At 71.7% G+C, this 115,343-nt stretch carries 85 protein-coding genes, 1 tRNA gene and 2 pseudogenes (2 of these 88 only partly in view); 38 read left to right on the top strand and 50 right to left on the bottom strand.

All coding sequences use genetic code 11. The features are described from left to right. Nucleotides 1-516 carry the 5' portion of a peptidyl-prolyl cis-trans isomerase gene (locus WME95_RS03200; protein ID WP_437906947.1) on the bottom strand. 84 nt of this gene lie to the left of the window's left edge, so only the first 516 of its 600 coding nucleotides appear in the window; its start codon is at nucleotides 514-516; the stop codon falls past the left edge of the window. A gap of 342 nt (nucleotides 517-858) precedes the next feature. Between WME95_RS03200 and WME95_RS03195 the strand changes: the two genes are divergently transcribed. Then, nucleotides 859-5,160, top strand: a complete 4,302-nt coding sequence (locus WME95_RS03195) for a tetratricopeptide repeat protein (protein ID WP_437906946.1) — start codon at nucleotides 859-861, stop codon at nucleotides 5,158-5,160. Nucleotides 5,161-5,197: 37 nt separating this feature from the next. Next, nucleotides 5,198-5,689 (top strand): N-acetyltransferase family protein, encoded by a 492-nt coding sequence (locus WME95_RS03190; RefSeq protein ID WP_437906945.1) that lies wholly within the window; start codon nucleotides 5,198-5,200, stop codon nucleotides 5,687-5,689. 97 nt (nucleotides 5,690-5,786) lie between these two features. Here the strand turns inward: WME95_RS03190 and WME95_RS03185 are convergent, their stop codons facing one another. Then, nucleotides 5,787-6,377, bottom strand: a complete 591-nt coding sequence (locus WME95_RS03185; RefSeq protein ID WP_437906944.1) for a GNAT family N-acetyltransferase — start codon at nucleotides 6,375-6,377, stop codon at nucleotides 5,787-5,789. Between the two features lie 778 nt (nucleotides 6,378-7,155). Between WME95_RS03185 and WME95_RS03180 the strand changes: the two genes are divergently transcribed. Together WME95_RS03180 and WME95_RS03175 are read left to right on the top strand one after the other, a co-directional pair. After that, nucleotides 7,156-7,545, top strand: coding sequence for a glutathione S-transferase C-terminal domain-containing protein (locus tag WME95_RS03180; protein ID WP_437906943.1), 390 nt, complete (start codon nucleotides 7,156-7,158; stop codon nucleotides 7,543-7,545). A gap of 25 nt (nucleotides 7,546-7,570) precedes the next feature. Next, nucleotides 7,571-8,191, top strand: a complete 621-nt coding sequence (locus WME95_RS03175; protein WP_437906942.1) for a glutathione S-transferase family protein — start codon at nucleotides 7,571-7,573, stop codon at nucleotides 8,189-8,191. Nucleotides 8,192-8,312: 121 nt separating this feature from the next. Here the strand turns inward: WME95_RS03175 and WME95_RS03170 are convergent, their stop codons facing one another. Continuing rightward, complete coding sequence (locus WME95_RS03170; protein WP_437906941.1) at nucleotides 8,313-9,479, bottom strand: acyl-CoA dehydrogenase family protein; 1,167 nt, start codon at nucleotides 9,477-9,479, stop codon at nucleotides 8,313-8,315. Between the two features lie 19 nt (nucleotides 9,480-9,498). Next, a complete protein-coding gene (locus WME95_RS03165) occupies nucleotides 9,499-10,368 on the bottom strand; it encodes an isocitrate lyase/PEP mutase family protein (RefSeq protein WP_437906940.1) in 870 nt (289 codons plus the stop codon). 200 nt (nucleotides 10,369-10,568) lie between these two features. Between WME95_RS03165 and WME95_RS03160 the strand changes: the two genes are divergently transcribed. Beyond that, entirely contained in the window at nucleotides 10,569-11,417 is an 849-nt protein-coding gene (locus WME95_RS03160) for an alpha/beta fold hydrolase (protein ID WP_437906939.1), read from the top strand. A 28-nt stretch (nucleotides 11,418-11,445) separates the two neighbouring features. Here WME95_RS03160 and WME95_RS03155 read toward each other — a convergent pair whose 3' ends face one another. After that, nucleotides 11,446-11,685 carry a DUF378 domain-containing protein gene (locus WME95_RS03155; protein WP_437906938.1) on the bottom strand — a complete coding sequence of 80 codons (240 nt, stop codon included), beginning with the start codon at nucleotides 11,683-11,685 and terminating at the stop codon, nucleotides 11,446-11,448. A 142-nt stretch (nucleotides 11,686-11,827) separates the two neighbouring features. Continuing rightward, nucleotides 11,828-12,637, bottom strand: coding sequence for an SIR2 family NAD-dependent protein deacylase (locus WME95_RS03150; RefSeq protein WP_437906937.1), 810 nt, complete (start codon nucleotides 12,635-12,637; stop codon nucleotides 11,828-11,830). A 362-nt stretch (nucleotides 12,638-12,999) separates the two neighbouring features. Between WME95_RS03150 and WME95_RS03145 the strand changes: the two genes are divergently transcribed. The 5 genes from WME95_RS03145 (at nucleotide 13,000) to WME95_RS03125 (ending at nucleotide 19,858) form a co-directional block, all read left to right on the top strand. Beyond that, nucleotides 13,000-14,859, top strand: a complete 1,860-nt coding sequence (locus tag WME95_RS03145) for a vWA domain-containing protein (protein ID WP_437906936.1) — start codon at nucleotides 13,000-13,002, stop codon at nucleotides 14,857-14,859. Nucleotides 14,860-14,894: 35 nt separating this feature from the next. After that, the gene (locus WME95_RS03140; RefSeq protein WP_437906935.1) at nucleotides 14,895-15,740 is read left to right on the top strand and encodes a ribokinase; all 846 of its coding nucleotides are present in this window, start codon (nucleotides 14,895-14,897) and stop codon (nucleotides 15,738-15,740) included. 76 nt (nucleotides 15,741-15,816) lie between these two features. Beyond that, nucleotides 15,817-17,067, top strand: a complete 1,251-nt coding sequence (locus WME95_RS03135) for a hypothetical protein (protein WP_437906934.1) — start codon at nucleotides 15,817-15,819, stop codon at nucleotides 17,065-17,067. A 3-nt stretch (nucleotides 17,068-17,070) separates the two neighbouring features. Continuing rightward, on the top strand, nucleotides 17,071-18,129 hold the full coding sequence (locus WME95_RS03130) for a retropepsin-like aspartic protease (protein WP_437906933.1): 1,059 nt from the start codon (nucleotides 17,071-17,073) through the stop codon (nucleotides 18,127-18,129). Nucleotides 18,130-18,400: 271 nt separating this feature from the next. Beyond that, a complete protein-coding gene (locus WME95_RS03125) occupies nucleotides 18,401-19,858 on the top strand; it encodes a cyclic nucleotide-binding domain-containing protein (RefSeq protein ID WP_437906932.1) in 1,458 nt (485 codons plus the stop codon). On the opposite strand, the gene WME95_RS03120 is transcribed toward WME95_RS03125, so the two are convergent. The 5 genes from WME95_RS03120 to WME95_RS03100 form a co-directional block, all read right to left on the bottom strand. Beyond that, nucleotides 19,859-20,428 (bottom strand): hypothetical protein, encoded by a 570-nt coding sequence (locus tag WME95_RS03120; RefSeq protein WP_193790775.1) that lies wholly within the window; start codon nucleotides 20,426-20,428, stop codon nucleotides 19,859-19,861. It lies immediately after the preceding gene. Between the two features lie 145 nt (nucleotides 20,429-20,573). Further along, nucleotides 20,574-22,709, bottom strand: coding sequence for an ATP-binding protein (locus WME95_RS03115; protein ID WP_437906931.1), 2,136 nt, complete (start codon nucleotides 22,707-22,709; stop codon nucleotides 20,574-20,576). Nucleotides 22,710-22,865: 156 nt separating this feature from the next. After that, entirely contained in the window at nucleotides 22,866-23,954 is a 1,089-nt protein-coding gene (locus WME95_RS03110) for a MaoC family dehydratase (RefSeq protein WP_437906930.1), read from the bottom strand. A 278-nt stretch (nucleotides 23,955-24,232) separates the two neighbouring features. Next, nucleotides 24,233-25,999, bottom strand: a complete 1,767-nt coding sequence (locus WME95_RS03105) for an acyl-CoA dehydrogenase family protein (RefSeq protein WP_437906929.1) — start codon at nucleotides 25,997-25,999, stop codon at nucleotides 24,233-24,235. Between the two features lie 392 nt (nucleotides 26,000-26,391). Beyond that, nucleotides 26,392-27,303, bottom strand: coding sequence for a polyprenyl synthetase family protein (locus tag WME95_RS03100; protein WP_437906928.1), 912 nt, complete (start codon nucleotides 27,301-27,303; stop codon nucleotides 26,392-26,394). 98 nt (nucleotides 27,304-27,401) lie between these two features. Here WME95_RS03100 and crtD point away from each other — a divergent pair, with 98 nt between their 5' ends. From crtD to WME95_RS03085, 3 genes are read left to right on the top strand one after another with little or no spacing between them, the layout of a single operon-like run. Continuing rightward, entirely contained in the window at nucleotides 27,402-28,973 is a 1,572-nt protein-coding gene (gene crtD / locus WME95_RS03095) for a 1-hydroxycarotenoid 3,4-desaturase CrtD (protein WP_437906927.1), read from the top strand. Further along, nucleotides 28,970-29,854, top strand: a complete 885-nt coding sequence (locus tag WME95_RS03090) for a carotenoid 1,2-hydratase (protein WP_437906926.1) — start codon at nucleotides 28,970-28,972, stop codon at nucleotides 29,852-29,854. The genes crtD and WME95_RS03090 overlap by 4 nt, the downstream gene beginning before the upstream one ends. Continuing rightward, nucleotides 29,851-30,342: a beta-carotene hydroxylase gene (locus tag WME95_RS03085; RefSeq protein WP_437906925.1), complete on the top strand. Its 492-nt coding sequence runs from the start codon at nucleotides 29,851-29,853 to the stop codon at nucleotides 30,340-30,342. Before WME95_RS03090 ends, WME95_RS03085 begins: the two co-directional genes overlap by 4 nt. A 168-nt stretch (nucleotides 30,343-30,510) precedes the next feature. Here WME95_RS03085 and WME95_RS03080 read toward each other — a convergent pair whose 3' ends face one another. The 3 genes from WME95_RS03080 to crtI form a co-directional block, all read right to left on the bottom strand. After that, a complete protein-coding gene (locus tag WME95_RS03080) occupies nucleotides 30,511-31,998 on the bottom strand; it encodes a lycopene cyclase (RefSeq protein WP_437906924.1) in 1,488 nt (495 codons plus the stop codon). 66 nt (nucleotides 31,999-32,064) lie between these two features. Then, on the bottom strand, nucleotides 32,065-33,021 hold the full coding sequence (locus WME95_RS03075) for a phytoene/squalene synthase family protein (RefSeq protein ID WP_437906923.1): 957 nt from the start codon (nucleotides 33,019-33,021) through the stop codon (nucleotides 32,065-32,067). Next, nucleotides 33,002-34,609, bottom strand: coding sequence for a phytoene desaturase family protein (gene crtI, locus WME95_RS03070; protein WP_437906922.1), 1,608 nt, complete (start codon nucleotides 34,607-34,609; stop codon nucleotides 33,002-33,004). Before crtI ends, WME95_RS03075 begins: the two co-directional genes overlap by 20 nt. Nucleotides 34,610-34,782: 173 nt before the next feature. Between crtI and WME95_RS03065 the strand changes: the two genes are divergently transcribed. Beyond that, nucleotides 34,783-35,697, top strand: coding sequence for a MerR family transcriptional regulator (locus WME95_RS03065; RefSeq protein ID WP_437549353.1), 915 nt, complete (start codon nucleotides 34,783-34,785; stop codon nucleotides 35,695-35,697). A gap of 34 nt (nucleotides 35,698-35,731) precedes the next feature. On the opposite strand, the gene WME95_RS03060 is transcribed toward WME95_RS03065, so the two are convergent. After that, nucleotides 35,732-36,313: a YtfJ family protein gene (locus WME95_RS03060; RefSeq protein ID WP_437549351.1), complete on the bottom strand. Its 582-nt coding sequence runs from the start codon at nucleotides 36,311-36,313 to the stop codon at nucleotides 35,732-35,734. Between the two features lie 437 nt (nucleotides 36,314-36,750). Between WME95_RS03060 and WME95_RS03055 the strand changes: the two genes are divergently transcribed. Together WME95_RS03055 and WME95_RS03050 are read left to right on the top strand one after the other, a co-directional pair. After that, nucleotides 36,751-37,215, top strand: a complete 465-nt coding sequence (locus WME95_RS03055) for an Hsp20/alpha crystallin family protein (protein ID WP_012233212.1) — start codon at nucleotides 36,751-36,753, stop codon at nucleotides 37,213-37,215. A 92-nt stretch (nucleotides 37,216-37,307) separates the two neighbouring features. Next, complete coding sequence (locus WME95_RS03050) at nucleotides 37,308-37,688, top strand: Hsp20/alpha crystallin family protein (protein ID WP_437906921.1); 381 nt, start codon at nucleotides 37,308-37,310, stop codon at nucleotides 37,686-37,688. Nucleotides 37,689-37,829: 141 nt separating this feature from the next. On the opposite strand, the gene WME95_RS03045 is transcribed toward WME95_RS03050, so the two are convergent. Further along, nucleotides 37,830-38,549: a hypothetical protein gene (locus tag WME95_RS03045; protein WP_437906920.1), complete on the bottom strand. Its 720-nt coding sequence runs from the start codon at nucleotides 38,547-38,549 to the stop codon at nucleotides 37,830-37,832. A 437-nt stretch (nucleotides 38,550-38,986) separates the two neighbouring features. Between WME95_RS03045 and WME95_RS03040 the strand changes: the two genes are divergently transcribed. From WME95_RS03040 to WME95_RS03030, 3 genes are all read left to right on the top strand, one after another. Next, the gene (locus tag WME95_RS03040) at nucleotides 38,987-40,741 is read left to right on the top strand and encodes an adenylate/guanylate cyclase domain-containing protein (protein ID WP_437906919.1); all 1,755 of its coding nucleotides are present in this window, start codon (nucleotides 38,987-38,989) and stop codon (nucleotides 40,739-40,741) included. A 139-nt stretch (nucleotides 40,742-40,880) separates the two neighbouring features. Continuing rightward, nucleotides 40,881-42,677, top strand: a complete 1,797-nt coding sequence (locus tag WME95_RS03035) for a glutamate--tRNA ligase (protein WP_437906918.1) — start codon at nucleotides 40,881-40,883, stop codon at nucleotides 42,675-42,677. Between the two features lie 67 nt (nucleotides 42,678-42,744). Then, nucleotides 42,745-43,671 carry a glutamate--tRNA ligase family protein gene (locus tag WME95_RS03030; RefSeq protein ID WP_437906917.1) on the top strand — a complete coding sequence of 309 codons (927 nt, stop codon included), beginning with the start codon at nucleotides 42,745-42,747 and terminating at the stop codon, nucleotides 43,669-43,671. 12 nt (nucleotides 43,672-43,683) lie between these two features. On the opposite strand, the gene WME95_RS03025 is transcribed toward WME95_RS03030, so the two are convergent. Then, nucleotides 43,684-43,890, bottom strand: a complete 207-nt coding sequence (locus WME95_RS03025) for a hypothetical protein (RefSeq protein ID WP_437327412.1) — start codon at nucleotides 43,888-43,890, stop codon at nucleotides 43,684-43,686. 265 nt (nucleotides 43,891-44,155) lie between these two features. Between WME95_RS03025 and WME95_RS03020 the strand changes: the two genes are divergently transcribed. Next, a complete protein-coding gene (locus WME95_RS03020) occupies nucleotides 44,156-45,439 on the top strand; it encodes an MFS transporter (protein ID WP_437906916.1) in 1,284 nt (427 codons plus the stop codon). A gap of 470 nt (nucleotides 45,440-45,909) precedes the next feature. After that, entirely contained in the window at nucleotides 45,910-46,548 is a 639-nt protein-coding gene (locus tag WME95_RS03015) for a hypothetical protein (protein ID WP_437549335.1), read from the top strand. A gap of 99 nt (nucleotides 46,549-46,647) precedes the next feature. On the opposite strand, the gene WME95_RS03010 is transcribed toward WME95_RS03015, so the two are convergent. The 4 genes from WME95_RS03010 to WME95_RS02995 form a co-directional block, all read right to left on the bottom strand. Beyond that, the gene (locus WME95_RS03010) at nucleotides 46,648-48,528 is read right to left on the bottom strand and encodes a protein kinase domain-containing protein (RefSeq protein WP_437906915.1); all 1,881 of its coding nucleotides are present in this window, start codon (nucleotides 48,526-48,528) and stop codon (nucleotides 46,648-46,650) included. A 97-nt stretch (nucleotides 48,529-48,625) separates the two neighbouring features. After that, complete coding sequence (locus WME95_RS03005; RefSeq protein ID WP_437906914.1) at nucleotides 48,626-50,602, bottom strand: globin family protein; 1,977 nt, start codon at nucleotides 50,600-50,602, stop codon at nucleotides 48,626-48,628. 754 nt (nucleotides 50,603-51,356) lie between these two features. Next, a tRNA-Met gene (locus tag WME95_RS03000) sits at nucleotides 51,357-51,433 on the bottom strand. A 161-nt stretch (nucleotides 51,434-51,594) separates the two neighbouring features. After that, complete coding sequence (locus tag WME95_RS02995; protein ID WP_437906913.1) at nucleotides 51,595-53,928, bottom strand: ATP-binding domain-containing protein; 2,334 nt, start codon at nucleotides 53,926-53,928, stop codon at nucleotides 51,595-51,597. A gap of 349 nt (nucleotides 53,929-54,277) precedes the next feature. On the opposite strand from WME95_RS02995, the gene WME95_RS02990 reads away from it, so the two are divergent. Together WME95_RS02990 and WME95_RS02985 are read left to right on the top strand one after the other, a co-directional pair. After that, complete coding sequence (locus WME95_RS02990; RefSeq protein ID WP_437906912.1) at nucleotides 54,278-54,781, top strand: hypothetical protein; 504 nt, start codon at nucleotides 54,278-54,280, stop codon at nucleotides 54,779-54,781. Nucleotides 54,782-54,941: 160 nt separating this feature from the next. Then, entirely contained in the window at nucleotides 54,942-56,027 is a 1,086-nt protein-coding gene (locus WME95_RS02985; protein WP_437906911.1) for a GHMP family kinase ATP-binding protein, read from the top strand. Nucleotides 56,028-56,036: 9 nt separating this feature from the next. Here the strand turns inward: WME95_RS02985 and WME95_RS02980 are convergent, their stop codons facing one another. After that, nucleotides 56,037-57,179 (bottom strand): D-alanine--D-alanine ligase family protein, encoded by a 1,143-nt coding sequence (locus tag WME95_RS02980; RefSeq protein WP_437906910.1) that lies wholly within the window; start codon nucleotides 57,177-57,179, stop codon nucleotides 56,037-56,039. 57 nt (nucleotides 57,180-57,236) lie between these two features. After that, nucleotides 57,237-57,569: a hypothetical protein gene (locus WME95_RS02975; RefSeq protein WP_437906909.1), complete on the bottom strand. Its 333-nt coding sequence runs from the start codon at nucleotides 57,567-57,569 to the stop codon at nucleotides 57,237-57,239. Between the two features lie 268 nt (nucleotides 57,570-57,837). Here WME95_RS02975 and WME95_RS02970 point away from each other — a divergent pair, with 268 nt between their 5' ends. Further along, complete coding sequence (locus WME95_RS02970) at nucleotides 57,838-58,101, top strand: hypothetical protein (protein ID WP_437906908.1); 264 nt, start codon at nucleotides 57,838-57,840, stop codon at nucleotides 58,099-58,101. 102 nt (nucleotides 58,102-58,203) lie between these two features. Here WME95_RS02970 and WME95_RS02965 read toward each other — a convergent pair whose 3' ends face one another. The 3 genes from WME95_RS02965 to WME95_RS02955 form a co-directional block, all read right to left on the bottom strand. Then, nucleotides 58,204-58,635: a DUF6968 family protein gene (locus WME95_RS02965; RefSeq protein WP_437906907.1), complete on the bottom strand. Its 432-nt coding sequence runs from the start codon at nucleotides 58,633-58,635 to the stop codon at nucleotides 58,204-58,206. A 257-nt stretch (nucleotides 58,636-58,892) separates the two neighbouring features. After that, nucleotides 58,893-59,840, bottom strand: coding sequence for a hypothetical protein (locus WME95_RS02960; RefSeq protein WP_437906906.1), 948 nt, complete (start codon nucleotides 59,838-59,840; stop codon nucleotides 58,893-58,895). Between the two features lie 486 nt (nucleotides 59,841-60,326). After that, on the bottom strand, nucleotides 60,327-60,578 hold the full coding sequence (locus WME95_RS02955) for a hypothetical protein (protein ID WP_437906905.1): 252 nt from the start codon (nucleotides 60,576-60,578) through the stop codon (nucleotides 60,327-60,329). Between the two features lie 471 nt (nucleotides 60,579-61,049). On the opposite strand from WME95_RS02955, the gene WME95_RS02950 reads away from it, so the two are divergent. The 3 genes and pseudogenes from WME95_RS02950 (at nucleotide 61,050) to WME95_RS02940 (ending at nucleotide 66,568) form a co-directional block, all read left to right on the top strand. Beyond that, the gene (locus WME95_RS02950) at nucleotides 61,050-62,504 is read left to right on the top strand and encodes a TIR domain-containing protein (RefSeq protein ID WP_437906904.1); all 1,455 of its coding nucleotides are present in this window, start codon (nucleotides 61,050-61,052) and stop codon (nucleotides 62,502-62,504) included. Continuing rightward, nucleotides 62,501-63,508: pseudogene (locus WME95_RS02945) on the top strand (ligand-binding sensor domain-containing protein); the annotation flags it as partial. The gene WME95_RS02950 and the pseudogene WME95_RS02945, both read left to right, overlap by 4 nt. A 720-nt stretch (nucleotides 63,509-64,228) precedes the next feature. Continuing rightward, entirely contained in the window at nucleotides 64,229-66,568 is a 2,340-nt protein-coding gene (locus tag WME95_RS02940; RefSeq protein ID WP_437910943.1) for an AAA family ATPase, read from the top strand. A gap of 311 nt (nucleotides 66,569-66,879) precedes the next feature. On the opposite strand, the gene WME95_RS02935 is transcribed toward WME95_RS02940, so the two are convergent. From WME95_RS02935 to WME95_RS02925, 3 genes are all read right to left on the bottom strand, one after another. After that, nucleotides 66,880-67,416, bottom strand: coding sequence for a hypothetical protein (locus WME95_RS02935; RefSeq protein ID WP_437906903.1), 537 nt, complete (start codon nucleotides 67,414-67,416; stop codon nucleotides 66,880-66,882). Between the two features lie 66 nt (nucleotides 67,417-67,482). Next, nucleotides 67,483-68,820: a retroviral-like aspartic protease family protein gene (locus WME95_RS02930; protein ID WP_437906902.1), complete on the bottom strand. Its 1,338-nt coding sequence runs from the start codon at nucleotides 68,818-68,820 to the stop codon at nucleotides 67,483-67,485. A 60-nt stretch (nucleotides 68,821-68,880) separates the two neighbouring features. After that, on the bottom strand, nucleotides 68,881-69,864 hold the full coding sequence (locus tag WME95_RS02925; protein WP_437906901.1) for a hypothetical protein: 984 nt from the start codon (nucleotides 69,862-69,864) through the stop codon (nucleotides 68,881-68,883). 376 nt (nucleotides 69,865-70,240) lie between these two features. Here WME95_RS02925 and WME95_RS02920 point away from each other — a divergent pair, with 376 nt between their 5' ends. The 6 genes from WME95_RS02920 (at nucleotide 70,241) to WME95_RS02895 (ending at nucleotide 77,406) form a co-directional block, all read left to right on the top strand. Next, entirely contained in the window at nucleotides 70,241-70,786 is a 546-nt protein-coding gene (locus WME95_RS02920) for an RNA polymerase sigma factor (protein WP_437549309.1), read from the top strand. Continuing rightward, complete coding sequence (locus WME95_RS02915) at nucleotides 70,786-71,532, top strand: tetratricopeptide repeat protein (RefSeq protein WP_437906900.1); 747 nt, start codon at nucleotides 70,786-70,788, stop codon at nucleotides 71,530-71,532. The genes WME95_RS02920 and WME95_RS02915 overlap by 1 nt, the downstream gene beginning before the upstream one ends. Then, nucleotides 71,529-72,236, top strand: a complete 708-nt coding sequence (locus WME95_RS02910; protein WP_437906899.1) for a hypothetical protein — start codon at nucleotides 71,529-71,531, stop codon at nucleotides 72,234-72,236. The genes WME95_RS02915 and WME95_RS02910 overlap by 4 nt, the downstream gene beginning before the upstream one ends. A gap of 161 nt (nucleotides 72,237-72,397) precedes the next feature. Beyond that, nucleotides 72,398-74,143 carry a DUF1592 domain-containing protein gene (locus tag WME95_RS02905; protein WP_437906898.1) on the top strand — a complete coding sequence of 582 codons (1,746 nt, stop codon included), beginning with the start codon at nucleotides 72,398-72,400 and terminating at the stop codon, nucleotides 74,141-74,143. Next, a complete protein-coding gene (locus tag WME95_RS02900) occupies nucleotides 74,140-75,531 on the top strand; it encodes a DUF1552 domain-containing protein (RefSeq protein ID WP_437906897.1) in 1,392 nt (463 codons plus the stop codon). Before WME95_RS02905 ends, WME95_RS02900 begins: the two co-directional genes overlap by 4 nt. Before the next feature lie 522 nt (nucleotides 75,532-76,053). Continuing rightward, on the top strand, nucleotides 76,054-77,406 hold the full coding sequence (locus tag WME95_RS02895) for a glycosyltransferase (RefSeq protein WP_437906896.1): 1,353 nt from the start codon (nucleotides 76,054-76,056) through the stop codon (nucleotides 77,404-77,406). Nucleotides 77,407-77,485: 79 nt separating this feature from the next. On the opposite strand, the gene WME95_RS02890 is transcribed toward WME95_RS02895, so the two are convergent. From WME95_RS02890 to WME95_RS02875, 4 genes are all read right to left on the bottom strand, one after another. Then, the gene (locus tag WME95_RS02890) at nucleotides 77,486-78,055 is read right to left on the bottom strand and encodes a manganese efflux pump MntP (RefSeq protein ID WP_437906895.1); all 570 of its coding nucleotides are present in this window, start codon (nucleotides 78,053-78,055) and stop codon (nucleotides 77,486-77,488) included. Then, nucleotides 78,052-79,071, bottom strand: a complete 1,020-nt coding sequence (gene dmeF, locus WME95_RS02885; protein ID WP_437906894.1) for a CDF family Co(II)/Ni(II) efflux transporter DmeF — start codon at nucleotides 79,069-79,071, stop codon at nucleotides 78,052-78,054. Before dmeF ends, WME95_RS02890 begins: the two co-directional genes overlap by 4 nt. An 11-nt stretch (nucleotides 79,072-79,082) precedes the next feature. Then, nucleotides 79,083-79,355 (bottom strand): metal/formaldehyde-sensitive transcriptional repressor, encoded by a 273-nt coding sequence (locus tag WME95_RS02880; protein ID WP_437297622.1) that lies wholly within the window; start codon nucleotides 79,353-79,355, stop codon nucleotides 79,083-79,085. Nucleotides 79,356-79,565: 210 nt separating this feature from the next. Then, entirely contained in the window at nucleotides 79,566-80,549 is a 984-nt protein-coding gene (locus WME95_RS02875) for a TetR/AcrR family transcriptional regulator (protein WP_437906893.1), read from the bottom strand. 95 nt (nucleotides 80,550-80,644) lie between these two features. On the opposite strand from WME95_RS02875, the gene WME95_RS02870 reads away from it, so the two are divergent. The 5 genes and pseudogenes from WME95_RS02870 (at nucleotide 80,645) to WME95_RS02850 (ending at nucleotide 87,931) form a co-directional block, all read left to right on the top strand. Next, entirely contained in the window at nucleotides 80,645-81,985 is a 1,341-nt protein-coding gene (locus WME95_RS02870; protein WP_437906892.1) for a hypothetical protein, read from the top strand. A gap of 324 nt (nucleotides 81,986-82,309) precedes the next feature. Continuing rightward, the gene (locus tag WME95_RS02865) at nucleotides 82,310-83,479 is read left to right on the top strand and encodes a hypothetical protein (RefSeq protein WP_437906891.1); all 1,170 of its coding nucleotides are present in this window, start codon (nucleotides 82,310-82,312) and stop codon (nucleotides 83,477-83,479) included. A 114-nt stretch (nucleotides 83,480-83,593) separates the two neighbouring features. Further along, a complete protein-coding gene (locus tag WME95_RS02860) occupies nucleotides 83,594-85,957 on the top strand; it encodes a DEAD/DEAH box helicase (RefSeq protein WP_437906890.1) in 2,364 nt (787 codons plus the stop codon). Next, nucleotides 85,954-87,048: a hypothetical protein gene (locus WME95_RS02855; RefSeq protein WP_437906889.1), complete on the top strand. Its 1,095-nt coding sequence runs from the start codon at nucleotides 85,954-85,956 to the stop codon at nucleotides 87,046-87,048. Before WME95_RS02860 ends, WME95_RS02855 begins: the two co-directional genes overlap by 4 nt. Nucleotides 87,049-87,203: 155 nt before the next feature. Further along, a pseudogene (locus tag WME95_RS02850) lies at nucleotides 87,204-87,931 on the top strand (DUF5131 family protein). A 433-nt stretch (nucleotides 87,932-88,364) separates the two neighbouring features. Here the strand turns inward: WME95_RS02850 and WME95_RS02845 are convergent. The 17 genes from WME95_RS02845 to WME95_RS02765 all read right to left on the bottom strand — a co-directional run. Next, entirely contained in the window at nucleotides 88,365-91,766 is a 3,402-nt protein-coding gene (locus WME95_RS02845) for a GAF domain-containing protein (protein ID WP_437906888.1), read from the bottom strand. Between the two features lie 105 nt (nucleotides 91,767-91,871). Then, nucleotides 91,872-92,717, bottom strand: coding sequence for a lysophospholipid acyltransferase family protein (locus tag WME95_RS02840; RefSeq protein WP_437906887.1), 846 nt, complete (start codon nucleotides 92,715-92,717; stop codon nucleotides 91,872-91,874). A 141-nt stretch (nucleotides 92,718-92,858) separates the two neighbouring features. Further along, the gene (gene gatB / locus WME95_RS02835; RefSeq protein WP_437906886.1) at nucleotides 92,859-94,316 is read right to left on the bottom strand and encodes an Asp-tRNA(Asn)/Glu-tRNA(Gln) amidotransferase subunit GatB; all 1,458 of its coding nucleotides are present in this window, start codon (nucleotides 94,314-94,316) and stop codon (nucleotides 92,859-92,861) included. Nucleotides 94,317-94,425: 109 nt separating this feature from the next. After that, the gene (locus WME95_RS02830) at nucleotides 94,426-95,100 is read right to left on the bottom strand and encodes a NuoI/complex I 23 kDa subunit family protein (RefSeq protein ID WP_437549280.1); all 675 of its coding nucleotides are present in this window, start codon (nucleotides 95,098-95,100) and stop codon (nucleotides 94,426-94,428) included. Between the two features lie 11 nt (nucleotides 95,101-95,111). Then, entirely contained in the window at nucleotides 95,112-96,878 is a 1,767-nt protein-coding gene (locus WME95_RS02825) for a complex I subunit 1/NuoH family protein (protein ID WP_437906885.1), read from the bottom strand. Next, the gene (locus WME95_RS02820; RefSeq protein ID WP_437549276.1) at nucleotides 96,875-98,548 is read right to left on the bottom strand and encodes a 2Fe-2S iron-sulfur cluster-binding protein; all 1,674 of its coding nucleotides are present in this window, start codon (nucleotides 98,546-98,548) and stop codon (nucleotides 96,875-96,877) included. The genes WME95_RS02825 and WME95_RS02820 overlap by 4 nt, the downstream gene beginning before the upstream one ends. Before the next feature lie 79 nt (nucleotides 98,549-98,627). Next, nucleotides 98,628-99,842 carry an NADH-quinone oxidoreductase subunit D gene (locus WME95_RS02815; protein ID WP_437549275.1) on the bottom strand — a complete coding sequence of 405 codons (1,215 nt, stop codon included), beginning with the start codon at nucleotides 99,840-99,842 and terminating at the stop codon, nucleotides 98,628-98,630. Between the two features lie 3 nt (nucleotides 99,843-99,845). Further along, nucleotides 99,846-100,499 (bottom strand): NADH-quinone oxidoreductase subunit C, encoded by a 654-nt coding sequence (locus WME95_RS02810; RefSeq protein WP_437549273.1) that lies wholly within the window; start codon nucleotides 100,497-100,499, stop codon nucleotides 99,846-99,848. After that, a complete protein-coding gene (locus tag WME95_RS02805) occupies nucleotides 100,496-101,041 on the bottom strand; it encodes an NADH-quinone oxidoreductase subunit B (protein ID WP_437301525.1) in 546 nt (181 codons plus the stop codon). Before WME95_RS02805 ends, WME95_RS02810 begins: the two co-directional genes overlap by 4 nt. Nucleotides 101,042-101,067: 26 nt before the next feature. Continuing rightward, nucleotides 101,068-101,424, bottom strand: coding sequence for an NADH-quinone oxidoreductase subunit A (locus WME95_RS02800; RefSeq protein ID WP_437297602.1), 357 nt, complete (start codon nucleotides 101,422-101,424; stop codon nucleotides 101,068-101,070). A 245-nt stretch (nucleotides 101,425-101,669) separates the two neighbouring features. Next, nucleotides 101,670-102,776 (bottom strand): hypothetical protein, encoded by a 1,107-nt coding sequence (locus WME95_RS02795; RefSeq protein ID WP_157907453.1) that lies wholly within the window; start codon nucleotides 102,774-102,776, stop codon nucleotides 101,670-101,672. Between the two features lie 366 nt (nucleotides 102,777-103,142). Then, complete coding sequence (locus tag WME95_RS02790) at nucleotides 103,143-105,686, bottom strand: MXAN_6577-like cysteine-rich protein (RefSeq protein WP_437906884.1); 2,544 nt, start codon at nucleotides 105,684-105,686, stop codon at nucleotides 103,143-103,145. 233 nt (nucleotides 105,687-105,919) lie between these two features. Next, entirely contained in the window at nucleotides 105,920-108,697 is a 2,778-nt protein-coding gene (locus WME95_RS02785) for an MXAN_6577-like cysteine-rich protein (RefSeq protein WP_437906883.1), read from the bottom strand. Nucleotides 108,698-108,831: 134 nt separating this feature from the next. Further along, nucleotides 108,832-110,031, bottom strand: coding sequence for an alpha/beta fold hydrolase (locus WME95_RS02780; RefSeq protein ID WP_437906882.1), 1,200 nt, complete (start codon nucleotides 110,029-110,031; stop codon nucleotides 108,832-108,834). Nucleotides 110,032-110,850: 819 nt separating this feature from the next. Then, entirely contained in the window at nucleotides 110,851-111,813 is a 963-nt protein-coding gene (locus WME95_RS02775; RefSeq protein WP_437906881.1) for a TIGR02757 family protein, read from the bottom strand. Then, on the bottom strand, nucleotides 111,810-113,501 hold the full coding sequence (locus WME95_RS02770; RefSeq protein ID WP_437906880.1) for a sensor histidine kinase: 1,692 nt from the start codon (nucleotides 113,499-113,501) through the stop codon (nucleotides 111,810-111,812). Before WME95_RS02770 ends, WME95_RS02775 begins: the two co-directional genes overlap by 4 nt. Before the next feature lie 12 nt (nucleotides 113,502-113,513). Further along, nucleotides 113,514-115,343, bottom strand: the 3' portion of a protein-coding gene (locus WME95_RS02765; protein ID WP_437906879.1) for a GAF domain-containing protein. Its footprint extends 15 nt past the window's final position; 1,830 of the gene's 1,845 nt are visible here — the last part of the coding sequence; the start codon falls outside the window, past its right edge; the stop codon is at nucleotides 113,514-113,516.

Genomic DNA, 115,343 nt, shown 5'->3' with positions numbered 1-115,343 from the left:
GTACTCCGGCGCGGGCTCGAGCACGCCGCGCGGGATGTAGCCGAGGTCGTCGGTCGACCCCTTGTCGCCCTTCTCGATGGCGGCCTTGAAGTCCGTCTTGGCCACCTCGGCGAGCTCCCTGGCGAGCGCCAGCGCGGCGTCCTTGGAGCGCGCGGTCGGCGCCGCGCCCTGCGCGCCGCGGTACTGGATGAGCACGACGCCGAAGCGCACCTTCTTCGGCGCCTCGGCCGGCAGCGAGGGCGGCGCCTCTCCCGAGAGGAGCGTGACGCCCGCGTCGGATCGCCCCGCCGGCTCGGGGCCGCGCTCCTGGACGATGCCCTCGGCGCCGGCGTCGCTCCCCGCGTCGGCGTCGCCCGCCGCGGCCGTCGCAGGCGAGGCGGCGGCGTCGGCGGCGTCGGGGCCTGCGTCGGCGGGCGCGCTGGCCGCGCCGCGCCCCTTCGAGCCGCCGTGCGTGATGACGAACGCCAGCGCGCCCGTGAAGAAGAGCGTGTAGATGACCGCCGTCGAGCGCTGCATGAGCGGCAGCGCGTTAGCACAGGTGGAGGACGCTTGGCGAGGCCGCGATGGCGACACGCGCCGCCTGCCAGACGGCGTCGCCGCTTCGTTACCGTCCCCGCGCCCCTCCGTCCCCGGCCGCGCCGCGTCTGCGCGCTGTCCGCTTCCTACTTCCGGACGAAGCACGCGACATGCCCGAGGAAGTCGCCGATTTGAGGGCGCCCGGCAGAAGAGGCGATCCTAAGGACCACAACCCCTGCTAGTAAGGAGAGCGGATGTCGGGGCATCCCGGCCTTTTGTAGGCCGAACGAGCGTGGGGGCGCCTGCGAAGGCGCTCGCAGCGCCGGCATCGGGTCGGGAAGCATGATCAAGGTCGAGTGCGACGGGTGCAAATCGCCGTACCAGGTCGACGAGAAGCGTGTCCCCCCTGCGGGGCTCAGGATGCGCTGTCCGAAGTGCGGTACGAGCTTGCTGGTGACCAAGGGGGGCGCAAGCGCAGCGCCCGCGCCGACGCCTGTGCCCACCCCCCCGCCGCGGGCCGGGGCGGGAGGCCTTCAGCTCTCGGAGCGGAGCGCCCCGGCGGCGCCCGAGGACGCCGATCTGCCCATGGCGGCTCCGGAGGACATCGCATTCCCCGCGGTCGCGCCTCCCCGACGCCCCGGGCCGGCGCCGGCGCCGGTACCGACGCCGCCGCGCCGCGCGGCGCCCGCGGTGCCTGCGCCGCCCGCGCCGCCTCCTGAGCCGCCGGGTCCGGAGGTCTTCGGCGAGATCGGCTTGCCGGACGTCCCCGATCGCCCCGCCCCGTCCGATCGGCGAAACGCCAAGACGGTGCCGCAGCGGCGCGGCTTCGGAGAGATCGATCTCATGGTCGAGCTCCCGAGCCCGACGGACGCCGAGGTGCAAGGGCTCAACCCGGACGATCTGCCGGTCGTCTACGGCAATGCGACCGGGGCGCCGGTGGCGCTCCCGGCGCGATCGCGCGCGGAGTCCCGCACCGCCCCGGCGACGCCGACCGCGTTCGCCGGCACCGACCTGCCGGCGCGGGTCGAGCCGCTGCCTCCGAGCAGCCGGCGCACCCTCGGGTTCGGCGATCGAGAGTCGGCGCCGGGCGCCCCCTCGAGGCCTGGTGCGCGGGACGCGGGGCTCGGCGGGCGAAACGCCGGGGCCACCACGCAGCCGCTCGGTCGCGGGCGCACCCGCGGCGCGGGGGACGCGCCCCCGCGCGTGGTCCCGGAGTACGATTTCGGAGACCTGGACGACGACGCGCCCCCGGCTCCTCCGGCGCGCTCCAGCAGCGGATCCATGTCGTTCGGCTTCGGCGAGCTCGAGCTGCCGCTCGAGGGCGACGGCGACGCCGAGCTCCCCGCGATGTCCGCGGGCGACCTGCCCATCGTCGCCGGCGATCTGCCGAGCTCGGCCCCGGCCGTCATCGGCATGCCCGCCCCGTTCTCGAACACGGGCCTGCCCACGCCGGCTTCCGCGCCGCTCCCCTCGCCGGCGCGCGCCGGGCTCCCGGCCGCGGCCCAGGCGGGCTTCCCTTCTCCGACCGCCGCGGGCTTCCCTGCCCCGGCCCCCGCGGGCTTCCCCTCGAAGTCCACCGGCCCCGCCCTCCCCTCGAAGGCCGCCGGCTCCGCCCTCCCCTCGAAGGCCACCGGCGCCGGCTCACCTGCAGGACCGGGGACCATCGTCGGCGCCGAGCTCTTCGACGAGGCCCCGCCGGACTACGACGACTCGCGCGTGGGCGCCGCATTCCAGGCGCCCGGGCCGCGCCCCCTCCCGCCGCAGGCAGCGCCGGAGCCGCCCAGCAGCGGCGCCATGCCGCCCGTCGACTTCGGCGCCCTACCCCCCGCCGACTTCCTCGCCGCGCCGCCCGCCGACGCCCGCGCCGCGTCCACCACCGGCTTCGGCGCCGCGCCGCCCGCCGACGCCCGCGCCGCGTCCACCACCGGCTTCGGCGCCGCCGATTTCGGCGACGAGATCGCGCTCGGCGAGAGCGTCACGCAGCTCGCCCCCGGCGGCGCGCCCACCCCTTACGATCCGTCCGACCGCTCCGCGAACTTCACGCAATCGCCCGCGGACGCCGATGATCGGGGCATCGAGCTCAGCGAGCCGCACCCCAGCGTCGGGGACGAGGTCGACCTGACCGGCGCGGGCACCGAGATCGGCGACCTGAGCGCCGGTCCCGGCGCGCAGGCCGAGAAGCCCGCGGCGACCACGGAAGCGCCGCCGCAAAAGTCGAAGATCAAGCGCTACGTCGTGGCGGCGCTCGCGGTCGCCGCCGTCAGCGGCGGCGCGCTCGCGCTCGTTCCGGACGTCGGCGCCTTCGGCGTGAACCTCATCAGCGACCGGCTCAACGCCTTCGCGCACGAGGGGGCGCTCGCCGAGCTCCGCCAGCGGACCCAGACGGCCTTCGCCAAGGACACCGCGTCGGCCGCCAACGGAGCGCTGAACGACGCGAACGCCACGCGGGCCAATGCGCCGCGCCACCGGCCGACCATGGCCTACGCCGCGTACATCGCCTTCGCGCGGAGCATCCGCTTCGGGCACCGGACCGTCGACGACGCCTTCGGCAAGGAGATGCTCACGCTCGCGAGCTCCCATCCGGGCGACCTGCTCTCCCTGGCCGTCGCGGCGCAGGCCGCGGCCAGCGGCGAGCTCCCGCGCGCGCGACAGGCCGCGCAGGCGCTCGCCGCGCAGCTCAAGGACGACGTCGATCTCGCCGTCCTCGCGGCCGAGATCGAGCTCGCCGCCAAGGACGCCCCCAAGGCGCTCGCGGCGTGGCAGCACGCGAGCGGCCTCCAGAAGAGCGCGCGCACGCTCTTCGGCCTGGCCCGGGCGCAGCTCCTCGCCGGGGACACCGCGGGCGCCGAGGCGAGCGCCCGCGGCGCGCTCGAGGCCTCGCCCGACCACGTCGGAGCCCGCACCCTGATCGCGTCGCTGCTCTGGCAGACCCCCGGCCGCGACCAGGAGGCGCTCGATCTGCTCGGCAAGGTCACCGGCGACGGCCCGATCCGGGCCGCCGCGAGCGACCCCGAGATCGTCGACGCGTACACGCTGCTCGGCACCATCCACCTCACGAGGTCGCGCATGAGCGCGGCGGAGCAGGCCTTCGCCGCCGCGGTGAAGCTCGACCCGCAGGCGGTGCGCGCCCTGATCGGCAACGGCGAGGTGCTCTACCGGTCGGGTCGCTACTCCGAGGCGCAGGCGCGCTTCGAGGCCGCGGCCCGCGCCGACGCCCAGAACCTCGCCGCGCAGCTCGGCAAGGCGAAGACGTGGCTGGCGCAGGAGCGCATGAAGGAGGCGAAGGACCTCCTGAAGGAGCTGCAGAAGACCCACGCGGCGGCCCCCCAGGTCGCTTACTGGCTCGGGCGCACCGAGCTCGCGCTCGGCAACAAGAAGGACGCGGAGCAGGCGTACGTCGACGCCGTGAAGTCGACGGAGAACCTCCCGGAGGTCGTCGACGCGTACGTGGCGCTGGCGTCGCTCCTGTCCAGCATGGGCCGCAACGAGGCGGCGGCGGAGAGGCTGTCGGAGGCGACGGCGAAGTTCCCGGACCTGCCCGCGCTGCACAAGGCCAAGGCGGAGGTCGCGCTCCAGACCGGGCGGTACGACGAGGCCCGGCAGGAGCTCGAGCTCGCGCTCGCGAAGGAGGACGACCTCGGCAGCCAGTTCAAGCTGGGCGTGGCGTACCGTCGCCTGCGCCGGTTCGAGGACGCCGCGAAGATCTTCGACAAGGTCACGGCGGCCGACAAGGACTACCCGGGCCTCGCGCTCGAGCGCGGGCTCCTGTTCGAGGAGACCGGCCAGAGCGAGCGCGCGCTGGAGATGTACGCCGACGCGCTCCGCAAGGCGCCGAACGACATCGACCTGAAGCTGCGCGTCGGCTCGACCCAGGTCATGGCGGGGCACGCGAGCCAGGCGGAGCCCATCCTGCGCGACGTGCTCAAGGACCGCGCGAACTCCGCCGAGGCGAACCACTTCCTCGGCCGCGCGCTCCTCGTGCGCGGCACGAACATGGCCGAGGCGCTGCGCTTCCTGGAGCGCGCCGCGGAGCTCGATCCGAACCGCGCCGAGTACCACCTCTACGTCGGCTGGGGCGCCAACGAGACGGCCCAGACCGCGCGCGCGGAGATGGCGCTGAGGCGCGCGCTGGAGCTCGACGCGGAGCTCGGCGACGCGTACTGGCAGCGCGGCGTGCTGCTGCAGAAGCAGGGGGCGAGCCGGGACGCGCTGGCGGATCTGAAGATCGCGCTGGAGAAGCGGCCGTCCCGCTACGAGGCCTACGCCACGATGGCGCTCTGCTACCAGGATCAGGGCAACTGGGCGGCCGCGGAGGAGGCGTGGCGCAAGGCGATCGCGGCCAACGACAAGGTCCCCGAGTGGCACTACCGCCTCGGCAAGATCTATGCGTCGCGCGGCAACCGGACCGGGACCGCGAGCGAGATGGAGCAGGCGGTCACCCTGGGCGAGGCGCCGGACCGCTCGACCCCGCCGTGGCTGTTCGACGCGCACTTCCTCCTCGCCGAGGCGCTCCGCGCGGCGAACAACCGCGACAAGGCCATCCACCATTACGAGCGCTTCCTGGAGACGGCGCCGACCGACAACGCCTACCGGCGCGACGCGGAGCAGGCGCTGGAGGGCCTGGGGGCGGGAAAGGGGCGCTGAGGCGGAGCGAGCGCCCGGCGCTCGGCTATCCTGGCGGATGCCCCCCTCCGTCAACGCCCGCCTCGCGGTGCGCGCCGACATGCCCGAGGTGGCGCGCTTCGCCGCGCAGCTCGTCCGCCTGCACCACGCCCTCGATCCGCACCGCTTCATGTGCCTGGAGCCGATCGAGCCGGGCTACGAGCGATGGCTCACGGGCGAGCTCGCCAACCCCGACGCCGCGATCGTCGTCGCCGAGCGAACCGGCGCCGAGCCGGCGCTGGTCGGCTACGCCTACGGCCGCCGGGAGCCGCGCGACTGGAACAGCCTCCTCGACGCCTGCGGCGCCCTCCACGACATCTATGTCGCCGAGCCCGCGCGCCGGCTGGGCGCGGGCGCGATCCTCCTCGGGGCCGTCATCGCGCGCCTCCGGGCCCTGGGCGCGCCGCGCATCGTGCTCCACACCGCGACGCAGAACGCCGCCGCGCAGCGCCTGTTCGAGCGGTTCGGCTTCCGTCGCACGATGGTCGAGATGACGCTCGGGCTCGAGTGACCGCGGCGTCCGCTCCGCTATCGGCGCGCCGGCCGCTCCTCGATCCGAACATCCGAATCCGAAGTCGCTCCCGGCGCGCTGGCCGAGGGTGATGGACTCATGAGCTTCGGCCTCCCCGGGGCGATCCCGAGAGCTCCGCGGCCGCCTGGACCCACACCATCGTGTCGCGCGGCTCGCCCGCGGGCGTCAGGGCGTTCGCCTCGAGCGTCGTCACATGCCGGTACCCGAGCCGCCGGGGCACGGCGGCGCTCGCGGTGTTCCTCGGATCGCAGCGGATCTCGACGCGGCTCACGCCGAGCTCCTCGAGCGCGACCCGGGTCAAGCCTGCCACCGCCTCGGTCGCGTAACCGCAGCGCGTCGCGGTTTCCCGGAGCCAGTAGCCGATCTCGATCGCGCCCGGGCCGATCCGGGGATGGAGCCCCGTACCCCCGAGCACGGCGCGCTCGTCGCGCGTGAAGATGCCATAATGAAAGTCGCGTCCTGCCGTGAAGTCGTCCCGGAACTTCTCCAGGAGCGCCGCGGTCGCCTCCACGGAAGAAGGCTCGAGCACGGCCCACGGCATCCAGGGCCGCAGGTGCGCAAGGCTGGAGTCAATCGCATCCCTGATCAGAGGTGCATCCTCGGGCCGCCACGCTCGCAGCGTCAGCCGAGCGGTCAGGATGCGGTCCGGCGGGCGCTCACCTGTCATCACGTCGCTCCATGCCTGTCGCCGTCATGCACTCGACGACGGTAATGCTGTCTTGCCCAGGCCATCGGCCCACGCGACGGTCACGCCCTGAACCATGCAAACCATGGAGTGCTCCGGCGTCGAGGCGAGCAGTCGTCACGCCGCGGAGCTTACAACGAAGAGCTCCCTCGCACATCGGAACAATGCCCACCACCGACGCGACCATCCCCATCGCACGCCGGTCCACACACCTCTTGCCGAGGACATCGACGCTACCGCGCAGCGTCTTGACATGTCCGTCATAGCAGACTACTGTCCGTCATAGAAGAGTAAGGCGGAAAACATCAGCGCGCCCTCCCGGCACACCGGGAGGAGGTCCACGTCCACGCCCGCGCGTGGACGACGGATGACCGCTCGAGCAGAGGTGCCATTGGCTGAGGTGGCGCGGGCTGCGAACCATGACACGAGGAGGAAGGATGAAGATCTGAGCACGCCTCATCCCGACGGACGTGACGTCTCCCGGGTACTCGACAGGGGCCGACCATCCATCAGCAGAGGCCTTCCCACGCCCCACGCCGGATTCACTGCTGCCTCAGCAGCACATCACCAGCAATCCCTGCTCCCGTCGCAGCAAGCGCGCGGCCAGCGCGGACGATTGTGATCCGTTCCTGCAGTTCCTGCAATAAAGCCCTGGCACGCTCCCTGCTCCCTGCCACGACGACGGCCCGTGAGCGGAGCGCCCCTCCTGCCTGAGAGCAGGAGAGCTCTTCGCGTGGCGCACGCCATCAAGGAGAACAGGATGACGAAGCTGCGACTCTACAGCGCGAAGGCGTTCACCCAGCTGCTCAGGGCCGAGACGCGAGACCAGGAGGCGGAGGGGCGCAAGGCGCTCGGCGAGGTGCTCGCGTTCATCGAGCGGGAGGCGCTGGCGAGGTCGTCGGGCCAGGGGCCCTACTGGCTCGGCGCCGAGGTCAGCCTCGTCGATGTCTCGTTCTATCCATGGTTCGAGCGGCTGCCGGCGGTCGGCCGCCTCCGCGACTTCTCCATCCCCGCGGAGCTCACGCGGCTCCGGGCCTGGATCGAGGCCCTGCAGGCGCGCCCCGCGGTCCGCGCCATCCAGAATCCGGTCGAGTTCTACGTGGAGCGCTTCGCGAAGTTCGTGAAGCCGGCGGCGACGACGGCCGCCTGAGCGGCGCCGAGGGACAAGGGACATCATGTTGAGACTCTGGGGTCACAAGAATTCTTCGAACGTGCAAAAGGTCCTCTGGGCGCTCGACGAGCTCAAGCTCGATTTCGAGCGCATCGACGCCGGCGGACCGTTCGGTCGCGTCAAGGACGCCGACTATCTCACCCTCAACCCGAACGGGCTGGTCCCGACGCTCGAGGACGGCCCGCTGGTGCTCTGGGAGTCGCACGCGATCGTGCGTTATCTGTTCTCGCGCTACGGGTCGCCGCCGCTCCAGCCGAGCGATCTCGCCGACAGGGCGCGCGCCGACGCCTGGACCGACTGGCAGTTCGGGACCCTGTGGCCCCCGATCCGGACGCTCCTCGTGCAGTTCGTGCGCACGCCCGAAGAGCGCCGCGATCAGGGCGCGATCGAGGCCGCCCGCAAGTCGGCGCTCGCCGCGCTCGGGATCCTCGACAGGCAGCTGTCACGGCACCCGTGGGTCGCGGGAGAGTACTTCACGTTCGCCGATATCCCCCTCGGGGCCGCGGCGCAGCGGTGGTACAACCTGCCGGCCGAGCGGCCCGCGCTGCAGCACGTCGACGCGTGGTACGGCCGCATCAAGCGCCGGCCTGGATTCGAGCGCTGGGTGGATCTGCCCCTGGGATGAGAGCGGGGCGCATCTTCGTGCGCTACGGGCTCATCCGCAGAGTGAAGCGCGCTGCGGCGTAATTTCGCTCGGTCGCCCGCTCCGCCCTCTCGTATCCACCTCGCCGCTCGCGGACGGCCCCTCAGAACATCGGCAGCTCGGTGTCCAGCCCGAGGAGCACACGGCCCTGGACCTCGCGCGTGTGCGGGGCGACGAGGGCGTGCTGCGTGACGGCGTGAACGTCGCGGAAGCTGCGTTGAAGAGGGCTCTCCGCGTAGAGCGCCGTGGCGCCGCCCGCCGTGTACGCCAGATCGACGGCGCGCGCCGCGCCGAGGGCGGCGTTCGTCGCGGCGAGCCGGACGCGCGCCCGCTCCCGCAGCGAGATCGGCCTGCCAGAGACCGCGGCGTCCCAGACGGCGCCGACGGCCTCGAAGAGGTAGGCCCTGGCCGCGCCCAGCGTGGCCTCGGCCTCGGCCACGGCGAGCGCCGTCGAGGGCCGCGTCGCGAGCGACGTCGTCATGCCGCTCGGCCGCTTGGTCGCCGCGAGCCGGACCAGCTCATCGATGGCCGCGCGCGCCATCCCGAGCGCGGTCGTCGCGACCGCGCTCGCGAGGAAGCCGAAGAGCGGGAACACGAAGAGAGGCCCTGGATGCGTCGGAGCCGTCATCGGGAGTCGGATGCACCGGCTGCTCGGCACGAAGGCGTCCACGACCGCGAAATCGTGGCTCCCGCTGCCGGCGAGGCCGGAGACGCTCCACGTATCCAGGATCTCGCACTCCGAGGCGCGGAACATCGGCACGACGGCCTCGGGGACGCCCCCGGGCAGCAGGCGCGGGGCCATCCCGTCGAAGACCACCGCGGTGCCGCCCAGCCAGTCGCAATGATGACAGGCGCTCGCCATCGCCCACCTCCCGGCGACCCGATATCCTCCCTCGACCTCGACCGCGCGCCCGCTCGGCGCGAAGACGCCGGCGGTCACGACATCCGGGCTCGCATGCATCTCTTTGCCCCCCTCCGCCGGGATGTACGCTTCGAACGCGCCGGTCGTGCCGCAGATCATGGCGCACCACCCTGCCGCGCCGTCGGCGCGCGAGAGCTCCTCGATGACCTGCAGCGCCGTGAGGGGGTCGGCCTCGAGCCCGCCCAGCGCGCGCGGACGACACATGCGGAAGATGCCCGACTCCCGGAGCGCCCTCGCGACCGGATCGGGCAAACGGCGCTCGCGCTCGCCCCGCGGGGCGTGCTCCTGGACGATCGGAACGAGGCTCCGCGCCGCGTCGAGGAGCGACGCGGGGGCGGCAGAGGACATCGCGGTCATGGTGCTCGACTCACCCCTTCCTTGGCGGCTGCGCATAGCGCTCTTCTTCAGCGTAGTACTCGGGGAACCCGACGATCTCCTGGAGCGCCGCGAAGCTCATCCGCGGGTCGGGGTGCCGGCCGGCGCGCAGGGCCGCGAGCGCCTCGCGCATGGCGGCGGCGGCGACCGAGAGCAGGGTGAGCGGATAGGCCGCGATCTTGTAGCCGATCGCCTCGAGCTCGGCCGGCGGGAGCACCGGTGTCCTGCCGTGATCCACCATGTTGGCCATGGTCGGCACGCGCACCTCGCGGCAGAACGTTCGCATCTCCTCCACGCTCTCGGGCGCCTCGAGGAACACGATGTCTGCCCCGAGATCGGCGAACGCCCGCGCGCGGGCCAGCGCCTCGTCGAAGCCGTGCGTCTGGCGGGCGTCGGTGCGGGCCATGACGAGCACGCCGGCGCCCTCGTCGCGCGCGTCCACGGCGGCCTGGACGCGGGTGAACGCCTCGTCGCGGGGCACGACCTGCTTGCCGCGCGTGTGGCCGCAGCGCTTGGGGGCGACCTGGTCCTCGATCATGACGCAGGCCAGCCCGGCCCGCGCATAACCGCGCACCGTGCGCTTCACGTTCATCGCATTGCCGTAGCCCGTGTCGCCGTCGCCGAGCACCGGAATCGAGACGGCGCCGCAGATCGACCGCGCCTGATCGACCATCTCACCATACGAGATGAGCCCCGTGTCGGGCGCGCCGAGGCGCGCGGCGGAGACCGCGAAGCCGCTCATGAACGAGAGCGAGAAGCCGGCCTGCTCGATCAGCCGCGCCGACAGCGCGTCGAAGCAGCAAGGCATGACGAGGAGGCCGGGCGAGGCGAGCAGATCGCGGAGCTTCTGAGCGGAGGACACGGCGGGGACGATACCGCGATCGGCTGCCCGTGAGGCAAGCGCGAAGGGCCGAGAGGCGCCGCGCGCCGCCGCGCGCCCGGCCAGCGCCCGCACACGCAAGAGGGAGGGACGTGGGCGCGCGCCGGCGTGCGTTCCTGTTGCGGGCCCCCGGCGGCCGGGGGCAGGATGGGCCCCGTGATGATTCCGCACAGGAGAGGGGCATGAGCACGGTTTCGGTGAAGGAGATCGCGATCGACGGCCGCCCTGCCAGCGTCCACGTGGGCGGGCAGGGCGAGCCGCTGCTGCTGGTGCACGGCGCCTGGGGCGGGGCGTCGCTGCACTGGGCGCCTGTCTGGGGGCGATTGGCGGAGCGCTTCCAGGTGATCGCGCCCGATCTGCCCGGCATCGGGCGCACGGACGCGCCGGGGCTCGGCTCCCTGGGCGCCTATGCGCGCTGGCTGGAGCGGCTCCTGGACGAGCTGGGTGTCTCCAGCGCGTGGTGCGTCGGCAACTCCTTCGGCGTCTCGGTCGTATCGAGCTTCGCTACCCTGTTCGCGGCGCGCTGCCGAGGGCTCGTGTTCGTCAACGGCGTTCCCATCCCCCCGCTGCCGCGCCTCGTCGGCTGGCTCGGAGCGCGGCCGCTGCCCCGCCGGGTGCTGCGCGCGTTGATGCGGAAGCAGACCTATAGCCCCGGGGTCCTGAGCCGCGCCTACGCCGATCCCGGCCGCGCCCCGGCTGCCCTGCGGGAGGTCCTGGAGAGCGCCAATCCACCTCAGCTGGAGGCGGTGCTCGACGCCGCCATCCATGGAGGTCTCCGGGCCCCGCTCAGCCTGAATCCCCTCCTCGTCTGGGGCGAGGCGGACCAGCTCCTCGGCAACAGCGCGGACGACGCGAAGAAGCTTCACGCTTCGCTGCCGGGGTCGCAGCTCACCTTCATCCCGGCGACAGGGCACATGCCGCAGGTGGAGAACCCCGAGGCGTTCGTCGACGCGGTGTCGCGCTTCATCGAGGCGCGCGCGATCGCCGCCCGTCCGCGCGGCTTCGGCGGCCAGGCCAGCCCGGGCGCATGAGCGCCTGGGGTGCACGGGCGCATCGCCCTCAGGGCATCGTGGTGACCCGAGCGCGCTTTCCGAGCTGGACCGCAGCGTAGAGCAGATAGAGCCCAGCGAGCGCGACGAGCACGTAGATGATGCGGCTGAGCGCGCTGAGCCTGCCGAAGAGCGCGGCGACCACGTCGAACTCGAACAGCCCAACGAACCCCCAGTTGACGGCGCCGATCACGACGAGCGCGATCGCCGCCCACGTTAGCCCTGAGATCCCACGGTTGACCTGCTCCATGACCGCGGCAGAAGCACGCGCCGCGCCGCGCGATGCGTGCACCGCGCGCCCGCTGCGGCGCGACAGCGCGTCGCGCTGACGCCGCCGGCTCGCCTCGCCGTGCTGACGCCGCCGGCTCGCCGCGCCCGTCAGGCCGCGGCGCTCACGCCGGCGTGACGTCGAGCAGGGAGGGCAGGATCGCGCCGGAGCCGCCGGTGAACACGACGTCGCAGAGGCCGGAGATCGCGCTCGGCTCGACGTTGACCTCGGCGATGAGGGCGCCGTGGCGCTTGGCCATGGGGACGAAGCCGGCGGCGGGATACACAACGGCCGACGTACCGACGACGAGCAGGAGATCGCAGCCCTCGACGCCGGCGGCCGCCGCGGCGAGATCGCTCTCCTGGAGGGCCTCGCCGAACCAGACAACGTGCGGGCGAAGGACGCCGCCGCAGCCGCAGCGCGGCAGCTCCGCCGCCGTGAAGCGGCGGGCGGGGGCCTCCGGATCGGGGGAGCCGCTGCCCGCGAAGGCGGGCGTGATGGGCACGTCGCGGTTCTCGGTCACGCTCCCGCACGAGAGACAGCGCACCTGCCACAGCGAGCCGTGGAGGCGCACCGGGCTCCTGGAGCCCGACTGCTCGTGCAGGCCGTCGATGTTCTGGGTGATCAGGGTGAAGACCCTGCCGGCCTCCCGCCACCGCGCCTCCAGCTGCGCCAGCGCGTGATGACCCGGGTTCGGCGCGCAGCCGAGGGCGCGCTCCCGGCGGTGATTGTAGAACTCCCAGACGAGGCCCGGATCGCGCCGCCACGCCTCGGGCGAGGCGAGGCTCGTCGCCTCGTAACGCCGCCACAGCCCCCCAGCGCCGCGGAACGTGGGGATACCCGACTCCGCCGAGACGCCTGCGCCGGTCAGGACGGCGATCTTCCTGGCACGGCACAGGGTGGACTGGAAGCGCTCGTGGCTCGTTTCGCTCATCACGGACCCCTGAGGATAGAGCGAGAGGGAGGCGGGCGGAGGACCCGACCCGAGCTCCCGTCGATTTCGGGTGTAAGCCGGCCGAGACGACCGCGTTTCCCTGGCACTCGGACGCGCCGAGCCCCGCCACAGCGGGCCCCGGCCGCGAGAGCCCTTCGTCGGCTCGCCGGATGACCGGCGACACGCGGCGTTCACGCAGCGAAAGCGGCGAAGGGCCCGTCTCGCCCGTGGAAAACGCACGATGGGGCAGCCGCGCGTGCGGCCCCCCTCAAGGACCTGTGTGTGGCGATCGGCGATGGCCGACCCACGAGAACGTACAGCAGGGATCCGCCCTCGCGATCCCCTTCAAGGAGGACACCTCAATGCGCACCCGGCCCCTCGATCTCGTCGCCCCCGCCCTCGTCACCGCGCTGCTCATCGGCTGCGGTGGCTCCACGCCTGCCCCCACGGCGGCGACCGCATCGGCCGCGCCAACCGAGGCCCCCGCCGGGCGAGCCACGCAGCCGGAGTTCGACGCGGCGCAAGACGAGGGCAGCGCGTCCGACGCCAAGCGCGAGGAGGCCGCGGCGAGCGCCCCTGACGCCGCGCCCGCCGCGGAGGCCGCGCCGCCGCCGGCCCTGCCCGTGGCGGCCGCCCCTGTGGCGCCCTCGCCGGGGCCCGCGCAGTCCCGGGCGACCAAGGCGGGCGCCGCGCCCGGCGCGGACGCGCGCGTCCGCGTGACGGGCGGCGCGCCCGCGCCCAAGAAGGCGCCCGCCCCGGCGGCGACCGCCGTGGCGCGCCCCGCGGCCCCGCCCCCGGCCGTCGCCGTCACAGCGCCCGAGCCCCAGGGCAGCGAGACGTACCGGGACTACGGCGTCAACCCGGTCGAGGACCCCGCGAAGGACCGGCTCTCGACGTTCGCGATCGACGTGGACACGGCCTCTTACGCCATCGCGCGCCGCAAGATCATGGATGGCGCGCTGCCCCCGGTTCAGGCCGTGCGCGCCGAGGAGTTCCTCAACTACTTCGATTACGGCTACGCGTCGCCCGCGACAGGCCCGTTCGCCGTGCACCTCGCGGCCGCGCCCTCGCCGTTCACGTCGGGCCACCACCTCGTGCGCGTGGCGGTCCAGGGCAAGCGCGTGCCGGTCAAGGAGCGGACCCCGGTGCACCTCGTGTACCTCGTCGACACCAGCGGTTCGATGCAGTCGCCGGACAAGATCGAGCTCGCGAAGAAGAGCCTGAAGATGCTCACCGACACCCTCAAGCCGGGGGACACCGTCGCGCTCTGCACCTATGCGGGCAGCGTGCGAGAGGTGCTCGCGCCGACCGGCATCGAGAGCAAGGGGAAGATCCTCGCGGCCCTCGCCGACCTCACCGCGGGCGGCTCCACCGCCATGTCGAGCGGCATCGATCTCGCGTACAGCCTGGCCGAGCGGACGCTCGTGAAGGGGCACGTCAACCGCGTCATCGTGCTCTCCGACGGAGACGCGAACGTCGGCCCGACCTCCCACGACGAGATCCTGAAGACCATCAAGCGCGCGAGGGACAAGGGGATCACGCTGTCCACCGTCGGCTTCGGCCAGGGCAACTACAAGGATCTCATGATGGAGCAGCTCGCCAACCAGGGCGACGGCAACTACGCCTATATCGACAGCGAGGCGCAGGCGCGGCGGGTCTTCTCCGAGCAGGTCGGCGGGATGCTCCAGGTCATCGCCCGCGACGTGAAGATCCAGGTCGAGTTCGACCCGAGCTTCGTCAAGAGCTACCGGCTCATCGGCTACGAGAACCGCGACGTGGCCGACCGGGACTTCCGGAACGACAAGGTGGACGCCGGCGAGATCGGCGCAGGGCACAGCGTGACGGCCATCTACGACGTCGAGCTCAAGGCCACCGCGCCGAAGGGCGAGGCCGCGGCGCCGGTCGTCGTGCGCCTCCGCCACAAGGCGCCGCTCGGCTCGAACACGGCCGAGGAGACCCTGGTCAAGATGGCCCCGGGCGCCGTCGCCCCCACCTTCGACGCGGCGCCGGCCGACTTCCGCTTCGCGTCCGCGGTGGCAGGGTTCGCCGAGGTCCTGCGCCACAGCCCGCACGCGCGCTCCTGGAGGCTCGCCGACATCGAGAAGATCGCGAGGGCCGCCGCGTCGAGCAAGGGCGATCAGCAGGAGTTCATCGGCATCATCCGCCGCGCCGGCGCGCTCGCCCATGGCAAGACCAACGCCGTGGCCGTGAACGCCGACTGACGCGCGCGCCGCCTCGTTCGTGGTATGCGGCGGTGATGGGATTGCTCGCGATCTGCGGCTCGATCACCGCCGATCTCATCGGCTACGGCCCGCGGCTGCCGCGCCCCGGCGAGTCGGTGCTGGGCCGCCGGTTCCTCGTCGCGCCGGGCGGCAAGGGCGCGAACCAGGCGGTCGCGGCGGCGCGCTCCGGGGCGCGCGTGCGGCTCGCGGGCGCGCGCGGCGACGACGCCCACGGCGAGCTCTGCGCGGCCGCGCTCGCCGCCGACGGGGTGGAGCTCTCCGCCGTGGCGGTCCACCGCGGCGCCACGACGGGCGTGGCCCTGATCTGCGTCGACGAGGCCGGAGAGAACCAGATCCTCGCGATCCCCGGCGCCAACGCGCTCGTCACGCCGCCCTCGCCGTGCGGGGCCTCGGTCTGGCTCTGCCAGGGCGAGATCCCGGCCGCGGCGATCGACGGCGTGCTCGCGGCAGCGCGGGCCGACGGCGCGCTGTCGATCTGCAATCCGTCGCCCGTCAACGCCATCGATCCCGAGCTCGTCGGCCGGTTCGATCTCGCCGTGGTCAACGAGATCGAGCACGAGGCGCTGCGCGGTCACCTGCCGGAGCGCGTGGTGCTCACGCGCGGCGCGCGCGGCGCGGTGCTGCTGCCGTCGGGCGAGGAGCTCCCCGCCCTGCCGGCCCGCGCCGTCGACACGACGGGCGCCGGGGACGCCCTCACGGGCGTGCTCGCCGGCGGGCTCGCCTCCGGGATGGCGATCGAGGCCACACTCCGGTTCGCGATCGCGGCGGCGGGCATCTCGGTCGAGCGCGAGGGGTGTCAGACATCGTATCCGACGCGCGCCGAGGTGGAGCGCCGCCTCCAGCGCGCCACGGCTCCGTGACGGCCTCTCCTCCCGGCGTCACAGGGCACCTCGCCCATCACGCCCCCCCTCGCGGTGAGCGCCACGCTTCCGAGACATGACGCTGCACGTCGCCTGCAAGGGCGGCTATCCTGGCGGCATGACGAACTTTCGCGGGCCTGCGATAGCAGCGCTCGTCAGCCTCTCGGCCTGCAGCGTCCAGGAGCGCAACTTCGCGGGCGCGGGCGGGTCGGGCGGGTCGGGCGGGTCGGGCGGCGGTGATGGCGCCGGGACGACCGAACCTTCCAGCGCGAGCGCCGGCACGAGCGCGACGACCGGCACGAGCGCGTCGACCGGCACGAGCGCGTCGACCGGCACGAGCACGACGACCGGTACGAGCGCGTCGACCGGCACGAGCACGACGACCGGCACGAGCGCGTCGACCGGCACGAGCGCGTCGACCGGCACGAGCACGACGACCGGCTGCACGCAGGTCGAGGATTGCTTCAACGGCGGCGACGACGACTGCGACGACGCCGTCGACTGCGCGGACTCGGACTGCGCGGAGGGCGCGGTCTGCCTGACGGCACCCACGAACTTCGAGCCCGGCGTCGTCGTGGACGCGACCGAGCCGTGCCCTGACGGGTTCACCGCGAAGGAGACGCTCCTCTTCCGCGGCCTCTCCGGCAGCGGCTGCCAGGGCTGCGGCTGCACGCCGAACCCCACCGACTGCGCGGCGGATCTCTACCTCTACGCCGACGAGTCGCAGTGCGAGGCCGACGAGGCCGGGACGCGCGGCACGCTCGCGAAGCGGGTCGGGTTCACGTGCGACGCGAAGCCGATCAACAACGGGTTCGTCGACTGGGGGGGCGTGCGCGCGGGCCTCTTCGACGTGATCCAGAGCTGCACCGCGACCGGCACGGCGATCCCCGCGCCGGCGACGTGGAAGGAGTCCAGGAAGTTCTGCCACGCGATCGCCGGCGCGGGCTGCGGCGCCGGCAAGGCCTGCGTCCCGAGGCAGGGATCGCCGGCGACGCAATGCGCGCTCGTGTCCGGCAGCGCCACCTGCAGCGGCTATGCGCGGCGCGAGAGCGACTGGTTCCGGGGGTACAACGACACCCGGACGTGCTCGTCGTGCGCGTGCACCGCGAGCGGCGGCGACTGCAACTACGTGCGCGTCGAGCTCGGCAACGACTACAGCTGCTTCGATCACGCACAGATCTCGCAGGGCGGGCGGTACTGCGGGTACGCCTACTCGCCCCCGGCTCACCTCGTCGGCACGCCGACAAACTCCACCTGCACCGCGCGCACGAGCCTCAGCGGCTCGCTGGATCCCACGGGGCAGTCGACGCTCTGCTGCGTCGAGTAGCGGATGCTCGTGCCGCGCGCTCGCAGGCAGCTCCTCGCCCCGCTCTCGGCCGCGGCCGCGGCCGGCGCGCTCGCGGTGGCCGGCTGCGCCGGGCCCGCCGCGGTCCGCGCCGCGCCGGCCACGCCGCGCAGCGCGGGCGCGACGTCGACCGCCGGCGCCGGCGCCGGCGACGCGTCCTCGCCCGCGGGCGCGGGCCCGGCGGCGCCGGCGGCGGGCCCCGAGCGCCGGGCCAGCCTCCAGTACCACCTCGACGATCGCGCGTTCCCCTCGCCGCTCATCGACGCCGTCGTGGCGGGCCAGCCGGCCGTGCTGATCGTCGACACCGGCGCCTCCCACCACGTCCTCGCCCGCTGGCTCGCCGACGAGCTCGCGCTGCCCCTCTCGACCGCAGGCGACGTCGCCGTCGACCACGCGGGCAGGCCCCTCGCGGTGTCCCGCCTCGAGAACGCGAGCCTCGCGCTCTCCGGGTGGGGCCGGGTCGAGGTCTCCGCGTTGCTCGTCGTCCGCATGCCCGACGTCCTGCAGCGCATCGGCATCGGCGGCATCGTCGCGCCTCAGGAGCTGGCGGGGCCGGGCCGCGCCGTCGTGCTCGACCTGCGCGAGGGCCGGATGACCGAAGCTCCGCGCGACGAGGCCGCACGCGCGCTCCGGGCGCGGTTCGGCGAGGCCGCCATCGTGGAGCTCGCCCGCTGCGGCGGCCCGAACCAGGGCAGCGAGCTCACCGCCAGGGCGAGCGTCGAGGGGATCGACGTCACGCTGAAGATCGACTCGGGAGCGTCACAGAGCTCGCTCTTCGCCGTCTCCCCCGCGGGGAAGCGGCTGTCGCGCCGGGCGACCGGCGGCAGGAGCGCCTACGCCGCCTCAGGCAAGCACACCGTTCCCGTCCTTTCGGGCGCTCGCCTCCGGATGGCGGGGTTCGACGCCGCCGCGGAGTTCGATCTTCTGCCCGGCGAGCGGCGGGCGACCTGTCCGTCGGACGGATTTGCCGGCATGGATGTGCTCCGCACCTGTGTGCTGGTGCTCGCCGAGGACGGCGGCCTCGCGGCCTGCGCCCCGCGGTGACCCCGTGAAAGACCGCGCGACGCGCGTTCGGCGCGAGCGCGGCGCGTGATCGACGAGGCGCGCTGCGGAAACCGCGGCGCGGTCAACGAGGCGCCCCGCGGCGACCGCGGCGCGACCGGCGCCAAGCCAGCGGGCGGACCGCCATGCCTCAGCGGAGGCGCGATGCGTCGTGGTAGAAGGGGCGCACGCGTGGACGCCTCTGTCGCCGCGGCGGAGGGGAGAGATCCGTTCCTCCGCGAGTCCGGGGCGCCCGCGGCGCTCGGGAGGCATCATGACGACAGGTTTCGAGTTCTTGACCCAGGACGACGAGCGGCTGCTGCTGGAGAAGTCGAGCTGCGTCACCTACCGACCGGGCGAACAGATCCTCGAGGAGGGCTCGCGAAGGCAGGGCATCTTCATCGTGCGCAGCGGCCTTGTCGGGGTCGAGGTCGCCCACCTCGGGCGCGGCGTGGCCCTCCGCCAGCTCGGCCCCGGCGCCATCTTCGGCGAGATGTCGTTCCTCGAGAGCGCCGCCGCGAGCGCCTCCGTCGTCGCCCGCGAGGAGTGCACGCTCGACGTCATCGAGGGCCCGTATGTGCACTCGCTCCTCGCCTCCGTCCCCGGGCTCGCGGCGCGCTTCTACCAGTCGCTCGCGATCATGCTCGCCCAGCGCCTCCGCGAGAACACCGCGATGCTCCCGCCGCTCCTCGTCGAGGACGTGCCGCAGGTCAACCGCTTTCACGCGGCGAGGACGGGCCAGGCCGGCACCAACAACATCCCTCCGAAGCTCATCGACACGGTCGAACAGTTCAAGTTCGAGATGATGATCGCCGACAGGATGGTGAAGGAGGCCAAGCAGCCCGAGGCGGAGATCCAGGAGAAGGTGAGCGCCGCGTGCCAGACGATCGTGTCCGCGCTGCGCGAGCACATCGAGCGCGAGCGCCACCTCGAGAAGGGCATCGGCGCCTATGTCTTCCGCGAGACGTTCTCGCTCTTCATGCTGAGCCGCACCGTCGACCGGTGTTACACGAAGCCGCGCGGCTACGCGGGCGACTTCTACACCATCGAGATGATGTACAACGACGAGCCCGCGGGCGACGGCCGCCTCGGCCGCTTCATCGACCAGTGGGGGCTCGCCATCGACGCCTGCCGCGCCGTCAAGAACCGGAGAGGCGTGCTGAGCCGCGCGATCCGGGACGCCTGCAGCGGGCACGCGTCCGGCCCGGTCCACATCACCAGCCTCGCGAGCGGCCCCGCCCGGGAGCTGTTCGACCTCTACGCGGAGGGGGGCGAGCTGCCCGACATCAAGGCGACGTGCATCGATATCGACAACCAGGCCCTCGCCTACGCGGCCGGCATCGCCGACCAGCTCGGCGTCATGGACCGCTTCAGCTTCGCGCAGGACAACGTCGTGCGGCTGGCCCACGGCCGCGGCAGGACGGTGCTCAAGCCCCAGCACATGATCTACAGCATCGGGCTCACGGACTATCTCCGCGACGATCTGGTCGTGAGCCTCCTCAATTGCATGCACGACAAGCTCCTGCCCGGGGGCGTCGCGGTCGTGGGCAATTTCGGGGTGAACAACCCGAGCAAGGCGTTCATGGATCACGTCCTCGAGTGGGAGCTGATCCACCGCAGCACCGATGATCTCAGGACCCTGTTCGCCCGGTCGAAGTTCGGGAGCACCCCCGTCGAGGTGCTCGCCGAAGAGGCGCAGGTGAACCTGTTCGCCTTCTGCACCAAGTGGTGACTACCGAAGCCAGCGCACCTCGTACTCGCACGTGGGGTGTCCCTCGAAACGGCACTTCGTGTGGAGGCTCTGGCCCCCTCGCGCGCCCGAGAGCCGGAGCGCGTTCTCCTGCCACGCCGGCACCGCGTCTCTGCAGATCTGGCGCCCCGGGTCGGACTGCGGGTCGACCCCCAGGTAAAGTATCAGCCGGAAGAACCGCTCTCCCTCGGCGAGGGGCGCGAGCCGGCCGCCGTTGAAGTACATGCCCCACATCACGCCGGCCTGCCGCATGACGAGCGCGGGCGTGCCCAGCTTGAGCAGCACCTTGTGCGCGAGCGTCAGGTCCTGCTCGGCCACGTAGGCCGCGAGATCGCGGATGACGCCGGACCGGTTGGGCCACCGCGAGATCTCGTCCGCGATCGCGTTCCAGACCGAGATGGGATACCAGCTGTGCGCCGCGAGATCGGGCGCCGTGAACACCGCCCGCGCGGCGGCGGGCAGCTTGGCGTCGAGGGCGGACATGGCCTGGCTCCCCCACCGCGTCTGCAGGTAGGTCCTCGTGTGCATGAGCGCCGACCCCCGGATCTTCATCGCCAAAGCCGCCCGTCCAGGATAGATGCACCCGGGCGGCGGGGGCCAGCGTGGCGCGCTGCGGGCCGCCTCGCACGCGCGCCCACACGCCGGCGATCGCGCGCGAAGGCGCCGTGAGCCCGCCTCCCGCGGCGCACGAGCGCGCTCACTGCAGGCGCTCGGCGGTCGGAGCCGGCGGCGGGGCGCCGCCGGAGCCCTTCGCCCGTCGCGCCTGCGCGGACGCGTCGAGCACGGCGCGCACCGCCTTCGCGAGCTGCGTCGGCGTGTACGGCTTGGCGAGGAAGTGGGCGACCCCGTCGAGCAGATCGGTCTGGAGGAGGGCGTCCTCCGTGTAGCCCGAGGCGTAGAGCACGGGCAGCGGGGCGCGCGCGCGGGCGAGCATCGCCGAGAGCGCGGGGCCGCGCGCGTCCGGCAGGACCACATCGCTCACGAGCAGGTGGATGGGGCCTGGATAGGCGGCCGCGAGCGCGATCGCCTCCTTGCCGCTCCGCGCCGCGAGGACCGAGTAGCCGAAGGAGCGCAGCGCGGCGACGCAGAGCTCGCGCACCTGCGCCTCGTCCTCCACGACGAGCACGGTCTCCACGCCCCCGACGGCGGCCGCGGTCGCCCTCACAGGCTGCTCGCAGGGCACGCCGCGCACGCGCGGGAAGCAGATCGTGAAGCGCGTGCCCTGGCCGGGGGCGCTGGCGAACCAGATGTGGCCCCCGTGCTGCTTCACGATGCCGTGGCACGTCGCGAGCCCGAGGCCCGACCCCTTGCCCGGCTCCTTGGTCGTGAAGAACGGCTCGAACACGTACTTCTGGACGGCGTCGTCGATGCCCTGCCCTGTGTCCGTGACCGTGAGCTCCACGTAGTCGCCGGGCTCGATCTCTGGCCCCCACCCCCCGTCGCCCGCGCCGAGCGCCCTGTTCGCCGTCTCGATCACCAGGCGGCCCCCGCCGGGCATCGCGTCGCGCGCGTTCACGGCCAGGTTCATGAGCAGCTGCTCGAACTGCCCCCGATCGATGTGGATGGGCCAGATCTGGCTCCCCGGCAGCACGACGAGCTCCACGTCCTCGCCCACGAGCGGGCGGAGGAGCGGCTCGACCCCGAAGATCAGCGCGTTCGGGTCGACGACGCTCGGCTGGATCAGCTGCTTGCGCGCGAAGGCGAGCAGTTGCCGCGTGAGCGCCGCGGCCCGCTCCGCGGCGGTGCCGATCTGCGTGAGGTGCTCGGCGACGGGCGACGCCGCCGGCACCTTGCGCACCGCGAGCTCCCTGTGCCCGAAGATCGCGGTGAGCATGTTGTTGAAGTCGTGCGCGACCCCGCCGGCGAGGCGCCCGATCGCCTCGAGCTTCTGGCTGTGCAGGAGCTGCTCCTCGAGGCGCCGGCGCTCGGTGATGTCGAGGCTCGTGCCGACCAGCCCGGTGATCGTCCCGGCGTCGTCCGTGACCAGCTGCGCCGCCATCTGCACGTGGCGCAGCTCCCCGCTGGACGGGCGCACGACGCGGCACTCGACGGGGCTCGCGATGCCGAGCGGCGACGCGGTCTCCGCGCCGCCGAAGACCCGGTGGCGATCCTCGGGGTGGATGAGGCCCGCGAAGAGCTCGAACGTCGGGCGCACCGAGGGATCGACGCCGAGGATGTTGTAGAGCTCCTCGGACCAGCGGATCGTCCGCGACGCGATGTCGTAGGACCAGCTGCCCACGTGGGCGATGCGCTGCGCCTCCTTCAGCATGCGCTCGCTGCGGCGGAGCTCCTGCTCGGCGCGGCGGCGCTCGGTGAGATCGACGACCGCGCCGAAGTAGCGCGACGGCGGCCCCGCGCCCTCGACGAGGGGCAGGCTGCTCAGCAGGCACTCCCGCACCGTTCCGTCCCGGTGGCGCACGCGGAACGCGACCGCGCCCGCCCCCTCGCCTGTCTCGTTCGCCAGCAGCAGGAGGGCTTGCAGCCGCTCCCGGTCGTCGGGGTGGACGGCCTCGAGAAAGGTCTCCGTCGAGGGCGTGTCCGTCTCGGGATCGCGGCCCAGGATCCGGAAGAGCTGCCGCGACCAGGTGGTGCTGCTCTGGCCGAGCTCCCAGAGCCAGTTGCCCATCTGCGCCGCCTGCTCGCCCTCGTCGAGCTGCCGCCGCGCCGCCTCGACGAGGGCGGATCCCCTCGCGCTGCCCGGGTCTCTGGCCGGCGCGTCCGGGCCTCGCGCAGCGGCGCTCCGACCTGGCGCGCGGGCGTGGGCCAGCTCCCGCTCCAGCTCGGCGACGCGCGCGCGGAGCGCGTCCAGCTCACGGCTCCCAGCGGTGCTCATGGCCGTCCCGTTCCTCGCTGGGGCAGAGCGGTGCTCATGGCCGGCCATTGTATGCCGCAGGCGGCCCGCCGGGGACTCCTCATTCTGCGGCCCCCGCCTCGGGCGCGCCTGGTTCTGTGCGTCAGCAATCCCGCCGGTGATCGCTGACGTACAGAGCTAGCTCCGCCGGCGCAGGAGCAGCGTTCGCGTGATCTCCACGACCTTTTCCTTCACCCGGCCGTCGGCCTTGCCGAGCTCGGGCGTGAACAGGTCGGCGCCCTGCTCGATCAGGGCGCGCGGCGGCGTGTTCTTCACGCCGACGATCCGGAAGGTGACGCTCCCGGCGCCGCTCTTGGCCTCTTCCCTGGCGATCACCTTCGACGCGGCGAACAGCGTGTCGCCCGCGAGCACGCCGCTCGGGTGCGCCCCCTCGTCGAGGCCGAGGTCCCAGACGCCGCACCCGGCCGTGTCGCGGCTCGAGAGCGCGAGCACCCAGGACAGCACGAGCCCCCCGTGGACGACCCGCGTCTTCGCGAAGGAGCTCGATCTGGAGTACTGCTCGTCCACGTGCAGCGGGTGGGAGTTGCGCAGGAGGGTCGCGAGCTGCATGTGCTCGCTGTCCCCGATGGTCCTGCCGACCTCGTGGGTGATCACGTCGCCGACCTCGAAGTCGTCCCACGTGCAGGCGAAGCCGCCCTGGCGCGCCGGCGGAGGCAGCGGGCCGTCGAGCTCCTCCGGGAGGCGCGCCGGCGGCGCGTCCGGCTGCGCGACCGCGTGCGGCGCGTCCGCGGGGCGCTCCGCGACGCGGCCGGGGGGCACGAGCGCCTTGCGCTCGAACGAGCAGACGAGCAGCCCGTCCTGGTTCACCACCTGGGTCCTGACGTGCACGACGCCCTTGTCCCCCGTCGAGACCGGCTTCTTGCCGATGACCAGCGAGCTCGCGCGCAGCGTGTCCCCCGGATAGCAGGCCGCCGGGAACCGGACGTCGGTGTACGCGAGGTGCGCGATCGCCTGCTCGCTCACGTCGTGCACGCTGAAGGAGATCCCGAGGTTGAGGAGCAAGAGCGGGCTCACCGGCCTGTCCCTGAGCCCCACCGATCGGGCCGCGACGCGGCTGGCGTAGGTCGGGATCGCGTCCTGGAACGAGGCCGCGAAGAGCGCGAGCATCCCCTCGTCCACGGTGACGTCCCAGGGGTGGGCATACACCGCGCCGACCGTGAAATCGTCGAGCTTGCGGCCGTAGCGAGGAGAGCGGACGCGGACCATCGGTCCGCGCGATCATGGCACAGGCGCGCTCGGCTGACGACGGCGCGCGCGTCGCGGCCCTGCGCACATGCCCGCTCGCCGGCTCGCGTCGCCGGCCGCCGCAGTCGCTCGCGCCTTGGAGCGGTTCTCGCCCGCCCCTGGCACACGCGACTCAGAGCGGCGGTCTCCCGCACAGGAGACGGGTCCAGATCGGTGTTTTCGGCGCGGAAGCGCACTCCGGTGCGCTGAGCACCGAAAACGCCGAGATGGGCCCGTATCCGAAGCGGGTGACCGCCGCTCTAGGGCAGCGGCCCTTCGAGCAGGGCGCGCGCGATGCCCTGCGCGAGCACCTCGTGCGGGCCCAGCTGGAAGAAGAGGCTGCGGGCGTCGAGCAGGAGCCTCGCCGCGGTCGAGCTCTCCGCGTAGCCGCTCGCCCCGTGGAGCTGCATGCAGGCGTCGGCCGCGTCCCAGGCCACGCGGCTGGAGAAGAGCTTCGCCATCGCCGACGTGAGCTCGCACGGCTGCCCCGTGTCCGCCACGTGCGCCGCGGCGCGCGTGAGCTGCCGCGCGGCGGCGACGCGCGCGATGAGCCCTCCGAGCCGGTGCGCCACGCGCGGGAAGGAGATGAGCTGCGACCCGAACTGCACGCGCGTCTTCGCCCGCTCGAGCGCGAGCTCCAGCGCGGCCTGCGCCACGCCCACGCCGCACGCGGCCGCGTAGGTGCGGCCCGTCACGAGCGCCCGCTGGATCTGGGCGATCCCCTCGCCCTCGCGCTCGCCGAGCAGGGCCTCGCGGCCGATCTGGAGCCCCTCGATCCGGAGCTCGTAGTGCCCCATGCCGCGCTGCCCGAGCGCCCGCAGCTCGGTCCCGGCCATCCCGGCGTCCGGGAAGTCGGCGCCCGGCGCGCCGCGCCGCTTCGCGATGACGAAGAGGCTCGGCCCGAGCGGCAGCTGCCCCTGTCCTCCCGGCGTCGTGGTCCTCGCGAGGGTGAGCACCAGGTCGGCGCGGGACGCGCCGGTGACCCACGCCTTCTTTCCGATGAGGAGGTAGCTGCCGTCGGCCTGGCGCTCGGCGCGCGTGACGACGCGCGCGAGGTCCGACCCGTACGCCGGCTCCGCGAACGCGAGGGCGCAGCGCGCCTCGCCGTTCGCGATGCGTGAAAGCCAGGTCCTGCGCTGCAGGTCGGTGCCGGATCGGGCGAGCAGGTCCGACGCGATGGAGGCCGTCATGGTGAGCACGCCGAAGCCGAGCGAGCCTCGCGCGAGCTCCTCGATGGCGGTCGCCATGGCGGCCACGCCGAGCCCGTCGCCCCCGTGCTCGGGCGCGGTGGCGAGCCGGAACACGCCGAACTGCCCCATGCGGCGGACGATCGACTCGGGGATGAGCCCGTTGCGGCGGTGGATCTCGGGGGCGAGCGGCTCGACGAGGCGCTCGACGAAGTCGCGCATGTTGTGCCGGATCCAGCCGACGCGCTCGTCCTCCGCGCCGGCGCTGGCGGGGATGCCCTGCTCGGCGGCCGCGCGCGCGATCGAGGCGACGGCGACGCCGGAGCCCGCGTCGCGCGCCCACGCCGCGACCGCCGGGTGGCCGATCGCCTTGGCGACCTCGTCGTCGCGGAGCTCGAGCTCGCCGAGCGGCGCGATCTCTCCGCCGCCCAGATCGACGCCGCCGCGCAGCGACAGGAGCAGCGCCCCCGCGTGCGCCTCGGCGACGGCCCTGGCCTCCCCGCCCGCCTCGCAGGCCCAGCTCGCGAGCGAGCGGCAGGCCTCGATCTCCGCGTAGAGGTGGGCGAGCGCGTGGGCGGCGACCTGGTGTCGATCGAGCAGCATCCGCGACACATGCAGCGGCACCGCGGCGCCCGCCCGGACGAAGCTCGCGCTCCTCGGCGCGCCCCGGAGGGCGGTTCCCACCGCGCTCCCGACGTCCACCACCCGGTCGCGGAGGCGCCCGCGCGCGACGCGCGCGAGCTGCTCGGCGGAGGTGATCGCCTCGCGCATCCCCCCGGGGCTGTCGGCCTCGAGCTTTCGAGAAACGATCGTGGCGTGTTGCTCCCGAATCGCCCTCATCCCCCGATCCCCCCGCTTGCGGACTATGACCCACGCCTCGCTTCACGGGACGCAGGACACAGCGCCTTACCACCGCGCCACAGCCACGCTCCCCGCGGCAGACGCGGAAAGGCCCGCCGAGGATGCCACCCCAAACCGCGTTCGTCGAGCCTGGGCGCAGCCTCACTATCGCGAGGCGACAGCGCATTAAGGCCCTCCCTGAATCTGCTCAACGTCGGTTCACGTCGGCTTCATTCGGTTCACGTCGGCTTCACGTCGGTCCACGTCGGCTTCACGCGTTCCGTCCCGCGACGCGCAAACAACCCAGCTCCACTCCCGATCATCAGTCTCAGACGTCCCGAGTCCCCCCCGACGGCCGCCCCTCTCGGACGTACGTCAGGCCGCCCGAGCCGTTACATGGAGCTCACGGTCGGAAGCGCCGCCGAAGGCCCCCTGCAGACCCGGAGGAGCCTGTCGCCCAGCTCGACGGCCCACGACCGCACGGCGTCCGCCCGCGGGCACTGCGGCACCGCCTCGACCGCGTCCTGGATGAGCCGCTGCAGCAGCCGGGTCGTGCCGGAGAGCCCGAGCTCCAGCGCCGTGTTCGGGCGCCCGAGCGCCCCGTCGCGCCCCGCCGGCTTGCCCATGTCCTCCGGCCTCCCGACAAGGTCGAGCACGTCGTCCGCGACCTGGTACGCCTCGCCGATGCGCTGCCCGAGATCGCCCCAGGCGGCCCCGTCCTGGCCTGCGGAGAGCGCGCCGAGGGTCGCCGCCGCCTCGAAGAGCGCGCCCGTCTTCGCGCGCCGGTAGGCCGAGAGCGGGACCTTCGCCTCCGACTCCCACGCCTGCCCGGCGATGATCCCCTGCGGCATCCCGACGCCGCCCCCGAGCACCTCGAAGAACCGGACCGCCCTGCGCGCGTCGGTCACGCCGCTCGCCATCGCGTGGAAGGCGCCGCGCGCGAGCGCCTCGAAGGCGAGCACGATGAGCTGATCGCCGGCGAGCACCGCGATCGGCTCGCCGAAGGCCCGGTGGACGGACGGCCGGCCGCGCCGGATCGGCGCGTCGTCGAAGCAGGGGAGGTCGTCGTGGACCAGCGACGCGCAGTGGATGAGCTCCACCGCCGCCGCCGCGGCGTCGGCGGCCTCCGGCGCGGGATCGCCGTACGCCGAAGCGACGGCCAGGCAGAGGCGCGGACGGATGCGGGCGCCTCCAGGGAACACGGCGTGCTGCGTCGCCGCCAGGAGCCCGGGCGGCGACGCGGGCGAGGAGAGCGGCTCGATGGCGGCGAGGAGGACGCGCTCGATCCGGCGATCGAAATCCATGGGGGGCGAGTCTTGGCGAGCCTCAGGGGCTTGTCAATAGTTTGAACATTAGTTAAACAAAGTATAGACAAACTACCTCCGACGCGTACACTCCGACCATGGCGGACAGGAGAGATCGCGTCGTGGTGATCGGCGGGGGTATCGGCGGTCTGACCTCGGCCGCGCTCCTTGCTTCGAGCGGGCTCGACGTGGTGCTACTCGAGCGGGCGCCGCGCGTCGGCGGAAAGATACGCCAGGCGGTCCTCGGGGACCGCCGCGTCGACGTCGGCCCGACGGTGCTCACGATGCGGTGGGTCTTCGACGAGATCTTCGCGTCGCTCGGGCTCCGCTTCGAGGACCACGTGTCGCTCCGCCGGGCCGAGACGCTCGCGCGCCACGCCTGGCCGGACGGCTCGACGCTCGACCTCTTCGCGGACGTCGAGCGCGCCGCGGACGCGATCGGCGCGCTCGCGGGGGCGCGGGAGGCGGACGGGTACCGCCGGTTCAGCCGGTACGCGCGCGAGATCTTCGACGTGGTGGAGGCGCCGTTCATGCGCGCGGAGCGGCCCACGCTCAGGACGATCCTGAGCACGGCGGGCACCCTGGGCGTCGGCGGGATGATGAAGATCGACGGGCACCGCACCCTCCACCGCGCGCTCGGCGACTTCTTCACGGACGCGCGCCTCCTCCAGCTGTTCGGGCGCTATGCGACCTACTGCGGCTCGTCGCCGTACCTCGCGCCTGCGACGCTGAGCGTCATCGCGCACGTGGAGCGCGAGGGCCTCTGGCTCCCCGAGGGCGGCATGGGCCGCGTCGCCGAGGCGCTCGCCGCGGCGGCGGCCCGCGCCGGGGCGACGCTGCGCTGCGGCGCGCACGTCGCCGCCATCGAGGAGGGCCGCGGCCGCGCGACGGGCGTCGTGCTCGAGGGCGGCGAGCGCATCGAGGCCGACGCCATCGTGCTGAACGCCGACCCCGCGGCGCTGCGGGCCGGCCTGTTCGGCGAGCGCGCCGCCCGCAAGGCGCCGGGGAGCGAGCCTCGCTCGCTCTCGGCCGTCACCTGGGCGCTCGTGGCCGAGGTGAGCGGCTTCCCCCTCCTCCGGCACAACGTCTTCTTCTCCGGCGACTACGAGGCCGAGTTCCGCGCGCTGTTCGACCGCGCCGAGCTCCCGCGCGACGCCACGGTCTACGTCTGCGCCGAGGATCGCGGCGACGCGCCGGCGCACGAGCCCGGCGGGGTCGGGGCGAGCGCAGGCGCCGACGGAGGCGGAGAGCGGCTGTTCTTCATCCTCAATGCCCCTGCGACCGGTGATAAACACACCCCCTCATCGACGGAGATCCACGAATGGGAGCAGCGCGTGTTCCAGCAACTGCAGCGGTTCGGCCTCTCGCTGAAGAGCACGGGCGCCTCCCCGGTGGCGACGACGCCGGCGGACTTCGAGCGGATGTTCCCGGCGACGGGAGGCGCGCTGTACGGGCCGGTGTCCCACGGGTGGAACTCGACCTTCGCGCGCCCGGCCTCGCGCTCGAAGCTCCCGGGCCTGTACTTCGCCGGCGGGAGCGCGCACCCGGGGGCGGGCGTGCCGATGGCGGCGCTGAGCGGCCAGCTCGCGGCGCGGAGCGTGATGGAGGACCTCGCTTCGACCTCGAGATCCCGAGCGGGGGCTACGCCTGGTGGTACCTGGACGCGGTGAGCGACGACGGGCAGAGCGCGATCACGATCATCGCGATGCTCGGGAGCGTCTTCTCGCCCTACTACGCCAAGGCGCGATCGCGCGGCGCCGCGGACCCGCTCATGCACTGCGCGATGAACGTCGCGCTGTACGGCGCGCGCGCCGATCGCTGGGCGCTGACCGAGCGCCCGCGGGGCGCGGTCTCCAGATCGCCGCGGTCGCTCGCCATCGGACCGAGCCTGATGGAGTGGTCCGGGGGTGAGCTCCGCGTCTCGTTCGACGAGATCACGGCCCCTCTGCCGTCCCGGCTCTCGGGGACGGTGCGCCTCCGCCCGTCCGTGCCCGGGCCCGCGGCGGACGGCGCGCACGATGGCGTCGCCCTGGACGGGCGGGGGCTCCACCGCTGGACGCCCATCGCGCCGATCGCGCGGGCCGAGGTCGAGCTCGCGCACCCCTCGCTGCGCTTCTCCGGCAGCGCCTACCTCGACACGAACGCCGGCGACGAGCCGCTCGGCCACGCCTTCGAGCGCTGGACCTGGTCGCGCGCGCTCGGCTCGGACGGGATCGCCCTCACCTACGACGTCCGGCGCCGCGACGGCACGCGCATGCTCCTCTCGCCCGCGTTCGACGCGGCGGGCGGCGCGCGCGAGCTCCCGCCGCTCGCCCCGCGGCCGCTCGGCGACACGCGCTGGGGCCTGGCGCGGGAGATCGCCGCCGACCCGGGGTCCGCGCCGCGGCTCCTCCGCACCCTCGAGGACACGCCGTTCTACGCGCGCTCCCTCGCCGCCGCGACGTTCGGCGGCAAGCCGGCGACGGTCGTCCACGAGGCCCTCTCGCTCGACCGCTTCGCCAGCCCCTGGGTGCAGCTCCTCCTGCCGTTCCGCATGAGGAGGGCGCGATGACGCTCGCGATCTGGATCGGCACGGCGCTCGCCGCCTTCGCGATCATGGAGGTGTGGGCCGCGCTCCTCCACGGCAAGGTCTGGCACCACGCGCTCTGGCGCATCCACCGCACCCACCACGCGAAGCGGCGCGGCGCCTTCGAGCAGAACGACGCGCTCGCCTTCCTCCACGCCCCGATCGCCGCCGGGCTCATCATGTACGGCAGCTGGGGCGCGCCGGGACCGCTGCGCGAGGCTGCGTTCGGCTTCGGCCTCGGCATGACCGCCTTCGGCCTCGCCTACGTCCTGGTCCACGACGGGCTCGTCCACGGGCGGCTCCCGGTCTCGGGCCTCGCGCGCATCCCGTACCTCGCGCGCGTCCGCGACGCGCACCGCGTCCACCACGGCACCGGCGGCCCGCCGTACGGCCTGTTCCTCGGGCCCCTCGTCCTCGCGCGGCGCGCCGTCGCGGGAGGCCGCGCCCAGCGCTCCCCGCAGCGGGCGCGCTAGAGCGACAAACGGGTTGAAACCACGAGAAAAAGCAAGAATTTCACAGGGAGACGGGGAGGCGGGGAGCGAGAGACGGCAAGAGAAAGAACTTCATTCTTTCTCCCTCCCCGCCTCCCCGCCTCCCTGTGAAAATTCTCCGGGTTTGAACGGGATCGGTGTTTTAGAGTTTCAGCGGGCGCGGTAGAGCTCCCGCGCGAGCCCCGCTCCCCAGCGGCCGATGGCCCGGAGCGGCAGCGTGCTCACGACCTCGCGATACACCTCGGGCCGCCGCGCCGCCGTCTCCCGCAAGAACCTCACGAAATCGGCCGGCTGCATCTCGTCGCGCAGCAGCGCCGCGTACGCGTCGTTGCCCATCGCGTGGAGCACGGCGAAGGCCGTGTCGAGGAGCGCGTTCATCTCCCCTGCCCTCGCCCCGCCGGCGGGCTTCGCCATGAGGGCCGCGAGCGCGCCGGTGCCCGAGTGCACAGGCGCGTCGCGCGCCGTGGCCGACGTGGCCGACGTGTGACGCGCGCCCGGCTCCCGGACGGCCCGCGCCAGATCGGCGGCCGTCGCCGCGAGCTCGCGCACGTTCGCGCCGAAGCCGCAGAACGTCAGCGGCGAGTGCCGCGCCGCCGCGTCCCCCACGAGCCGCACCCGGCGCCCCGGCGCGCGCGGCGCGGCCGACAGCCGCGACCAGCCGGGGATGAACCCGAACGTCGGGCGGACGAGGCACGCGTCGCCCTCCTTGTAGCGCGAGAGGAGCCGGAAGAACCGCGCGTAGAGCGACAGGAGCGCGCCGGGGCCGACGTCCCCGGAGCGCGCGTAATAGAAGAGGTAGACCGTCGTCTCGCCCGGCCGCCCCGGGAACGCCTCCCAGAGGTGCTGCCGGCCCTCCTCGACGTCCTCCGTGGTGGCGAGGATCTCGCCGACGTCCGGCCGGATCCGCCGCTCCCCGTCGCCCTCCGAGAGCCCCGTGAGCACGCCGCCGACGGTCGGGCAGAGGAGGTCCGCGGTCGCGTAGGGGCTCGCCGCGCCGCGCGCGTCGACGAGGAGCCGCGCGGACAGCGCGCGCGGCGCGGCGCCCGGCTGCGCCTCGGCCACGGCGAGCGCGACAGCGTCCGGCCCCTCCGCGTGCCCGAGGAGCGCGTGCCCGTCGAGCAGCGTCACCCCCAGCGCCTCGGCCCGGGCCCGCGCCGCGGCGAGCAGCCCCGCCGCGTCGATGGCGTGGTCGAGCACGCCGCGCACCGGGTACGTCCCGCCGCCGTGCCAGCGGCAGAGCCCCTCGACGTAACGGGCGATGACGAGCCGCTCGATCTCGTCCCTCGCGAAGATCCCCGACGCCGACAGCGCAGCCACCTCGGCCGTCCCGGCGTTCCACTCCCGGTGCGCGGCGCCGATCCGCGCCCGGTCGAGCACCGCGACGCGCAGCCCTGCCGACGCGAGCAGCGGCGCGAGCAGGAGCGACAGCCCGCCGCCCGCGACGACCACGTCGTAATCGGCGGTCGCGCCCCGATCCGGCGGCCGCGGCGAGGGTCCCGGTCGAGGCGCCGGCGCGGCCCGCACCGCGTCGAGGTGCTCGAGGCGCGCGAGCAGCGCCTCGCCGCCCGCCTCGCGCACGCGCCCCCGCGCCGCGTCGATCTCCCGCGCGGCTGAGCCCGGCGCGCCGCCGGCGCTCATCGCGCTCCCACCAGGGCGCTCATCGCGCCGCCTCCAGAGCGCGTGTCGCGCCGCTCGCGCCGCCGCTCATCGCGCCGCCTCCAAGAGGAAGCGGACCTCGTCGAGCGGCGGCGCCGCGCCGTGCTCCCGCGCCTCCGCGGGCGCGACGGACCTGCGGAGCAGCGCCCGCATCACGAGCCACGCCTTGCGGCCCGGCGACACCACCGCGCGCGTCGACACCGAGTCGAAGCCTTGGCGCGCGATGACCCGCCCGATGTCGGCGTAGATGAGCCGCGCCGCCTGGATCGCGGGGCGGCAGTCGCGCGGCAGCATCGGGATGCCGGCGCCCGCGCGGAGGTAGAGCACCTCCGCCTCGGCGAGCAGCCGCGCCACGATCCGCCCCAGCCGGTCGTCGAACACCGGCCGCGCGAGCCACCCGTCCGGCGCGATCCCGGCCTCCCGCATCCAGGCGAGCGGCAGGTAGATCCTACCGCGCCGCGCGTCCTCGCCGACGTCGCGCGCGATGTTCGTGAGCTGCATGGCGACGCCCAGGTCGCACGCCCGCGCGAGCGCGTCGGGCCCTCGCGCCCCCATGAGCGTCGACATCGTCGCGCCCACGGTGCCCGCGACGCGCGCCGCGTAGGCGTTCAGGTCCGAGAGCGTCTCGTAGCGGCGCCCCTCCGCGTCCCACGCGAACCCCTCGAGCAGCGCCTCGATGAACGCGCGCGGCAGCCCGTGCTCCGCCATCACGTGGGCGAGCGCGCGATCGACCGGGCTGTCGTCCGGCCTGCCCGCCGCGGCGCGCGCGAGCCGCTCCCGCAGCGCCGCGACGGCGGCCGCGGCCGCGGACGGCGGCGCGTGCTCCCCGAGCTCGTCGACCGCGTCGTCGGCGACCCTGCAGAACGCGTAGAACGCCGCCGCCGGCTCCCTCACCCGCGCGGGCAGGAGGAGCGCCGCCGCGGCGAAGCTCTTCGACCCCTTGCGCAGCAGGTCCCTGCACGCGGCGAAGTCCGCCGCCGACGCCTCAGACGAGCTTCGATGCATCCGGGACCACCTGATCCAGCACGCGGGCCGACGAGAGCACCCCGGGCAGACCGGCGCCCGGGTGCGTGCCTGCCCCGACGAGGTAGAGGCGCTCGACGTCCTCGCTCGCGTTGTGGGGCCGGAAGAAGGCGCTCTGCGTGAGCACCGGCTCGGGCCCGAACGCCGCGCCCCGGAACGACAGCAGCCGGTCCTGGAAGTCCTGCGGCGTGAGGAGCCGCGAGCTCGCGAGCGCGCCCTCGAGCCCCGGCAGGACCGTCGCCTCGAGCAGCGCCGAGATGGAGCGCCGGTACTTCTCCTGGACCCTTGGCCAGTCGGTGCCGCTGAGCAGGTTCGGCACCGGGGACAGCACGTAGAACGCGTCGCAGCCGGGCGGGGCGAGCGCCGGATCGGTCGCGGTCGGGCGGTGCAGGTACAGGCTGAAGTCGTCGGCGAGCACGTGCTTCTCGAAGATGTCCTCGAGCAGCGGCCTGTACCGCGGGCCGAGGAGGATCGTGTGGTGAGCGACGTCCGGGTACTGCCGGCGCGTGCCGAAGTACCACACGAAGAGGCTCATCGAGTAGCGCTGCCGCTCGATGCGCCGGTCGGTCCAGCGCTTCCGCGCCTCGGGCGGCACGAGGTGCCGGTAGGTCCACGCCGAGTCCGCGTTCGAGACGACGACGTCGGCGGCGAGCCGCTCCCCCGACGCGAGCTCCACGCCCCGGGCGCGACCGCCCTCCACGGAGATGCGCCGCACCTCGGCGCCGCACCGCACGGAGCCGCCGAGCCCCTCGATGAGCGACACGAGCCCCTTCACCAGCGCGCCCGTGCCGCCGATCGGGAAGTGCACGCCCCAGTTGCGCTCGAGGAACGCGATCAGGCTGTAGATCGAGGTCGTCGAGAACGGGTTCCCGCCCACGAGCAGCGGGTGGAAGCTCAGCACCTGGCGCAGGCGGTCGTCCTTCACGTGCTTCGCGACGAGGCCGTACACCGTGCGGTAGCTCTCGAGCCGCATCATGTCCGGCACGATGCGCGCCATGTCCATCCACGACCCGAACGGCACGTGCGCGAGCTCCTCGAACCCGACGCGGAAGATCTCCTCGCTCCGCCGGACGAAGCGCTCGTACCCCTCGACGTCCCCGGGTGAGAGGCGCGCGACCTCGGCGCGCATCGCGGCGGCGTCGCCCGTGTAGTCGAACGTCGCGCCGTCGTGGAACCGGATCCGGTAGAACGGCGCCACGGGCCGCATGTCGATGTCGTCGGCCATGTTCCGGCCGCAGAGCTGCCAGAGCTCTTCCAGGAGGAACGGCGCCGTGATGACGGTCGGCCCCGCGTCGAAGGTGAACCCGTCCTGGCGGTGGACGTACGCGCGCCCGCCCGGCGCGTCGAGCTTCTCGACCACCGTGACGTCGTAGCCCCGCACCCCGAGCCGCACGGCCGCCGCAAGGCCCCCGAAGCCGCTGCCGATCACGACGGCGCGCGGCGCGCGCGCTCCGCGGAGGACGCGGCCCGCGCCCGCCGCTCGCGGGGGAGCGGCCACCTCGTCGCCCGGCGAGGCGTCAGGCCTGGCCGGATGCGCCGGATCCTGCGCCGAAGCGCTGGTGTTTTGCATGACGCTCAGTATAATGTTTGTCCTAGCCTTTGACAAAGGCGAATGACGAACGCGAAAGACGTCGGCAGGAGGGGGTCTTTCTGGGCCTCGCTGCCCGCCGTTCCGATGCATCCCGGTGCGCCGGACCGGCGCGGACGGCCGCGGCTCGGCGGGTCCTAGCAAGGTTTATCCAGTTGAGCCGCTACAGAATCCATGTCGTTTCGGAGATGTGTGGCGTGTCCTCGGCGACGCTGCGCGCGTGGGAGCGCCGTTATGGCGTGCCGTCGCCCGCGCGCACGGCGTCGGCGTATCGCCTGTACAGCGACGACGATGTGGCGGTGATCAAGAAGATGCGCGACCACGTGAACGGCGGGATCGCCGCGGCCGAGGCGGCGCGCATGGTGCTCGAGGCCGCGGGGCCGCGCGCGCCGGTGGGCACGAGCGGCGGCGACGCGTTCGCCGGGGCGAGCGAGCGCATCGTCGACGCCGCGGTCCGGTTCGATCCCGACGGCCTCGAGGCCGAGGTGAACCGGGCCCTCTCGCTCGGCCCGGCGGTGACGATCTTCGAGCGCGCGCTCGGCCCGGCGCTCGAGCGCATCGGCGATCTCTGGCACGCGGGGAAGATCACGGTCGCGCAGGAGCACCTCGCCTCGCAGGTCCTCGGCGCGACGCTGCTGCACCTCTTGCGGCTCGCGCAGCCTGGCGAGAGCGGGCGGCGCGTGCTGCTCGCGGCCTTCGCCGACGAGGATCACGTGCTCGGGCTGTTCGGCATCGGCCTGCGCTTCTGCTCGTGGGGCTTCCGCTCCGTCGTGCTCGGCGCGAGGACGCCGCCCGCCGCGATCGCGCGGGCGGTCGAGGCGCTCGCGCCGGACCTCGTCGCGCTGACGGTCGCGATCCCGCCGCTCCCGCCGTCGGCGCGCGAGCTCATCGACGCCTACGCGGACGCGTGCCGTGGCGTGCCGTGGATCGTGGGCGGCGCGGGCGCCGGGGCGCTCCGCTCCTTCATCGAGGCGCGCGGCGGCCTCGTGGCGGCCGCGGAGGCGGCGGAGATCCGCGCGCAGGTCGAGTCCGCGCTGCACGCGCGGCGGCGCCGCAGGGACGGGCGCTGAGCGCGCGCCCCTCCGGCCGGCGCGTTCGCTGCGGTCAGCCCTCGACCTCCTTGCGGAGCAGCTCGAGGACCCGGCTCTGCGACTCCGGCTTGAGGGCGCCTTCGGCCGCGAAGAGCACGTGGCCGTTCTTGCCGACCACGACGACGTTGCTGACGCCGCGGCGGAGCTTGTAGGCCGTACGGAAGGAGCCGTCCCAGTCGCAATAGACGGTCCCGCCGACCTTCCTCGACTCCTCCCGGATGGCGTCCTTCACGAAGCCTTTCGCCGGCCAGAAGTCGTAGGAGCTGACGTCGGCGATCGCGGCGACGGCGATGCCTCGCCGGTAGCGGTCGCCCTTCGTGAGCTTCGCCAGCGCGTCCTTGAGCGCCTGGTTCTGGGCCTTCGAGTCCTTGTCCTCGTAGACGATGAGGATCGGCTTGCCTTGAAGCGCCTTGAGCCGGAGCTCGCGCCCGTCCGCGTCCTCGACGCGCGCGTTCGGCGCCCGGTCCCCCTCCGAGGGCAGCGCCAGCGCGGCGCCCGAGATCAGCGCCAGGGACAGCGCCGCCGCAGAGGAGACCGAGCGGAGGCGGGCGGCAAGGACGCCGCGGCGGCGGGGGGCGGGCGGGCAGGGCTGCATATCCTGGGTTTCTAGCGCTTTCCGGGACGTGCTCCCAGGGCTGTTCGAGGCGGCAGGCTCCACCGGGCGCCGGCGTGGCTGGCCCCGCCGACGGCCGGCTGGCGTGGCTCGGCCTCCGGGGCGGTGGCCGGCGGGGCGGCGCAGGGAGCCGCTCCGGGAGCCGGAGAGGTCGCGCTCGCCCGCCTTTCCCTGCCTCTCCCTTCGGTCTGACGAGTCCGGTCGCCACCGCTGCTCCCGCCGATCTGCCTCGGGGGGACGACGGCGCGCCGTGCTCTTGACACCCCACGTGCCGTGCAAAGATTGGGCGGTGCGAAGAGACCGGCTCTCGGAGCCAAGGTCCCGTAACGCTACAACAAATCGGCCGTCGCGAGCAGGTTGACGGCGCCGCGGGCGGAGCCCGGGCGCGCGCCGCGCGCGGCGGTCAAGGAGGATTGACCATGCTGCACCGAACCACGGATTTCGATCGCGCGTTTGCCATGATGGATGAGCTTCGCCGGCGCCTGGATTGGGTGTTCGAGGAGGCGGACGCGCCCCGCGCGTCGCTCCGCGGCGACTTCGACCAGACGTCCCGGTACGTGGGGGGTCCGCGCGTCTACCTGTTCGACACGGGGAGCGCCCTTGTCGTCAAGGCCGATGTTCCGGGTCTGACGGAGAAGGATGTCCAGATCTCGCTGAATCAGGACGTCCTGACGGTGAGCGGCGAGCGCAAGTCGGATGCGCCGGAGGGCTACCTCGTCCACCGCAAGGAGCGGGGCGCGGTGCGCTTCAGCCGGAGCTTCACGCTGCCGAGCAAGGTCGATCCGGAGAAGACGACAGCGGTCCTGAAGAACGGCGTGCTGACGCTCACGCTGAACAAGGCCGCCGAGGCGCAGCCGCGTCAGATCGCGGTGACGGCGCGCTGAGCGAGCCGGGAGCTGAAGAGCGAACGAAGAAGAGGAGAGCGACGATCCAGCGACGAGCGGATCTGGAGTGTACCGAGGAAGGAGCGATGAACATGAGCACTGATCGCAGCTTGACCCACCGTGCCGAGAGCAACCCCGAGAAGATCCAGCAGCGCCCCGCCGTGGCGCCGGCGGTCGACATCTACGAGAGCGCCGAGGAGCTCCTGGTCGTGGCAGATCTCCCGGGCGTGACGCAGGATCGCCTGGCCGTCCGTGTGGAGAAGGGGGAGCTCACGTTCGAGGGCCGGCGGACCGAGGCGGCCGAGCGGGAGAAGGGCGTGGAGGGCCTGCCGGACTTCCGCCGCAGCTTCGTGGTCCCGCAGGGCATCGATTCCGAGAAGATCTCCGCGGATCTCCGGGCGGGCGTCCTGCGGATCCACCTGCCGAAGAGCGCGTCGCTCAAGCCGCGTCAGATCCCGATCAGCGCGAGCTGAGGCGGGGTGCCAGGTGTCGAGGATGAGGAGCGCTGTCCCGGACGAAGCAAGATCGAGGTGACGCGGCGCTGATGTGTGGTGGGCACCGGCTCAAGGAGCTCTCCTGTACCGGTGACCGGCCTGCGGGCTGCGCGTGCAGGCTCAAGGCTCTATCAACGCCGCATTGTTGCCGAGGAGCGTCAGCGTCCACCTCGCGTCCTCGCCGCACGCGGTGCCCTCCACATGCCGCACCTCGAGGATAAACCAGAGCTCATCGGGATCGGCGAAGCGGTCGTTCCACGTCACGTAAAATGATTCGGGCGTGCCCTGCCCTCTGACGCCGGACGCAAAGCAATTCGGTGCATCGACTTCAATTTGTCCTTGGTAAGCGATCAAATCGAAGTTCATCCCCGGCGGAGACTCGAGCGTGGCACGGAAGTGCTCGGAGCTGGCCTCATCTGCATTGTCGACGATCAGGATCTTGAACCACTTCGACGTGGTCCCCGTCACCGTCATCGAATCAGCCTCGACGTCGCCCGAGATACTGCCGAGAGCCTCTGCTCCCGTGCAGGTATTGGGCGCCGCATGGTCGCACTCGGCCACCGCTCCCCCGCCGCCGTCGCCCCCGTCGCCTTCATTGCTCCCGACGTCGCCGCCCACGCCCTCAGCGCCGCCGGCCCCGGTGGAGCCGGCGCTCACGCTCGAGCTAGAACTCGAGCTCACGGAGAGGTCTTCCCCTCCGGCGCCACCATCACCGCCGAGTCCGCCGCCGCCGGCCTGCTCCTCGTAATAGCCGGGCAGCAGATCGTCGGTGCCGTTGGCGCACGCGGCGACGGTGAGAAGGACCGCAGGAACGACAAGCAGCCGACCGGGCGTGTGCATTGCACGCATTCTATCTGCTCTCGCGACAGCGGTCCAAGGAAGCCACGAGGCAACGTGAGATACCGCAGCGTCGTTCATCACCGCCGGAAACGGCGGCAACCGTTCAAGTTGTTTTCATCACTACGGACCTGAATTTCCGCGAAAGTCGATGAAGACTCGACCCGGAGCGACGGGCGGGAACGTCCACGATACACCTCTGGAACTCGATGCCTCGCGTGCCGCCGTAGAACGAGAATGAAACCTCTCCTCCGGACCCGCCCTGGAGACCCCTCCAAGCGAGCGCGGCCTGGAGCGGGCCAGGGGCACCGCCGCACCACGCCGCCGCGCTCCCTCCCCGACCCGCCGCGGGCCCGCGCCGTCCCGGCTGGTGTCGGCGCGCTTCCGCGCCGTCCCGCATTTCGATAGTCTCGGCACCGCTGAAGCCCGCCCTCGACGCCTTGCTCTCCCTGCGCGCGAAGACGCTGCTGGCGATCGCCGCCACGCTGCTCGGGCTCAGCTTTGCCTTGTACGGCGTGTCCTCGAGGGCGCTCCTCGCCAACTCGATGGCCGCCGAGGCGCAGGACACCCGCCGTACGGTGCAGGTGGCGCTCAACCTCTTCCGCCAGGCCAGCAGCGACTTCAACGCGCGCTGGACCGACTGGAGCCAGTGGGATGACGCCTACGCGTTCGTGCAGGACGGTAATCAAGAGTTCGTTCGCTCGAACCTCGTCGCCCAGCTCTTCGACATCGCCCGGATCGATCTCGCGGTCTTCGCCGGCGCAGACGGAAGGCCCGTGTACAGCACCGGCTACAACCACGCCACGAAGAGCTGGGCCCCCCTGCCGCGCGGCATCGAGGAGCGGCTCCGCATCGGCGATCTCCTCTTCGGGAGGGACGCGCCCGGCAGCGCCGTGCGAGGCGGCATCGTCCTCCTCCCGGACGGGCCGATGCTCCTCTGCTCCCAGCCGAGCGTCGGCAGCTCCGGCCGCGGACCGGTCGCCGGCAGCGTCACGTTCGGGCGCTTCTTGACCGACGCCGAGATCAAGCGCCTCACCGAGCCCGCCGACCTCTCGCTCGCCGTCCACCGCCTCGACGATCCCCACCTGCCCGACGACTTCCGCGAGGCGCGCGCCGCCCTGTCCGACCGCGACCCGATCCTCGTCCACCCGCTCGGCAGCGACCGGATCGCGGGATACACCGTCCTCAACGACATCGACGGCAAGCCGGCGCTGCTCGTGCGCGTGGACAACGACCGGGCCATCCTCAAGATGGGCCATGACACATTGCGTTATCTCGTGCTCGTGACCGTTGTCGTGGGCCTGGTCTTCGGCGGCGTGACGCTGCTGCTCCTGGAGAAGCTGGTGCTGTACCGGCTCGCCCGCCTCAGCCGGGAGGTCACGGAGATCGGCGGCGTCGGCGACCTCTCGGCGCGGGTCGCGATGCCGGGCACCGACGAGCTGTCGCGCCTCACCGGCTCGATCAACGGCATGCTCTCGGCGCTGGAGGCGAACGCGCGGCGGCAGAGCCAGCAGAAGGCGGCGCTCGAGCAGGCGAAGGCGGCGGCCGAGCGAGCTCATGAGCGCTCGGACCGGCTCCTCCTCAACATCCTGCCGAGGACGATCGCCGATCAGCTGAAGGAGCACGAGCAGCTGATCGCCGAGCACTTCGAGGAGGTGACCGTCCTCTTCGCGGACATCGCGGACTTCACCCCGCTCGCCGCGCGGCTCCCCCCGGCGGAGCTCGTCGGCCTGCTCAACCGGATGTTCTCCTCGTTCGATCAGCTCGCCGAGCAGCACGGCCTGGAGAAGATCAAGACCATAGGAGACGCCTATATGGTCGTCGGCGGGCTGCCGGCGCAGCGCCCCGATCACGCGAGGGCCATCGCGCGGATGGCGATCGCCATGACACACACCGTGCGCCAGTTCGTCGGCGACGACGGCGAGCCGTTCCAGCTCAGGATCGGCATCAACACCGGGCCTGTCATCGCCGGCGTGATCGGCAAGAAGAAGTTCAGCTACGATCTCTGGGGCGACGCGGTGAACGTGGCGAGCCGCATGGAGTCGAGCGGAGAGCCCGGCCGGATCCAGGTGAGCGAGGCGAGCTATTCCCTGCTCGCGCGAGATTTCCTCCTCGAGGAGCGGGGCCTCGTGGCGATCAAGGGCAAGGGCGCGATGAAGACCTATTGGCTCATCGGCGAGAACACACCGCAGTAGCGCGGCGCGCGGCGCGCGTCGCGACCCACGCTCGTTCGCGCTCGTTACCCCGCGATTGACAGACCCCGGCCGATTGACAAGGCCAGGCGGGCGTGCAATGGCTGCCGGCCCGATGTCAGACCAGGAGCGACGCGCCCTCATGGACAAGCAGGCCCCGAACGAGACGACGCTTCCCGTCACCGTCCGCGAACCGGGCCCCGGAGAGGACCGCGACGAGCTCGTGCGCCTCCTCTTCGGCGACGCCGCGGCGTCGGCCAGGCGGCCCGAGGAGTACGAGGCGCGCTATCCCCGGCGCGCGCTGCCCAAAGGCGCGATGGTCACCCGCTACGCGCCGAGCCCGACCGGGTTCATGCACATTGGCGGCATCTTCGTGTCGCTCATCAACAAGCGGCTGTCGCTCCAGAGCGAGGGCGTCTTCTATCTCCGCCTCGAGGACACCGACGTGAAGCGCGCCATCCCCGGCGCGCTCGACACCATCGTCGACTCCCTCGCGCGCTTCGATCTCTCCCCTCAGGAGGGCGTGCTCCGCGCGCCGGCGAAGGACGGAGACCCGTCGTCGCGAGGCGAGTTCGTGCAGCAGGGCAGCTACGGCCCCTATATCCAGACGGAGCGGGTCGAGATCTACCGGGATTACGCGATCGATCTCATCCGCCGCGGCTTCGCCTACCCCTGCTTCTGCACGGTCGAGGAGCTCGACGCCATCCGGCAGGAGCAGATGGCCCTCACGGTGAAGCCCGGGGTCCACGGCCGGTGGGCGAAGTGGCGCGACGCGCCGCTCGCCCGGGTGAAGGAGGCGCTCGCGGGCGGCACCCCGTTCGTGCTCCGGCTGCGCGCCCCGGACGACGTCTCCGGCCGCGTCGAGTGGAAGGACGGCGTGAAGGGCGTCATCTCGATGCCCGTCAACGATCTCGACACCATCCTCCTCAAGTCGGACGGCATCCCGACGTACCACTTCGCCCACGCGATCGACGATCACCTGATGCGCACGACGCACGTGATCCGAGGCGACGAGTGGATCTCGTCGATGCCGCTCCACCTGCAGCTCTTCCGCACGCTCGGCTTCAGGCCGGTCGAATACGCCCACGTCCCGCCCATCCAGAAGCTCGATCGCGTGGAAGAGGTCGACCCCGAGACGGGCGAGACGAAGGTCTCGGACGCGCGGCGCAAGCTGAGCAAGCGCAAGGACCCCGAGGCGAACATCGCCTATTACCGGGAGATCGGCGTCCCCGAGACAGGCACCATCGAGTACCTCCTCAACATCGCCAACTCGGCGTTCGAGGACTGGCGCAAGGCGAACCCCGACAAGCCCTATTCCGCCTTCCCCCTCAAGCTCAACAAGCTCGCCCCCGGCGGCGCGCTGAGCGACATGGTGAAGCTGAAGAGCGTCAGCCAGGCGGTCGTGAGCCGGATGAGCGCCGAGGACGTCTATGCCCAGGGCCTCGACTGGGCCAGGGAGCACGACAAGGAGCTCGCCGCGCTGATGGAGCGAGATCCGGAGTACACGAAGCGCGCGCTCGGCATCGAGCGCGGCGGCAAGAAGTCGAACAAGCGCATCACCACCTGGCCCGACCTGCGGGCCCAGCTCTTCTTCTTCTACGACGAGCTCTACAGCGGCGTCGACGCGCTCGATTTCCCCGAGAACGTCCCGGAGGGCGATCGCCAGCCGCTGCTCCGGCAGATGCTCGACACCTTCGACCCGGCCGACTCGAAGGAGGCGTGGTTCGAGAAGATCCGGCAGATCGCGGTGGCCTCGGGCTACGCAGGCGAGGTGAAGCAGTACAAGGCCTCTCCCGAGTCGTGGAAGGGCCATGTCGGCGACGTCTCGATGCTCCTCCGGGTCGCGGTCTGCGGGACGAGGAACAGCCCTGATCTGACCGAGGTCATGGCGGTGCTGGGTGAGCCGCGCGTGCGGGCGCGCATCGCGCGCTTCCTCTGAGGCGCGGCGTGGCGAGCCCGCGGGCCGCGCGACGAGGGCGCGGCCGGCAGCGGCAGGAGGAAGAGCGATGAGCGAGGTGTGCCGGTTCGCCCCGTCGACCACCGGGCCCGCCCACCTCGGCACGCTCGCCGCGGCGCTGCTCTGCTGGCTGGACGCGCGGTCGCGGGGCGCGCGGCTGGTCCTCCGGCTGGAGGACCTCGATCCCGACCGCTGCCGGCCCGAGTTCGCGCGCGCGATCGAGGAGGATCTCGCGTGGCTCGGGCTCGATTTCGACGAGCGCGTCGAGCAGCACGCGCGGAGGGCGCACCACGAGGCGGCGATGGACCGGCTCGAGGCGCTCGGCGCGCTGTACCCCTGCTCCGCGACGCGCGAGGAGGTGCGCGCGATCGGCCGGCGCGCCCCGGACGGCGGCTTCGCCTACGACAACCGCGCGCGCTGCCGCGCGCTGCCGCCCGGCGGGTGGCGCGCGAGCGTGGAGCCGATCCGGGCGCGGCTGCCGGACGGCGTGTTCCGGCCCCTGGACGAGGGCGGGCTCGACCTGTCGCAGGAGCCCGCGCTCGCGATGGGCGATCCCGTGGTTCGCCGGCGCGACGGCGCCTTCTCCTACCAGCTGGCGGTGGTGGTCGACGACGGCGCGGCGGGCGTCACGCGCGTCGTCCGGGGGCGCGACATCGCGCCGAGCACCGCGACGCAGGCCGCGCTCCAGGCGCTGCTCGGGCTGCCAGCGCCGGTCTACCGGCACCACCTGCTCCTGCTGGAGGAGCGCGGCGGCAAGCTGGCGAAGACGCACGGCGCGGCGCGCGGGGCGGCGCTCGCCCGGAGCGCGCCCGCGCTCACCGGCGCGCTCGCCTGCTGCGTCGGCCTGCGGGATCGCCCTGATCCGTGCACGCCGGCGGAGCTGCTCCGGGAGTTCGACTGGTCGCGCGTCGCGACCGCGGACCGCGTCGTGAGCCTCCGCGACGGCTCGCTCACGCTGACGGCGAGCGGGCCCTGAGCGGCGCGTAGATCAGGCGGGGAGCGGCGAGACGGCGCGTCCCAGCATCGGGAGCCACGTGAGGATCGCGTTCGGCCGCGGGAAATCGTCGTCGTCGTCGTCGCGCCGGCCATCACGCCCACGGCGGGAGCGGCTGCCAAACAGCGTCCAGGCGCGCCACGCCTGCTCGGCGAGGTCGCGCGCCCGTCCCGACGAAGTGTCATGTCCAAGGAGCATCATGTGTGGCTGCCGCTTACCACAGGTCCAAGTCGGCGCGCCAGTGTTCCACGCCGAGGCCACGCGAACGTGACCGTCCCGATGACGGGCCGTGGTGCCCGGGCCGTCCCAGCTCGCTTCTTCCCAGTGCCCGGAATGCAACCCCTACAGGGCGCGCTGGATGCAGCGACCTGGCGCTCGGTCTCCCTCGGTCTCCCGGCCCGTCACCGCGGCATCGCAGCCTGGCGACCCTCGCTGGAATGCGCCATCACGTCGCCCGGACTCGTTCATGGCCACCGCCCCCGCCGCCCTGAAGCCGTCGTCGCCCTTCGCCGCCTTCACATCGCGCGATTTTCGCGTCTACGCCGCGGCCCGCCTTCTGGCGACGGTGGCCTACCAGATGCAATCGATCGCCGTGGGGTATCAGATCTACGACCTCACGCGAGATCCGCTCGCGCTCGGTTATGTGGGGCTCGCCCAGTTCCTCCCCGTCGCGGGGCTTTCCCTCGCGTCGGGGCACGCGGCGGATCGCTTCGATCGGCGGCGGATCCTCGTCCTTTGCTACCTCACCTCGGCGCTCGCGGCGCTCGCGCTCTTCTTCCTCGCGCGCTCGCCGAGCCCGAACCTGCCGGCGATTTACGGGGTCCTCGTGCTCCTCGGCACGGTGCGCGCCTTCCAGGGGCCGGCCGGCTCGGCGCTCCTGCCGACGCTCGTGCCGACGGAGCACTTCCAGAACGCGGTGACGTGGCAATCGACGCTCTGGCAGGTCGGCGCCATCGGCGGGCCGAGCCTGGGCGGGCTGCTCTACGCGCTCTGGAAGGCGCCCGCGCCCGTGTACCTGAGCGCGAGCCTCGCGCTCGCCGCGGCGTGCGCCGGGCCCCTGGCCGTGCGGGCGCCCGCCGGCCGCCTGGAGAGGAAGCCGCCGTCGCTCGCCACGGCGCTCGCCGGGCTGCGCTACGTTTACCGGAAGAAGGTCCTCCTCGGGTCGATCTCGCTCGACTTCGTGGCCGTCTTCCTGGGCGGCGCGGTCGCGCTGCTGCCCATCTACGCGACCGACGTGCTCGGGGTCGGCCCGCAGGGGTTCGGCTTCCTGCGCGCCGCGCCGGCCGTCGGGGCCGGGCTCATGGCCGTGGTCCTCGCCTTCCGGCCCATCACGCGGCGCGCCGGGCCGAGGATGCTCCTCTGCGTCGGGCTCTTCGGGCTCGCCGCGGTGGTGTTCGGCCTGTCGCGGAGCTTCCCCCTCTCGCTCGTCGCGCTCACCGTGATGGGCGCCGCCGACATGGTGAGCGTCGTCGTGCGGATGACCCTGGAGCAGCTCGCCACGCCGCCCGAGATGCGCGGCCGCGTGAGCGCGGTCAACATGGTGTTCGTCGGCGCCTCGAACGAGCTCGGAGAGCTCGAGTCGGGCACCCTCGCGAGGCTCATCGGGACGGTGCCCACCGTGGTGTTCGGCGGCCTCGGGACGATCGCGGTCGTGCTGCTCTGGGCATGGCTGTTCCCCGAGCTGCGCGCGGTCGACCGGCTCGAAGACACGCGCGCGACCTCCGAAGAAGACGCCGCCGAGAAGTCCTGACGCGCGCCTCGCGTCGAGCGCGCGCGAAGCACATCATCGCTCCCAGCCCGGTGAGGGCCAGTCGCTCTCTCGAGGACTGGAGGCGACCACTCCATTCGTGAGCCCCGCGGCGAGAGCACGAGACGACTCGGCGCGAATTTGACCGCGAGCACACCCGCAATCTCTCGAGGCCGAGCGCAACATACGCAACAAGCGTAACAAACGTAACTGAACACGACCGAACACGACCGAAAACAACCGAACACAAATCCAGTGCGAACCGGTGCGAAAACGATTGCGCACCACGTACGACGCACCGCTTCCCAGATCATTCGCAATTTGACGAGGACGTTATAATGCACACTGAGCGGCACGCCATCATACAACGCACCACGACAATCCCAGCCAGACTGTCCGAATTGCTTGACACAGAGGTATCCCATGACCTTACATGTCTTATGGATACGATTATCGCGTGGGCTGTTGGTATCATGATGACATGGGCCCCGCCTGGGAAGAGCTTCATCAAGGACGCGGTCGAGACGCCCGAGGAAGGCCGCGCGCGCTACCACGAGATCGCGCGCGCGGCGGCGAAGGTTGCCTATGATCCTGCATTGAAGCCGCTCTTCGGAGGCCCGCGCGGTCGAGCCGAGACGATGGCGCTGCTCTTATCGATCGCGTATTTCGAGAGCGGTTACCGTCGCGACGTGGACCTCGGGCTCGGGAAGCTCGCGCGCGGCTCGGGGCTCGACTCCTGTCTGCTCCAGGTCCGCGTCGGCGCCGGCAAGACCCGGGAGGGGTGGTCTCACGAGGATCTCGTCGGGGATCGAGAGAAATGCTTTCGCGCGGGACTCGCGCTGATCAAGGGATCCTTCGGGGCGTGCCGCAAGCAGGAGCCGCGCGACCGGCTCAGCGCCTACACGCGCGGCAGGTGCATCGACAACGACAAGCATTCGAGGGCGCGCATTGGACGCGCGCTGAACGTGCCGCGCGCGCCGATGACGGACGCGGCGGTGCTCGCCGCAATGCCCGGGCGCGCCCCCCTCCCCGCGGCGCCGCCGAGCGCGCCGTCCGCGACCGGAGCGGTCAGGACGGTCGCACCAGCCGGGACCGCCGGAAACGACAGCTAACGAGGCGAGGAATGAGGGGGATTGGCCGGCGCGCGAGCGCGTCGCGATCGCCCCGCGCACGACCGCTCCGGCCGCGCCAGACGACCGCAGGAGGCACGCTCAGCCCCGGATCAGGTTCGTGGCCGCCTCGGCGGTGAGATAGCTCTTGCTCTTCATTCCCAGGCGGATCGACGACAGGCTCACCTCCGTCTCGCCCTGGAGCGCGGCGATCGTCAGCGCGTTGTGGCAGTAGATGTTGATGAGCTTCGGGCTGCCGCCGCTCCTCGCGTGCAGCAGCTGCTGGGACGCGAGGCCCAGCTGGAGCCCCCGCCTGCTCCCTCCGACCGAGCACATCCGGAAGTCGATGTATTCGATCATCTCCTGCTGCGTCATGCCGGGCAAGAGGAGCGACTGAGCGCCGGAGTAGAGCTCGCGCGGCACGCCGTTCGAGGCGAGGGTCGCGGGGAGATCGGGGGCGCCCACCAGGATCATCGAGAGCTTGCCCGCCGGGGCGCAGCGCAGGATGTCATGGAGCTCCATCAGGAGATCGTGATCCTCCGGATCGACGCCGTCGACGACCAGCACCGCGATCGCGTCCGACCCGGCGCGGAGGAGCGCTTGCCCGAGGAACGCGTCGACGAGGAACTGCTGGCTCAGCGTCGGTGTGATGGCCGTCGCCCCCACCTGCCTGCACAGCGACACGAGCGGCCGCGTCCCGAAGAGCAGCTGCGGCTCGACCGAGAAGACGTGGATCCGCGGGACCTTGTTCTTGATCATCTCACAGACGAAGGTCCGGCCGCTCCCCGGCTCGCCCACGAGGATCGCCGGGCGCTGCCCGGCGACGATCTGCGACGCCAGCGTCCTCAGGATCCAGGCATAAGGGCCTGCGTCCCAGAAGAAGCTCGGCTGCCGGATGTCGCTGAACGGATAGCCGGTCAGCCCGAAATGATCCCGGTAGCTGTACTGGCCGGTGAAGTGCCCGACGGCGGTCGAGCTGTTCACCAGGATCGTGCCCGTCGGCGTCGCGAGCGGGCCCCTCGGCGGCGCTGGGAGCTCGCTTATCCTCGTATCGGAGAGATCCATGGGCGCGCCGAGCAGCGCGCTCTTCGGCTCCGACATCTCTCGCGGCCTGACGCTGCTGCGCCGGAGCATCAGCATGTCCTCGAGGAACGCCACGATGTGCCCGGCCGACGGCCGCTCCTGCGGCCTCTTCGCCATGCAGCGGCGCAAGAGCTCCGCGAGGAGCGGGTCGATGTCCGGCATCGCCAGCTTCGGATCCGGGACGGCCGCGTGGCAGTGCGCCTGGAAGCAGCCAGCGAGATCCCGCGCCGAGAAGGGCGTCCTGCCCACGAGCAGGTGGTAGAACGTGCAGCCGAGGCTGTAGATGTCCGACGGAGGCGCGATGTCCTGCCCGGTCCATTGCTCCGGGCTCATGTAGAACGGCGTGCCCTCCAGCGTGCGGGCGGAGCTGCTCCCGAGCGGGCCGCTCTCCGGATGGGACGCCAGGCCGAAGTCGGCGATCTTGAGCGTCCCCGACGCATTGAGGAGGAGGTTGGCGGGCTTGACGTCGCGGTGGGAGATGCCGAACGACGCCGCGAGCTCGAGCGCCGCCGCGGCCTCGCGCATCTTCTCGATCCCGAACTGCTCCGGCAGGCGGCCGCCGTGCTGCTTGGCCGCCTGCGCCATGGTGAGGCCGTGGACGTACTCCATGGCGATGTAACGGACGTCCTCGTCCTCGCCGACCTGGAAGATCTGCACCACGTTCGGGTGGAGGAGGCGCGCCGCCGCGCGCGCCTCGCGCAGGAAGCGGTCGCGCCGCTCGGGATCGGTGTCCGCGCTCCCCTTCGCGATCAGCTTCACCGCGACGTCGCGCTGGAGCACGCTGTCCCTGGCCAGGTACACGGCGCCCATCGCGCCGATGCCGAGCAGCTGGATCAGCTGGAACGGTCCCAGCCACTGTCCCGCCAGGTGGGTCAGCGTACTCGCAGGCTCCGCGATCATCGGACTCTCATTCCCATCTTGCCATCAAACCCGTGCGCTCGCCGGGCGAATGCGTCGGCTTCCAGTCCACGACCCGCTCACGACCCGCACGAGGAGCTCACAGCTGCCCCGGGCCGGGCCCCGCGTCGCTCCGCGCCCGACCCCGCCCCAGGATGTGTCCCATCGTGAACGCGGAGAGGACGAGGACCGTGACGATGATCGGCACGGCGTAGGTCGCGAGGGACGCGATGTTGGGCACGGCGCCCGCGCCGGCCGCGGCGCCCGCGCCGGCCGCGGCCTTGTCGGCGCCGCCCACCGTCATCAGGATGGCCGTGGCCATCGAGGCGGCGATCGAGAGCAGGGCGATCGCGAGCCCCGCGGCGAGGCCGCTCGGGCCTGTCGGCTCCAGGACGACGGGCGCCGCCGGCGACGCGATCCCCGGCGAGGCGACCGGGACCGTCACCAGCGGACCGTCCAGCTTGACGTGGACGTTGACGACCATGTCCTGGCCCGCCCACGGGATGACGAGCCCCTGCGGGCTCGCGCTCGCGGCGACAGGTTGCGCTGCGGATGCCGGGCGCGCCGCGGCCCGGGATTCCTCGTGGTGGATACCGCTGGTCATCATGGCCTCATGGGCAGGGTTGGTCTGGTAGTGCAGCGTGTCGGCGTCCTCGTCGAGCGGGCCCGGGCGCCGCTTCGCCGGCATCACCTCCGTGACGCTCGACGGCGCCGGCGCGCGCTGCTCCGAGAGCGGCGGCCGCTGCGCGGGCGCCCGCTCCCGCGCGGGCGCGGCGTCGGCCTTGCGACCGCCCCCGCTCGCGACGTGATCTGCGGCCGCCTTCTTCATGACGTCCGCGATCACGCCGTAGACCTCGGTCCATGCCGACTCGACGTCGCGCGTGAAGCCGTCGCCCAGCCCTTCGCGCAGCGTCCAGAGCAGCGCCTCGCCCACCACGTCGTAATGCCGATCGACGACCATGTAGCCGTGGTGCCGCACGCCGAGCGCCTGGAGCACCGGCACGAGCCTGCCCAGGTTGTTCAGCCCATCGACGGCCACGGCGAGCGTCTGCATGAGCTTCTTCTTCTGCTCGGCCATGTCGTTCTTGAACAGCGGCCGCACCGACGGATCGAGCTCGAAGAGGCGGTCGTAGAAGAGCGCCGCCGCGGCGTCCGAGATGGGCATCACCTTCGCCCACGATCGCTGCACGAGCTCGATCGTGCGCAGGCTGATCGGCGCGCCCGCCGGCGCCGCGGCGGGCGCGGGCGGCGGCGGCGGGTCGCCCTGCCAGGGCGGCACGACCCCGACGAGCGTCCGCGAGGCCTTGGTCGACGAGGGCGGCGGCACCGACTTCGGCAGCTGCACCGCCTGCTCCACGGGCGCCGAGCGCTGCGCCGGTTGCGAGGAGCCGAGCCGCGGGGCCTCCCTCCCGGCCGGCGCCGGCGAGGGGTGCGCCTGCGCGCCGCCCACGGCCGAGTGCGCCGCGGCGGCCTTCTTCATGACGTCGGAGACCACGCCGTAGACCTCTTTCCACGCGGACTCGACGTCGGCGGAGAAGGAGTCGCCGAGCCCCTCGCGCAGCGTCCAGAGCAGCGCCTCGCCCACCACGTCGTAATGCCGATCGACGACCATATAGCCCTGGTGCCGGACGCCGAGGGCCTGGAGCACCGGCACGAGCTTGGGCAGGTTGTTCAGCCCATCGACGGCCACGGAGAGCGTCTGCATGAGCTTCTTCTTCTGCTCGGCGATATCGTTCTTGAACAGCGGCCGCACCGACGGCTCGAGCGTGAACAGCCGCTCATAGAACAGCGCCGCGGCGGCGTCCGAGATGGGCATCACCTTCGCCCAGGACCACTGCACGAGCTCGATGGTGCGCTGGCTCAGGAGCTCCGGCGGCTGCGCGCTGCGCGCCTTGTTGAGGAACTCGGGCGCGCCGTACGCCCCCGGCCCTCGCTGGGTGGCAGGCCCCGTGGAGGGCAACGCCCGCGCCGCCGGCGCGGGCGCGCTGGCGCTGCGTTGCGGCTTGGCAGCATCCCCCGGCGTCGCAGCGCCGCGCGTGTTGGTCGAGGGTGCGAAGGGATCGTTCGGTTTGGCCATCGTGGTTGTCCGCTGGAGGTTACCGGGAATGCGCCGGTGAGGTGCGCGCCGCGGCGCGCGTGTTCAGAGCACAGGAGCCGCCTCTACCGCCATCCTACATCAGGGGGCCGGCGCCTGCCTACGGCGCGACGAGAGGGCTGCGCCGCCGGCGCGAGACGCCCGTGGAAGCGCGCGCCACGCCTACCAACGCGCCACCAACGCCCGACCAAGGCGCAACGAACGCACGACGAACGCGCACAGATCGCGGCGACCTCGCCGGGGGCGCGGCTGCGCGACGAGCGGACCGGGGCCGCGGATGTGGCGCTGGCGAACCGCACCTGTACCGGCCCCGTAGCGCGGCGCACTTCCCGAGCGACACCGCCGACGGACAGGGCATCGGAGCGGCGGCGCGCCGGAGCCGCAGAGAGCGATGGAGTTCGCGCCATCGACGCTCGTCGACGCTCGATGTTCCAGAAGGGGTGAGCGTCTTATCGCCCTTGCGCGCGAGCCGCGCCGTGCCGCCGCGCTCCGATGGAACGACTCGGACCCAGGGCGCGCGAGGCCGCCGGGACGACCAGGACCTCTCCCGAGAGGCACACACCAAGCGAGCAGGCAAAGCGCGCGACGAGCAGCGCTCGCCTGAAGCGGCCGGGCGGCGGGATCGCTCAGACCGCCTCTCCGGTCTCACGCTCGGCGCAAGCGGACAGACCCTGAAAACGAAAAACGCGAGGTGGCCTTTTCGGCCAATCCTCGCGTCCTCTTGCTACTTGGGTCGTGGTTGCGCGGGCGGGATTTGAACCCACGACCTTCGGGTTATGAGCCCGACGAGCTACCAGGCTGCTCCACCGCGCGAGAGGGAATCTACTCACGGCCTCGCTTTGGTCAAGGATTCTCTCACGGCCCGGTGTCGATTGTGTCCATCTCCCCCTCGGAGGCTTTCCGATGCCTTCCAAGGCCTGCCGAGGGAGGCGCAGCTCGGCTGCGCTCGAGCGGCCCCTTCGTCCCCCTGCCCCTCAGCCCAGCCAGTCCGGCACGAGCGGCGACGGCGCCGCCGTCGAGATCACCCAGAGCTGGTGCGCCGCGCGCGTCGCCCCGATGTGGAGCAGGTGCCGCGACTCGTCGTCCGCCGGGTAGGTCGACGCGTTCACGTCGACCAGCACCACGTAGTCGTACTCGAGGCCCTTCACCTGCCGGACCTCGGTCACCTCGACGCCGGGGCGGAACGCGAACTCGTAGGCGCGCACGCGCCGGAGGTTCGGGATCTCCGCCATCCTGAGGGCGTCGTAGTAGACATCCGCCTGCTCGGGGTGGCGCGCCAGGATCGCCAGCGTCGCGCGGGGCTCGCGCGCGAACAGCGGGCGGATCGCGTCGGCCAGGAACGCGACGGCCGCCCCGGCGCTCGGGAAATGGTGGTGCTCGACCGGCGCCCCGCTGCGCGGGGCGAGGGGCGGCGTCGGATCCGCCAGCGGGCCCAGCACCCCACGGGCGAACGCGAGCACCTCGCGCGTCGAGCGGTACGCGATGCGCAGCGGCTCGACGTCGACCCGCGACAGGCCGAGGTCGTCGAGCGTCGCCCGCCAGTCGCGGAAGCCGGAGTCCATGAAGAGCCGCTGCGCCGTGTCGCCCGCCAGCGTCACGCTGCGCGGCTCGGCCACGACGCCGAGCAGCACCGCGAGGTCGATCGGCGCGAGATCCTGCGCCTCGTCCACGAAGAGGTGCTCGTAGACGAGCACGTTCTTCCCCTTGCGGAGCTCGCCCCGGAGCAGCTGGTACGCCCGCAGGAGGAGCGCGTCGTCCTCGGGGTCGAGCACCGCGCGGTCGTCGCTCGAGACCTCGCGCCCGTCCCCGCCCCGGTCGTCGTCGTCGTCCGCGGGCTCGTCGGCCATCGCCGCCTTGCGCTCGGCGCGGTCGCCCGGGTCGAGGTCGAGCACGGCGGGGCAGCGGTCCGCGCACCAGCGCCACGCCCGCTTCACCTGCTCCGGGCCGAACTCCGGGTCGCCCGCCGCCTCGAAGGCGGCCATCACCCGGTCGAGATCGGTGAGCACGTCCGCCCAGAACGCGAGGGTGCCGCGCGAGTCGCGCCGCGCCCGCGCGTCGTCCTTGAGCTCCGCCGCGCGCTGCTCGAGGAGGTGGAGCATCGCCGGGTGGGTCTTGTAGCGGGTCACGACCGAGGGCGTGTTCTCCTCGATCGGCGCCTCGAGCCACGGGAACGCGCGCTTCCGGGCCGCGCGCGCCCACTCGGAGAACGTCTCGACCGCGATGCCGCCCAGGCCGAGCGCGGGGAGCGCCTCGCTGATGTACGCGCGGAGCGCGGGGCTGCCGACGATGACGAGCATCTTGTCGGCGGTGAAGCGGCGGCCTCCGTTGTAGGAGAGGAAGGCGAGCCGGTGGACGCCGATCGTCGTCTTGCCGCTGCCGGCGCCGCCCTGGATGACCACGATGCCGGCGTCCGGCTTCGAGATGAGCTCGAACTGCCGCGGGTCGAGGAGCGCCGCGATCTCCGGGAGGTGCCGGTCCTCGCGGGCGTGGAACGCCGCCCCCGTCCCGAGCCCGCCGCGCGCGCCGCCCGCCGCCGCGCGCGCGATGTCGCGCATGTCCTCGGGGCGCACCGCGCTGCCCTGCCCGCCGGAGAGCTCGGTCGCCCGCGTCGCGATCTCGCGGAAGCCGCCCGAGGGCCCGCGCACGAGCGTCCCCTGCGGCGCCGAGATGCGATAGAGCTCGCCGTCGTCGATGGTCACGGTGCGCCGCACGAGCACGGTGCCCTCGACGTCGCGCTCGCCGAAGGTCTCCTCGTACTCCGCGCCCTCCTCGTAGCGGTAGTAGATCTGGCTGACCGGGGCGTGGCGCCAGTCGACGATCCGCACGCCCGCGCTCGCGTCGACGAGCGTCGTGCGCCCGATGAGGACGTCGCGCTCGGGGCGGCCCTTCTCCCGGAGGCGCAGGTGGCCGAAGTAGGGCGACTTCGGATCGACGGGCTCGACGACGTTCTCGTTCCGCCGCGCGGCGATCCCTTGCAGGCGCTCCATCTGCTGCACCAGCGCCGGCACGTCCTCCAGCCGCGCCGCCGCGATCTGATCGCGCAGCGAGAGGAGCTGCTCCTCGTAGTTCTCGACAGGCGGCGGGCGCGACGGCTTGGTCGCGGCGGCGGCCAGGTGCGCGGTGACGCGGGCGAGCAGCGCCTCCTCCTCGCGGACGATCGCCGCGCCGTGCTCGCTCAGCCCGGCGCCGGGCGCGCCGTCCGCAAACGTGGGCGGCGCGGGCCGGGCGGACGTCGTGACGGTGGCCGAGGACGGCGCGGTGGACTGCTCTCGGGTGGGCGTGGGGCTCGTAGAACGATTCGCGGTCACGGGGATGCCGATGCGATGGTGGATGAGGTGACAGGCTGAGCCGGAGCGTCAGCACGCCAGACATCCGTCGCGGCCCGTTGACGCAGGAGGGTCGGACCTATTGACCGATCCGGCACAGCTCCGCAACCGCCGCGTGGGGCCCCCCACGCTATCCGCGTTTCGGCGCGTTTTCACGGGCCGGCGCGCGCCTCGACGGGGCGGTTCGCGCCTCGGCGTGCGCCTCGACGGGCCGGCGCGCGCCACGCGAGCGCCCTCGGTGCGTAACGTGCCCCGCGTCCGAGGGCGGATCCGCCGCGGGCGGTGGCGTTCTGGATTGAGGTCGCGTGGGCGGACGCCGTACAAGGCAGCGATGCAAAACTGCGCGACCCGGTCCGACCGGCTCCTCGAGCTGATCCTCTTCTCGCTGCGCGATCGCGGGGCGCTCTGCGCGCTGGTCCTCGCCGCCTACCGGGTCGAGCTGACCAGCCTGCTCGACCGCGTCTCCTCGGGCTCGATCGGGGACGACGACGATCGGGAGGTCGCGCCGCACGCCCGGGGGGATCGCGCGGGTGGATCCCCGGCGCGCGCCCGCGCCGAGGGGCGCCGTACGGAGGCCCGGATCAGCGAGGAGGACGCGTTCCTCATCTACGATCTCGCCGGGTGCATCGCCGAGGCGGCGGGCGCGGCCCGCCTCCCGGTCGTCCGCCGCGACGCGCTCGCCCTCCGGGAGAAGGCGGCCGAGGTGCACGCCGGCGGCGAGCGCGCTGAGCGGGACATGTTCGCGGCCGGGCTCAGGGTGATCGACCGGATCCTCGACGCGGCCCGCGCGCAGCCCTCGCCGCGGAGCGAGCCCGCGAGCAAGGACCTGAACTGAGCGGAACCGAGCGGGACCGCGCGGGACCGCGCGGGAGCGTGCACGCCGGGCGCTCCATCGATGGCCTGCTCCCTGCACCGGGTGCCGCCGCGGGGCGCTCCGCCTCGGTCCCTGGGGCGGGCTCGCGTCCCGGCGGGTCGCGCTCGCGCCGAAGGACAGCATGAGCATCCCCTGCGCCGGCTCCCTCTCCGCGCCGCGAACGCTGCGAAGCCCGCTGTGGCGCGCGGCCGCGAGCGCGCCGATGCGCGTCTCCTTCGCCGGGGGCGGCAGCGACCTGCCCGGCATCGCCCGACAGGACGGCGGGCGTGTCGTGGGCGCCGCGATCGATCTGCGCGTGCGCGTGATCGTGGAGCCGTTCGATCGAGGCTGGGTGCGGCTCGAGCTCGCCTCGCGCGGCGAGGGGCGGGCGGAGCCGCACCCGACCGAGGGCGCCGGAGGGGCGCGCGTCCTCCTGCGGCGCCGCGCGGATCCTCCGCGCGACGATCTCGCGTTCCGCCTGGTCGAGGCGACGCTCTCCGCGGCGGGCGTGGGCGACGGGGTCGCCCTGCGGGTGGAGAGCGAGACGTCGCCCGGGGCCGGCCTGGGCGGCAGCGCGTCGGTCGCGGTGGCGGCGCTGTTCGCGCTGCGCGCCTCGATCGGAGAGCCCGTCGCGCCGGAGGATCTGGCGCGCGAGGCGGTCGCGATCGAGCGCGAGCGCCTGCGCAACGCGTGCGGCGCGCAGGATCAGGTGTTCGCGGCGTTCGGGGGGCTGCTCGATCTCGCCTTCGACGCCGGCGGCTGCTCCGGGGTGCGGCCGCTCGCGATCGGCTGCCCGGACCTCGTGCCCGCGCTCTCGGCGGGGCTGCTGCTCGTGGACACGGAGGTGCGGCGCGTGTCGGGCGAGGTGCTGGATCGGATGGACGCCGGCTCGGCGTGCGACGCGAAGGGTGAGCTCGTGGCGGCGGCCGGCGAGGTCGCGCGCGGCTTCGAGATCGGCTCGCTCTCGCTGGTGCTGTCGGGCATGCGCCGGGGCGCGGCCGCGAAGGTGCGCCTCTCGAGGGCGGCGAGCGCGATCGCGCTCTCGCTGGAGCGGCGGCTCGACGGCCTCGGGGTCGAGGTCCTCCGGGTGTGCGGCGCAGGCGGCGGCGGGCACATCCTCGTGTGGGCGCCCGCCGAGCGCCACGCGCGCATCCTCGAGGCGCTCGGCCCCTGCCTCGTGCGGCGGCCCGCGCTCGGCGCCCCCGGCGTGCGGCTCGACGGGGGTTGACGCGCGGCGCTAGGCGCTCGTCCTGAGGCGAGCCTTGCGCGCGCCGCGCTCGAGCGCGAGCCCGATGAGGCGCTCGATCAGCTCGCGCGGGGGGATGCCGCTCGCCTCCCAGAGCTTCGGGTACATCGAGATCGCCGTGAAGCCGGGGATGGTGTTGATCTCGTTCACGTAGAGCGCGCGATCGGGCGAGAGGAAGAGGTCGACGCGGGCCATCCCCGACGCCTCCAGCGCGCGGAACGCGCGGAGCGCGACCAGCTGCACGGCGTTCGCCTCGGCCGGGGAGAGGTCGGCCGGGATCCGGATCGTGGCCCCGTCGGCGTCGATGTACTTCGCGGCGTAGGAGTAGAAGCCGTCGGCGTGCCCGACCACGATCTCGCCGGGCACGGAGGCGATGGGGTCGTCGTCGCCGAGCACGGAGCACTCGATCTCGCGCACCCCCTCGATGCCCTGCTCGCAGACGATCTTCACATCGAACTCGAAGGCGTGCTCGACGGCCGCCTCGATCTCGGAGCGCGCCTTGACGCGCCGGACCCCGACGGACGACCCGAGGTTCGCGGGCTTGACGAAGATCGGCCCGAAGCCGGCGCTTCCGGCGGCGGAGAGGGCGGCGATCTGGTCGATGCACGCGCCGCGATCGCGGTCCCACGCGGCCCGGCGGAGCGTGACGTGGGGGACGATCGGGATCTCCGCCTCACGGAGCAGGCGCTTCATCACGTCCTTGTCCATCCCCACGGCGGAGCCGAGCACGCCGGAGCCGACGTACGGGACGCCGGCGAGCTCGAGCAGGCCCTGGACGCAGCCGTCCTCGCCCGTGGGCCCGTGCAGGACGGGGAAGACGACGTCGATCGGGGCGCGCGCGCCGCCCGGCACGGTCAGCGTGGCCTCGCCGGCGGGCCCGGGGTGGGCGTCGAGGGCGATCTCCGGCATCGCCTCGTTCAGCCGGGCGAGGCGGGGGTCGCGCGCCGCGCCGAGGAGCAGCGCCTCTTCCTGGAGCAGCCAGCGGCCGGACTTGTCGATACCGACGAGCACCGGCTCGAAGCGGTCGCGGTCGAGCGCCTCGACGACGAAGCGGGCGGACAGGAGGGAGATCTCGTGCTCGGCCGAGCGGCCGCCGAAGAGGACGGCGACGCGCACCTTGGCAGGGTTCGGCATGGCGGCACCGTAGCCGCGATCGCGCGCCGGGGCGAAGAAGCCGGCTACTCGGAGAGGCTACTCCGAGAGGACACGGAACGACTTGCGGACGGTCGCCATCGCCACGCGTGCGACGTGGCCGTCGGCGAGCTCGACGTCGACGGCGGTGAGCTGGCCCTGGCGCTCGATCAGCCTGGCCACGCTCACCCTGGAGCCCCGGGCGACCTCGGCGCGCGCGACCTTGACGTCCGCGAGCGCCTCCAGCTGAGCGCCGACGGCGATGCCGTTCTCCACCTTTGCCGGCGCTTCCTCGGTCGCCCTCGCCGCTCCGGCGGGGACGACAACGGCCAGCGCCGCGACGACCGCAACGATGAGGCCGCCCGTCGTGCGCCTTCGACTGCAGGTGAGCATCGGGCCCGATTCTACGCGGAAGGAGAGCGATGTCACCTGCGTTGTCACCGGATCGGGTGGTCCGTCCGGGGAGCCCTCCGCGACGACATCGAGCGCGCCTGTCGGCGCGGAACGCAGGGGTGCATCGTCCCCATGGATGGAGCGTGCCCCAGGGAGCGGGCGCCCCGAGCAGGGAGCTCAGCGCGCTCAATCAGGGCCGCGCCGGCGAGCTCGACAAAAACGGTCCCAATCTGCGGACCTCGCTCGTGTCCGACAAAGGCGAGGAGACATGATGAAACCGCGATCGCTTATTCCAGTCACAGCCGCGCTGCTGTTTCTCGGCGTCTCGATCCCCGAGGCCGCTGCGGAGGACAAGACACCGACCAAGCAAGAGAATTATAGCTATACGTTCACCGATGATCTGCTGGATGCCTCGAACAGCTCCGCGACCGGCGCCATGCTCCAGGTCCGACAGCCCGGGCGTCGCGACAGGCTGCTCCGACCGAGACTCCACTTCGTGCCGGAGATGCTCAAGTCGATCGAAACGATGTGATGGGGCGCGCCGCCTTCTCGACGGAGGAGGAGCCGACGAGGAAAGGAGCACGCATCGGTCGATCGGCCCCGCCCACGGGACGGAACGGGCACCGCGCCGAAGCTAGGCTCCGGTCAATTTCCGGCGCCGCTCGCGCACCTCGCCGAGCTTGAGCACGATCTCGTGCATCCTGCGTTGCTCACTCTCCACCATCTGCTCGAGCTCGCGCTGAAACCATACGCCGAGCGTGCTCTCGATCGGGCGCGGGAGCCCCAGATCGCCCGGCTCCTCGGTCACCCAGAGGAGCTGCAGCCCGGAGGCCTCCAGCTGGTTGCGCGCGTACTGCATCGCGAGCTGGATCGCCTGCACACCGTCGATCCCGTACACGCACTTGCTGCATCCGTCGTCCAGGCCCTCGAAGACGACGGGACACGCCCAGTCCACCCCAGGAGGGCTCACCTCGAACGGCCGTCCAATCTTCAAGATGATCTCTCGCCCAGGCTGACCTTCCACGCTGTAGCGACGCTCCGCGATCGGCGAATCCTTCTCATCCATCCGATGAGGCTACTACGAGAACTCGACCGTGCACTACACGAGCCAGACAGGCCATGCTGCCGAGCTCGCAGAGTCTGTACGCTCGCGGCCTCTCCTGGGGCCGCATCAGCGCGCTCCCCCGCCCTGGTCGAGGCTACGCCTCTCCAAGAGATCGTCGAGCTTCTCGACGAAACCGGCATCGGTGGCCGGGTGGCGCTAGAACCGGTGGCAGGATCAGGTCGAAACGGGCGGCAGGATCACGCCAGAATACGTAGTCATCACAAGCGAGCCAGCCGTCCATCTTCGAGCAGCACCCAGGGAGCTGAAGTCGAGTACGCCTCGACCCCTGCCAGGGGCAAACCAGGAGCGTCCGCGAGGACATCGATGCCTTCGCGGAGCTTCAACCCACGTTCGGTAAGCCGATACACTCGCGAGAGCATCGGGTGCGAGTCGGATGGCTCTGGGCCTGGCGCTCGTTCCACAGCCGCGCCAGCGTCGTGGTCTGCCCAATGCTCCAGCCGGCGCGGCAGGAACAGGTCGCCCGTGCAGGAGAGCGTCCTCCACAAGTCCATTCCAGCCCGCAGGTCGCGCCCAACCACCGCGAGAGGAGTCTGCCACTCCGCAGACAGGATGGTCAGGAGCAGCTCGTCGAATCGACTGAGGCGCAGCGCTCCTCCCGCAGTCCTTCTCGGGAAAAAGGACGAGAGGAGCTCCCACAAGGGCGCGAGTTCTGGAAACCCTTCGACGCCACGTGCGCAATTCTGTGCGAACGGCCTCGGATCTGCTGCCGTGTACTGGCTCCAGAGGCGGACGGCACGTCGGTAGCGTCCGGGCGGCCAGGGACGCGCTTCACCGAGCCGCTCCAGGATCGTACCCAGCGCCGAGGCGGAGCACCACGTCGGCACGGCAGAGTCGCTGGTGTCCAGCCCCAGCAATGGAGGATCCAGCTCGACGACGACGATGTCCTTGCGGGGGATGGCACGCGTGCGCAGCCTGCTGCAGACTCTCCAGAGCGCGACGCGCTCGCGCAGATTGGTGGACGAAACCCATACGAAAACCACAGGACCTATCTTGCGATCAGCACCGACAGGGTCGTCAAAATCACCCCACCACGCCTGACGCGCAAGGACATGCTCGGACGCACGCACGCGAGACGGTCCAACAAGAAGACAGTCGGAGTCGACGACAACGTTGGCGGCGCCGAGCTGCGCGATGCGATCCGCCACGCGAGACTCGAAAACCACATGTGTTGCGCTAGCGATATCCACAGCGAAGACACTCACTGGATTCGTACGGCTCGCCGCGAAGGCAATAGTCAAGACAGTCGCGACAGAACGTATGACCGCTTGTCGTTATGCGCGTGCAAGGCCGTCCTTCGACCTGGCATGCTTCAAAGTATTCGCTGCACCTGGTGACCGGGGCGCACCCTGCCATCTGCTCAGAGGTACCGCTACCCACGTCGTCACCGTTTCGGTATGCGTCTCCTGTAGCTGCTGACGGGATGATGATACTGCCACCTGCACCGTCCGTTCCCTGGCCCCTGAGATAGCACTCACCCATGTCGAAGTTGCACGCCGTGAGACCGGAAACGAGAACAGCGGCCGCCTTGGTTTTCGACCTGCGTCGCATGCCCCCATCCTCCAGGTCATTCCGGATACACGCGCGGAGATGCGGGCGCAACGGTGATTCGCATCACTGCTCATGTCCTTGCGCTACCGTTCATCAGGCCCCCGGTCCGCGGCCGAGCCCGAGCGGAGCGCAGCGGGTTGCGATTCGTCGCGGACGAACTCAGCGCGGGCGCGGAGATCGATGCGCACATCGGCAAACTCGGCGCGGTCGTGCCCCACATACTCGACGAAGGCCTCTACACAGGATGCCTGAAGCGCGAGTTCGTCGAACTCCTGCTCGGACTGGATATCGGACAGCGCTATTCGATCGCAGAAGAGTGTCACGAACGTGCGCACGGTCGCGACGCGTCGCCCGCGATCCGCTCGATGGCTGCCATCACCGGTCGATGGCCGCCACGAACCGCTCGACGGCTGCCCCGAACCGCTCGATGACTGCCCCGAACCGCTCGATGACTGCCCCGAACCGCTCGATGACTGCCCCGAACCGCTCGATGACTGCCCCGAACCGCTCGATGACTGCCCCGAACCGCTTGACGACGGCGCTCTTCGCCTCGCACCGCCAGTGCCCCCCTTTCGCGCCGCAAGCGCGCCCAAGATGGGTGAAGCATTCGGGCCCGAAGCAAAGCCTTGGCGAAGACGTTACGGCCGCGGGGTGAGATGCGAGCGTTCTCCTCGAACACGTGGCCGTCCGTCACGACCATCGCCCCCGTGGCGACGTCCTGCCGCAGGAGGTGAGATAGCCCCCGTGCTCTGCGGATGCCGAGGTGCACGATGCACGGCAGGCTTGGAACCGTGTAGCCTGTCGCGGTGCCGGGCCATGATCATCGCATCGAGGTGTTCCTCTCGTACGCGTCCGAGGACGGGGGGCTCCTTGCCAAGCTCGAAAAGCACCTCGCCGCCCTTCGCAGCGAAGGGTTGATCCAGAGCTTCCACGCCGGCGATGTCGGCGCCGGGCAGGCGTCGAGGGAGGTCACCGAGGGGCACATCGAGCGTGCCGACCTGGTACTGCTCCTCGTCAGCGCGGATTTCCTCGCCTCGCGCGAGTGCTACGAGCGCGACGTGGCGCGCGCGCTCGCGCGCCGTGAAGCCGGGCAGGCGCGGGTCGTTCCCGTGCTCCTGCGGGCGTGCGACTGGCGCCACACGAAGCTCGGCGAGCTCAAGCCGCTGCCCAAGAACGAGCGCCCGGTGAGGAGCTGGGAGGACGAGGACGAAGCGTTCGCCGAGGTGGCGCGGGGGATCCGCGAGGCCGTGACCGCGATCACGGGCGCCCGGTCGGCCGCCCTCCCCCACCGGGCGCCGCGGCGCGCGCAGGGCGAGGTCAGGCGCGCCGACAAGGTGCGAGAGATCATGCAGTCGCTGAGCAAGCCGGAGTGCGTCGGCGTGGCGCTGCTCGCACCGCTCGGCTTCGAGGCGCACCAGGTCGCCGGCGAGGTGCTCCACCGGCTGCAGCGCCCCGGAGAGGCGCTCTTGCCCGTGCGGCTCGTGCCGGAGGTCAGGGCGACCGACGAGGAGCGGTTCTATGGCCGCCTGCTGCGCGACCTGCGCTGGGCGCTGCCGGCGCCGTGGCGAGCGCTCGTGGACGCGCGCGCGGAGGGGAGCGCCAAGGATCGCTTCGAATACGCGGTGGACGACCTGCTCGGCGGGCCGGTCGCCGAGGCCGGAAGGAACCTGCTCCTCGTGGTCGACGGGCTGGCGCACGTGCCGGCCCCGCAGCTCGAGCAATGGGGGTATCTGATGGCGAGGCTCTCGGGCCGGGGGCTGAAGCTGCTCGTCTGGGGCGGGCGGGAGCTGCACGATCTCTGCACACGGCCGCCTTCGGGCGGGTTGTACTCGGCATTCCACATGCTGAGTCCGGTCTCGCTCGGCGCGCTGTCGGCCGGGGAGGTGCGCGACCTCGTGCTCGAGCGCGGCGGGGAGGAGGCGGCGGCCGAGGTGCTGTGCGACGAGACCGGCGGGCACCCGGCGCTCGTGCGCGAGCTGGTCGACGGGCACGCGGACGACGTGCGGGCCGGCGATCGCGAGGCGCTCCTCGCGCGCATCCTGGCGAGCGACCACATGGCCCGGCTGCGGCGGACCGTGGGGGGCGACGCGGAGGCGCAGGAGGTCTTGAGAGCGCTCGCGGGCGTGGCGGAGAGACCGCTGCCGCGGCGCTTGCGAGGCGAGGAGCGGCTCGCCTGGCTCGGCGTGCTGAAGGACGCGGGGGCCACGCGCTGGGACTGGGTGGCGCCGGCGATGCAGCGGTTCGCGGCAGAGTGGTCATGAGACGAGCGGGCGTGGCCGCCGCGCTGGCGGCGCTGGCGCTGCTGCCCGGCGCGGGGTGCCGAGAAGAGCGGAAGAAGGAGGCCGAGCCGCCGCAGTGGGTGGAAAGCCCGCGGCTCGAGGCATGGGAGCTGCCGCTCGCGGAGGGGCCGGAGCTCCTGTCGAACCAGGTCACGGCCATCCATCGCGACAGCGGTGGCGTGCTCTGGTTCGGGACTCGGGGTGGAGGCGTGAGCCGCTTCGACCCAAAGGCTCGCTCCTGGTCCACCTATACCCAAAACGACGGCCTCGCCTACAACGATGTCCCAGCCATCGCCCAGGACGCTGATGGTTCGCTCTGGTTCGGGACTCGGGGTGGAGGCGTGAGCCGCTTCGACCCAAAGGCTCGCTCCTGGTCTACCTACACCCAAAACGACGGCCTCGCCGGCAACATTGTCCAAGCCATCGCCCAGGATGCCGATGGCTCGCTCTGGTTCGGGACTTCGGGTGGAGGCGTGAGCCGCTTCGACCCAAAGGCTCGCTCCTGGTCCACCTACTCCAAAAACGACGGCCTCGCCCACAACGATGTCCGAGCCATCGCCCAGGATGCCGATGGCTCGCTCTGGTTCGGGACTCGGGGTGGAGGCGTGAGCCGCTTCGACCCAAAGGCTCGCTCCTGGTCCACCTACTCCAAAAACGACGACCTCGCCCACAACGATGTCCGAGCCATCGCCCAGGATGCCGATGGCTCGCTCTGGTTCGGGACTCGGGGTGGAGGCGTGAGCCGCTTCGACCCAAAGGCTCGCTCCTGGTCCACCTACTCCAAAAACGACGGCCTCGCCGACAACTATGTCCAAGACATCGCCCAGGATGCCGATGGTTCGCTCTGGTTCGGGACTCTCAATGGAGGGGTGAGCCGCTTCGACCCAAAGGCTCGCTCCTGGTCCACCTACTCCAAAAACGACGGCCTCGCCAACAACGAGGTCCTAGCCATCGCCCAGGATGCCGATGGCTCGCTCTGGTTCGGCACTTTGGGTGGCGTGAGCCGCTTCGACCCAAAGGCTCGCTCCTGGTCCACATACACCCAAAACGAAGGCCTCGCCAACAACGAGGTCCTAGCCATCGCCCAGGAGGCCGATGGCTCGCTCTGGTTCCGGACTTCGCGTGGCGTGAGCCGCTTCGACCCGAAGACTCGCTCCTGGTCCTCGCACTTTACCCAACTCAATTCCACACTCTTTTCATCGATTCGATCGATTCACGAGAACACAAGCACTTCAATCTGGACAGCAACAGACTCGGGGGCAACCCGCCTCGTCCTCGGGGGATCGAATGAAGCCGGCACAATGCTTACCCTCGCACCGTCCGCCATACGGCTGGCGATCACGGGTACCCTCGTCGCCGTTGCTCGACCCAGCGGCCTATCGCTGGTGACGCATCCGCTAGGCGAACGTGGTCATCTTCTCGCCGCTCGGCCTTCCTTTCCCGCCGGCGCCGACATCACCGCGCTGGCGCCAGGCCCAGCCGGTGCCGTGTGGGCAGGGACCGATCTCAGCGGCCTCATACTGCGCGGGCCGGAACGCGATCTACAGATCACCGAGGACCAACGCCTGCCGTCCGCGACGGTGACGGCCATCGCTCCGGTGCCCGGTACGGGGTATACCAGAGCATGGGTCGGCACCACCGCCGGGCCGGCCGTGGTCGTCCTGGAGGGGGACACGCCTCGAGTGGAGCCCGTCCGCTGGGAGCGCATGCCTACCGGTCCAATCGACGCCCTGGCCGCGGTCGAGGATGGCTCCGTGTTCGTCGCCTACAATGCCATTCCGAGAGACCATTTCGTCGATTCCGAGCTGGCCCAGCGGCGTTCCCGCACGCGCATCGTCCACGTCTCCGCGCAAGGCGCGCCGCGCGAGCTCACGACCGGCGACACCCTGGCCGGCAGCGACGTGCGCGCCCTCGCCTTCAGCCCCCAGCACGGTCTCTGGGCGGGCACGTCCGCGGGACTCTTCGTCATGAAGCCTCCGGGAAGGGAGGACGCCGGCGCGGAGGCCGAGCGCTTCGAGCCGGTGACTGGCCAGGGCCGCCTTCCCCCGATGCCGATCCGGCGGCTGGCCATCGCCCCCGACGAATCCCACACGCTCTGGATGGGCGTCGATCGACAAGGCGACACGCCCCCGTTTATCGTCGGGTACCGCCCGGGCACAGGCTGGGTCTACACGCTGACGCCCGATCTCGGCGTTCCCAGGGGCGGCGCCATCGACGATCTCGCGTTCACGCCGGATGGGGATCTCGTCGTCGCGGTTGGCGGAACCCTCGCCAGAGGTCGGGTCTTCGTCCCCATCGCCCCCCCTCCGCCGCCGGCCCCGCGGTCGATCTGGCTCGCCGCCAGCGCGCTCGGCGCGCTGGTCGCCACCGCCGCCGCGATCGTCGCCCTCGCCCATCGCCGCAACCTCTACCTCCGCACCCCGCTCACGGATCGCGCCCTCTCCGGCATGCCCTCGGCCCTCGCCTCCATGCGCCGCCTCCGCGTGCTCGACGAGAGCTGGTCTCGGCTCGGCCTGCCGGAGACCCGCATTCCGCACATCGAGGCGCTCGCGTCGACAGCCCCGCACGCCCCGGCGCAGCTCCGCGCCCTGGCCGAGCTCCTCGGCATGGAGAACGCCGCCACTGCGCCCGTGCAGGAGCTCCCTCACGGCCTCTCGCTCCTCGCCGCCCGCCTCCCCTACCCGGCGCCGCTGCGCGATCACACCGTCGCCCTCGTCTCGCTCGATCTCGACCTGGCCAGGCGCGCCGAGCCCGCCCACCTCCGCGCCGCCTTCGAGGCCGCACTCCAGGGCGCCGGCCAGCGCTTCGAGCTCCCCTTCGTGCTGCTGGCCCGCGACGACGTCGCGCGCGACCTCCTCCCCGCCGACCTGGACAGCCTCCACCTCGGCGAGCGCGAGCTCAAGGCCCTCCTCTTCGCCCGCAATCCACAGCACACCTTCGCGGGCCTGCTCCACGCCCGCCACCTCGTGGCCCTCTCGCCCTATGCCACCGCCGGCGAGGTGAAGGACGAGCAGATGTTCTTCGGCCGCGTGGCGCTCCTCAAGGAGCTCCTGCTCGCGAGCTCCATCCAGCACATCGTGATCGGCCCCCGCCGCGTCGGGAAGACGTCGCTCCTGAAGCGCCTCCTGCGCGAGCTCCCCGCCCGCCGGCCCGACGTCGAGGCCGTGTTCGTCGATCTGCTCGGCGTCGCCGACCACGCCCGCGCCGCCCGCGCGCTCGCCCGGGCGCTCAGGATCGACGCGCCCCGTGACCAGGACCCGGAGACGGCGCTCGCCGACCTCCTGCGCGCGCGGTTCCAGGACAGCGGCAAGAGGGGCGTTGTGCTCCTCGACGAGGCCGATGGGCTGATCCAGGCGGACGCGGCAAGGGGCTTTCCCCTGCTCGCCGCGATGCGGACGCTCCAGGCCGAAGAGGTCTGCTCCTTCGTCCTGGCCGGCTATCTCTTCCTCTACCGCGAGTCGCTCAACCAGCGCTCCCCTCTCTACAACTTCGCGACCGTGCGCCTGCTCGGCCCGCTCGAGCGCGAGGCCGCGCGCGACCTCGCGCTCAAGCCCATGCAGCGCCTCGGGGTCGCCTACGCCGACCCCGAGCTGCCAGCGCAGATCGCGGAGAAGACCGGCGGATACCCGAGCTTCGTCCAGGTCCTCTGCGACGCCGCGCTCGATGTGCTCCGGGACGCCGGCAGCGGCGATCTCGTGCTCTCCGCGGAGCACCTCGCGCTGGCCGAGCAGAAGGTGGGTATCTCGCTCCGCGACATCTTCCGCTCCAACGCCGGCGACGCGGCGCAGCTCCTCGTCCATCGATTGCTCGATCGGGACGACTTCTCCGCAGCCGACGCGGAGCAGGCTCTCACCAGCGCCCTCGGACGCGCGGTGCCCGCCGCGACCGTCGATCAGGCGCTCCAGGAGCTCAGGCTCTTCGGCTTCCTCGTGGAGCAGGACGACCGCTTCTCCTTCGCCATCCCCCTGCTCCGCGACACGCTCCGCGCCGGCGACCCGGCGCGCGAGGCCGAGCAGCTGGTCGAGGCGATGGCTCACGGCGGGTGAGCGCACCATCTCGCGAGCTCGACAGGCCGAACTGCCAGGCGGACGAGGCGACCTCTTCTCTGACACGAGGAGGCATCGCGCCTGGCGGTCCGCAGGGCGGCCGCGCTGCGACAGCGGCGCGACAATCTGCGAGAGCTCTATGGTCGGGTGCTTGTTCCTCCCGCTGTCGTTGCGGAGCTGAACCGGGGGCTACGGCTGGGTAAAGACCGCCCGACGTGACCACGCTCGATTGGATCCAACCGGGTCGGTCCCGAGCTCGACCGATTACAGACGTCCGGGTTTCGCCTTGCCCCCCGCTGTCCGGCGCACTGTCAGGCGGCGCGGCGGCGCACGATCAAGCCGATCAGGCTGTATGCCATTCCCGCGCCCACCAGGCCGAACTTCACGCGAGCGCAGTGCGACGCGATCGCGGGCCAGATTTCCTCCTCTGCGCCGTGCAACGCCGCCAGCAGCGCGGCGTTCTCCATCGCGTCGAGCAAGCCGGCCAGCCATTGCCCCCACGCGAGCAGCCCTCCCAGGCGGGCGCCTGGAGAGCCTCGAGCGCGCAGCTTGTCCGCCGTCATGACACAGCCCAGAGCGAGCAAGCTCGAATAGGCCACCAGGAAGAGATAGTCGAGCCCGAGGATGAACGCGGCGTCGAGACAGGCGCGGTCGTCCCATGAGCCCAGGATTCGGCGAACCTCGCCTGCGCTCCCCGCAAACTCCAGGGACAAAATCCCCTTGGGTGCTTCCGCAGTGCGGAGCCGCTGATCGAGCGCTATCAACCCCACACCGCTCGCCACCGTCAGGCCGAGCAGCGACCAGAAGAGGACGGTGCGCCCTGGAATCCGTTCGAATGGATGTCGCACGGTGATTCCCCTCCCGGACGCGGCCCTCGGAACACGCGAGCGCAGCGACCTCGTCAATCCCGAGGGTCAGCGAGCCGGCGCGAGCCCCTCATGGGCCTCCGCCACCTCCTCATCGCCTGCCTTTGCCGCCGCCGCGTCGTGGTCCGCTGCCGCCGCCTCGCCGTGGTCCGCTGCCGCAGCGATCGCCGTCTCCTCGGTCGACGGCGCCGCGCCAGTCGGCGGCGGCGAGAGCGTGGTTCCCTTCTCGGTCGACTGCTCGCGGAACCGGAGCAGGAACGAGTGCCCCAGCACGCCCGCCACGCCGGGGAGGTCCTCCACGATCGCGAGCTTCACGCTCGGGGCGGAGGCGCCTTCCACCTCCAGCCGGCCGGCGACGGCGAGCTTCGCCTCCTGAAGGCCGCTCGGCGTCCACACCCGCAGCACACGCGGCCCGGCGGAGAGGCCGATCCGGTCCGCGAACGCCCTCTGTACAAGCACGTGGCTCACCATTGCATCGACGACGAAGACGCCCTTTTCCTTGCCGTCGATCGCTGCTTCGCCTCGAGCCAGGCGGTCCTCCCCGCGCTGCAAGAGCGCCTGTCCGGTGACGGCGAGAGGCTGGCACTCGGCCGAGGTGGCGAGCTGGCTCGCCATCTCCATCACGGTGAAGCCAGACCACCCCACGAGCCGCGTCCCTTCATCGGCATGGTAATAGAGGAGCTGGGCGAGCGGCGCGATGCTGTCGCACGGGCGGCGGAGATCCTGATAGACGCGCGCCAGGTGGACGGGCGCCCCCCGCTGGTGCGGGCGGAGCGCGATGCATTGCTCGTAGTCGGCGGCCGCCTCCTCGAGCTTTCCCTGGCGCTCCCGCGACTCGGCGCGCCCGCAATAGGCGTCCCCGTCGGCCGGGCTCTGCTCGATCAGCCGCGTCGCCGCGCGCTCCGCCCCGGAGTACTCTCCGCGGCGGTTGTGGGCGGCGCGGATCTTCCAGAGCAGCCTGGGCCCGTGGCCGCACGCCGCGAGGAACGCCTCGCTGCGCTCGATCACCTCGCGATCGCGATTGGCGCGACGGAGGAGCTCGGCCAGCGTGAGCATCAGGTCCTCCTCACAGGGGTTCGCCTCCAGCGCGCGCTCGGTCGCGGCGAGGCCCTCCGGCGGTATCCGCACGGCCGCGGCAGCGTGGATGTACGCCGCCGCGACGCCGCCCACCGCCGCGAGCAAGACCGCCGCGACGCCCGCGCTCCTGAGCGCGCGACCGCGCCGGATCGCACGCTCGCAGCCAGGGCAGGCGACCCCGTGGGAAGCGGAGAAGGAGACGCACACGTGGCAGACGGGAGCGCCGCAGCGCGCGCACTCCTCCGTCGAGGGGGCGAGAGCATGAAAGCGGCAGCGCGGGCCTTCCTCGATACGAGTGCGATATGCCACCCTCCTAGGCTAGCATTGCTGGGAGAAGCGCACGACGCGCTCGCCGCTCGAGATAGAGACCTACAGCATCCAGCTGCCGACGCCGCGGAGTGACACAAGCGCGCCGACCGGCGGCGATCTGTACGCGACCCCCACGCCATCCACCGAGAAATCGTTGCGCCGGAGCGGCACCAGCGCGGCGGCGCCGACCTCGAAGCCGAGCGGACCTGCCAGGCTCGCCAGCGACAGCTCGATCGGCACCGCCAGCCACGTCTTCTCGACGGCGTCGTTCCGCGTGAAGCCGCTGGCCGCCACCTTCAGCCGGCCAGCGTGAACGCCGGAGCACACGTCGAAGCGCAGGCCTCGAACACCCGCGGCCGCGAAGCAGGCGCGCACGGCGCCGCCGAGCATCGTCTCGCGGAGCTCGCCCGGCCCGAGCTCCAGCGTCTGCGGGACGAGCCAGAGCGCGCCGATCGCCGCTCGAAATCGCGCACCGCCGATGCCGAGGTCCGCGGAGAGCGCGGGCGCGAAGGGACGCACCACGCCGAACAGGCCGGCAGCGCCCGCCGCCAGCGTGAGCCGCGTGGCGCCACGTCCGGACGTCGACGCCTCGCGCTCGCCGCCGCCGGCGCCCGCTGGCGCGGGCCGCGCGACCGGCGGCCGCTCCGCCGAGGCGCTGGGTGAAGGTGCCGGCGCTGGAGGCGCGGGCGGCGGCGCGTCGCGCGCCTCGACCCCGGGCTCCTGCGGGGACGACGCCTGCCCGTCGGAGTCGAGCAGCAGCGCGAGCGTCACCGCGGTCGCCTGCTCGAGCCCGGCGCAGCTGCGGCTGCGATCGCGCAGCTCGCGCGCGCCGCTCCCGCTGCGGATGGACGCGCGGAAGCCGTCGGTATCCCGGGTGAAGTCGACGAGGTAGGAGCTGCTCGCACCCGTCTCGGGCCGACCGCGCAGCTGCTCGACGCGCTCGATGAGGCGCGCCGCGTCCGGGCAGATCTCGGCGCCAGCGCCGCGCGTCACGCTCAGGAACGGCTCGGTCTGCGCCGCGGCGGTCCCCGAAGCCGCCAGCATCGCACAAAAAACCACGGGAAAAGCGCGACGCCTCCGCATCCGGACGACGCGAGGGTAGCCGCCGCGCGGAGCACGCGCATTTATTTGTGATCGTCGCGGGCCGGCGTCCCCACTAGAGCACCGATCACGTTGAAACCCGGAGAATTTTCACAGGGAGGCGGGGAGGCGGGGAGGAAGAAGAAATGAATTTCTCCCTCCTCGCCGTCTCTCGCTCCCCGCCTCCCCGTCTCCCTGTGAAAAATTCCTGCTTTTTCTTGTGGTTTCAACCCGTTTGTCGCTCCAGATGGCCGAGTGGTATCGTCCCTGCACAATTCCGCGCTCGAGCTGGCGGCGTCTGCTCGTCTCGTTCGCTGACAGGTCACCGGGACGTCACGGCATGAGCACACCGGACCCCGAGTTTCGAGCCCTCTACGACGCACACTTCAACTTCGTCTGGTGCTCGCTCAGGCGCCTCGGGGTGCGCGAGGCGGACGTGCTCGACCTGGCGCAGAAGGTGTTCTTGACCGCGCATTTCAAGCTCCCCGAGTTCGAGGGTCGATCGCTCCTCACGACATGGCTCTTCGGCATCTGCCAGCGTGTCGCGAGCGACTACCGGCGCTCAGCGCGGTTCCGGCGCGAGGTCACGACGGACGCCGCGGAGATGGACCTCTACGGCGGCGCGTCCGAGGAGCTCGCGCTGAGCGCGGAGTCGCGGCAGCGCGCGCAGGCGGCGGAGGCCATCTTGAACAAGCTGCCGGAGCCGCAGCGCCTCGTGTTCGTCCTGTTCGAGCTCGAGGAGAAGTCGGGGCAGGAGATCGCGGACCTGCTGGGCATTTCCGTGGGCACCGTGCGCTCGCGCCTCCGCCTGGCGCGCGAGACCTTCTCCCGCGAGGTCAAGCGCCTCGCGCTGGCACAGGACACGAGCCGAAAGGAGGCCGTGTGATGGGGGATCCTGAACGGCTGCTGAGCGTCAAGAGCGGGGCGGACCCGCTCGAGCGAGAGCTCCTGGGAAGCGTGCGCCACGTGGGTCCGCCCGAGGGCGCGAAGGAGCGCGCATGGCGCGGCATCGCGGGCCAGCTGGCGGCGGGGACGGCCGTCGGCGCCACGGCCGGCGCGAGCGCCGCCGCTGCCACGAAGGCTGGCGTCGGTTCGCTGTTGCCGTCGGCGCTCTCGATCAAGGCAGCGGCTGTGCTCGTGGGCGGCGGCCTGGTGCTCGGCGGAGGGTACTGGGCCCTCTCCTCCCCGGACGAGCCGCCTGCGCCGCCCCACGCGGCGGCCCCGGAGCGCGCGCCCGCGGAGGTGCCGCAGGCCCCTGTGGCGCCTCTGGAGGAGCCCAAGGCGCTTCCGGCGCCGCCGCTCGATGGTCCCACCGCGGGAGAGCCGACCCGGAGGCCGAGCGGACCGAAGCCGACGGAGACCGATCTTCTGCGCGCGGAGAGCGCGCTGCTCACGGAAGCGCGCGCCAAGCTGCGCTCCGGAGACGTGGCGGGAGCCACGGCGCTCCTCGAGCGCCTGCGCGCGCAGTTCCCGAACGGCGTGCTCCGGCAGGAGCGCGAGGTGCTCGCCATCGACGTGCTGGCCGCGCGCGGCAACGCGCAGGAGGCGAAGCGGCGCGCTCAGGCCTTCGTCAAGCAGTATCCCAAGAGCCCCCACAGCGCGAAGCTAAGGCGGTTCCTGGATCAGCCGTGAAGCGCTGCTCGGCCGCTCGCATCGTGGCGCTCGGCTGCCTTGCGGCCTCCGGGTGTGATGCGGAGATCACCTCGGTCGGAGCCTGGGCGCCTGTCGTGTCCGGATCGTCGTATATCGAGGCGGAGCTCGGAGAGCTGAGCGACGGCTTCACCGTCGGTGAAGACAGCCGCGCTTCCGAGGGCCGCTTCATCGCGCCCCCTGGCGGAATGCCCTCGGACGACGCGCCGGGGCTCGCGCGGGCTCGCTACCGCTTCGAGGCGCCGAGCGGGGCAGAGTACGTGATCTGGGGGCGGATCCACGCTCCGGGTGCCCTCAACAACCGCTTCTGGTTCCAGGTGGACGGCGGCCCCTGGTACCTCTGGCGCATCAGCGTCGGTGACATCTGGTTCTGGGACGATCTCCACGACAACACGCGCTATGGCGAGCCGCTCCGGTTCCCCCTCTCGGCCGGAGCGCACGAGCTCGTCCTCGCGAACGCCGTCGAGGGCGTCCAGCTGGATCGGCTGTACTTCACGCCCGACGGCGACGAGCCCCCGGGCAACGACACGCCCTGCGATCCGCCGCATTCGATCGAGGTCGAAGGGGAATGCCTCCCGAGCTGCGGCGCCTTGAAGGGGACCGCGTGCGGCGACGTCCCGTGCGCCGGGCGCGAATTGCTCGAAGCCTACGATTGCGCTGTGTGCTGCAGCATCGAAGGACCGTGAGCCGGCGGCGCTCCCGCGGTCGGGTCGGAGCGCGGCGACCGTGGACCTACCTCTTCGTACCAATCGAAACGTCTCCACGTTTCGACGACGAAAAAGGTGATCGCGCCCGAGCGGGTCTCCCACCGAGGCTGAGTAGCCAGCTGCCTCGAGCGGAGCCCTGAATGACTACATCATCGATTGAACAATTCAAGTCCCACGGAAGCGTGGGCCTGCTCGCCGCGGCGCTCGCGCTGTCGGCGTGCATCGGCAACCTGGGCAGCGAAGACGGCAAATCGCCGGCGGAGGGCACGAACGGCACGAGCGGCAGCTCGAGCAGCGGAGGCTCGGGCTCGGGGCCTTCGGGCCCGGGCGAGCCATTGAGGTGCGACGCGAGCACCATCGATCCTGGGCCTTCGCCGATGCGGCTGCTCTCGCGGGAGCAGTACCTGAACACCGTGCGCGACCTCGCCGGCGACGTGCCCGGCCTCGACGCGGCGCTCGGCCCCGCGATCGAGGCGTCGGCGTTCGGCCTCTTGCAGCCGGACGTCACGCAGGTCGAGCTCGAGCATTTCCAGGCCGCGGCGGACGTCATCGCCGCGGCCGTCGCCGGCGATCCGGAGGCGCTCGACAGGATCGCGCCTTGCGAGGCCGGAGCCGAGCCGCGCGAGTGCGCGCGCCAGCTGGTCGTGGGCTTCGGCGCCCGCGCCTACCGCGCCCCGATCACGGACGCGGCGGACATCGAGCGACACCTGCAGCTCTTCGACGTCGGCGCGGAGACGAGCTACGAGCACGGGATCGAGCTCCTGCTCCGCGGCATGCTGCAGTCGCCGCGCTTCCTGTACCGCGTCGAGATCGGCACCTCGGAGAAGGTGAGCGATCGCGCCGTGAAGCTCTCTCCTTACGAGGTGGCCGCTCGCCTCTCCTACATGCTGTGGGGCACCCTGCCGGACGCCAGGCTGAACGAGGCCATCGAAGACGGCAGCCTGACCACGAAGGAGGGCGTCGCGGCGCAGCTCGACTGGATGCTGGAGGACGAGCGCGGCGAGAGGCTGGTCCATCGCTTCCTCGGCAGCTGGACGCACCTGAACGGCCTGAACAGCGTGGTGAAGGACGCGGACGCCTTCCCCGAGTGGCAATCGCGGTCGTTCCGTGAGTCGCTGCGCGGGCAGGCCGACGCCTTCTTCGACCACGTGCTCGACGACGAGGGAGGCAAGCTGAGCGCGCTCCTCACCTCGACGACGGTCTTCTACAACAAGGATCTCGACGGGTACTACGGCGTCACCGGCGACGACTCCTTCCAGCCGCTGAAGCGCACGGACGGCGCCACCTCGGGTATCCTGACGCTCCCGGCGCTGCTCGCCATCCAGGCGAAGCCCGCAGAGAGCTCGCCGATCTACCGAGGGAAGTTCGTGCGCGAGGCGCTGCTCTGCCAGCAACTGCCGGCCCCGCCGGCCAACATCCCCAAGCCGCCCGAGGTCGACCCGAGCAGCTCGACCCGAGAGCGGCTGTCGCAGCACGAGGTGGACCCGAGCTGCGTCGGCTGCCACCAGCTGCTCGACCCTATCGGCTTCGGCTTCGAGCACTACGACGCGATCGGCCGCTACCGCGAGCTCGACGGCGGCGAGCCGGTCGACGCGAGCGGCAAGGTCATCGCCACCCGCGACATGGACGGCGAGTTCGAGGGCGTGGCAGAGCTCGGCAGTAGGCTCGCGGGCAGCGCCGAGGTGGAAGAGTGCGTGGCGCGCCAGTGGTTCCGCTTCGCGATCGCCCGCTTCGAGCAGGACATGGATGGTTGCTCGATGGAGAGCTTGCTCGAGACCTTCAAGGCCGCCGGCCAGGATCTGAACGCGCTTCCCCGCGCCGTCGTGGAGACGGACGCCTTCCTTTACCGCCGTCCGATCGACGCGCACACGAAGGAGATGCCATGAACCGAAGAGGCCCTATCGACCTCCGCACCCAGATCAGCCGCCGCAAGCTGCTGGGCGGGCTCGGCGCCCTGACCGTCGCGCTCACGAGCCCCGTCTGGCGGAGCGCCACGGTGTTTGGACAGGACGCGAAACAGCCGGGCGCCAGGCGCTTCATCGGCATCTTCTCGGCGAACGGCACGGTGCCGTCGGCGTTCTTTCCGGCAGGGGATGCGCACGAGGCGCCGCTCTCGCTCGGCCCGATCCTGGCGCCGCTCGAGGAGCACAAGCAGAGGATGCTTGTGCTCAAGGGCGTGCACATGAACTCGACGGTCGAGGACGAGCTCGGCGTCACGAGCGAGAACAAACCCGGCGGACCGCACATGAAGGGCCCCGGCGCGATGCTCACGGGCGGCTCGCTGCTCGCCGGCAGCTTCACGGGCGCGGGCGGCCCCGCCGGCTGGGCGGATCGCATCTCCGTCGACCAGCACATCGCCAATCGCATCGGCAAGAGCAGCCAGTTCCCGTCGCTCGAGTTCGGCGTGCGCATCGAGGGGCAGGAGCCGCTCCGCGTGATCTCGTACCGCGGTCCGAACCAGCCGAACACGGCCGTCGACGATCCATTCCAGATGTACTCGCGCATCTTCGCCAACGCGGATCTCTCCGAAACGGAGCTGCAGCGGCTGATCGCGGAGCGCCAGAGCGTGCTGGACTTCCTCAAGGACGATATCGGCCGACTGAAGTCGCGCGTCAGCTCCGAGGACAAGGCGCGGCTCGAGGCGCACCTCGGCGGTATCCGCAACATCGAGCAGCGGCTGCAGAGCTCGGTGGTCTCGTGCACGCCGCTCACGATGCCGGAGAAGTTCGACACGCGAGCGATGGAGAACTATCCGAAGGTCGGCCGGCTGCAGACCGACCTGATGCTGCTCGCGCACATCTGCGGCATGACCCGCGTCTCCACGTTCATGTGGGCCAACGCCGATAGCTGGCAGTACTATCCCTGGATCGGGGTGAACGAGGAGCACCACGAGCTCTCCCACGCCGGCGACAACGATGCGGTCGCGAACGAGAAGCTCGTGAAGATCAACGTCTGGCACAGCGAGCAAGTGAAATACGTGCTGGATCAGCTGGCGCTCGCGAAGGAAGTGGACGGCAGCTCGGTGCTGGACAACACCCTGCTGCTCTGGGGCAACGAGCTCGGCGTCGGCAACACGCACACGTACAAGGATATCCCCTGGGTGCTCGCGGGCGGCGCGGGCGGCTACTTCAAGATGGGCCGCTACATGAAGTACGCCGATCTGCCGCACAACAACCTGCTCGTGTCGGTATGCAACGCCATGGGCCTCGACGACGTGACCACCTTCGGCATTCCCGGCGTGTGCACCGGGCCCCTGCCAGGCCTCCTGGCCTGAGCCGCGGGGAGAGGGCGACCTGCCGGCCGCCGCGCTCGACGCGGTCGCGAAGCTCCGCGCCAAGGGGAGCGAGCAGATAAAACCGTACGCAGCCCCGGAAGAAACCCGACATTCGCGCCGAGGTCGGAAGTCGCGGACGGATCCCGTTCAGCCGGAGCGAGCGCGCGGCGCGCGGCCCGGGCCGGCCTGGACAACTGGACAGCTGGACACCCCTCCTCGCGCACTGCCGTCTTACCATTCATCACAGTTTTGTATTGCCACATTCCGGGTTCAGCCTATATTCCACACCAATCAATTTTCCTACCATCCGCCGCGCATCGGCCTCGGCGTGCCGCGGCGCTTACGCTTCTCAAGCCCAGGACGCTCGTCCATCATCGCTTCGCTGCGTCGGCCAGGGAGCGGAGCGCCGCTCCGCCGATCGGAGAAGCCAGATCACGCCTCGAGGAGCCAGGCAGCGCAGGCACGCTGGACGAGCAGCGCGCGTCGACACCGTTCCATCCGTTTCGTTCGAGGGGGGGAGACATGGATGTTCGTGACATTTACGGCGCGGGAGACCGCGACCGGGACCGGGCGGGGCTTCCATGGAAGCTCGGGATCGCGCACGTGGTGGGCAGCTTGAAGGCCGACGACGCCGAGCAGGTGGTCGTCGATCTGACGGCGCTCCAGCGCGCTGCGGGCCATGACGTGACCGTGATCGCCATCGCCGATGATCCGGACGGTCCGCGGGCAGAGCAGCTGCGGCGGCGCGGCGTCGAGGTGCAGCTCCTGCCGAAGCGCCGCGGCTTCGACGTGAGCATGACCGCCCGGCTCGTCGCGCTCTTCAGGGCGAGAGGGATCTCGCTCGTCCATGCGCACGACCTGCAGCCGCTCCTCTATTCCGCGCCCGCAGGCTGGCTGCATCGCGTCCCGGTCGTCCACACGAAGCACGGCGTCTCGGACGACCTGCAAGGCCGGCGATGGCTGCGCAGCGCCGCCGCCGCGTTCGTCGACGCCCACGTCGCGGTGTCGCGGCCGGCCGCCGAGGCCCTGGTCAACCAGGGTCAGGTCAGCGCCGAGAAGCTGCACGTCGTCGCCAGCGGCCTCGACCTCTCGCGGTTCGCGCCCGATCCCGTGGCCAGGGCCCGTGTCAGGGCCGAGCTCGGCATCTCGCAGCGGGCCTGGGTGCTCGGGAGCGTGGGGTGCCTCTCAGCCGTGAAGAACCATGCAATGCTCCTGCGCGCGGCCGCGCAGGCGCTGCCGGAGGACGGGCGGCTGCTCCTCGTCGGAGATGGCCCGGAGCGGGCGCGGCTCGTCGCGCTCGCGCGCGAGCTCGGCCTGTCCGAGCGCGCGCTCATCGTCGGCGGGCGGCACGGCGTGCCCCAGATCCTGGCCGCGCTCGACGCGTTCGCCCTCACCTCCGTCGCCGAGGGCCTGCCGCTCGCCGTCCTCGAGGCGATGGCCGCCGGGCTCCCCGTCGTCGCGACCGCGGTGGGCGGCGTGCCCACGGCCCTCACCGAGGGGTACACGGGCTTCCTCGTGCCTTCCGGGGACGCCGAGACGCTCGCGGCCAGGCTGACGGAGCTCCGCGACGACCCCGCGCTCGCCGCGCGCATGGGGCGATACGGCCGGAAGGTCACGCTCCAGCGCTACTCCGCTGCCCGCATGGTCGAGCGTTACATGGACCTCTACACGCTGCTGCTCGTACGGCGGCTGCACCGCGGCATGCCCGCCATCCGGCCGAGCGACTTGTTCGCCTATGCGCGGAGCTCGTCCTTCGTGCAGCGCGCGTTCGGCGTCAGCGAGGCCGCGGAGGCGCCGGGCGGCGGCTGGGGCGCGCCGCGCAGCGACGCGGCGGCCAGCGCGCGGCCGCGCTCGCCGATGGCGCTGTCGATCTGAGCGAGCGCTGCGGCGCACCTCGAGCTCGCCTCGTCCCTGCGCACTCGGAAGCCGGCGGGCGCGGTCCGCGGGGAAACGCCTACGACAGCAAAAGGTGTTCGAGGAGAATCTTGAACCCGAGTCCAATGAGCACGATCCCCCCAGCGAGGTCGAGACGCTTGCCGAGCATCGCCCCGAACCGCCGTCCCGCGAAGAGCCCCGCTGCGCTGAGCAGCGCCGTGACGACGCCGATCGTCACGACGGAGATCGCGAACGGGGCGTTCAGCATCGGCAGCGTGATACCCACGGCGAGGGCGTCGATGCTCGTGGCGATCGCCAGCACGAACATCGAGCTCAACGCGAAGGAATCGGCCGTGGTCTCGCCCTCGCTGTCGCCGTCGCCGCGGGCTTCCCAGAGCATCTTTCCGCCGATGAACGCGAGCAGCACGAACGCGATCCAGTGGTCCCACGCCTGCACGCGCGGACCGATCTGCTCTCCGAGCAGCCAGCCGATGACGGGCATCAGGGCCTGAGCGCCGCCGAAGAACCCGGCGACGAGCAGGACATGGCGCGCCCGGATCGCCGGGACCGACAGCCCTCGTGCCGCCGCGACAGCGGTCGCGTCCATCGCGAGCCCGAGCGCGAGGAGCAAGATCGCGCCGAAGTTCATGAGCCCCTCCGCGCGTCACCGGCAGAGAGCGGGTGAACCTCGACCGTGACGTGCTGGAGGCTGGCGATCGGGACGAGCGCGTCACGGTAGGCGGAAGGCGCCAGAGGGCTCGGTACCGCGACCGAAACGATGCAGGCGCGCGCGCCGGGGCCGATGTCCCACAGGTGGAGATCGACGACGCTCGCTCCTGCGAAGGTGGACTCGATACGATCGCGGATGCGCTGAGCAAGGGACTCGGAAGGGACGACGTCGAGCAGCTGCCTGGCCGCCTGTCGGCAGAGTCCGTAGCTCCACTTCGCGATGACGAGCCCGCCGACGATGCCCATCGCGGCGTCGAGGAACGTCCAGCCAAGGTAGCGCCCGCCGAGGAGGGCGAGGATCGCGAGCACGCTGGTCAGCGCGTCCGCGAGGACGTGGAAGTACGCCGCGCGCAAATTGTGGTCGTGCCCGTGGTGGTCGTGGCCATGGGCGTGATCGTCGTCGTGATCGTCATGGCCATGGTCGTGGTGATCGTGGTCTGGGTGGTCGTCGTCCGCCTCGTGATGGTGCTCGTCGGCGTGGAGGAGCCGCACGCTGACGAGGTTGACCGCGAGACCGACGACGGCGACGGGAAGCGCCTCGGAGAAGGCGATCGACTCGGGATGGAGGAAGCGGCGCAGCGACTCGACGACCATGAGCAGCGCGATGAGCGCGAGCGCGACCGCGCTCGTGTACCCGGCGAGGGCGTGCACCTTGCCCGTGCCGAAGGAGAACGCGCTCGACCCGGACTGCTTGCGCGCGAACCAGTACGCGAAGGCCGACATGCCGAGCGCGCCCGCATGCGTGGCCATGTGCCAGCCGTCGGCCGTGAGCGCGAGCGAGTTCGTCGCATAGCCGACCACGAGCTCCGCCACCATCATGGCGAAGGTCAGCGCGACGACCCACCGGGTCCTGGCTTCGTGCGAAGGCGCGGCGGCGCCGTGGTCGTGGGCGTGTCGAAGCTGGGCGAGCCGATCGGATCCCGTGGAGTCGCTCATCGTTGCTTCCTTCACTTCACATAGGCGCGGACGATCTGAACCAGCTCCTCCGCGGCCTCCCGCTGGGGTGCCGTTGCGCGCTCCCCGTCGATGACGTGCGTGCGGATGTGCCCCTCGATGAGCTCGCCCACGAGGCCGTTCAGCGCGCCACGCGCCGAGGTCACCGTCTGCAGGACCTCCGAGCAACCCGCTTCACCCTCGAGGGCCCGCTCGACCGCTTCGAGCTGCCCGCGGATCCGCCGGACGCGCGCGATGAGCTTCTTCTTGTTCTCGACCGTGTGCACGCCTATAGCATAGGGGGGTATACTATACGGATCAAGCGCCGCGCGCTGGCTCCTCTCGGAGGCCGGCGACGGTCGGTGCAGGTCCGTCGTCTCGCCGGGGTCGCTGAGGCCGAGCTCCCAGGCGTTCGGCGGGATGGGCGGCAGGGGGTCGATCAGGTCCACGCAGTCCACGCAATGGGTCGCTCAACCCATGTGGACTGAGGGGGACAACTATCCGTTGCGCGCCCGGTAAGCGCGCTGCTGGCAAGCGCGCGAGCAGTAAGCGCGCGGCCGCCCCGTGGAGGACTGGGCGATCTCGCCGCCGCACTGCGCGCACGTCGACTTCTCGTCATGCCGAGGGGCATCAGGGAGACTTTCGTCACAACCCCGCGCTGGAGACCGTGACGTTTCGGGACTTTCGTCACATCGACGGGAGCGCGACCGGACGAGCGCCTCGATGCCCTCGAGCACGCGCTGCAGGCCGAACAGGAACACCTCCTCCGTGAAGGGGTGCTCGCCGAAGGCGCCCGAGCGCATCAGCTTCGCCATCGTCGGGAGGCGCCCCGGGTCGAAGAGCTTGTCCCAGAAGTACGCGCGCTCGGACCACCACTGCGCGTCGGTGACGCCGGTCTCCCGCTCGGCCTCGGCCACGTCCACCGAGAGCCTCGCCGCGCCTCGGACGTACCCGTCGACGAGGTGGACGACGGCGATCACCTCGCGGTCGGTGAGGCCGATCCCGCAGGCCGCGCGGAGCTCCGCGTCGTACGCCGCCATCCCGTTCGGCCCCATCACGGGGCGCACCGGCGTCACGTGCAAGAACCACGGGTGGCGGTGGTAGAGCGCCCAGTCCGCCAGCGCCGCCGCCTCGAGCTTGGCCCGCCACCCCCCGGGGACGTCGTCGACCAGCGGCAGCTCCCCCGCGACGGTGTCCAGCATGAGATCCAGGAGCTCGGCCTTGCTCGGAACGTACCGGTAGAGCGACATCGTGGTGAACCCGAGCTTCCCGGCGACCCGCTGCATCGACAGCGCCGAGAGCCCCTCGCCGTCGGCGAGCTCGATGGCGGCCCGCACGATCTGATCGAGGCTCAGGCCAGGCTTGGGCCCCCGGCTCGGCCGCTTCCTGGCCCCCCAGAGGAGCTCCAGGCTGCGCACGGCGTCGCCGCCGCCGCTGTACTCCGTCGCCGTTTTCCGACGCCTCGTTGGTTTGACAGCCATCCCGCGACTGCGTATACCACACACACAAACGTGTACGTAATACACATTTTATGGAGGCCCGCTTGAAGCAGCACGACCCGAGGCGATCGACGCGAATGACGATCCTGCCCCTCCACGCGCGCGGCCTCTCGGCCGTCGTGCCGCTCGCGCTCTCGCTCGGATGCGCGGCGCAGGAGCCGACGCCGGAGCCCACGTTCTGGCAGGACGTCGCGCCGATAACGACGTCCAGGTGCGCCGCGTGTCATCAGGAGGGCGGGCTCGCGCCCTTCCGCCTGGACGACTACGTCTCGGCGAAGGCGCGCGCAGGCGCGATCGACGACGCCGTGCAGGGCGGCCATATGCCCCCGTTTCTCGTGACGCACGACGGCTCGTGCGGCGACTTCGAGGACGAGGCGACGCTCACCGCCGAGGAGATCGACATCATCCATCGCTGGGCGACCGGGGCGCGCGCCGAGGGAGAGCGCGCGGGCGCGCCGCCCGCCCCACCCGTGCCCACGCTCGAGGGCGGCGTCGACTACATGACACCGCCGATCACCCCCGTGGTCGACCCCGCCAATCCGCTCGCGGCGTACGACGAGTGGCGGTGCTTCCAGGTGGACCCGGGCATCGAGGCGGACCGCTTCATCACCGGATATCAGGTGACGCCCGGGGTCCGGTCCATCGTTCATCACGTCACGGTCTACCGGGTGACTCCCTCGGAGCCGTCGCTCGTGGAGGGCAAGACGAACCAGGATCTGATGACGGAGCTCGACGGCGCCTCGCCGGACAGGCCCGGCTGGGAGTGCTTCGGCGGCCCGTCCGACGGGATGCCGTTCCAGCCGCTGTTCGCCTGGGCGCCCGGGCAGAACGTGGTCGAGTTCCCCGTCGGCACCGGGGCGCCGCTCTCCTCGAAGGACCATTTCGTGGTCCAGGTGCATTACAACCTCCATGACCACGCGAGCGCCTCCGCCGAGGACTCGACGCGCCTCCGGCTCCGCTACGAGGACACCGTGGAGCGGCGCGCCGTGTTCATCGGGGACGACGGCTTCCTCACGACCCTCTTCGAGCCGGACGGCCCGGACACGCTGCCTCCCGGCCAGCAGGACGCGGCCTACACGTGGAAGAGGACGCGGGCGGAGCTCGCGATCGACCCGGCGCTTCCCCCGATCGAGGTGCTCGGCGTGATGCCGCACATGCACGAGCGCGGGCGCACCTTCGACATCCGCGTGGCGTCGGGGGCGCAGGAGAGCTGCATCACGCGCGTGGAGGACTGGGACGTCCACTGGCAAAACGTGTACTGGTACCGCACGCCGCCGCTGCTCGACCCGGGCTCCTCGCTCGAGGTGACATGCACCTTCGACACGCGCGACGCCCAGGATCCCGTGCTGCCCGGATGGGGCACGCAGAACGAGATGTGCAACGCGAACATCATGGTCGCGCTACCGATCACGCCGTGACGCCGCGACCGCGCCCTCTCCCGCCCCATGAGCCTGGCGATCGGCGCTCGTCGCTCGCGATCGATCACAGCACGTCGCAGCGATCTTCAAACATGACGCTTGCCGGTTGACCTCGTGATTTCGCCGGGCCACCGCACACGACACCACATGTAGCCAGCATCACAAGGCGGCAACGCCGCACGCTTTCGTCCATTTCAACCAAGCGTCCGCGCACGAGCGAGCGGAAGATGGACGCATCGAGCAGCGAGCGCCGCTCGAAGCACCACGGTGAACATCGCGGTGGTCACCCCGTTCTTATGGAGGGAAGCGCCTATGCTGGGATGGTTGGGATTTCTCGCGGGCAGCGCCTTCGGCGCGTACGACATCGCCTCGGTCGAGGTCACGCGGCCGCATCCATCGCTCGAGAGGGTGGTCTACGAAGTGGACGCCGGGGACAGCCCCCTGGATCGATTCTCGATCATCCACGTGAGCAAGCGTGGGGCCGGCCGCGGCTGCAGCGAGCCCGTGATCCTCTTCAGCCCCTTCACATTCCCGGGCGAATTCTACGAGATCAGCGAGACCGGGAGGTACGCGAAGTCCGCGGCCGGCGAGCTCGCCATGGCCGGTCACGACGTCTGGCTCGTCGATCAGCGGAGGACCGAGCTCCCGCCCGGCGCGTGCGAGTCCGGCGCGGCCGATTGCAGCGTGATGGCCGACTGGGACTTCGACACCCTCTCGAACGACGGGCTCTTCGCGCTCTCCCTCGTGCGCTCGCAGAACCCCGGCGCGCGGCCCGTCATCGGAGGATTCTCCGCGGGCGCCAACACGGCCATGGCGCTCGTCAACCGCGCGCCCCGCGCCTTCTCGGGCGTGTTCCTCTACGAGGGCACTTTCTACACCGAGGATCCGGAGATCGCCGCGCACAACGACGCGATCTGCAGCAACCTCGAGGGGGCGCTCGCCGCGGGCTCGACCTACGATCCCAGCATCGCCGTCCTCGGGCTCGCGTTGCGCGGCGCCGCCGCCGATCCTCAGGGCGCGTTTCCTCTGCCCATCTTCCCCCCGGGCACGACCAACCAGCTCGCCATGCTGCTCGTCTTCGGCGCCCCGCCTCCCCCGGGCGCGCTCGCCCCGACTCCCTCGTTCGTCCGCACCGTCGCCGATTTCGAGACCCAGAGCCTCGTCTATAGCGATGAGGCCCGGCTCGAGCTCGCAGGTCCCCTCATCGACAACTACGGCGCCATCGCCGGCGTCTGCGATCTCGCGTGCGGGCTATCGGGACGCGACGCGAGCCACACGTCGAACCTCTCCGCCTTCCGCGGCGATGTGCTCATCTACGTCGAGGGCACCGGCTTCGGCCCCGCCATGTTCGACACCGCAGGTCTCTTCGATCGTGCCGCGTCCGTCACCATCGATCACAACCCCGAGCTCGGCGAAGCGGACGTGTACTTCAACGTCCACTGGAAACAGACCTTCCTCGGCCCCTTCACGCGCTGGCTTCGCCAGAAGATCTAGGACGCATTCCGATCAAGGGCGCCAAATTTCCAAAAATAATCGTCAATTTTCTGCCGTTCTCGCGCCCATGGCACCTCGACATCCCGGAGCCAGAGGGATACACGCGGCCGAGGCATGCAGGTCTCGACGACGCCCATCACGTCGATCTCCGCGAGCGACGTGAGCTGGCTGCTCGCCACGGAAGCGGGCAGCCGGGTGCTCTCCGGCGCGGATCTCTTCACCTTGGCGTTCGCGCTCTCGGGCCGGTCGCACCAGGAGCCGCTGACGCTCGACGAGGCGCATGACCTGCTCCTCGCGCACGGCCTTCCAAAGGCGCTCGCGGGCAGCGCGCTCATCGAGCGGATGCGCGAATCGACGAGCGCCGATCCGGCGTTCCTTGTCTACAACGCGAGCACGTTCTGCGTCGACCGCAACGTCGGTATCCCGCGCCGGCTGGGACAGCTCGTCTTTCGTCACGACGTCCAGCGACTCCTCGTGGCTCATCGCGCGGAGAGGCCGCCGCCCCCGGAGCGCCCTGTCACCCGCGCTCGGGCCCGCTCACCCGCGCGGGCTCGGCGGACCGAAGCGCCCGCCGCGCCGCCACGAAGTCCCCCCGCCACCCCGACGACCCCGGAGCGCCCGCCGCGCGCCCGTGCTGCCAGCCCGCGCGGCACGCCCGCCGCCTCCCGGCTGCCCGCCGCCTCCGGCGTGGCGGAGCCGGCGCCCTCGCCCGAACCGGCTCCCCTGCCGGCCCCGCCGCCGCCCAGGAAGCCGGCGCCGCTCCTGATGTCCGGCCTCGACCGGTCCGAGCTGCTCCAGCGGCTCGCGGACCCGCCGTCGTCGCTCGCGGCGGTGAGCCACGCGCTGCGCGCTCACCTGCTCGCCTCGGCCGAGCAGTTCGAGGAGCTGCTCGCGCTTGCCGCGCTCACCGGCGTCGAGCCGCACCGCTACCAGATCGAGACCGCGCGGCGCATCCTCCGCGTGTTCCGCGGGCGCGCGCTGCTCGCGGACGAGGTCGGTCTAGGCAAGACGGTCGAGGCGCTGACGATCCTGCGCGAGTACCAGCTCCGCGGGATGGTCCGGCGGGCGCTCGTCCTCGTCCCTCCTGCGCTCGTCGGCCAGTGGACGGGCGAGCTCGCGGAGAAGGCCGGGATCGCCGCGCGCACGACCGACGACGCCGCGCGCACGGCGGACCCCGAGGCCTTCTGGCAAGAGGAGGGCGTGGTCGTCGCGTCGCTCGCCCTCGCGAGGAGCGCGAAGCACGCGCCGCTCGTCCAGGCCGCCTCGTGGGACCTCGTGATCATCGACGAGGCCCATCACGTCAAGAGCCGCACGACCGCCGGCTTCAAGCTGGTCGACGGCCTGCACAGCCGGTTCCTCCTGATGCTCACGGCGACGCCGATCGAGACCGATCTCGAGGAGCTCTACAACCTCGTGACGCTGCTCAAGCCCGGGCAGTTCGCGACCCCGGCGGCCTTCCGCGCGCAGTTCGTCGACCCGAAGGACCCGCTGTCGCCGAAGAACCGGGAGCGGCTGCGCGCCCTGCTCGCCGAGGTGATGGTGCGCAACACCCGCGCGGACAGCGGCCTCGCGCTGCCGCCCCGCTATGTGAGCACGGCGCTGGTCGATCCGCTCCCGGAGGAGCGCGAGCTCTACGAGCGCGTCCTCGCCCTCGTGCGCGCGCACGGGGCCGACGCCGGCTCCCGGATGCTGGCCTCGACGCTCCTGCTCGGCGCCGGCTCGAGCCCCGCCGCAGTTCGCGGGAGCCTTGAGCGCATGAGCGCGAGCGAGCGGCGCGTCCCCGCGCTGCGCGCCGCGCTCGCCGCGCTGGCGAAGCTCGCGGCCTCGGTCCGCGCGTCCCGGAAGGGCGGCGCCCTCGTCGATCTCGTGCGCGCTCACAATGAGCAAGTCCTCGTCTTCACCCGGTTCCGCGACACGCTCTCGTACATCGAGGCCGTGCTCCGCGAGGCCGGCGTCGAGCCCGTGGCGTTCCACGGCGGCCTCTCCGCCGCCGACAAGCGCGCGGCGCTCTCGGCGTTCCGCGACGGCCGCGCGCGCGTGCTCGTCTCCACCGACGCCGGCGGCGAGGGGCACAACCTCCATCACTGCCATGTCCTCGTGAACTTCGATCTTCCCTACAACCCCATGCTCATCGAGCAGCGGATCGGGCGGCTGCACCGGATGGGCCAGCGAGAGGAGGTGCGCGTCTACAACCTCTGCGCGCGGGGCACCGCCGAGGAGCGTGTCCTCGATCTGCTCGACCGCCGCCTGCACCTGTTCGAGCTGGTCGTGGGCGAGATGGATATGGTCCTTGGCAACATGGCGGACGAGCGCGATCTGGAGGAGCGGATCGTCTCCCTCTATGCGACGTCGCGCTCGGAGGAAGAGCTCGCGAGCGGCTTCGACGCCATCGCCGAGGAGCTCGCCGCGGCGCGCGGGCGTTACGAGCAGGTGAAGCGCCTCGACGCCAAGCTCTTTGGAAAGGACTACGAGGCGTGACCGCGGCGCTGGGGATGCTCTCGCCCACGGAGGGCGCGCTGCCCTCTCCGCTCGATTTCGTGGTCGAGGCGCTCGCGGAGGCCGGAGCGCTCGCAGAGCGGGAGGACGCGCGGGCGGTGGCGCTCCTGCCGGCGCAGCTCGCGGCCGAGATCGAGGTCCCGGAGGAGTGCGCCCTCGCGCTCTACCCCGATCGGGACGGGGACGTCGCGTGTGGGCTCGGCTCCACGCTGCTCGAGCGGCTCATCGCGAGGGCGCGCGGGCGGCCGGTGTCCACCTCGGTGCGGCTCGCCGCGGATCCGCCGCGGCCTGCCCACGTGCGGGCCGCCGCGGACCGCTTCGTGCTGCGCAACGGGCTCTGCGAGCCCGGGCAGGTCTCCACGGGCACGGCGGTCTACGTCGCGGCCGTCGTCGCTTATGGCGTCGAGGCCGACGACCGGCGCGAGGGGCTCGTGCGGATCGTTGTGAACGCGCACGACGGCGGCGAGCCGGACGCCGCGCTGGGCGCGCACCTGGATCTCGCCTGGCCGAGCGCCCTCGTGCAGCCGAGCGCCGCGCCCCTCTCGACGGACGATCGCACGGCGGACTGGATCGCGCTCCGCGCCGAGCGGGCGGTGCGGGCGGCGGTGCAGCCGCTGCTCGGCGAGGTCGAGCGCAGGCACGCGCGGGATCACGATCGTATCGTGTCGTATTTCGCGGACCTGATCGCCGAGGCCCGGGCGCCGCGGCGGCGCGCGGATCCGAAGGCCGTCGAGGCCAAGGTCGCGCACCTCATCGCCGAGCGGAACGCGAAGCTCGAGGCCTTGCCCGCGCGGTTCGCGGCGAAGGTGACGTGCTCGATCGCCGCGCTGGTGAGCGCCGAGGTCCCGGCGGCGCTCGTCGACATGCGTCTCCGGCGGCGCAAGGAGTCGCGGGACATCGTTTTGCGGCTCCCCGCGGGCGCTTCGAGCCTGGACAGGCTCACGTGCGAGGCGTGCGGCGCCGCGACGGCGCGGCCGGCGGCCTGCGACGATCGCATGCACCTGCTCTGCGAGGCGTGCGCGCCGAACGCGCAGGGCCGCATCGCGTGCCCGGCGTGCGCCAAGCGGCGCTGAGGGCCTACGCGTATTTGCCGGCGTCTCCAAGAATCCGCTCGTACTGAAGAACTCGGCAAACTGCCCACTATACCTTTTCTGTTTTGCTGCAGGAAACCCGAAGGGCGCCCCCATCGCCCTGAAGATTGCGAACCATCTGCGGCGGACGATGTGACATGGCTCTCAGCTCTGGAATCGAGTGGACCGAATCCACATGGAACCCGGTAACTGGCTGCGACAAGATCAGCCCTGGCTGCAAACACTGCTACGCCGAGCGCATGGCCGAACGGCTTCAGGCCATGGGGCAGCCGAATTACAAGCATGGTTTCGAGCTCACGCTACAGCCGCAGATGCTCGAGCTTCCCCTCCGGTGGAAGAGGCCGCAAACCATCTTCGTCAACTCGATGAGCGACCTCCTTCACGGGGACGTCCCACTCGAGTATATCCGTCGCATCTTCGACGTGATGCAGCGTGCCCACTGGCACTGCTTCCAGGTGCTGACGAAGCGCTCAGAGAGGCTCGCCGAGCTTTCGGGCAAGCTCCCATGGCCTGAGAACGTGTGGATGGGCGTAAGCGTCGAGAACGAAAAATACGTCCTCCGCATCGACCACCTGCGGGCGACGGGTGCGAAGGTGAAGTTCCTCTCGCTCGAGCCGCTGCTGGGGCCGCTGGCGAACCTGGATCTATCGCACATGGATTGGGTGATCGTCGGGGGTGAGTCGGGGCCCAGGTCGCGGGCGATGGATCCCGCCTGGGTCGTCGACATCCGGAACCAGTGTGGTCAGGCTGGCGTGCCGTTCTTCTTCAAGCAGTGGGGGGGAAGAACAAGAAAAGAGCAGGACGTGACCTCGAGGGAAGGACGTGGGATGAAATGCCGAGGAGGCACTTGCGCGTCGTTGCGTAGCTGGTGGGCAATGCCCCGATCCAGGTTGGCGTATCCCGCCATCGGGCAACCCTCAGCGATGCGAGTGCGCGCTTCGGGCTCGGTCCCCTTCTGTGGCTGCAGCGGCTCTTCCGTGGCCGCGGCGGCTCGGGACGCCCCCCTTCTTCTCCCACGCGTCCAGACGGTGAGCGCCGGGGTGGGGGTGTGCGCGGCAGCGCGCGGGGGGCGCGCTGGAGCACCGAACGAGGTGCCATAAGGTCCCAGCCAGCTCCACGTCCCAGGCGCGCCTTGTGTGGCGCGCAACGAAACGTCTCAGAGGGCAAGGCCCGAAGTGAGACATGCCGGGCGGTGTTTCATGCGCAAGCTCCCCCGCCCCCGTCTTGGCGGATGGCCAGCGCCCCCCGCGCGCTGCCGCGCACACCCCCACCCCGGCGCGTGCCCCCCGGATCCCCCGTCAGTCCTCCCGGGACCAGGGCATCAACCCGGTCGCCAGGCACTTCACCGCCGCCGCCAGCTCGATCGGCTCGATCGGCTTGGGCACGTGCATCTGGTAGCCGGCCGCGAGCGCCCGCACCCGGTCCTCGGTCCGCGCGTACGGCGTCAGCGCCAGCGCCGGCGTGCGCCCCACCTTGCGCGGCAGCAGATCCCGCACCCGCCGGATCAGCGAGTACCCGTCCTCCCCCGGCATCCCGATGTCGACAACGAGCAGCGCCGGCTCCGACGTCTCCAGCAGCTTGAGCGCCTCGTTGCTGGACGTCGCCGTGCTGACCTCGGCCCCGCAGCGCCGAAGCACCGCCGAGAGCATCGCCAGCGTATCGGGATCGTCGTCCGCGATGAGCACCCGCACCCCGGTGAGCCGCGGGAACGGGTTGCGCGGATCCGGCGCGATGCCCGCGTTCGTGAGCGCCGTCGCGGTCGCGCCCGTCGAGAGCGGCAGCTGCACCGTGCACGTCGTCCCGCGCCCGGGGCCGGCACTCGTCACGCGCACCATGCCGCCGTGCAGCCCGACGATGTGCCGCACGATCGACAGGCCCAGCCCGAGCCCCCCGTGCCGGCGCGCGCCGCTGTTGTCCTCCTGCCGGAAGCGCTCGAAGACGTGCGGGAGCGAGTCCGCCGAGATGCCCTCGCCGTCGTCGATCACCTTCACCTCGGCGAAGCGCTCGTCCTGCGAGAGCTGCACCTGCACGAGCCCCCCGGGGCGCGCGAACTTCACCGCGTTCGAGAGCAGGTGCCACACGACCTGCTGCAGCCGCGCAGGGTCGCCCTCGACGAACACCCCCTCCGGATCGAGCCTCGTCTCGATCGCCACGCCCTTGCCCGCGGCCGACGGGAGGATCGACTCGACCGCCGTCTGCACCGGCAGCGTCAGCTCCACCGCGAGCCGCTCGATCTTCAGCGTGCCCGTCACGACCTGCGACGCGTCGAGCAGCTCGTCGATCAGCGTCACCTGGTGCTCGGCGTTGCGCTCGACCGCCGACAGCGCCCGCGTCTCCGCGACCCGATCGAGCGAGCCCGCCTGCATCATCCTCGCCCAGCCGAGGATCGCGTTGAGCGGCGTCCGCAGCTCGTGCGACACCGTCCCGAGGAACTCGTCCTTCAGCCGGTTCGCGTCCTGCACCTCGCGGTACAGGCGCGCGTTGTCGAGCGCGAGCGCGGCCCGGTGCGCCACCTCCTCCGCGAAGGCGACGTCGGACCGCTCGAAGAACCGGCCCGACTCCGACGACACGAGCGAGATCGCGCCGAGGATGCGCCCGCGCGCCCGGAGCGCCACCACGAGGTACGAGAGCGGCGCGAGCGTCCGGTTGGCCGTGGCCTCCTCGCTCGTCATCGCCTCGTGCAGCAGCACGTCCCCGCGGACGTCCGCGTAGAGCTCCGACCGCCCCGTGCGCAGCACGCGCGCCACCGGGCCCGGCTCGCCGTCGACCCGGCTCGGATGGAAGTAACGGAGCAGCGGCTCCTTCAGCGGGCTCACGTGCGCGGCCGCGACGTGGCGCAGGCCGAGGCCGTCGTCGATGTCGACGAGGCAGAAATCGGCGAGCACCGGCAGGACGAGCCGCGCGAGCGACTGGAGCGTGGCCGTGAAGTCCAGCGACGCGGCCAGCGCCGTGCTGAGCTCGGCCAGGAACGCGAACCGCCGCGCCGCCTCCTCGGCCTCGGCCCGCGCCGCCTGCACCCGGATCAGCCGGGCGCGCTCCTCCTCGGCCCGCTTGCGATCGGTGATGTCGCGGTGGATGCCGACGAGGAACAGCGGGCGGCCCTCCTGGTCGTGGACCGCGTACGCCGTGATCTCGATCGGCACCTCGGAGCCGTCGCGCCGCACGCACGGGACCTCGCCGACGAAGGTGCGCGCGTCCTCGATCTGCTGGAGGATCCGGGCCGTGCTCTCCTCGCGGACGTCCTCGCGGTGGAGGAGCGCCATGCTCTTGCCGACGATCTCCTCGGACAGGTAGCCGAAGATCGACTCGGCCTCGCCCATCCAGTACCGGATGTTGCCCTCGACGTCCGTGACGAGGATGGCCTCGGGCATCTGCTTCAGCACCTCGTGCGAGAGGTGCATGGCCTCCTCCGTCTGCAGCGCGGAGAGGCGCGCCCGCTCGAGCGCCTGCGCGCTCTGCTGGACCAGCGCGAGCATGAACGCCCGGTCGTCCTCGGTGAACGACTGCGGCGCCGAGAAGCCGAACCCGACGGCGCCGAGCACGCGCCCCTCGAGGAAGAGCGGGATCGCGGCGTACGCGCGCTCGCCCGTCGCGACGCAGCACGACGCGAAGCCCGGCTCGAACTCGCCGAAGCGCCCCTCCGACTCGAGGAAGATCGGCTGCCGCTCCCGGACCGCGCGCGCGAGCGGCAGCTCCGCGCCGAGGTCGAAGCTCTTGAAGCGCGCGATCTGCGCCTCGAGGTAGCCCGTCGAGCGCACCGTCTCGAGCTCGCCGCCGAGCCCGGCGCGCAGCGCCACCACGCCGGTCATCGCCCCGGCGGCCGCGACGACGTCGCTCGCGAGCACGCGGAGCACCGCGGGCGGCGTGATCGCGTCGGACAGCGCGGCCGTCACCGCGAAGAGCCACGCGGCCCGGTCCGCGCTCCGCTCCGCGGCGTGGCGCGCCTCCTCCGCCTTCCGGTAGAGATAGGCGTTGTCGAGCGCCAGCGCCACGCGGTGCGCGAGCTCGGCCGCGAGCACGAGATCGTCCGCGGAGTAGATGCGGTTCGACTCCGAGACGCCGAACGACAGCACGCCGAGCTTGCGGCCGCGCGCGATGAGCGGCACCGCCATCGCCGACCGCGTGCCGAGCTGCTCCAGCGCGGCGGCGCGCTCGGCGGCCTCGTCGCTCTTGTCGCGATCGAGCTCGTGCAAGAGCTCGGACTCGCCGCTGTGCAGCACCTTGGCGATGCCGAGGCGCTCCTCGGCGTCGGGCGAGATCGCGCGCAGGAGCCCCTCGCGCTCGGGGTTCACGTGCTTCGCGGCGACGCGGCAGAACCGCCGCCGCGTCGCGCCCGCCTGGCCCGCGCGATCGGAGCCCGCCGGGTCGGAGTCCGCGGCGCGATGGCGCCGGGCCGCGTAGATGCCCGCCACGGGCGCCGGGTCGATCCCCTCCGGCCCGGCCACGAACGTGGAACCGCCGTCCGACGACGGCGGCGGCGGCGGCACAGAGCCGACCAGGCCCATGGCGTCCGCGGCGCCACGCTCGATGAGATCGACCGTGCACCAGTCCGCCAGGTAGGGCACCGACAGACGCGCGAGCCGCTCGAGGATCGTATGAGGGTCAAGCGATCCGGTGAGCTGCTCGCTCGCGTCCGCCAGGAACATCAGCTCATTATGGATCGCCCCTCCGCGGGGCGGCTTCAGGACCTGCCATGCCATGGCGGTCTCGCTAGGGTTGCCTTCACGCTCCATGGGGTCGCCGGCGGCCCGCATCGTAGCGAGGGCCGATCGCAGAAGCCAGCGGCGCAGGAGAGAGCGCGGCGCCTAACCGTCTGCGGCGAGCCGCGCGCGGGCGCGGCGGACGAGCGCCTGGACGGCGCGGTGCGATTCGTCGCGCACCTCGCCGACGTCCTGGCCTACCGTGGCGATGGGCGCGCCGACCTCGAGCGCCACCGGGATACGTCGCGCACGGCTCACCCGGGCCATGTGCGCCGTGAACGACTCGTCGACGTAGGAGGACTCGGCGCCGCCGTACACGAGCCCCACAGGGACGATCTCCGCGCCAACGCGGCACGCCGCGGTGAAGCCGCCCGCACGGAACGGCCGCACCTCATCTCCGGAGAACGTGGTCCCTTCGGGGTAGACCATCACACCACGGCCGCCCTTGAGCGCGGAGGACATCGCCTGGACGACCGCAGAGCCGCTGCGCTTGCTGGAACGGTCCACGAAGAGCGTTCCGACGCGGCGCGCCGCCATGCCGATGACCGGCCATCCAGCGAGGTCGGCCCGGCTCACGACCGTGGCCTCGAAGAAGGCGAGCGTGATCATGATGTCGAGCGCGGAGCGGTGGTTCATCACGAACAGCCGGCCGAGCCCGGCTGCGTCGCGCCCAGGGCAGTACCCGGCGCCCTCCGGATCGGCCGCGCCGGCGGAGCGCCCCGCCGCGAGCTCCCCCTGGAAGAGGCCGCCCGCGCGCACGTCGAGCCCGTAGAGCTTCAGGAGCGCGCGCCCATACCGGCGCATCCATGTGTGGAGGACCACTTCGCGGTCGGCCGCGGGCGAGATCGCGGTGTCGACCTCGAGCAGGCCGTACATGCCGAAGGTGAGGCCGACGAAGCCGGCCGTGCGGAGAGGGAAGCGGAGGGCGTCGAGGGGACGAGCGCTGACCATGCGTCGGATGTCCTGCCCGCTCGGGGCGATCGTGGAACCAGGGCTTCAGCGAGGCGGAGGCGCCGGGCGCGCCCCGGCTCGCGCGGCGAGAGCGCCTCCCGACGGCACCCTATTTCACGCTTGCGCTCGGAAAAAGCCCCGTCACCCGCCCGTGGCGGGAGCTCCGTCGAGCAGCCGCTTCAGCACGTCGTTCACGACGGCCGGGTTCGCGCTGCCCCCCGTCTTCTTCATGATCTGGCCCACGAAGAAGCCGAACAGCGCGGTCTTGCCGGCGCGGTACGCCGCCGCCTGCTTCTCGTTCGCGGCGATGACCGACGCGGCGACCGCCTCGATCGCGCCCGCGTCGCTCATCACGGCCATGCCCTTGTCGCGGACGATGTCGCCGGGCGCCCGGTCCGTGCCGGCCATCGCCGTGTACACCTCCTTGGCCTGCTTGCCGCTGATCGCGCCCTCGTCCACGAGGCGGAGCAGCGCGGCCACCTGGCCGGGGGCGACAGGGAACGCCGCGGAGAGCCCCGTCGTCCGGGTGTCGCGCAGCACCTCGCCCTGGACGAAGTTCGCGACCTTCACGGCGTCGCCGTGGAGGCGCGCGGCCTCCTCGAAGAACGCGGCGATCTGCGGGTGGCCGGTCAGGACCGACGCCGCGTACGGGGTGAGGCCGAGCGACTCGGTGAAGCGGCGCCGCTTCTCGACCGGCGGCTCCGGGAGCGCGCCGCGCACGTCGGCGAGGAACGCCTCGTCCACGACGAGCGGCGGCAGATCCGGCTCGGGGAAGTAGCGGTAGCCGGACTCGTTCTCCTTGTCGCGGAGGAGGTACGTCTCCTTCTTCTCGGCGTTGTACCCGCGGGTCTGCTGCCGGACGCGGCCGCCCTGCTCGATGAGCGCGATCTGCCGCCGGATCTCGAGATCGATCGCCTCGGCGACGAAGCGGAACGAGTTGATGTTCTTGAGCTCCGTCCGCGTGCCGAGCTTCGTCTCCCCCACCTTGCGGACCGAGACGTTGGCGTCGCAGCGGAAGCTGCCCTGCTCGAGGTTGCCGTCGTTCACGCCGATGAACATCAGGATCTCGCGCAGCCGCTTCAGGTACTCGGCCGCCTCCGCGCCCGAGCGGAGGTCGGGCTCACCGACGATCTCGATGAGCGGCGTGCCGGCGCGGTTGAGATCGACGACCGACAGGCCGCCGATGCCGTGGACGTTCTTGCCGGCGTCCTCCTCCATGTGGACGCGCGTGATCCCCGCGCGCGTCTTGCCCGCCTCGGTCTCGATCTCGAGCTGGCCGCGCAGCGCGAGCGGCCGATCGAACTGGCTGATCTGGAAGCCCTTCGGCAGGTCGGGGTAGAAGTAGTTCTTCCTCGCGAAGACGCTGCTCTCCTGCACGGTGCAGCCGAGCGCGAGCGCCGCGCTCACCGCCATCCGGACCGCCTCGCGGTTCAGGACCGGGAGCGCCCCCGGGAGACCGAGGCAGACCGGACACGTGTGCGTGTTCGGCGGATCGCCGAAGCTGGTCGCGCAGCCACAGAACGCCTTGGTCCGGGTGAGGAGCTGCGCGTGGACCTCGAGCCCGATGACCGCCTCGAAGGAGCCGTACGTCGTCGCCATGACCCGCCCTTCTAGCAGAACCTCGGCCGGACGAGAGGCGAGATGCCCGGGCTCCACCGCGCGCGCCAGGCGGCGCAACGACACGGCCTACCGGGGGAGGAAGACCTGCTCAGTGATCCGCGTGGTCGCGCGAGAGGCCGGGGTGCGTCGGGTCGCCCGGCTCGTGGCGCGTGTTCGCCGTCAGCCGCGAGCCCGAGCGGTCGGAGAGGCTCATGAGGAGATCGCGCCGGTAGATGAACTGCTCGCGCGAATCGTAGGGCACCGCGTGGAGGCCGGTGTCCATCCGGATGGCGTCGACGGGGCACGCCTCGACGCAGAAGCCGCAGAAGACGCAGCGGAGCTCGTCGATGACGAAGCTGCTCGGGTACCGCTCGTAGCCCTTCCGCCGATCGCCGTCGGGGTACTCGGCCGGCTCGATCGCGATGCACTGCGCCGGGCACGCCGTCGAGCAGCAGAGGCACGCGACGCAGCGGGGCGAGTTGTCCTCGCGCAGCGTGAGCCGGTGGATGCCCCGGAAGCGCTCCGGGTAGGGGCGCTTCTCCTCGGGGTAGCTGATCGTCGTGACGCCCGGCTCGAGCGCGTGCAGCACCGGGTCGGGCTTCTGGCCAAGCACCATCTCCTTCGTGTTCTTGAAGAAGTGCTTCATCGTGATCCCCAGGCCCTTGACCATCTCGGGGATGTAGGCCTGGACGTCGGCGCTCCGGGTCGGGCGCGGGATCGGCTTGCCGGCGACCGGCCTTCCGGCCGGCTTCGTCCACGTGGTGCTGGGGGTAGCTCTCGCCATGAGATCCTCCTCTACGCCTGCTGCGGCGACGCCTTGGTGCCCCCCGCCGCGGCAGCGAACCGGGACGAGGTGGAGTTGACGGTGCGCTGGCGCTCGACCGGCTCGAGCAGGCCGGCGATCAGCGCCACGACCGCCGCGAACCCGCCCAGGGCGACGATCGCGTGGGTGACGTCCGCCGCGACCTGGAGACCGCCGACGAGCCCCGCGGGCGCCGAGTCGACGGCCAGCACGACGATGCCCGTGACCATCATGTTGACGATCGTGAGCGGCAGGAGCTTCGTCCACCCGAGCCGCATCACCTGGTCGTAACGGAAGCGCGGCAGCGTCCAGCGGAAGAAGACCTGCACCCACGCCATGAGGATCGTCTTGCCGAAGAACGCCAGCACGTAGGTCAGGCTCACGGCGAAGTGGGTCATCTTGTACTGGAAGAGCGTCGCGTCGCCGAAGGCGATGTTGATGCCGTCGCGGTCCAGGAACGGCAGGTGGTAGCCGCCGAAGAAGAGCGTGACGAGGAGCGCGCTCGACGTGATGAGCTCGACGTACTCGCCCGTCATGAACATGCCGAACTTCATCCCGGAGTACTCGACGAAGTAGCCGGCGACGATCTCGCTCTCGCCCTCGGGCTGATCGAACGGGATGCGCTTCGTCTCGGCCGCGAGGGCCGCGAGGAACAGGATGAACGCGAGCGGCTGGACGAAGATCCCCCACGTGTGCTCGGCCTGCCACTGCACCATGTCGCCGAGCCGGACGCTGCCGTAGATGATGAAGAGGCCGACGACGCTGAGGCCCATCGCGACCTCGTAGCTGACCATCTGGCTCGCGGCGCGCAGGCCGCCGAGCAGCGAGAACTTGTTGTCGCTCGCCCAGCCGGCGAGCGCGGCGCCGATGATGCCGGTGCCCGCCATCGCGAAGATGTAGAGGATGCCGACGTTGAGGTCCGCGACCTGGAGGTTCACGACGTGGCCGCCGCACGTGAGCGCCTGGTCGACCGTCCGCTTGAGCAGCGGGAGGTCCCCGAAGCCGAAGACCCCGTCGCCGTTGTCCTCGAAGCAGAGCTTGTCGCCGAACGGGATGACCGCGAACGTCACGAGCGCCGGGAACATCGCGAGCAGCGGCGCGAGCGAGTGGAGGAGCCGGTCGGCGTTCTTCGGGATGAAGTCCTCCTTCCAGATCATCTTGATCGCGTCGGCCGCGGCGTGGAGCGTGCCGAGGAGCCGCAGCGGGATCTTGCCCTCGGGCACGCGCAGCGCGGCGTACGCGCCCGTGACGAGCAGCAGCGCGCCGAGCAGCACGCACGCGATCCGCGCGACGACGGGCGCCGCCGAGAGCGGGACCGCCTGCGTCAGGAAGAAGACCGCGACGTGGGCCATGACGCCCCCGTAGAAGATGTTGCGGGGCTCGACGCGGGCGAGCGCCTCTTCCGCCGGGTTGATCGGGCCGCCGCTGCGGGCCGACGCGCAGAACACGATCAGCCCGAGCCAGGCCACGGCCACCGCGAACTGCGCGGCGGCCACCATCGTCTCGGCCGCGGCCGGCGCGGACGCCGCGCGCGTCGCCGTGAACACGGACAGCGCCGCGAGCAGCGCCGGGGGGAAGAACACGATGCCCCGCACGACCAGGGACGGCAGGTAGACGACCGCCCGGTTCGGGCCGACGCGGTCCTGCACCATCGCGCCCTGGCGCCGGTCGGCCCAGGTGGCGATCGCCGCCATGTTCAGCAGGAACATGACGACGATGAGGATCTTGACGATCGCGAGAACGAGCTCGACGCTGGTCATGCCGTGGCCTCCGTCTTCTTCGGCTCGACCCGCGCGCCGTCGGCGATGGCGGGCGCAGCGCCGAGCGCCGCGGTGGGAGCGGCTGCCCCACCAAGCGCCGCGCCGGGCGGCATCGCGCGGCGGAGCTCGGCCAGGGTCTTCCACCCGGTCTCGTACCCGAGCGCGCGCCCGAGCCGGCCGATGAGCTCCCAGGCAGGGCGCGCGTCGCCGTGCGGGAGCAGCGCCCGCTCGCTCCGCTGCGCCAGGCCCTTGCCGTTCACGTACGTCCCCTCGGCCTCGGCCCAGGAGCACGCCGGCAGCGCGACGCGCGCGGCCTTCGCGAGCGGCCCCTCGTGGGCGGCGATCGTCACCACCCCCTTCAGCCGCGAGAACGCCCGCTGCGCCTCGCCCGCGTCGACCTCGAGGTCCGACCCGAGGGCGACAACGTACGCGTACTGCCCGGACGCGATCCCCTGGATCAGCTCCGCGACCGGGCGCGGCGGGGTCGCCGCCGCGATCTGCACGGCGCCGCGGGTGTTCGGGTTCTTGTCCTCGCTGATGAGGATGTCGTCGCCCTGGCCGAGCGGCTTGCCCGACACGAAGAAGTCGGTCGCGCCGAGGTACGTCGTGGCGAGGTGGTAGAGCGCGAAGTTGTCCTCGTTCGAGTGCTGCGCCGACAGGACGATCGCGACCTTCGCCGGGTCGTCGCCGTGGCCGGCGAGCTGCTCCTTGGCCGCGGCGAGCGCGTCGTCGACGCTCGCGTCGTCGTTGCCGACGAGCGCCGTGAGCAGCCGTCCATCGACCGCGTGCCGGTACGAGAGCATGCCCTCGTCGCACATCCAGTACGTGTTGACCGCCATGTTCTCGCGGGGGCGGTGCCGGTACGGCGTGTTGTTGCGCGGATCGTAGTCGAGGTAGGCGTTGCAGCCCGTCGCGCAGCCCTGGCAGACGGTCCGGGCGCTGCGGAGGAACCAGACGCGCGCCTTGAACCGGAAGTCGCGCGACGTGAGCGCGCCGACCGGGCAGACGTGCTCGGTCATGAGCGTGTAGTTGTGGTCGAGCTCGCGCCCCGGCGAGACCGTGATCTCCCCGAGGTTGCCGCGCTCGCGGACGGAGAGCACCGGATCCCGGGCGAGCTCGTTGCAGACGCGGATGCACCGCGTGCAGACGATGCAGCGCTCGGCGTCGTACACGATGGTCGGGCCGAAGGTGACCGCCTTCGGCTTGTGCACCGGCTCCTGCCGCATCCGCTTGCCCTTGCGCTGGTGCTCCAGCCAGTAGTCCTGGAGGCGGCACTCGCCGGCCTGATCGCAGATCGGGCAGTCGACCGGGTGGTTCAGCAGCAAAAGCTCCTGCACCGCCGAGCGCGCCTCGGCCACGTGGTCGCTGTTGTCGGACAGGACCTCCATGCCGTTCGCGCAGGCCATCTGACAGGACGGCTGGAGCTTCGGCTTCGCCGCCGGCACGTAGTCCTGCTTCGCCGCGTCCCAGCGGAGGATGTCGAGGCTCATCGCCGGCCGCCCCGGCGGCGGCAGCACCTCGACCAGGCACATCCGGCAGTTGGCGGCGACGCTGAGGCCCGGGTGCCAGCAGTAATGGGGGATGTCGATCCCGGCGCGGTGCGCCGCGCGGATGATCGTGTCACCGCTCTCGAAGGGGATCTCCCTTCCGTCGATCTTGATCGTAGGCATCGTGCTCTCGATTCCCGGCGGGGCCGCGGAGGGCCCTTGCTTTCCTAAGTCGATGACGGGAGCGCTCCTCGCGCCGTCGCTAGTGGTCGCACTCCCCGCCGATCATGTTGAGGGAGCCGAAGGTCGGCACGACGTCGGGGATCATCAGCCCGGTGATGAGCTGGGAGAGCCCCTGCGTCGTGGCGAAGCACGGCGGGCGGATGCGCACGCGGTACGGCGTGCCGCTGCCGTCGGACACGAGGTAGAAGCCGAGCTCGCCGTTGCCGGCCTCGGTGTACGAGTAACACTCGCCCGCGGGCACCTTGATGCCCTCCATGACGATCTTGAAGTGCTGGATGGTCGCCTCGATGGTCGTGTAGACCTCCTCCTTCGGCGGCAGCACGATGCGCGGATCGTCGATGTTGATGGGCCCCTCGTCGGGCATCTGCTCGAGCGCCTGCTCGATGATCCTCCCCGCCTGGCGGATCTCCTCCTGGCGGCACATGAACCGATCGTAGTTGTCGCCCCGCGTGCCGACCGGCACGTCGAAGTCGAAGCGGTCGTAGACCATGTACGGGTTCGCCCGGCGCACGTCGTAGGGCACGCCGGTCGCCCGGAGCACGACGCCCGTCCAGCCGAGCGCGAGCGCGTCCTCCTGCGAGATCTGCCCGACGCCGTCGAGGCGATCGAGGAAGATGCGGTTCTTGAGGATGAGCTTCTCGGCGTCGTTGATGAGCGCGAGCACGCGCTCGAGGCCCACGCGGACCATCGCCTTGAAGTCGGCCGTGGGCGGCCGCGCCATGCCGCCGACGCGGCCGAAGCTGTGCGTCAGGCGCGCCCCCGTCTCCTCCTCGAAGATCTCCCAGAAGATCTCGCGCGCGCGGCACAGGTAGAGGAACGGCGTGAAGGCGCCGAGCTCCATGGCCATGGCGCCGCTGCAGATCATGTGATCGCAGATGCGCGCCATCTCGCCGAGGATCACGCGGTAGTACTGGCAGCGCTCGGGGACCGTGACGCCGAGCATCTTCTCGACCGCCAGCGCGAAGCCGACGTTGTTGAGCATCGGCGAGACGTAGTTGAGCCGGTCGACGTACGGGAAGACCTGCGACCACGTGCCGCGCTCGCACATCTTCTCGAAGCCGCGGTGCAGGTAGCCGATCTGCACGTCGGCCTTGTTGATCGTCTCACCGGACAGCTCGAGCACGATGCGCACCGTGCCGTGCATCGCCGGGTGGGACGGCCCCATGTTGAGGAGCATCGGCTCGCTCGGTAGGTCGAGCTCCGCCTCGTCCAGCTCGCGATCCAGGGGTTCCATGGGTCAGCTCCGCTCCTCCAGCGCGCCCGCGCGCCTGCCGTTGCTCACGGCCTCGTCTCCGTCGATCGACGCCCCGGGGCCACTCCGCGCGAAGTCGTGCGACTGGCGGCCGAAGCTCATGCCCTCGTCGGGGCCGAACGGCGGCAGCTTGCCGGTGTTCGGCACGTCCCGGAACGGGATGAGCGGCTGGATGCGGTTGGCCGGGTAGTCCTTGCGCAGGGGGTGCCCCTCGAACTCCGGGTACATCAGGAGGCGCCGGAGATCCGGGTGCCCCTTGAAGACGATGCCGAGCAGGTCGTAGCACTCGCGCTCGAACCAGTTCGCGCCCTTCCACACCGGGACGATCGAGTCGATCTCGGCGCCGTTGCCCTCCTCGTCGCCGACGCGCGCCTTGATCCGGATGCGGTGGTTGCGCTCGAGCGACCGCAGGTGGCAGACCACCTCGAAGCGGGGCACGTCGCCGCGCCAGAGGTAGTCGACCGCCGTCAGGTCGACGAACATGTTCATCAGGGTCCGCGGGTCGTTGCGGAGGAACAGGGCGGCGTCGCGCCACACGGCGGGATCGAGCACCGCCGTGTCGTCGCCGAACTGCGAGTGCGTCTCCAGGACGGCGCCCGGGAACTGCGCCGTGAGGAGCTCTAGGACCTTCTTGCTCATGGCAGGCTCCGCTCCTTGCGCTGGAGGGTGACCAGGTGCTCCGTCGTCTGCGCCGGGTCCTCGCGCGGCTTGACGATCGCCGGCGTGCGATCGCCGCGCGCGATCTTGTCCTGGAGCAGCATGAGGCCGTCGAGCACCGCCTCGGGGCGCGGCGGACAGCCGGGCACGTAGACGTCGCAGGGGATGACCTTGTCGATGCCGGCGACGGTCGTGTAGTTGTCGTAGAAGCCGCCGCACGAGGCGCACGTGCCGAAGGCGAGCACCCACTTCGGGTCCGCCATCTGCTCGTAGATGCGGCGGAGCGCCGGCGCCTGGCGCTGGCTGATGGTCCCCACCACCCAGAGCAGGTCGGCCTGGCGCGGCGAGAAGCGCGGCACCTCGGCGCCGAACCGCGCCATGTCGAAGCGCGGGCTCGCCATCGCCATGTACTCCATGCCGCAGCAGGCCGTCACGAACGGGTACTGGAACAGCGAGTACTTCTTCGCCCAGTTCAGCAGCGCGTCCACGCGCGTGGTCGCGAAGCCGTGCTCGGAGCCCTCCATCACCCGCGTCGAGGGCCCACCGGCCTTCACTTCTCCCATTCCAGAGCTCCCTTCTTCCACACGTACACGAGCGCCACGACGAGCAGCGCGACGAACGAGCTCATCGTCGCGAGGCCCGTCCACCCGAGGGTGCGGAACTGGACCGACCACGGGTAGATGAGCACCGCCTCGATGTCGAACACGACAAAGAGGATCGCCGTCAGGTAGAACTTCACGCTCGGCTTGACGAACCGCCCGCCCGTCGAGTCGCTGCCGCACTCGTACGGGATCATCTTCTCGGGCGTCGGGTTCCTCGGGCCGAGCAGCGACGTCAGCGTGAACATCGCGAGCGCGATGATCGCGGCGACGAGAAACAGCAGGAACAGGGGGATGTAGGTGGCCATCGAGAGAGCACTCCTACGCGTCGACCCCTGGAGGGGTCGACCATCTCGCCGAGGCGCGCGGCGTCTCGGGGCGAGACCTCGGGGCCCACGGCCCCGAACCATGCAGTCCAAAAAGGTGAGAGCGACGCGGCGATGCTGCCTGAAGCAGCAAAAATCCGAGCGATCCCGGCTTAATCCGCGCCGGATCTAGTCGGCCGCCGCGGGGGTGTCAATGGAGGCGGTCGGCCAACCGGTGGACCGCGATCCTAGGAGCGGTTCGCGGCCAGGACCAGCCCTCGCCACGCGGTGAGCGCCGTCCCCAGGCTGGCCTCGATCTCCCGGATCTCCTCCACCATGTCGGCGTCCGCCACGCCCACGCTCCGCGCTTCGCGGACGCAGGCGAGGGCGGCGACGAACTTCTTGCGCTGCACGAACGCCCGCGCGAGCAGCGGCCAGATCTGCTTCGGCGGGGCGCCGAGGTTGGCGGCGCGCCGGAGGGGGCCGATGGCCTCGCCGGCCCGGCCGTCCTCGAGCATGGCCTCGCCCAGCCGGCGGAAGATGTCGCCGGCCGCGGCCCCGTCGTGCGCATACTGGACGGCGAGGCGCATGACCTCCTCGCCCTGGTGCTCCTCGCCGAGCTTGACGCACGCGGTGCCGAGGAGGCCGAGGCCCTTGGCGATCAGGCTGCGGGCGTCCGGCGTGAGCATCTGCCCCTCGGGCGTGCGCAGGAAGATCGCGAGCGGGGCCGGCCAGGTGCCGAGCAGCTGGATCACCTTCGGGAAGTCGCCGCGCTGCGAGGCGACCTCGGCCTCGGCGACCTTCGTGAGATCGATGGCGGAGCGCGCGCCGGCCGAGGCGCGCTCGAGCTCGTCGCGCACGTGCGAGCGGATGCGGGCGCGGAACTCGTTGAGCTCGTGGGTCTCCTCGATGCCGTCGCGCAGGAGGAGGAGGCGCGAGGTCTTCCCCTCGACGGCGAGCTTGCGGAGGCTGTAGCCGTAGAGCGGGGCGAGCAGCAGGTAGCGGACCCCGATGTGGAGCTGGATGCCCTCGAGGTCGGTGTCCCGCTCGGGCGCGGGCGGCGTCGTGTCCTCCGTGAGGAGGGCGCCGACGAGGCGGTGGCGGAAGTCCGCGAGCGTGAGCCGCTGGACGTCGCCGTCGATGTCCTCCTCGCCCGGCGGCGCGATAACGAAGTCGACCAGGGTGTTGTCCGGGTTGCGGCGGTCGACGGTCAGCGCCGTGATGCGGGCGCCCGTAATCATCGAGAAGGCAAAGAACGCCTCGCCCACGATCTCGCAGAGCGCCTGGAAGCTGCCGATGCCGTCGCCTATGCGCTCGAACCAGCCGTCGGTCCGAACGGCATCGAGGGAGAACACGCGTTCCTTTGGCATGGTTCGACCCGGATCACAGGGGCGCGTCCCGGACGACGGGCGCAAGTCCCAAGGGGGCCGAGACTCGCACGGGCGGGCGCCGCTCTCAAGAAAACTCCTAGGGCGGGCCCGTCGACAGCGTCGACGCGTCGCCCGCGTCGCTCACCGACGAGAGCGCTGGCCGCCTTCCATGGCTCCCGATCGTTCCATGCCGCTCCACCTGCCCCCACGCGCGCCGATCCGCGCCTCCCCGGCCCGCGGCCCCCGAGCCCGCCGCCGGTCCCGCCTCGGCGGCCGACCCGCCACAGCAGCCGTGCCGCCCCGCTCCCCGCTCCCCCCGGCCGGCGGGTCACCGAGCAGGGCGCGCCCCGCTCAAGGGACAGCGGCGATGTTGAGGGTGAGGTTGCCGGAGGAGGAACGCCGGCTGTCGCCGATGATCGTGATCACCTGCCCTTCGGTGAGGGTCACGGTCACGCGCGAGCTGGCCATGACCGCGTTGTCGTTGCACGCGAGCTCGGGGCCGGAGCAGCTGTCGCCGTCGTGCACGTGAAGGACGGTGTCGAAGTTCGACGACAGCGTGTCGATGACGTAGGTCCCGTCCGCCGGCGCGGTGAACCGATAGACCCTGTCGTTGCCGCTCGACGGGACGCAGCTCGGTGTGCCCGAGTTCGGCTGGAACAAGGTGGAGCCGCTCGTCGTCTGCGGGACCGTCGAGCCGAGATCGACGGGGTTCCCGCAGATGCCGTCCCCCTGGAACAGGCTGATGTTGAGCTCGAACTCGCCCGCGGCCTGAGGTTTGGCGCTGGCGCCATCGACCACGACGACGGTCTCCTGCCCCGCGGCGAGCGGCACCACGACCCGCGACTGGACGCCCGCGGCGTTGTCGTTGCAGCCGAGCACCGCGCCGCCGCACGTGCCGGCGTGCACGTGGACGAGCGTGTCGAAGCTCGATCCGAGCGTATCGAAGACGTACAATCCGTCGGCCGGCGCCGTGAAGCTGTACGCCCTGTCTTCGCCGCCGGGCACGCCGCACGGCGCGCTCACGTAGTCGCCGGCGCCGGCGGTCGTCCCCGACACGGTCTGCGGGACGACCGACTCCAGCGCCTTCTCCGGGCACGGGGGGCCCGGGGTGCCGCTCACGTTGAGCGTGTACGCGCCGTGCTTCCCGGACGCGCCGTCCACGACCACATACGCCGTCTGCCCCTGCGCGAGGGGCGTGGACACCTGCGATTGGGACGACAAGCCCTCCGCGTCGTTGCTGCACCCCAGCAAGGCGCCCGTGCAGCTGCCGTCGTGAACGTGGAGCACCGTGTCGAAGGTCGAGCCGTTCGTATCGAACGTGTACCGGCCGGCGATGGGCGCCGTGAAGCTGTAGCTGACCTCGGGGGAATTGCCCGTGGCGCAGTCCGGCGGGGGCTGGAGGACGCCGTCGCGGCCTGACGTGCGGCCCGTGATCGTCTGCGGGTAGGCGGAGCCCAGATCCATCATGGGGCACGCGGGCGGAGCCCACGCGTCGACGTTCAGCGTATAGGGCCCACGCGCGCCCTCGAAGCCGTCGATGACCGCCACGACCGTCTGGCCGGCGCGGAGCTCCACCGTGGCGCGCGACTGCGACCCTTCTCCCGCGTCGTCGGAGCAGGTGAGCACGTCGCCATCGCAAGCGCCATCGTGCAGCTCCAGGATCGTATTGAACCCGGAGCCGAAGGTATCGAATACATACTTCCCGGCCGCCGGCGCCGTGAACATGTAGCTCGCGTCGGGGCTGTCTGCAGCTCCGCACGTCGGCCTGATCGCGTCGCCGGAGTGCTCGGTGTTGCCGGTGACGGTCGCCGGGAGCGCGGCGTCGATCGCCCCCCCAGGGCACTTCGGCGGATCGGCCTTCGTCATGTTGAGCGTGAAATCGCCTTCCCCTCCGTCGAAGCCGGTCACGACGATGAGGACCTGCTGGCCCGCCTCGAGGACCGCGCGGACCCTCGATTGGGCGACCCCGGTGGCAATGTCATCGTTGCAGGCGAGCTGAGCGCAGGTGGTCGCTCCCAGCACCCCGATGGCCGTATCGAAGGTGGACCCGACGGTGTCCAGCGTGTATGTCCCCGCCTCGGAAGGCGTGAAGCGGTAGACCCGCTCCGACGAGCTGGCGGCCACGCACGCGAGATCGTAGTTCGTCTCGCCGCTGATGGTGGTCCCCGTGACCCTCTGCGGGAACGTGTCGCTGAGCTCGTCATACGTCCCGAGGACGCAGGTGCAGGCGCCTGCCTGGCATACCGCCCCTCGCTCGCACGCGACGCCGCAGGCGCCGCAGTGGAGCTGGCTCGTCTGCAGTTCGGCGCACGCGCCATCACACGCCGCGAGACCGGCGGGGCAGGTGCAGACGCCGTCGACGCACTGCTGGGCAGGCGCGCAGCTGGATTCACACTCGCCGCAGTTGCGCCTGTCGCTCAGCACATCGACGCAGGCGCCTTCGCACGCCGTGAGGTCGCCCGCGCACGCGCAGGAGCCGTCCGCGCAGACGTGCCCCTCCGCGCACTCGACGTCGCAATCGCCGCAGTTCCGCAGGTCGGTCTCGAGGTTCACGCATTTGCCCGAGCAGTCGGACTGGCCTTCTCCGCACGCCTCCCCGCCCCCGACGCCGGTCCCTATACCGCCGCCCTCGCCGCCGCCGCCCTCGCCGCCGCCCCCGCTGCAGCGGCCCTTCACGCAGAGCTGCCCCGCTTCGCAGGCGTCGCCGCACGCGCCGCAGTGATCGGCGTTCGCCTCGAGCTCGACGCACTCTCCATTGCACCGCGACAGCCCGTCGGGGCACTCGCTCGACACGTCGGGGCTCTCCGCGCAGGACGCCGCGAGGACGACCCCCGCAGCCAGGAGCAGCGCGGCGGACGACAGGGCGGGCCTGAGGCGCAATCCGGATCTATTCATAGCCATCCTTGGGGGGTGCGTGGCCGTTCGAGGCGAGCGGATAACGAGGCGTGCGCCAGGATACGCCCACGGCCGACGCATCCGCAACCGGCGGGGGTGCTCGGCTGGCGGCGCGCAGGTCGAGCCGCGGCCCGGACCGCGCTCGCCGCGCCGCGCCGCGGAGAGGCGCCCTCGCGGGCTCGACGCAACAGGCGCCATCGTCGGGCCGGCTCCAGGGCACATTCAGCGCGGACTCAGAGCTTGGTGATCTTCAGCGTGAAGTCGCCGGACGCTCCATTGTACCCGTCGACGACCACGGTGATGGTCTGGTTGCGGGCGAGCTTGATCTCTACCTTCGACGCTTGCGAGCTGGTCAGGTCGTCGTTGCATTGTTGCTCGGTGCCGGCGCAGCCGCGCGTGTGGACGTGAAGGACGGTGTTGAACGACGAACCGATCGTATCGATGATATAGGTGCCGCCGATCGGGGCGGTGTAGGTGAACACGGTCTCCGGAGAGGACACGGACGCCGCGGACACGCATGTCGGCCTCACCGCGTCGGGCTGGCCTCGCGTGGTGCCGGTCCTGGTGAGCGACAGCGGCGATCCGAGGTGGATCGCCGTCGCGCAGGTCCCCGGGCCGGTGAACCGGTCCACCTGGAGCACGTAGTCGCCGGAGCTCACGCCGATGCCGTCGACGACGGCGAGGACGGTCTGATCGGCGGCCAGGGTGAGGGCGACACGCGACTGCCGACCGTCCGCGTTGTCGTTGCACCCGAGCGACGTCCCCGTGCAGCTCTCCTTCAAGAGCTGGAGTATCGTGTCGAAGCTCGATCCGAACGTATCGAAGATGTAGAGCCCGTCCTGCGGCGCGGTGAAGCGGTAGATCATGTCTGGAGCATGCGACGAGGAGCCGCAGGTCGGGCGAACGGACTCGGGGCGCTCCGCGGTGCTCCCTGTCACGAGCTGCGGCACGACGGAGCCGAGATCGATCGCCGTCGAGCAGGTGCCGCCGCCGGAGAACGGGGCAATGCGGAGCGTGAAATCGCCCGACGCGCCCGCGGCGCTGCCGTCCACGAGGAGGACGATCGTTTGCCCCTCGGCGAGCTCCAGCGTCAACCGCGACTGCTCGCTTTCCAGCGCGTCGTCGCTGCACGCGAGCTCGGCCCCGGTGCAGCTGCCGTCGAGGACGGAGAGGACCGTGTCGAAGCTCGATCCGAACGTATCGGCGATGTAGGTGCCGGCCGCGGGCGCGGTGAAGCGGTAGGTCACCTCGCCGGCGCCGGCGCCGCAGCTCGGGCGCAGGACGTCGGCCACATCCGCGGTCGTCCCCGTCACTGTCTGAGGCACCGTCGAGCCGAGATCGATCAGCGGGCAAGGGAGGACGAAGGTCTGGCTCACGTTGAGCTGGAAGGCGCCGGAGGCGACTGGAGCGTAGCCGTCCACGACGACGGAGATGGTCTCTCCCTCGCGGAGCATCACCTCCACCTGCGATTGCGTGCCAGAGGCGTCGTCGTTGCACGCGACGCTCTCGCCGCTGCATGTCCCCTTGTGGAGGTGCAGGACCGTGTCGAAGGAGGAGCCGAAGGTATCGAAGGTGTAGAGCGCGGTCGCCGGCGCGGTGAAGGCATAGGTGGCCTCGGGGCCGCTGTCCCTGGTGCAGGGAGACGGGAGGGCGCTCATGCGATCCGGGATAGCCGTGGTGCCTGTCACCCTCTGCGGAAACGTGGTGCCGAGCGTGAGCTCCGGACAGGGAGGCGGCACGTACTCGGAGACGTTGAGCGTGAATGGCCCGGATCCGCCGTCGACGCCGTCGACGACCGCGACGACCGTCTGGCCCTCGGCGAGGTTCGCGACGAGGCGCGACGTCTTGGCTCCCACGGCGCTGTCGTTGTCGTTGCACGAGATCACCGCCCCGGAGCAGGACCCCTTGCGCAGCTCGAGGACGGTATCGAACGTGGATCCGGACGTGTCGAAGACGTACCCACCAGCGTGCGGCGCGGTGAAGCTATAGCTCGCGTCGGAGGTGTCGATTGAACCGCAACGCGTCGAGACGGCGTCGCCGAGCCGCCAGGTGTCGCCGGTGACGCTCAGCGGGAGAGCCGTCGCGAGGGTGTCGAGCGGGCACGCCGGCGGCGCCATCCGGTCGAGGTGAAGGGCGAAGTCGCCTTGCGCGCCGTCGTAGCCCGCGACGACGAGGAAGACGCTCTGCCCTTCCTCGAGGTCCACCGAGGCGCTGCCCGTCATCGCTCCCCCGCGATCGTCATTGCACGCGAGCTCCTCGCAGGCGTCGAAGTCCACGACGCCGATGGCGGTGTCGTAGCTCGATCCGGCGGTGTCGAACTTGTACCTGCCGGCCTCCTCCGCCGTGAACCTGTAGACGAACTCGCTCGATCCGACGGCCGTGCAAGCGAGCGAGAAATAGGCCTCCGCGCCGACCGTGGTGCCCGTCAGGAGCCGAGGGACCGTCGAGCCGATGTCCTCGTAGTCGCCAACGGCGCAGGCGCACACGCCCTCCCGGCAGAACAGCCCCGGGGCGCACGCCGCGCCGCACGCGCCGCAATGCGCCAGGTCGACGGCCAGATCGACGCACCTGTCGCCGCAGAGGGCGAAGCCCTCGTCGCAGACGCACGCCCCCTCCACGCACGTCTCGTGGACGGGGCAGCGCGCCTCGCAGGTCCCGCAATGCAGCGGATCGCTCTTCACGTCCACGCAGCCGCCGCCGCACGCCACGAGGCCGGAGGCGCACAGCTCGCCGCCCGCCCCGCCCCCGCCCCCGTCCCCGCCGACGCACACGCCCGCCTCGCACCGCGTCCCGCTCGCGCAGACGCCCTCGCAGCCGCCGCAGTGGTCCGGATCGGCCTGCGTGTCGAAGCACGCTCCCCCGCACGGCGTGAGGCCGTCATCACACGGCGCGGCGGCCGGGTCCTCCGCGCAGGACGCGGCGAGGGCGGCGAGGGCGACAAGCGCCGCGATCGTCAGCCAGAGCGCCATCGACGACGGCTCGAATCTCGCGCGCAATCCGGGGTGACTCATGAACATCCTTCGGCGGACAGGCCGGCCACCGCGCGGCTCCGAGAGATCCGGCGCCGAGGATACGCCTCTTCGCTTTCGCTCTGCAATCGTCGATCACCGCGCTTCCACACGCGCGCGTTCGACCTCCACGAGCGTCAGGCGGCCGGGAGATCTGGCATCGGAGCGGCCTCGTCGGATGTCGGCTGACGCGCCTGGATGGCCTCCAGCGCCACGGCGCCCGTCTCGGGCCCCGGCGCGTCTTCGGCCTGCAGATCGGGGCCGAGGAAACGAGCGATCGGCTCGAAGAGCTCGACGCCTGTATAGGCGCCGACGGCCAGATCGCCGTGACCGTAATCTTCCCGCGCCCCGAAGTCGCGCCCGAGCACGAGAAAGCGCTTCGGCGTCTCCGGGCGATCGCGCCCCCATGCGTCGAACGCCGCGCGCACCGCCGAGGCGGGCGCTATCCTGTCGGCGCTGCCAGCGATGAACAGGGCCGGCGCCGCGACCGAGGCGAGACCGTCCAGGACCCTCTCGCCGTCCACGCGGATCTCCCCGTCGCTCGCCATCCACGCGGCGAAGTCGGCGTTCAGCGCTGCTGGGATGTCTTCGATGCAGTTGACGAGCGCGAGCCGCGTGACGCCGGGAGGCACGTTGCGCGGGTTGGCCACGGCGTGATGGATGGGCGTCGGCAGCCACTCCGACGCGAACGCGACGCTGCGTGCCATGAGGCGGAGCGGGACGCCCGGCAGCAGCCGGCCCGGCAGGAAGCGCATGAGGCGCACCGGCGTGGTGACCCGGCCAGGCGAGCCGACGATGACGACGCGGCGGACCCGATCGCCGGCGACGCTCCGGCCGAGCGCCGCATAGAGGAGCATGCCCCCCATGGAGAAGCCGACATAATCCAGCGAACGGGCGCCGGTGCGCTCCAGGATCGCCGCGATGGCGCAGGGAAGATCGTACCGGACCATGGCGGAGAACCGGACGCTGCGGCGCTCGGCGCGGGTGAGGAGGCGGCCGCTGCGCAACGTCAGCAACCACACGTCGCGTCCGAGCGTGGCGAGGTGGCGAGCGAGCGAGTAATCGGGGTGGATGTCCTGGTTTCTGTGGTTCGCGGCGATCCCGTGGACCAGCAGGATCGGCGGCAGGTCCGGCTGCGCCTCCGCGCCGTCCGGGCGCGGGACGCGGCGGATCTCGATCGGCGCGCCATCCTCGGTCCGCAGGACCTCTTCCACGCTGTACTCGAGCGGCAGCGTCAGCCGCTTGACCCAGTAAAGGAGGTGCGCCCACAGCCCGATCGCCGCCAGCACCGCGAGCGCCAGCGCCACCAGGAGGGTTGCCCCGAATGTCCAGACCATACGGTCAATCTACCTGCTGGCGCTGCTTCCGCATGCAGGCAACCTCGACATTCTTTTCAGCAGGATGGACGGAACACAGGCCAGTCGCTCGTCGAGGCCGCAACCCAGTTCGCTCGTCTGGATGATCATGAATCCATGGGAACAGCACGTTTCACGATCATCTCCTGCAGCGCGTGAAAAAGTCACACAGCGTTCCGGAAGCCACTCCACCTCATCGCGCCGGACAGCGCGTGGGGCGACTGCCCCTGGCAGAAACGCACGTTGTCAACGGCGCGTTTTCCCTGGGATTCGCGTCTCGCGGGGACATGACCATGTGCCCAGGCCTACCGCGGCGCGCGATCGAGAGCTCCAGCACAGGCGTGCACAAAGGTTCCAGATCTACCAACCCGGAACGTGGCATGCGGATCGCAATACACCAGGGCGACGAGAGAGCCGGCGAGGGTCCCGTAAGCACCCGGGAAAGGGGGCACGGCAAGAAGAACGCCGCAGCAGAGCTCGGGGGGGCTCGGTTGCGGCGCTCTTCCTGCCGTGCCGTCTGCCGGACGGCCGCGCTCATGCGCTTGCCGGAGACAAAATGAAAAAAGCGCCTCGCGGACCTGGGGGGGGAAGGTCTCCGCGACGGCGCTCGCGTGTCATTTTGCAGGCTCCGTGCCGACCCACGCAGTATAGAATTTCAAATACTTACGCCAAACACAACCAGCCACCATTGCACGACTGAAAATCACAGTTGCAATCCGATTCAAATTCGAAGGCCTTCGCGTTCTCGATCTGATCGGGGTTGTAGCTGTTCCGGACGGAAATCTGCCGTTCGAGGCGTGTTCACTCGTCCCAGTGGCGGCAAACCGGCTTCACGCCGCACCCCTGGCAGCGGACCGGATCGCGCCGCGACGGGCATTGCTGGAGCATGCCGAGGTGGCAGAGGGCGAAGTCGTACTTGACCGGGTCGGCTGGATCGAAGCCGCGGAGGGCCGCGGTGATCTCCTCTGCCGTCTTCCAGGTGGCGCCCCTGCGATCGGTGAGCCCGATGTTGTAGCCGAGCTTCTCGATGTGCGTGTCGACCGGGATGAGGAGGGCCGACGGGGGCACCGGCCACAGGCCGAGGTCCACGCCGTCCGCGGGGCGGATCATCCACCGCAGCAGGAGCATGAGCCGCTTGGCGGCGCTGCCCTTCTCGGGATCGGGGAGGATGTGCGCGGCTCCGCGGTCGTCCGGGCGCCGGTCGAGGCCACCGGCGCGTCGGATCGCCCGCACCCAGGCCCCGAGGGCCTGGCGCAGGTCGCGGGTGCGCGAGAGCTCGGCCGCAAAGGCGGCGCCGAGCGAGCCCGAGGCCCGCTGCACCCGCCGCGCGCCGACGATCAGCCCGACGAGGTCGCGATCACGGTAGATCCGGTGCCGGAAGCCGCGCAGCCGCGCCGAGACGGCCCGGGCGTCGTCGGCGATGAGGGCGATCTCCGGCCCGAGGCGATCGAGCGCCTCGCCGATCTTGGCGTGCAGCGCCTTCACGTTGCCGAAGGCGAGCGACGCGGCGATGAGCGCCACGAGCTCCTGATCGGCCGGGTCCGTGTAGCGGTGGACGAAGGAGACGGGGTCTCGCGCGCGGCGCTCCTCGACGGCGCACCGCGCGCGCACCCCGTCGAGCGCCGCCTTGACCGCGGCGCCCCGCGCGGCGTCGCCCGGCCGGGGCGCCGCCTTGACCGCGGCGTCCTTCCGCTGCTGAGGCGCCGCCTTGACCGCGACGTCGCCCGGCCGGGGCGCCGCCTCGCCGCTCCCGCGCGCCCTCACGGCGACCCCGCGTCCGGCGCCGGATCGGCCGCGACCGGCTCGGCGCTCGCGGCGCGCTCCTGCGCCTCCCGGTCGTGCTCCAGCGCGGGGAGCGACACGACGAACGCGCTGCCGCGCCCGTCGTCGGTGAGCGGGCTCTCGACCCGCACGGCGCCGCCATGGCTCTCGGCGATGTGCTTCACGAGCGCGAGCCCGATCCCGCTGCCGCGCACCTGCCGCTCGCTCGCCCGCCGTCCGCGCGCGAAGCGCTCGAAGATGTGCTTCTGCTCGTCGGGATCGATGCCCGGCCCGCGGTCGCTCACCCGGATGGTGACCTGCCTCGCCTGGCGCGTCAGCGCGGCGAGGCGCCCGCCGCCCCCGCCCTCGGCCTCCACCGCGACGGCGACGCGGCCGCCGTCCTTCGCGTACTTGAGCGCGTTGTCGAGCAGGTTCACGAGGGCGAGCTCGAGCGCGCGCGCGTCGATGAGCGCCTCGGGCAGCCCCTCGGCGATCGTGAGCTCGACGGTCATCTCCTCGCGCTCGGCGCGGTAGCGGTACATGTCGACGGCGCGCGTCGCCACCTCGGCGACGCTGCCGCGCGCGAACTCGTAGGCGGCCTTGCCCCGCTCGACGCGGGCGAAATCGAGGACGTTCTCGATGAGCGCGGTGAGCCGCTCGCTCTCGCTCACGATGATCTGCAGGTACTGGCGGCGCTTCTCGTCGTTGGGGACGCGGCCGCCGAGGAGGAGCTCGCCGAACATGCGGACGAGCGAGAGCGGCGTCTTGAGCTCGTGGGACACGTTCGCGACGAAGTCGCTCTTCAGCGCCGCGAGCCGCCGCTCGTTCACGGAGGCGAGCACGACGATCGCGAGCCCGGCCAGCGCGACCAGGGCCGAGAAGCCGACCATCAGGATCTCGATCAGGCGCTGCCGCTCGACCTTCTCGCCGAGCTCCTCGGCCGTGGTGAGCGCCATCTGGAGGCGCCAGTTGTAAAGCGTGGTCGGGAAGGGGCGCCCGACGGTGAACTCGCCGCCGATGATGGGCGGGCCGAACACGATGCGGCCCTCCTCGTCGATGACGTTCATCCGGCTCTTCTCACGATCCAGGTCGCGGAAGAGCCGGGGCATCACCTCGTGGACCAGGCGCGGCACCTCGTGCCACGCGACGATGAGGCACTTGCGCCCCGCGTGCTCGCGCTGCCAGTAGCTCACGAGCAGGCTCTGCTGATCGATGACGTGGTGGAGGTGGCGCAGCTCGGCCGTGTCGCCGGTGAAGTTCATCTGCGGCAGGAGGCGGGCGAGCAGGAGCTTGCGGAAGGCGTCGTCCTCCCGCCCGGACGCGCCGCGCGAGGCGAACGCGAGCACGTCGTGCGCCTCGTTGTCCATGTCGAGGACCAGGATGGCGCGCACGGTCGGCGTCTCGCGGGCCGCCGTGGGGAGCCACCGCCGCGCGATGACCGAGAGGTTCGCCACGTCGACGTGCGCGGCGACGACGTTGTCCTGGGCGATGATCAGCTTGTCGAGCCGATCGACGCGCTCGTCGGCGAGGGTGAGCGTCGCGTCGAAGACGGTCTGCTGCCGCGCCTTCTCGATCTGCAGCGTCGTGCGCAGGGCGATCCCGCCGAGCACGAGCACCGCGACGACGATGGCGGGGACGAGGGCGAAGTACGGGACGCGATGGCGCTTCCCAGCGGAGGGGAGGAGGTCCATCGCTCGGCTCCGCTAGCGGGCGGCCTTCTTCGCCCCCGCGGTCACGAGGCCGGGCTCGAGGACCACGCCGCGCGCCCCGACGAACTCGGCGAACTGCTGGCCGATGTAGGTGAGCGCGTTGCCGTCGCTCTCGGAGAACGGCTTGCCGTCGAGCGGGTTTCCGATCTCGAGGAGGCCGAGGTAGCGGCCCGCGAGCTCGACGGGCGCGCAGATGACGCTCCGGAGCTCGACGCCGATCGCCTTCCACCGCTCGTCCATGACGCGCTCGTCCTTGGCCGCGTCGGGCACCACGACGGCGCGCCTCGACCGCATCGCGGCCAGCGGGAGCGGCGCCCGCTCGGACAGCCTGGCGAGGAGCGCGCTCTTGCCGCCGTACTGCCGGACGACCACGAACTCGCGCCGGTTGATGTCGAACAGCGACACGAGGCCGAGGGCGCACGGGATCTTGTCGAGCGTGAGCGCGAGGATGAAGTCGGCGCCCGCGAGGGTGTCCTGGAGGAAGTGCAGGTCGCTGCACGCCTCGAACAGCTCGGCGATGAGGTCGTCGCCGGAGAGGCGCCCGTTCTTCGGAGGGAAGGAGGAGCGCCGCCGCGGCGGCGCCGGCGTGGGGGTAGCGACCTCGGGCGGCTCCGGGACGAGCTGGAGACGCGGCGGCGCCCCCTGCTGGTCGGCCGGCACGGCGAGCAGCACCACGTCGGCCGGCGGCGTGAGGGCTGGCCGCGGCAGGTTCGCAGAATACGCGGCGGCCGGCGGTGGCCCGTCCGCAGGCGGCGCCGCGTCCGCAGGCGGCGGGTCAGCCGGCGGCGCCACGTCGGCCGGCGGCGCGGCAACCGGCGGCGCCACATCCACAGGCGGCGCCACGTCGGCAGGCGGCGCGGCAACCGGCGGCGCCACGTCCTCAGGCGGCGCGGCGTCTGCCGGCGGCGCCACGTCCACAGGCGACGCGGCGTCTGCTAGCGGCGCGGCAACCGGCGGCGCCACGTCCACAGGCGGCGCGACGGCCGGCGGCACGGCAACCGGCGGCGCCACGTCCGCAGGTGGCATGGCCGGCGGCGGTGCGGTGCCGCCGGTGCGCGGGCGGAACTGGATCTCGGGTTCGGCCGAGCGCCAGTCTTTCCAGGCGAGGGTCGCGAGCGGGCTGCGCTGAGGCCGGCCGTCGAAGACGTGATCGAACACGGCGATATGGATGAACTTCCCCGGTCGCGCGTCGTCGATGCGCTGCCGTGCGCGCTCGAGCCGATCGATCAGCAGCGCGCTGACGAGATCGCGCGGGGTGCCGGTGGCGACCGCATAGACGAGCTCTCGGTACGTGAGCGGCGAGCGCTCGGACGGGTTCTCCTCGCGCTGCGAGATGAGCTGATACGGCGGCAGCTCCGCGGGCGCTCGCTCCGGCTCGGCGCCTCGCTCCGGCGGCGCATCCCGCCCCGGCGCGGCCTCCGCGCCTTTCGCCGGTTGCGCCTGGGCGCCCGCTGGCTCCGAGACGAGGAGCGCGGTCCCCATCGAGATGAACGGGACCGTGGGCGCGATCGGGCGCTTCCCTGCGACACGCCCCGCTGGCTCGGCCGGCTTTGGAGAAGCCGCCCCGGCCGGGGGGGCGCCCGCCGGCGTGTCGGTCCCGTCGGTCAGCGCCGCGTCGTCCGGGGCGCGCTGCACGACGTACCGCACGCGCGTCGCCGGATCGATCGCTCGGTAGCCGCTCTCCAGCAGATCCACCGAGAAATTGTTGAGCGGGCCCCCATCGCCGCGGAGCGCCCGGGCCTTCTGCAGCGCGGGCTGCCACTGCGGGGCCTCGACGCACACCTTCCTGCTCGGCGGAGCGTTCTGGCCTAACGACGAGATCTC

Source organism: Sorangium sp. So ce327, from assembly GCF_051530205.1.
Lineage (GTDB): Bacteria > Myxococcota_A > Polyangia > Polyangiales > Polyangiaceae > Sorangium > Sorangium cellulosum_B.
The sequence above is the reverse complement of the archived record's forward strand: the minus strand, read 5'-3'. Positions and strand labels throughout refer to the sequence as shown.

Bases quoted from the DNA above. Each gene is read 5' to 3' on its own strand.
- WME95_RS02940 (WP_437910943.1), top strand. From the start codon at position 64,229: ATGCCTACCGGTCCAATCGACGCCCTGGCCGCGGTCGAGGATGGCTCC.
- crtD (WP_437906927.1), top strand. From the start codon at position 27,402: ATGGCGGACAGGAGAGATCGCGTCGTGGTGATCGGCGGGGGTATCGGC.
- WME95_RS02830 (WP_437549280.1), bottom strand. From the start codon at position 95,100: ATGGCGAGAGCTACCCCCAGCACCACGTGGACGAAGCCGGCCGGAAGG.
- WME95_RS02985 (WP_437906911.1), top strand. From the start codon at position 54,942: ATGAGCATCCCCTGCGCCGGCTCCCTCTCCGCGCCGCGAACGCTGCGA.
- WME95_RS03025 (WP_437327412.1), bottom strand. From the start codon at position 43,890: ATGATGCTCCTTGGACATGACACTTCGTCGGGACGGGCGCGCGACCTC.
- WME95_RS02825 (WP_437906885.1), bottom strand. From the start codon at position 96,878: ATGACCAGCGTCGAGCTCGTTCTCGCGATCGTCAAGATCCTCATCGTC.
- WME95_RS02820 (WP_437549276.1), bottom strand. From the start codon at position 98,548: ATGCCTACGATCAAGATCGACGGAAGGGAGATCCCCTTCGAGAGCGGT.
- WME95_RS02860 (WP_437906890.1), top strand. From the start codon at position 83,594: ATGCAGGTCTCGACGACGCCCATCACGTCGATCTCCGCGAGCGACGTG.
- WME95_RS03085 (WP_437906925.1), top strand. From the start codon at position 29,851: ATGACGCTCGCGATCTGGATCGGCACGGCGCTCGCCGCCTTCGCGATC.
- WME95_RS03185 (WP_437906944.1), bottom strand. From the start codon at position 6,377: ATGACAGGTGAGCGCCCGCCGGACCGCATCCTGACCGCTCGGCTGACG.
- WME95_RS02845 (WP_437906888.1), bottom strand. From the start codon at position 91,766: ATGGCATGGCAGGTCCTGAAGCCGCCCCGCGGAGGGGCGATCCATAAT.
- WME95_RS02990 (WP_437906912.1), top strand. From the start codon at position 54,278: ATGCAAAACTGCGCGACCCGGTCCGACCGGCTCCTCGAGCTGATCCTC.
- WME95_RS03160 (WP_437906939.1), top strand. From the start codon at position 10,569: ATGAGCACGGTTTCGGTGAAGGAGATCGCGATCGACGGCCGCCCTGCC.
- WME95_RS03180 (WP_437906943.1), top strand. From the start codon at position 7,156: ATGACGAAGCTGCGACTCTACAGCGCGAAGGCGTTCACCCAGCTGCTC.
- WME95_RS02905 (WP_437906898.1), top strand. From the start codon at position 72,398: ATGACTACATCATCGATTGAACAATTCAAGTCCCACGGAAGCGTGGGC.
- WME95_RS02810 (WP_437549273.1), bottom strand. From the start codon at position 100,499: ATGAGCAAGAAGGTCCTAGAGCTCCTCACGGCGCAGTTCCCGGGCGCC.
- WME95_RS02915 (WP_437906900.1), top strand. From the start codon at position 70,786: ATGGGGGATCCTGAACGGCTGCTGAGCGTCAAGAGCGGGGCGGACCCG.
- WME95_RS02815 (WP_437549275.1), bottom strand. From the start codon at position 99,842: ATGGAACCCCTGGATCGCGAGCTGGACGAGGCGGAGCTCGACCTACCG.
- WME95_RS03075 (WP_437906923.1), bottom strand. From the start codon at position 33,021: ATGCATCGAAGCTCGTCTGAGGCGTCGGCGGCGGACTTCGCCGCGTGC.
- WME95_RS02840 (WP_437906887.1), bottom strand. From the start codon at position 92,717: ATGGTCAGCGCTCGTCCCCTCGACGCCCTCCGCTTCCCTCTCCGCACG.
- WME95_RS03015 (WP_437549335.1), top strand. From the start codon at position 45,910: ATGATGACATGGGCCCCGCCTGGGAAGAGCTTCATCAAGGACGCGGTC.
- WME95_RS02920 (WP_437549309.1), top strand. From the start codon at position 70,241: ATGAGCACACCGGACCCCGAGTTTCGAGCCCTCTACGACGCACACTTC.
- WME95_RS03005 (WP_437906914.1), bottom strand. From the start codon at position 50,602: ATGGCCAAACCGAACGATCCCTTCGCACCCTCGACCAACACGCGCGGC.
- WME95_RS03060 (WP_437549351.1), bottom strand. From the start codon at position 36,313: ATGCAGCCCTGCCCGCCCGCCCCCCGCCGCCGCGGCGTCCTTGCCGCC.
- WME95_RS02900 (WP_437906897.1), top strand. From the start codon at position 74,140: ATGAACCGAAGAGGCCCTATCGACCTCCGCACCCAGATCAGCCGCCGC.
- WME95_RS03035 (WP_437906918.1), top strand. From the start codon at position 40,881: ATGGACAAGCAGGCCCCGAACGAGACGACGCTTCCCGTCACCGTCCGC.
- WME95_RS03010 (WP_437906915.1), bottom strand. From the start codon at position 48,528: ATGATCGCGGAGCCTGCGAGTACGCTGACCCACCTGGCGGGACAGTGG.
- WME95_RS02895 (WP_437906896.1), top strand. From the start codon at position 76,054: ATGGATGTTCGTGACATTTACGGCGCGGGAGACCGCGACCGGGACCGG.
- WME95_RS03105 (WP_437906929.1), bottom strand. From the start codon at position 25,999: ATGAGGGCGATTCGGGAGCAACACGCCACGATCGTTTCTCGAAAGCTC.
- WME95_RS03110 (WP_437906930.1), bottom strand. From the start codon at position 23,954: ATGGTCCGCGTCCGCTCTCCTCGCTACGGCCGCAAGCTCGACGATTTC.
- WME95_RS02780 (WP_437906882.1), bottom strand. From the start codon at position 110,031: ATGGTCTGGACATTCGGGGCAACCCTCCTGGTGGCGCTGGCGCTCGCG.
- WME95_RS02790 (WP_437906884.1), bottom strand. From the start codon at position 105,686: ATGAATAGATCCGGATTGCGCCTCAGGCCCGCCCTGTCGTCCGCCGCG.
- WME95_RS03155 (WP_437906938.1), bottom strand. From the start codon at position 11,685: ATGGAGCAGGTCAACCGTGGGATCTCAGGGCTAACGTGGGCGGCGATC.
- crtI (WP_437906922.1), bottom strand. From the start codon at position 34,609: ATGCAAAACACCAGCGCTTCGGCGCAGGATCCGGCGCATCCGGCCAGG.
- WME95_RS03050 (WP_437906921.1), top strand. From the start codon at position 37,308: ATGAGCACTGATCGCAGCTTGACCCACCGTGCCGAGAGCAACCCCGAG.
- WME95_RS03150 (WP_437906937.1), bottom strand. From the start codon at position 12,637: ATGAGCGAAACGAGCCACGAGCGCTTCCAGTCCACCCTGTGCCGTGCC.
- WME95_RS02980 (WP_437906910.1), bottom strand. From the start codon at position 57,179: ATGCCGAACCCTGCCAAGGTGCGCGTCGCCGTCCTCTTCGGCGGCCGC.
- WME95_RS03140 (WP_437906935.1), top strand. From the start codon at position 14,895: ATGGGATTGCTCGCGATCTGCGGCTCGATCACCGCCGATCTCATCGGC.
- WME95_RS02965 (WP_437906907.1), bottom strand. From the start codon at position 58,635: ATGGATGAGAAGGATTCGCCGATCGCGGAGCGTCGCTACAGCGTGGAA.
- WME95_RS03120 (WP_193790775.1), bottom strand. From the start codon at position 20,428: ATGAAGATCCGGGGGTCGGCGCTCATGCACACGAGGACCTACCTGCAG.
- WME95_RS03195 (WP_437906946.1), top strand. From the start codon at position 859: ATGATCAAGGTCGAGTGCGACGGGTGCAAATCGCCGTACCAGGTCGAC.
- WME95_RS02785 (WP_437906883.1), bottom strand. From the start codon at position 108,697: ATGAGTCACCCCGGATTGCGCGCGAGATTCGAGCCGTCGTCGATGGCG.
- WME95_RS03130 (WP_437906933.1), top strand. From the start codon at position 17,071: ATGCTCGTGCCGCGCGCTCGCAGGCAGCTCCTCGCCCCGCTCTCGGCC.
- WME95_RS02925 (WP_437906901.1), bottom strand. From the start codon at position 69,864: ATGCTGGCGGCTTCGGGGACCGCCGCGGCGCAGACCGAGCCGTTCCTG.
- WME95_RS02805 (WP_437301525.1), bottom strand. From the start codon at position 101,041: ATGGAGGGCTCCGAGCACGGCTTCGCGACCACGCGCGTGGACGCGCTG.
- WME95_RS02970 (WP_437906908.1), top strand. From the start codon at position 57,838: ATGATGAAACCGCGATCGCTTATTCCAGTCACAGCCGCGCTGCTGTTT.
- WME95_RS02875 (WP_437906893.1), bottom strand. From the start codon at position 80,549: ATGGCTGTCAAACCAACGAGGCGTCGGAAAACGGCGACGGAGTACAGC.
- WME95_RS02890 (WP_437906895.1), bottom strand. From the start codon at position 78,055: ATGAACTTCGGCGCGATCTTGCTCCTCGCGCTCGGGCTCGCGATGGAC.
- WME95_RS03020 (WP_437906916.1), top strand. From the start codon at position 44,156: ATGGCCACCGCCCCCGCCGCCCTGAAGCCGTCGTCGCCCTTCGCCGCC.
- WME95_RS03045 (WP_437906920.1), bottom strand. From the start codon at position 38,549: ATGCACACGCCCGGTCGGCTGCTTGTCGTTCCTGCGGTCCTTCTCACC.
- WME95_RS03175 (WP_437906942.1), top strand. From the start codon at position 7,571: ATGTTGAGACTCTGGGGTCACAAGAATTCTTCGAACGTGCAAAAGGTC.
- WME95_RS02870 (WP_437906892.1), top strand. From the start codon at position 80,645: ATGACGATCCTGCCCCTCCACGCGCGCGGCCTCTCGGCCGTCGTGCCG.
- WME95_RS03135 (WP_437906934.1), top strand. From the start codon at position 15,817: ATGACGCTGCACGTCGCCTGCAAGGGCGGCTATCCTGGCGGCATGACG.
- WME95_RS03115 (WP_437906931.1), bottom strand. From the start codon at position 22,709: ATGAGCACCGCTGGGAGCCGTGAGCTGGACGCGCTCCGCGCGCGCGTC.
- WME95_RS03190 (WP_437906945.1), top strand. From the start codon at position 5,198: ATGCCCCCCTCCGTCAACGCCCGCCTCGCGGTGCGCGCCGACATGCCC.
- WME95_RS02800 (WP_437297602.1), bottom strand. From the start codon at position 101,424: ATGGCCACCTACATCCCCCTGTTCCTGCTGTTTCTCGTCGCCGCGATC.
- WME95_RS03080 (WP_437906924.1), bottom strand. From the start codon at position 31,998: ATGAGCGCCGGCGGCGCGCCGGGCTCAGCCGCGCGGGAGATCGACGCG.
- WME95_RS03145 (WP_437906936.1), top strand. From the start codon at position 13,000: ATGCGCACCCGGCCCCTCGATCTCGTCGCCCCCGCCCTCGTCACCGCG.
- dmeF (WP_437906894.1), bottom strand. From the start codon at position 79,071: ATGAGCGACTCCACGGGATCCGATCGGCTCGCCCAGCTTCGACACGCC.
- WME95_RS03170 (WP_437906941.1), bottom strand. From the start codon at position 9,479: ATGTCCTCTGCCGCCCCCGCGTCGCTCCTCGACGCGGCGCGGAGCCTC.
- WME95_RS02770 (WP_437906880.1), bottom strand. From the start codon at position 113,501: ATGGACCTCCTCCCCTCCGCTGGGAAGCGCCATCGCGTCCCGTACTTC.
- WME95_RS03125 (WP_437906932.1), top strand. From the start codon at position 18,401: ATGACGACAGGTTTCGAGTTCTTGACCCAGGACGACGAGCGGCTGCTG.
- WME95_RS03100 (WP_437906928.1), bottom strand. From the start codon at position 27,303: ATGGATTTCGATCGCCGGATCGAGCGCGTCCTCCTCGCCGCCATCGAG.
- WME95_RS03055 (WP_012233212.1), top strand. From the start codon at position 36,751: ATGCTGCACCGAACCACGGATTTCGATCGCGCGTTTGCCATGATGGAT.
- WME95_RS02975 (WP_437906909.1), bottom strand. From the start codon at position 57,569: ATGCTCACCTGCAGTCGAAGGCGCACGACGGGCGGCCTCATCGTTGCG.
- WME95_RS03030 (WP_437906917.1), top strand. From the start codon at position 42,745: ATGAGCGAGGTGTGCCGGTTCGCCCCGTCGACCACCGGGCCCGCCCAC.
- gatB (WP_437906886.1), bottom strand. From the start codon at position 94,316: ATGGCGACGACGTACGGCTCCTTCGAGGCGGTCATCGGGCTCGAGGTC.